This is a genomic window from Vibrio sp. Vb1980 (assembly GCF_033338615.1).
GTDB classification, from domain to species: Bacteria; Pseudomonadota; Gammaproteobacteria; order Enterobacterales; family Vibrionaceae; genus Vibrio; species Vibrio alginolyticus.
In genome coordinates this window covers 57672-173014 of the sequence record NZ_JAWOSZ010000003.1, presented here as the reverse complement: position 1 = coordinate 173014, position 115343 = coordinate 57672, and the positions used below count along the sequence as shown (strand labels likewise).

General features: G+C 45.4%; 109 protein-coding genes (2 of these 109 cut by a window edge). 47 read left to right on the top strand and 62 right to left on the bottom strand.

The window, feature by feature from the left end:
- The 5 genes in view from waaF to R7F64_RS07175 are tightly spaced (at most 27 nt apart) and all read left to right on the top strand, a layout consistent with a single transcriptional unit that may run on beyond the window.
- Positions 1 to 433, top strand: partial view of a lipopolysaccharide heptosyltransferase II gene (gene waaF, locus R7F64_RS07195; RefSeq protein WP_047103801.1) — the 3' end only. The gene continues 626 nt to the left of window position 1, outside the view; only the last 433 of its 1059 coding nucleotides appear in the window; the start codon falls outside the window, past its left edge; it ends in the stop codon at positions 431 to 433.
- Positions 427 to 1698, top strand: a complete 1272-nt coding sequence (gene waaA, locus R7F64_RS07190) for a lipid IV(A) 3-deoxy-D-manno-octulosonic acid transferase (RefSeq protein WP_047103799.1) — start codon at positions 427 to 429, stop codon at positions 1696 to 1698. The genes waaF and waaA overlap by 7 nt, the downstream gene beginning before the upstream one ends.
- Positions 1695 to 2420 (top strand): glycosyltransferase family 25 protein, encoded by a 726-nt coding sequence (locus tag R7F64_RS07185; protein ID WP_005384794.1) that lies wholly within the window; start codon positions 1695 to 1697, stop codon positions 2418 to 2420. Before waaA ends, R7F64_RS07185 begins: the two co-directional genes overlap by 4 nt.
- Positions 2417 to 3298: a glycosyltransferase family 2 protein gene (locus R7F64_RS07180; protein ID WP_047103797.1), complete on the top strand. Its 882-nt coding sequence runs from the start codon at positions 2417 to 2419 to the stop codon at positions 3296 to 3298. The genes R7F64_RS07185 and R7F64_RS07180 overlap by 4 nt, the downstream gene beginning before the upstream one ends.
- 27 nt (positions 3299 to 3325) lie before the next feature.
- The gene (locus R7F64_RS07175; protein WP_047103795.1) at positions 3326 to 4282 is read left to right on the top strand and encodes a polysaccharide pyruvyl transferase family protein; all 957 of its coding nucleotides are present in this window, start codon (positions 3326 to 3328) and stop codon (positions 4280 to 4282) included.
- Between the two features lie 45 nt (positions 4283 to 4327).
- Here R7F64_RS07175 and R7F64_RS07170 read toward each other — a convergent pair whose 3' ends face one another.
- The gene (locus R7F64_RS07170) at positions 4328 to 5047 is read right to left on the bottom strand and encodes a 3-deoxy-D-manno-octulosonic acid kinase (protein ID WP_318071564.1); all 720 of its coding nucleotides are present in this window, start codon (positions 5045 to 5047) and stop codon (positions 4328 to 4330) included.
- A gap of 11 nt (positions 5048 to 5058) precedes the next feature.
- Complete coding sequence (locus R7F64_RS07165; protein ID WP_005379424.1) at positions 5059 to 5466, bottom strand: diacylglycerol kinase; 408 nt, start codon at positions 5464 to 5466, stop codon at positions 5059 to 5061.
- Positions 5467 to 5573: 107 nt separating this feature from the next.
- Between R7F64_RS07165 and R7F64_RS07160 the strand changes: the two genes are divergently transcribed.
- Genes R7F64_RS07160 through R7F64_RS07150 form a run of 3 tightly spaced genes read left to right on the top strand, consistent with a single transcriptional unit; the run spans position 5574 to position 8217 of the window.
- Entirely contained in the window at positions 5574 to 6629 is a 1056-nt protein-coding gene (locus R7F64_RS07160; RefSeq protein ID WP_213907973.1) for a glycosyltransferase family 9 protein, read from the top strand.
- Between the two features lie 35 nt (positions 6630 to 6664).
- Entirely contained in the window at positions 6665 to 7432 is a 768-nt protein-coding gene (locus tag R7F64_RS07155; RefSeq protein ID WP_005395793.1) for a glycosyltransferase family 2 protein, read from the top strand.
- Positions 7429 to 8217 (top strand): glycosyltransferase family 2 protein, encoded by a 789-nt coding sequence (locus R7F64_RS07150; protein WP_318071563.1) that lies wholly within the window; start codon positions 7429 to 7431, stop codon positions 8215 to 8217. The genes R7F64_RS07155 and R7F64_RS07150 overlap by 4 nt, the downstream gene beginning before the upstream one ends.
- Before the next feature lie 30 nt (positions 8218 to 8247).
- On the opposite strand, the gene R7F64_RS07145 is transcribed toward R7F64_RS07150, so the two are convergent.
- The 8 genes from R7F64_RS07145 to R7F64_RS07110 form a co-directional block, all read right to left on the bottom strand.
- Positions 8248 to 9183, bottom strand: a complete 936-nt coding sequence (locus R7F64_RS07145; RefSeq protein ID WP_005379412.1) for a glycosyl transferase family 90 — start codon at positions 9181 to 9183, stop codon at positions 8248 to 8250.
- A complete protein-coding gene (coaD, locus tag R7F64_RS07140) occupies positions 9170 to 9652 on the bottom strand; it encodes a pantetheine-phosphate adenylyltransferase (RefSeq protein ID WP_005379411.1) in 483 nt (160 codons plus the stop codon). The genes R7F64_RS07145 and coaD overlap by 14 nt, the downstream gene beginning before the upstream one ends.
- 86 nt (positions 9653 to 9738) lie before the next feature.
- Complete coding sequence (mutM, locus tag R7F64_RS07135; protein WP_042522608.1) at positions 9739 to 10548, bottom strand: bifunctional DNA-formamidopyrimidine glycosylase/DNA-(apurinic or apyrimidinic site) lyase; 810 nt, start codon at positions 10546 to 10548, stop codon at positions 9739 to 9741.
- 102 nt (positions 10549 to 10650) lie between these two features.
- The gene (locus R7F64_RS07130) at positions 10651 to 11127 is read right to left on the bottom strand and encodes a hypothetical protein (protein ID WP_047103885.1); all 477 of its coding nucleotides are present in this window, start codon (positions 11125 to 11127) and stop codon (positions 10651 to 10653) included.
- A 272-nt stretch (positions 11128 to 11399) separates the two neighbouring features.
- Entirely contained in the window at positions 11400 to 11570 is a 171-nt protein-coding gene (gene rpmG, locus R7F64_RS07125) for a 50S ribosomal protein L33 (RefSeq protein ID WP_004410866.1), read from the bottom strand.
- Positions 11571 to 11583: 13 nt separating this feature from the next.
- On the bottom strand, positions 11584 to 11820 hold the full coding sequence (rpmB, locus tag R7F64_RS07120) for a 50S ribosomal protein L28 (RefSeq protein WP_005384783.1): 237 nt from the start codon (positions 11818 to 11820) through the stop codon (positions 11584 to 11586).
- Between the two features lie 302 nt (positions 11821 to 12122).
- Positions 12123 to 12797, bottom strand: a complete 675-nt coding sequence (gene radC, locus R7F64_RS07115) for a RadC family protein (RefSeq protein ID WP_025768320.1) — start codon at positions 12795 to 12797, stop codon at positions 12123 to 12125.
- Between the two features lie 114 nt (positions 12798 to 12911).
- Positions 12912 to 14585: a methyl-accepting chemotaxis protein gene (locus R7F64_RS07110; protein WP_017820706.1), complete on the bottom strand. Its 1674-nt coding sequence runs from the start codon at positions 14583 to 14585 to the stop codon at positions 12912 to 12914.
- A gap of 193 nt (positions 14586 to 14778) precedes the next feature.
- On the opposite strand from R7F64_RS07110, the gene coaBC reads away from it, so the two are divergent.
- From coaBC to R7F64_RS07095, 3 genes are all read left to right on the top strand, one after another.
- Positions 14779 to 15978 (top strand): bifunctional phosphopantothenoylcysteine decarboxylase/phosphopantothenate--cysteine ligase CoaBC, encoded by a 1200-nt coding sequence (gene coaBC, locus R7F64_RS07105; protein ID WP_005379387.1) that lies wholly within the window; start codon positions 14779 to 14781, stop codon positions 15976 to 15978.
- 171 nt (positions 15979 to 16149) lie between these two features.
- A complete protein-coding gene (gene slmA, locus R7F64_RS07100; protein WP_005379386.1) occupies positions 16150 to 16740 on the top strand; it encodes a nucleoid occlusion factor SlmA in 591 nt (196 codons plus the stop codon).
- 6 nt (positions 16741 to 16746) lie between these two features.
- Positions 16747 to 17697, top strand: coding sequence for a Kdo(2)-lipid IV(A) acyltransferase (locus R7F64_RS07095; RefSeq protein WP_318071562.1), 951 nt, complete (start codon positions 16747 to 16749; stop codon positions 17695 to 17697).
- An 84-nt stretch (positions 17698 to 17781) separates the two neighbouring features.
- On the opposite strand, the gene pyrE is transcribed toward R7F64_RS07095, so the two are convergent.
- Together pyrE and rph are read right to left on the bottom strand one after the other, a co-directional pair.
- Complete coding sequence (gene pyrE / locus R7F64_RS07090) at positions 17782 to 18423, bottom strand: orotate phosphoribosyltransferase (RefSeq protein ID WP_104979943.1); 642 nt, start codon at positions 18421 to 18423, stop codon at positions 17782 to 17784.
- A gap of 104 nt (positions 18424 to 18527) precedes the next feature.
- On the bottom strand, positions 18528 to 19244 hold the full coding sequence (rph, locus tag R7F64_RS07085; protein ID WP_017634994.1) for a ribonuclease PH: 717 nt from the start codon (positions 19242 to 19244) through the stop codon (positions 18528 to 18530).
- A 184-nt stretch (positions 19245 to 19428) separates the two neighbouring features.
- Here rph and R7F64_RS07080 point away from each other — a divergent pair, with 184 nt between their 5' ends.
- The gene (locus R7F64_RS07080; RefSeq protein WP_151514496.1) at positions 19429 to 20295 is read left to right on the top strand and encodes a YicC/YloC family endoribonuclease; all 867 of its coding nucleotides are present in this window, start codon (positions 19429 to 19431) and stop codon (positions 20293 to 20295) included.
- 55 nt (positions 20296 to 20350) lie between these two features.
- Here R7F64_RS07080 and R7F64_RS07075 read toward each other — a convergent pair whose 3' ends face one another.
- The 6 genes from R7F64_RS07075 to R7F64_RS07050 all read right to left on the bottom strand — a co-directional run bounded on the left by R7F64_RS07075 (position 20351) and on the right by R7F64_RS07050 (position 26621).
- A complete protein-coding gene (locus tag R7F64_RS07075; RefSeq protein ID WP_171344442.1) occupies positions 20351 to 20776 on the bottom strand; it encodes a phosphate-starvation-inducible protein PsiE in 426 nt (141 codons plus the stop codon).
- Between the two features lie 168 nt (positions 20777 to 20944).
- Positions 20945 to 21784 carry an ABC transporter ATP-binding protein gene (locus R7F64_RS07070; protein ID WP_318071561.1) on the bottom strand — a complete coding sequence of 280 codons (840 nt, stop codon included), beginning with the start codon at positions 21782 to 21784 and terminating at the stop codon, positions 20945 to 20947.
- Between the two features lie 35 nt (positions 21785 to 21819).
- Positions 21820 to 22677, bottom strand: coding sequence for an ABC transporter ATP-binding protein (locus tag R7F64_RS07065; RefSeq protein WP_132936683.1), 858 nt, complete (start codon positions 22675 to 22677; stop codon positions 21820 to 21822).
- 9 nt (positions 22678 to 22686) lie between these two features.
- Positions 22687 to 24513, bottom strand: coding sequence for an extracellular solute-binding protein (locus R7F64_RS07060; protein WP_017634997.1), 1827 nt, complete (start codon positions 24511 to 24513; stop codon positions 22687 to 22689).
- A 37-nt stretch (positions 24514 to 24550) separates the two neighbouring features.
- Positions 24551 to 25594 (bottom strand): ABC transporter permease, encoded by a 1044-nt coding sequence (locus R7F64_RS07055; protein ID WP_005379369.1) that lies wholly within the window; start codon positions 25592 to 25594, stop codon positions 24551 to 24553.
- Position 25595: 1 nt separating this feature from the next.
- A complete protein-coding gene (locus R7F64_RS07050; RefSeq protein WP_005384771.1) occupies positions 25596 to 26621 on the bottom strand; it encodes an ABC transporter permease subunit in 1026 nt (341 codons plus the stop codon).
- A gap of 820 nt (positions 26622 to 27441) precedes the next feature.
- Between R7F64_RS07050 and R7F64_RS07045 the strand changes: the two genes are divergently transcribed.
- From R7F64_RS07045 to R7F64_RS06985, 13 genes are all read left to right on the top strand, one after another.
- Positions 27442 to 30042 (top strand): TonB-dependent receptor plug domain-containing protein, encoded by a 2601-nt coding sequence (locus tag R7F64_RS07045; RefSeq protein ID WP_017634998.1) that lies wholly within the window; start codon positions 27442 to 27444, stop codon positions 30040 to 30042.
- Positions 30043 to 30107: 65 nt separating this feature from the next.
- Positions 30108 to 30872 carry a DUF3450 domain-containing protein gene (locus R7F64_RS07040; protein WP_005379365.1) on the top strand — a complete coding sequence of 255 codons (765 nt, stop codon included), beginning with the start codon at positions 30108 to 30110 and terminating at the stop codon, positions 30870 to 30872.
- Between the two features lie 3 nt (positions 30873 to 30875).
- The gene (locus R7F64_RS07035; RefSeq protein ID WP_086046437.1) at positions 30876 to 32237 is read left to right on the top strand and encodes a MotA/TolQ/ExbB proton channel family protein; all 1362 of its coding nucleotides are present in this window, start codon (positions 30876 to 30878) and stop codon (positions 32235 to 32237) included.
- A 9-nt stretch (positions 32238 to 32246) separates the two neighbouring features.
- On the top strand, positions 32247 to 32774 hold the full coding sequence (locus tag R7F64_RS07030; RefSeq protein WP_005379363.1) for a MotA/TolQ/ExbB proton channel family protein: 528 nt from the start codon (positions 32247 to 32249) through the stop codon (positions 32772 to 32774).
- A gap of 25 nt (positions 32775 to 32799) precedes the next feature.
- Positions 32800 to 33207, top strand: coding sequence for an ExbD/TolR family protein (locus R7F64_RS07025; protein WP_005379359.1), 408 nt, complete (start codon positions 32800 to 32802; stop codon positions 33205 to 33207).
- A 4-nt stretch (positions 33208 to 33211) separates the two neighbouring features.
- Positions 33212 to 33844 carry an energy transducer TonB gene (locus R7F64_RS07020; protein WP_005379353.1) on the top strand — a complete coding sequence of 211 codons (633 nt, stop codon included), beginning with the start codon at positions 33212 to 33214 and terminating at the stop codon, positions 33842 to 33844.
- A gap of 9 nt (positions 33845 to 33853) precedes the next feature.
- Positions 33854 to 35077, top strand: coding sequence for a tetratricopeptide repeat protein (locus R7F64_RS07015; protein ID WP_005379348.1), 1224 nt, complete (start codon positions 33854 to 33856; stop codon positions 35075 to 35077).
- A gap of 448 nt (positions 35078 to 35525) precedes the next feature.
- Positions 35526 to 36149 (top strand): guanylate kinase, encoded by a 624-nt coding sequence (gmk, locus tag R7F64_RS07010; protein ID WP_005379347.1) that lies wholly within the window; start codon positions 35526 to 35528, stop codon positions 36147 to 36149.
- 181 nt (positions 36150 to 36330) lie between these two features.
- Complete coding sequence (gene rpoZ / locus R7F64_RS07005; RefSeq protein WP_005379346.1) at positions 36331 to 36603, top strand: DNA-directed RNA polymerase subunit omega; 273 nt, start codon at positions 36331 to 36333, stop codon at positions 36601 to 36603.
- 39 nt (positions 36604 to 36642) lie between these two features.
- The gene (gene spoT, locus R7F64_RS07000) at positions 36643 to 38763 is read left to right on the top strand and encodes a bifunctional GTP diphosphokinase/guanosine-3',5'-bis pyrophosphate 3'-pyrophosphohydrolase (RefSeq protein ID WP_238762698.1); all 2121 of its coding nucleotides are present in this window, start codon (positions 36643 to 36645) and stop codon (positions 38761 to 38763) included.
- A 52-nt stretch (positions 38764 to 38815) separates the two neighbouring features.
- Complete coding sequence (gene trmH / locus R7F64_RS06995) at positions 38816 to 39499, top strand: tRNA (guanosine(18)-2'-O)-methyltransferase TrmH (protein ID WP_017635001.1); 684 nt, start codon at positions 38816 to 38818, stop codon at positions 39497 to 39499.
- Positions 39500 to 39752: 253 nt separating this feature from the next.
- On the top strand, positions 39753 to 41834 hold the full coding sequence (gene recG, locus R7F64_RS06990; RefSeq protein ID WP_318071560.1) for an ATP-dependent DNA helicase RecG: 2082 nt from the start codon (positions 39753 to 39755) through the stop codon (positions 41832 to 41834).
- Positions 41835 to 42066: 232 nt separating this feature from the next.
- Entirely contained in the window at positions 42067 to 43455 is a 1389-nt protein-coding gene (locus tag R7F64_RS06985) for a uracil-xanthine permease family protein (RefSeq protein ID WP_064368903.1), read from the top strand.
- 72 nt (positions 43456 to 43527) lie between these two features.
- Here R7F64_RS06985 and envZ read toward each other — a convergent pair whose 3' ends face one another.
- The 5 genes from envZ to R7F64_RS06960 all read right to left on the bottom strand — a co-directional run bounded on the left by envZ (position 43528) and on the right by R7F64_RS06960 (position 48762).
- Positions 43528 to 44820 carry a two-component system sensor histidine kinase EnvZ gene (gene envZ / locus R7F64_RS06980; RefSeq protein WP_017820700.1) on the bottom strand — a complete coding sequence of 431 codons (1293 nt, stop codon included), beginning with the start codon at positions 44818 to 44820 and terminating at the stop codon, positions 43528 to 43530.
- 102 nt (positions 44821 to 44922) lie between these two features.
- Positions 44923 to 45642 (bottom strand): two-component system response regulator OmpR, encoded by a 720-nt coding sequence (gene ompR / locus R7F64_RS06975; RefSeq protein ID WP_005379333.1) that lies wholly within the window; start codon positions 45640 to 45642, stop codon positions 44923 to 44925.
- A gap of 129 nt (positions 45643 to 45771) precedes the next feature.
- Positions 45772 to 46167 (bottom strand): DUF1090 domain-containing protein, encoded by a 396-nt coding sequence (locus tag R7F64_RS06970; protein ID WP_005379332.1) that lies wholly within the window; start codon positions 46165 to 46167, stop codon positions 45772 to 45774.
- A 105-nt stretch (positions 46168 to 46272) separates the two neighbouring features.
- Positions 46273 to 46764: a transcription elongation factor GreB gene (greB, locus tag R7F64_RS06965; RefSeq protein WP_025768311.1), complete on the bottom strand. Its 492-nt coding sequence runs from the start codon at positions 46762 to 46764 to the stop codon at positions 46273 to 46275.
- A gap of 117 nt (positions 46765 to 46881) precedes the next feature.
- Positions 46882 to 48762, bottom strand: a complete 1881-nt coding sequence (locus R7F64_RS06960) for an ATP-dependent zinc protease (protein WP_318071559.1) — start codon at positions 48760 to 48762, stop codon at positions 46882 to 46884.
- 229 nt (positions 48763 to 48991) lie between these two features.
- Between R7F64_RS06960 and R7F64_RS06955 the strand changes: the two genes are divergently transcribed.
- Positions 48992 to 51313 carry a Tex family protein gene (locus tag R7F64_RS06955; protein ID WP_053303402.1) on the top strand — a complete coding sequence of 774 codons (2322 nt, stop codon included), beginning with the start codon at positions 48992 to 48994 and terminating at the stop codon, positions 51311 to 51313.
- Positions 51314 to 51417: 104 nt separating this feature from the next.
- On the opposite strand, the gene R7F64_RS06950 is transcribed toward R7F64_RS06955, so the two are convergent.
- Together R7F64_RS06950 and bioH are read right to left on the bottom strand one after the other, a co-directional pair.
- Positions 51418 to 51882 carry a hypothetical protein gene (locus R7F64_RS06950; RefSeq protein ID WP_053303403.1) on the bottom strand — a complete coding sequence of 155 codons (465 nt, stop codon included), beginning with the start codon at positions 51880 to 51882 and terminating at the stop codon, positions 51418 to 51420.
- Positions 51883 to 52017: 135 nt separating this feature from the next.
- Positions 52018 to 52782 carry a pimeloyl-ACP methyl ester esterase BioH gene (gene bioH, locus R7F64_RS06945; protein WP_258617786.1) on the bottom strand — a complete coding sequence of 255 codons (765 nt, stop codon included), beginning with the start codon at positions 52780 to 52782 and terminating at the stop codon, positions 52018 to 52020.
- Positions 52783 to 52866: 84 nt separating this feature from the next.
- Here bioH and R7F64_RS06940 point away from each other — a divergent pair, with 84 nt between their 5' ends.
- From R7F64_RS06940 to cysQ, 4 genes are all read left to right on the top strand, one after another.
- Positions 52867 to 53592 carry an amidophosphoribosyltransferase gene (locus tag R7F64_RS06940; protein ID WP_025998648.1) on the top strand — a complete coding sequence of 242 codons (726 nt, stop codon included), beginning with the start codon at positions 52867 to 52869 and terminating at the stop codon, positions 53590 to 53592.
- A gap of 97 nt (positions 53593 to 53689) precedes the next feature.
- A complete protein-coding gene (gene nfuA, locus R7F64_RS06935) occupies positions 53690 to 54274 on the top strand; it encodes a Fe-S biogenesis protein NfuA (protein WP_005379313.1) in 585 nt (194 codons plus the stop codon).
- A 176-nt stretch (positions 54275 to 54450) separates the two neighbouring features.
- Positions 54451 to 55020 carry an ADP compounds hydrolase NudE gene (nudE, locus tag R7F64_RS06930; protein ID WP_065275013.1) on the top strand — a complete coding sequence of 190 codons (570 nt, stop codon included), beginning with the start codon at positions 54451 to 54453 and terminating at the stop codon, positions 55018 to 55020.
- Between the two features lie 44 nt (positions 55021 to 55064).
- Positions 55065 to 55892 carry a 3'(2'),5'-bisphosphate nucleotidase CysQ gene (gene cysQ, locus R7F64_RS06925; RefSeq protein WP_005379308.1) on the top strand — a complete coding sequence of 276 codons (828 nt, stop codon included), beginning with the start codon at positions 55065 to 55067 and terminating at the stop codon, positions 55890 to 55892.
- Between the two features lie 303 nt (positions 55893 to 56195).
- On the opposite strand, the gene R7F64_RS06920 is transcribed toward cysQ, so the two are convergent.
- From R7F64_RS06920 to gspC, 12 genes are read right to left on the bottom strand one after another with little or no spacing between them, the layout of a single operon-like run.
- On the bottom strand, positions 56196 to 56957 hold the full coding sequence (locus R7F64_RS06920; protein ID WP_238855450.1) for a type II secretion system protein N: 762 nt from the start codon (positions 56955 to 56957) through the stop codon (positions 56196 to 56198).
- 1 nt (position 56958) lies between these two features.
- Positions 56959 to 57450: a type II secretion system protein M gene (locus R7F64_RS06915; RefSeq protein WP_005383002.1), complete on the bottom strand. Its 492-nt coding sequence runs from the start codon at positions 57448 to 57450 to the stop codon at positions 56959 to 56961.
- 7 nt (positions 57451 to 57457) lie between these two features.
- Entirely contained in the window at positions 57458 to 58660 is a 1203-nt protein-coding gene (gene gspL, locus R7F64_RS06910) for a type II secretion system protein GspL (RefSeq protein WP_165401605.1), read from the bottom strand.
- Positions 58629 to 59639, bottom strand: a complete 1011-nt coding sequence (gspK, locus tag R7F64_RS06905) for a type II secretion system minor pseudopilin GspK (RefSeq protein WP_104975743.1) — start codon at positions 59637 to 59639, stop codon at positions 58629 to 58631. The genes gspL and gspK overlap by 32 nt, the downstream gene beginning before the upstream one ends.
- Entirely contained in the window at positions 59632 to 60309 is a 678-nt protein-coding gene (gspJ, locus tag R7F64_RS06900) for a type II secretion system minor pseudopilin GspJ (RefSeq protein WP_238855449.1), read from the bottom strand. The genes gspK and gspJ overlap by 8 nt, the downstream gene beginning before the upstream one ends.
- A complete protein-coding gene (gene gspI, locus R7F64_RS06895; RefSeq protein WP_017635009.1) occupies positions 60296 to 60685 on the bottom strand; it encodes a type II secretion system minor pseudopilin GspI in 390 nt (129 codons plus the stop codon). Before gspI ends, gspJ begins: the two co-directional genes overlap by 14 nt.
- Complete coding sequence (locus R7F64_RS06890; protein ID WP_213877194.1) at positions 60672 to 61271, bottom strand: prepilin-type N-terminal cleavage/methylation domain-containing protein; 600 nt, start codon at positions 61269 to 61271, stop codon at positions 60672 to 60674. The genes gspI and R7F64_RS06890 overlap by 14 nt, the downstream gene beginning before the upstream one ends.
- 29 nt (positions 61272 to 61300) lie before the next feature.
- The gene (gspG, locus tag R7F64_RS06885; protein WP_005379298.1) at positions 61301 to 61744 is read right to left on the bottom strand and encodes a type II secretion system major pseudopilin GspG; all 444 of its coding nucleotides are present in this window, start codon (positions 61742 to 61744) and stop codon (positions 61301 to 61303) included.
- A 59-nt stretch (positions 61745 to 61803) separates the two neighbouring features.
- The gene (gspF, locus tag R7F64_RS06880; RefSeq protein ID WP_025768303.1) at positions 61804 to 63021 is read right to left on the bottom strand and encodes a type II secretion system inner membrane protein GspF; all 1218 of its coding nucleotides are present in this window, start codon (positions 63019 to 63021) and stop codon (positions 61804 to 61806) included.
- Positions 63021 to 64523, bottom strand: coding sequence for a type II secretion system ATPase GspE (gene gspE, locus R7F64_RS06875; RefSeq protein WP_005379296.1), 1503 nt, complete (start codon positions 64521 to 64523; stop codon positions 63021 to 63023). Before gspE ends, gspF begins: the two co-directional genes overlap by 1 nt.
- The gene (gene gspD, locus R7F64_RS06870) at positions 64523 to 66541 is read right to left on the bottom strand and encodes a type II secretion system secretin GspD (RefSeq protein ID WP_318071558.1); all 2019 of its coding nucleotides are present in this window, start codon (positions 66539 to 66541) and stop codon (positions 64523 to 64525) included. The genes gspE and gspD overlap by 1 nt, the downstream gene beginning before the upstream one ends.
- Before the next feature lie 36 nt (positions 66542 to 66577).
- On the bottom strand, positions 66578 to 67504 hold the full coding sequence (gspC, locus tag R7F64_RS06865; protein ID WP_005379294.1) for a type II secretion system protein GspC: 927 nt from the start codon (positions 67502 to 67504) through the stop codon (positions 66578 to 66580).
- Between the two features lie 253 nt (positions 67505 to 67757).
- Between gspC and hslR the strand changes: the two genes are divergently transcribed.
- The 4 genes from hslR (at position 67758) to R7F64_RS06845 (ending at position 73324) form a co-directional block, all read left to right on the top strand.
- Positions 67758 to 68144 (top strand): ribosome-associated heat shock protein Hsp15, encoded by a 387-nt coding sequence (gene hslR / locus R7F64_RS06860; protein ID WP_005379292.1) that lies wholly within the window; start codon positions 67758 to 67760, stop codon positions 68142 to 68144.
- 31 nt (positions 68145 to 68175) lie between these two features.
- Positions 68176 to 69051 carry an Hsp33 family molecular chaperone HslO gene (gene hslO / locus R7F64_RS06855; protein ID WP_005379290.1) on the top strand — a complete coding sequence of 292 codons (876 nt, stop codon included), beginning with the start codon at positions 68176 to 68178 and terminating at the stop codon, positions 69049 to 69051.
- A gap of 336 nt (positions 69052 to 69387) precedes the next feature.
- Positions 69388 to 71016, top strand: coding sequence for a phosphoenolpyruvate carboxykinase (ATP) (gene pckA / locus R7F64_RS06850; protein ID WP_053307278.1), 1629 nt, complete (start codon positions 69388 to 69390; stop codon positions 71014 to 71016).
- A gap of 190 nt (positions 71017 to 71206) precedes the next feature.
- Positions 71207 to 73324 carry an AsmA family protein gene (locus tag R7F64_RS06845; protein ID WP_318071557.1) on the top strand — a complete coding sequence of 706 codons (2118 nt, stop codon included), beginning with the start codon at positions 71207 to 71209 and terminating at the stop codon, positions 73322 to 73324.
- On the opposite strand, the gene R7F64_RS06840 is transcribed toward R7F64_RS06845, so the two are convergent.
- From R7F64_RS06840 to R7F64_RS06830, 3 genes are all read right to left on the bottom strand, one after another.
- The gene (locus tag R7F64_RS06840; RefSeq protein WP_005379283.1) at positions 73310 to 74227 is read right to left on the bottom strand and encodes a bifunctional GNAT family N-acetyltransferase/hotdog fold thioesterase; all 918 of its coding nucleotides are present in this window, start codon (positions 74225 to 74227) and stop codon (positions 73310 to 73312) included. The genes R7F64_RS06845 and R7F64_RS06840 overlap by 15 nt on opposite strands.
- 106 nt (positions 74228 to 74333) lie before the next feature.
- Positions 74334 to 74768 carry a D-aminoacyl-tRNA deacylase gene (dtd, locus tag R7F64_RS06835; RefSeq protein WP_005379282.1) on the bottom strand — a complete coding sequence of 145 codons (435 nt, stop codon included), beginning with the start codon at positions 74766 to 74768 and terminating at the stop codon, positions 74334 to 74336.
- Positions 74740 to 75684, bottom strand: coding sequence for a virulence factor BrkB family protein (locus R7F64_RS06830; protein WP_005379281.1), 945 nt, complete (start codon positions 75682 to 75684; stop codon positions 74740 to 74742). The genes dtd and R7F64_RS06830 overlap by 29 nt, the downstream gene beginning before the upstream one ends.
- Positions 75685 to 75718: 34 nt before the next feature.
- On the opposite strand from R7F64_RS06830, the gene R7F64_RS06825 reads away from it, so the two are divergent.
- Positions 75719 to 76360, top strand: a complete 642-nt coding sequence (locus tag R7F64_RS06825; RefSeq protein WP_005382972.1) for a DUF2959 domain-containing protein — start codon at positions 75719 to 75721, stop codon at positions 76358 to 76360.
- Positions 76361 to 76377: 17 nt separating this feature from the next.
- Here the strand turns inward: R7F64_RS06825 and R7F64_RS06820 are convergent, their stop codons facing one another.
- Together R7F64_RS06820 and typA are read right to left on the bottom strand one after the other, a co-directional pair.
- On the bottom strand, positions 76378 to 76932 hold the full coding sequence (locus R7F64_RS06820) for an AAA family ATPase (RefSeq protein WP_149192286.1): 555 nt from the start codon (positions 76930 to 76932) through the stop codon (positions 76378 to 76380).
- A 72-nt stretch (positions 76933 to 77004) separates the two neighbouring features.
- Positions 77005 to 78834, bottom strand: coding sequence for a translational GTPase TypA (typA, locus tag R7F64_RS06815; protein WP_005379276.1), 1830 nt, complete (start codon positions 78832 to 78834; stop codon positions 77005 to 77007).
- Between the two features lie 530 nt (positions 78835 to 79364).
- Here typA and glnA point away from each other — a divergent pair.
- The 6 genes from glnA (at position 79365) to add (ending at position 87992) form a co-directional block, all read left to right on the top strand.
- The gene (gene glnA, locus R7F64_RS06810; RefSeq protein ID WP_005379275.1) at positions 79365 to 80774 is read left to right on the top strand and encodes a glutamate--ammonia ligase; all 1410 of its coding nucleotides are present in this window, start codon (positions 79365 to 79367) and stop codon (positions 80772 to 80774) included.
- A 195-nt stretch (positions 80775 to 80969) separates the two neighbouring features.
- Positions 80970 to 81551, top strand: coding sequence for a DUF4124 domain-containing protein (locus R7F64_RS06805; protein ID WP_042522597.1), 582 nt, complete (start codon positions 80970 to 80972; stop codon positions 81549 to 81551).
- 132 nt (positions 81552 to 81683) lie between these two features.
- Positions 81684 to 82730, top strand: a complete 1047-nt coding sequence (gene glnL, locus R7F64_RS06800) for a nitrogen regulation protein NR(II) (RefSeq protein ID WP_017821940.1) — start codon at positions 81684 to 81686, stop codon at positions 82728 to 82730.
- A 57-nt stretch (positions 82731 to 82787) separates the two neighbouring features.
- Positions 82788 to 84191 (top strand): nitrogen regulation protein NR(I), encoded by a 1404-nt coding sequence (gene glnG / locus R7F64_RS06795; RefSeq protein WP_047103729.1) that lies wholly within the window; start codon positions 82788 to 82790, stop codon positions 84189 to 84191.
- 102 nt (positions 84192 to 84293) lie between these two features.
- The gene (locus tag R7F64_RS06790; RefSeq protein ID WP_053349757.1) at positions 84294 to 86840 is read left to right on the top strand and encodes an EAL domain-containing protein; all 2547 of its coding nucleotides are present in this window, start codon (positions 84294 to 84296) and stop codon (positions 86838 to 86840) included.
- Positions 86841 to 86987: 147 nt separating this feature from the next.
- A complete protein-coding gene (gene add, locus R7F64_RS06785) occupies positions 86988 to 87992 on the top strand; it encodes an adenosine deaminase (protein WP_005379257.1) in 1005 nt (334 codons plus the stop codon).
- 68 nt (positions 87993 to 88060) lie between these two features.
- Here the strand turns inward: add and hemN are convergent, their stop codons facing one another.
- From hemN to R7F64_RS06760, 5 genes are all read right to left on the bottom strand, one after another.
- Positions 88061 to 89452: an oxygen-independent coproporphyrinogen III oxidase gene (gene hemN / locus R7F64_RS06780; RefSeq protein ID WP_258482113.1), complete on the bottom strand. Its 1392-nt coding sequence runs from the start codon at positions 89450 to 89452 to the stop codon at positions 88061 to 88063.
- A gap of 184 nt (positions 89453 to 89636) precedes the next feature.
- Positions 89637 to 90125, bottom strand: a complete 489-nt coding sequence (locus tag R7F64_RS06775) for a DUF2489 domain-containing protein (protein WP_005379254.1) — start codon at positions 90123 to 90125, stop codon at positions 89637 to 89639.
- 7 nt (positions 90126 to 90132) lie between these two features.
- On the bottom strand, positions 90133 to 90675 hold the full coding sequence (gene yihI / locus R7F64_RS06770) for a Der GTPase-activating protein YihI (RefSeq protein WP_005379252.1): 543 nt from the start codon (positions 90673 to 90675) through the stop codon (positions 90133 to 90135).
- On the bottom strand, positions 90675 to 91313 hold the full coding sequence (locus tag R7F64_RS06765; protein WP_005379250.1) for a class I SAM-dependent methyltransferase: 639 nt from the start codon (positions 91311 to 91313) through the stop codon (positions 90675 to 90677). The genes yihI and R7F64_RS06765 overlap by 1 nt, the downstream gene beginning before the upstream one ends.
- A gap of 839 nt (positions 91314 to 92152) precedes the next feature.
- Entirely contained in the window at positions 92153 to 92770 is a 618-nt protein-coding gene (locus tag R7F64_RS06760) for a c-type cytochrome (RefSeq protein ID WP_005379248.1), read from the bottom strand.
- 159 nt (positions 92771 to 92929) lie between these two features.
- Here R7F64_RS06760 and yihA point away from each other — a divergent pair, with 159 nt between their 5' ends.
- Positions 92930 to 93589, top strand: coding sequence for a ribosome biogenesis GTP-binding protein YihA/YsxC (gene yihA / locus R7F64_RS06755; RefSeq protein ID WP_017635019.1), 660 nt, complete (start codon positions 92930 to 92932; stop codon positions 93587 to 93589).
- A gap of 747 nt (positions 93590 to 94336) precedes the next feature.
- Here the strand turns inward: yihA and polA are convergent.
- From polA to hemB, 3 genes are all read right to left on the bottom strand, one after another.
- Positions 94337 to 97123, bottom strand: a complete 2787-nt coding sequence (gene polA, locus R7F64_RS06750; RefSeq protein ID WP_053307273.1) for a DNA polymerase I — start codon at positions 97121 to 97123, stop codon at positions 94337 to 94339.
- A gap of 619 nt (positions 97124 to 97742) precedes the next feature.
- Complete coding sequence (locus R7F64_RS06745) at positions 97743 to 98177, bottom strand: GNAT family N-acetyltransferase (protein WP_005379245.1); 435 nt, start codon at positions 98175 to 98177, stop codon at positions 97743 to 97745.
- Positions 98178 to 98304: 127 nt separating this feature from the next.
- Complete coding sequence (gene hemB, locus R7F64_RS06740) at positions 98305 to 99366, bottom strand: porphobilinogen synthase (RefSeq protein ID WP_031777176.1); 1062 nt, start codon at positions 99364 to 99366, stop codon at positions 98305 to 98307.
- A gap of 184 nt (positions 99367 to 99550) precedes the next feature.
- Here hemB and R7F64_RS06735 point away from each other — a divergent pair, with 184 nt between their 5' ends.
- The gene (locus R7F64_RS06735; protein WP_213903687.1) at positions 99551 to 100312 is read left to right on the top strand and encodes a TatD family hydrolase; all 762 of its coding nucleotides are present in this window, start codon (positions 99551 to 99553) and stop codon (positions 100310 to 100312) included.
- Positions 100313 to 100773: 461 nt separating this feature from the next.
- Here R7F64_RS06735 and tatC read toward each other — a convergent pair whose 3' ends face one another.
- The 7 genes from tatC to rmuC all read right to left on the bottom strand — a co-directional run bounded on the left by tatC (position 100774) and on the right by rmuC (position 106962).
- Positions 100774 to 101526 (bottom strand): twin-arginine translocase subunit TatC, encoded by a 753-nt coding sequence (gene tatC / locus R7F64_RS06730; protein WP_005379234.1) that lies wholly within the window; start codon positions 101524 to 101526, stop codon positions 100774 to 100776.
- Between the two features lie 68 nt (positions 101527 to 101594).
- Positions 101595 to 101993, bottom strand: a complete 399-nt coding sequence (tatB, locus tag R7F64_RS06725) for a Sec-independent protein translocase protein TatB (protein ID WP_033905892.1) — start codon at positions 101991 to 101993, stop codon at positions 101595 to 101597.
- Between the two features lie 3 nt (positions 101994 to 101996).
- A complete protein-coding gene (tatA, locus tag R7F64_RS06720; RefSeq protein ID WP_005382958.1) occupies positions 101997 to 102242 on the bottom strand; it encodes a Sec-independent protein translocase subunit TatA in 246 nt (81 codons plus the stop codon).
- Positions 102243 to 102294: 52 nt separating this feature from the next.
- A complete protein-coding gene (gene ubiB, locus R7F64_RS06715) occupies positions 102295 to 103929 on the bottom strand; it encodes a ubiquinone biosynthesis regulatory protein kinase UbiB (RefSeq protein WP_005379226.1) in 1635 nt (544 codons plus the stop codon).
- Positions 103926 to 104561, bottom strand: coding sequence for an SCP2 domain-containing protein (locus R7F64_RS06710; RefSeq protein WP_158159535.1), 636 nt, complete (start codon positions 104559 to 104561; stop codon positions 103926 to 103928). The genes ubiB and R7F64_RS06710 overlap by 4 nt, the downstream gene beginning before the upstream one ends.
- Before the next feature lie 11 nt (positions 104562 to 104572).
- Positions 104573 to 105352: a bifunctional demethylmenaquinone methyltransferase/2-methoxy-6-polyprenyl-1,4-benzoquinol methylase UbiE gene (gene ubiE, locus R7F64_RS06705; protein WP_005379210.1), complete on the bottom strand. Its 780-nt coding sequence runs from the start codon at positions 105350 to 105352 to the stop codon at positions 104573 to 104575.
- A 77-nt stretch (positions 105353 to 105429) separates the two neighbouring features.
- Entirely contained in the window at positions 105430 to 106962 is a 1533-nt protein-coding gene (gene rmuC / locus R7F64_RS06700) for a DNA recombination protein RmuC (RefSeq protein ID WP_213972339.1), read from the bottom strand.
- Between the two features lie 168 nt (positions 106963 to 107130).
- On the opposite strand from rmuC, the gene R7F64_RS06695 reads away from it, so the two are divergent.
- On the top strand, positions 107131 to 108036 hold the full coding sequence (locus R7F64_RS06695; RefSeq protein ID WP_230238747.1) for a DMT family transporter: 906 nt from the start codon (positions 107131 to 107133) through the stop codon (positions 108034 to 108036).
- 194 nt (positions 108037 to 108230) lie between these two features.
- A complete protein-coding gene (locus R7F64_RS06690) occupies positions 108231 to 110678 on the top strand; it encodes an EAL domain-containing protein (protein ID WP_318071556.1) in 2448 nt (815 codons plus the stop codon).
- A gap of 18 nt (positions 110679 to 110696) precedes the next feature.
- Here the strand turns inward: R7F64_RS06690 and R7F64_RS06685 are convergent, their stop codons facing one another.
- From R7F64_RS06685 to R7F64_RS06670, 4 genes are read right to left on the bottom strand one after another with little or no spacing between them, the layout of a single operon-like run.
- Positions 110697 to 111767 (bottom strand): AI-2E family transporter, encoded by a 1071-nt coding sequence (locus R7F64_RS06685; protein WP_318071555.1) that lies wholly within the window; start codon positions 111765 to 111767, stop codon positions 110697 to 110699.
- A 45-nt stretch (positions 111768 to 111812) separates the two neighbouring features.
- Positions 111813 to 112139: a hypothetical protein gene (locus R7F64_RS06680; protein ID WP_005379200.1), complete on the bottom strand. Its 327-nt coding sequence runs from the start codon at positions 112137 to 112139 to the stop codon at positions 111813 to 111815.
- Positions 112129 to 112641, bottom strand: a complete 513-nt coding sequence (locus R7F64_RS06675) for a phage holin family protein (RefSeq protein ID WP_318071554.1) — start codon at positions 112639 to 112641, stop codon at positions 112129 to 112131. Before R7F64_RS06675 ends, R7F64_RS06680 begins: the two co-directional genes overlap by 11 nt.
- A 48-nt stretch (positions 112642 to 112689) precedes the next feature.
- Positions 112690 to 112938, bottom strand: a complete 249-nt coding sequence (locus R7F64_RS06670) for a hypothetical protein (protein WP_005379196.1) — start codon at positions 112936 to 112938, stop codon at positions 112690 to 112692.
- Between the two features lie 361 nt (positions 112939 to 113299).
- On the opposite strand from R7F64_RS06670, the gene R7F64_RS06665 reads away from it, so the two are divergent.
- Both R7F64_RS06665 and R7F64_RS06660 read left to right on the top strand, forming a co-directional pair.
- The gene (locus R7F64_RS06665) at positions 113300 to 113737 is read left to right on the top strand and encodes a DUF2383 domain-containing protein (RefSeq protein ID WP_005379194.1); all 438 of its coding nucleotides are present in this window, start codon (positions 113300 to 113302) and stop codon (positions 113735 to 113737) included.
- Between the two features lie 148 nt (positions 113738 to 113885).
- Positions 113886 to 114284 carry a hypothetical protein gene (locus tag R7F64_RS06660; RefSeq protein ID WP_005379193.1) on the top strand — a complete coding sequence of 133 codons (399 nt, stop codon included), beginning with the start codon at positions 113886 to 113888 and terminating at the stop codon, positions 114282 to 114284.
- Positions 114285 to 114488: 204 nt separating this feature from the next.
- Here the strand turns inward: R7F64_RS06660 and R7F64_RS06655 are convergent, their stop codons facing one another.
- On the bottom strand, positions 114489 to 115343 hold the 3' portion of the coding sequence (locus R7F64_RS06655; RefSeq protein ID WP_318071553.1) for a diacylglycerol kinase family protein. Its footprint extends 810 nt past the window's final position; only the last 855 of its 1665 coding nucleotides appear in the window; the start codon falls outside the window, past its right edge; it ends in the stop codon at positions 114489 to 114491.

Genomic DNA, 115343 nt, shown 5'->3' with positions numbered 1-115343 from the left:
GCAAATGGCTCGATCTGGGCATCAAATCTGGTTGTTTGGTTCTCAAAAAGACTTAGAGACTTGTAACAATATCCGCGCACTTGTTCCGACGCAATTCCATGAGGGCATTCACGTTCTAGCAGGCCAAACCAGCTTAATTGAAGCGGTCGACTTACTTGCTGCATGTAAGACTGTTGTCGCGAATGACTCAGGCTTAATGCATGTGGCAGCTGCGGTTGGTTGTAATGTTGTTGCAGTGTATGGCTCAACTTCACCGAAGTACACACCCCCACTCGCAGAAAAAGTGGAGATTGTTCATACCGATATTGATTGTCGCCCTTGTTTCCAGCGTGAATGTCAGTACAAACACCTTAAGTGCTTGACAGAACTTTCGCCTAAGCAAGTGCTAGATAGTATCCAAAAACTTGACGCCATTACGATAAGCTCATGTTAGTTCGTATTGTTTATACCTTACTACTCGCTCTAGCGTCACCGCTGCTTTTATTTGGTTTGTACAAGAGCAAACCAAATAAGCCTAAGTTCGGCTCTCGCTGGAAAGAGCACTTTGGTATCACTCCCAAGCTAAAAAGCAACGACAAACCTATTTGGATACATGCCGTATCTGTTGGTGAAAGCATAGCAGCAACACCTTTAATTAAAGCCCTTAAGGAACAAAACCCCGAACAATCTATTCTAGTTACTACAACAACAAGTACCGGAGCTGAACAGATTGCTAAGTTGGGTGATTTAATTGAACACCGCTATATGCCAATTGACTTTGGGTTTGCTATCAAAGGCTTTCTTAAAGCAGTGCAACCAAAACAGATGTTGATCATTGAGACTGAGCTGTGGCCAAACACGCTTCACAATGTTCACAAAGCGGGTATCCCTATAACTGTCGTGAATGCGCGCCTATCTGAAAAATCGTGTCAGAACTACGCCAAAATACAGCGGCTTTTTAACCAGCTTCATCCATGCCTAACTCAAGTACTCTGCCAAACGGATTCAGATGCAGAGCGCTTCGAACGCTTAGGCGTTGAGAAAAAGAAACTATCCGTTACTGGCTCGATTAAGTTCGATATTCAAATATCAGAGCAAGTGAAACAGCAAGGACAGCAGCTTCGAGCCCAGCTTGGAAAGGATCGTCCAATTTGGATTGCAGCTAGCACCCACAAAGGCGAGGACGAACAGGTATTAGATGCACATAGACAAGTTTTAAAATCTCATCCAAATGCATTACTTATTTTGGTTCCTCGCCATCCGGAACGATTTGATGATGTATTCACGCTTTGCCAACAGCAAGGCTTTAACACTGTGCGTCGTACTTCAACGCATGCAGTAAAGACGAATACTCAAGTATATCTCGGCGATACAATGGGTGAGATGCTAACGTTGATGGGCGCAGCGGACATCTGCTTTATGGGCGGTAGCCTAGTTGGAGATAAAGTCGGTGGGCATAATGTGCTAGAGCCCGCAGCACTGGGAGTACCAGTAATCACGGGACCAAGCTATTACAACTTCCAAGATCTGGTTGTTAAGATGCTTCATAAGAAAGTTATCAAACTGATTGAGTCACCTAACGATATGAGTCTAAAGGTTGAAGCTATGTTTCAAGGTGCGTTAGCAAAAAGTATCGTTCAAGAAAACCTCCTTAGCTTTGTCAAAGATAATGTTGGTGCGCTAACTAAGACAATTAGATGTATTGAGAGTATAAAATGAAAGTTTTTGTTATTAACATGAAACGCTCAGTTGATAGAAGAGTTCGTATGGAAAATGCACTCAACAAAGCCAACATACCATTCGAATTTATAGAAGCGATAGATTCCTCTGCGCCAAACTTTCTATACTCTGAACGTAGCAATGATGATCTTACTCGAAAACGATTTGGCTATAGGCTAGTTGAGAACGAAATTGCTTGCTTCTCTAGTCACCACCTAGCCTGGGAAAAGTGCTTGGAGCTAAACGAACCAATACTGGTTCTAGAAGATAACTGCGACTTATTACCTGAGTTTTTTGACGTGTTTTCACATTTCGACACATTAGCGGAACAATACGACTTTCTAAAACTTGCTGCAACCAAGCCTAAATCATTTAAAGTCATATCTTCAGTTAATAACAAACTTAATATTGTACGCTTCAACAAACGCACATGCGGCATTATGGGATATATTCTAACTCCACATGCTGCTTCGAAATTCATAAAAAACGCAACTCAGTTTATAGAACCTGTAGATGACTACATGGAAAAACCGTATAAACATGGTGTATCCACGTATGTTTTAAGACCAGATATTGTCAAAAGAGCCGATATTCCCTCAACAATAGGCAGTTCTCGAAAAGATAAATCTGGTATCACCTCATGGAATAAGCTCTATATAGAAATATTTAGGTTATACGAGCAACTTTCTGATTTTCTATATAACCTTGAGAATAAAAAATGAGTAATAACAATCCATTAGTCAGTATTATAGTTCCTATATATAATGTAGAAGAGTATTTACCTGAATGTCTAGATTCTGCTGTACAACAAACATATAGAAATATAGAAATAATTGCTATTATTGATGGCTCTCAAGACAATAGCATAAACATTGCTAAGCAATATCGAGATGAGGATCCTCGAATAAAAGTCATAGAGCAAACTAACCAAGGGCTATCAGCAGCGAGGAATACAGGGATAAAAAACTCTCGTGGAGATTTTTTGTTTTTTCTAGACTCAGACGACTGGTTAGAAAAAGATGCAATTGAGAAATTATTGTTGCATTCTACTGGATACGATATTGTTTCAGGAAGAGTAACTAAGTTTTATCAAGAAGATAAAAGATATGAAGACTATCGAAAGAGAAGAATTATAGGGAAATTAGATTTGGACAAAAAATTTTTCTCCTTAGAGTTCGTAGTTTGGAATAAATTATATCGAAAAGAAGTGCTTGACAATATATGGTTCGTACCCGGATTAATTCATGAGGATGAAGAGTTTTATTGGCAGGTATTTACTAAAAAATTAAGAATATACTCTATCTGTGACAATGTCATATTTTACAGAATTAGACAAAATTCTATAATGAATAGTAAAGTTAATGATGTTAATTACCAAAATAATTTTGTGAAAATCATTGACTCTGCATATTCTACTATGAAAGGCAGTAACAAACTTAAGTATAGTTTTTACAAAACAGCTATTAAATATTTAAGAAAGCTAAAAAATGAATCAATACCATATGAAAAATATGAAAAACATATAAAGTCAATGTACAACATTAGTGATTCATTTTTATTCAGAATAAAAATGAAAATATACAAAGTATTTAGTGGTTAATTATCGTTTCATATAGCCGGAGGAGCTATGAGTAGAAGTAGAAGAGAAAACAAGTGGCTTGAGATTATGGATAGCGCAAAATCTCAGCATAACCTTATTGCATCTCTGATAAACGGAAAGTCCATTGCTTATATAGACATACCGATACATTTTAATGTTGGAGATCTTCTTATATACCTTGGAACGGAAGAATTTTTTAAAGAACATGATATTAACGTTATATATCGTAGTGGTTGTGAAAATTTAGATTTTAAGAAGATTAAAGAAGCTGATGTCATAGTTTTACACGGTGGCGGTAACTTTGGAGATCTTTATAAAGTTCACCAAAATCTAAGAGAAAATATCATATCTAAATTCCCTACTAAAAGAATTATATGTCTTCCACAAACAATATTTTTTGAAGATATATCAAATGAGGAGTCTAGCGCCAAAATTTTTTCTAAACATAAAGATTTCCACTTTATTACTCGCGATGAAAGAAGTTACGAAATATCGAAAAAATTCACAAATAACTATCACTTGCTTCCTGATATGGCTCATAGTCTTCATCCGATGATCGAAAAAGAAGAACTTTGTGATGAACTTCCTCAACAACGACGAATTTTAAATCTGATTAGAAAGGATATTGAGTCACAAAATAATGACTTGAGACTACAAAAAAAAGGGTTTGACTGGGATGATCTTATTTCAATATCAGATATTAATATCAAGAAAAAGTATTCATCGCTAGAAAAGTGGAAATTTAAACAAAAGAAAGCTAATGACCTTTGGTATAGACTATCAAAAGAGATAGTCTTTCGTTCAGAGAATTACTTTCATATGCATAATGAAGTTCATACTGATAGACTACACGGACTGATTTTTTCATGCTTATTAGGAAAGAATATACATCTCTTTGATAATTCCTATGGTAAAAACACCTCTTATTACAATAAGTGGCTTTTTGGCCTCCCTAATATAACTGTTAATTCTAATAGTAAATAGAATTAAGGAGTATAGTTAATTACTTAATCAACTATACTCCTACATTTAATTTTTATCAGAATATATATCATAGTGTTCTTTCAAAAATTTAAAATCCTTCTCGTTCCAATTAATACTCTTACGAGAAAGCTCTTTATTAAATGAACGCAGAAGTCTATTTAGATTTTGATGCTTCCAGTCACCAGAAGTTTCAAAACGACACTTATCAAAATCGATAATCCATACCTTATCTTTGTCGTCGATCAAGATATTGTGGATATTCAAATCGGTATGGTTAACGCCAACCTGATGCATCTTGGCAATTTCTTGCCCTATTTTCTGATACATTTCTACCGATAAAGACTGTTCTTGCAAGATACTAACCAGATCTCTGGCGTTTGGGATTCGCTCACTTAATAAATCAGCTTGATAGAAGAGTCCTGACTTTACGGCTCTTGCTGCAATAGGACGAGGAACGTGCACCCCAGCCTCAATTAGCGCCAACAAAAGCTGAAACTCTTGCGCACAACGGGTGTTATCCCAGCCAGAGAACCAATAATGATCGTTAACTAACTTCCCAAACAAACCGCCACGACGGTAATGACGTAGTGCCGCTTGCATGCTCTCTAGTTGGATAAACCATGTCGTGCCTCGCCCCGTCGCACTGCCAACCACCTTGTCGGAGGACTGCCAGTATTCCGCATCAAATATCGGTTGGCTAGGGTCTGTAATGATCTCGTCATCAAACCAGATCACTTGGTTGTTGTTTTTATACTGTTGAGTCATACGCTCACCCTCTAGCCTAAATACCGGCTGGCTAATATATACAACCAAGTAAATGCAGCAAACGCCAAAGCAACCATAACGGCAGCAGAGCCTATATCTTTAGCTCGACCACTGAGTTCATGCCGTTCAATACCGATACGATCCACTACCGCCTCAATCGCTGAGTTTACAAGCTCTACAATCAAGACTAACACCACGACCCCGATCATTAAGATACGCTCAACCATGCCGACATCCACGAGCCAAGCCAAAATCACGGCGATACTCAACAGAGCCAACTCTTGTCGAATGGCAGCTTCATACTTAAAAGCCGCTTTTAATCCTTGGATCGAATAACCCGTCGCTTTAACGATGCGCTTTAGCCCGGTGTTACCCGGCTTGCCAGATTCTTGCGATTGATGTGGTGTTGTCTTTGACATTGCAGAACACTTATCGGTACTTAGCTATATTCGAGCCGTGTATTTTACATTTATTGGGGATGTCTGCATAATTTACCTGCCTCTATTCATCGAATCAGACAATAATTATGTTCACTTCTGCCCCATCGTCACTATGCGTCTTGCGTTTGTCCGCTATCGGAGACGTTTGCAATACTATCGCCACCATTCAAGCTATTCAGAAACACTGGCCTTCGACCCAGATTACTTGGATAACGGGTAAACTTGAAGCCCAGTTATTAGCCGCCATCGATGGTGTAGAAGTGATTGTTTTTGATAAAAAAGCGGGACTTGATGGCTACAAATCACTTTGGCGACAGCTGAAAGGCAGAGAGTTTGATGCGCTATTGCATATGCAGTACGCGATTCGAGCGAGTGTCGCAACGTTGGGCATTAAAGCAAAATACAAACTTGGTTTCTCTTCTGATAGAAGCCAGGACTTTCAAACACTATTTACCAATGTCAAAGTGCCTTCCCCGCAATCTCTGCATGTCGCAGATGGCTTAATGGCCTTTGCCCATCAAATTGGGGTACCAAAGGCAGAACTAGACTGGGTACTTTCTTATTCAGACCACGATCAAACTTGGGCAGAGTCTCATATTTCTCGTAGTAAACCTAACCTGCTGATTGTGCCTGGTGCGAGCAAAGCTTATAAAAACTGGAACGCGGAAGGTTATGTAGATGTGATTCATCACGCCAGAGCAAAAGGCTGGAACGTGATTCTGGCAGGCAGCCCTGCTCAGGTAGAATTGGATCTGGCAGAAGCCATTCAATCTCGCTTGGAAGAACCGTGTCTAAATTTAGTTGGACAAAGTTCAATTCTGCAAATGCTTGCGTTAATAGATAAGGTTGAAATGGTCATCGCCCCCGATACCGGACCAGCACACATGGCGAATGCCATGAAAACGCCAATCATCGGGCTCTATGCACACCATAATCCGCTGCGAGTGGGACCTTACCGTTATCTAAAATACGTTGTCTCAGTGTATGAAGAAACGATCTTTGCGGAAACAGGTAAAAACAGTCACGAGTTAAGCTGGCGAACTCGCGCTAAAGATGAAACGGCAATGAACCGCATTACCAGCACTCAAGTAATGAGCATGTTCGATCAAGTCTTAGAAGATTTGTATCCTCAATACCAGTAAACTTACTGTCTTGATTTGTTAAGAAGGAAATGACCTTGTCCAAACCAACCTTAGCCGTTGCCTTAATTGTAAAAAATGAAGAGAAGCACTTACAAGCTTGTCTAGACACAGTAAAAGATTGGGTCGATGAGATTGTCCTTCTAGACTCGGGCAGCACTGATCGCACTGAAGAAATCGCCCGACAATACACAGATAAGTTTTACACCAACCTAGATTGGCCAGGATTCGGTAAACAGCGCCAACTGGCGCAGCAATACGTTACGGCAGACTACGTTTTGTGGCTTGATGCGGACGAACAAGTCACTCCAGAGCTAAAAGAAAGTATCTTACACGCGGTATCAGCCAATAAGCCGAACGTTTTATACAAACTTAATCGACTAAGCTCAGCGTTTGGTAAGTTCATCTACCATTCTGGTTGGTCTCCAGACTGGATTGTGCGCTTATATCGCACCGAATATACGCAATATAATGATTCGCTCGTTCATGAAAAAGTTGATGAGAAAAACTATCAAACTGAAAAGTTGGATGGTCGACTGCATCACTACACTTACGAGCACCTTCATCATTACATCAATAAAACCACTGGTTACCTCAAGGCCTGGACGGATGAACGTGAAGGTAAAAAGAAAGCAGGTTTAACGACCGCTATCGTTCACGCTCTTGCGAGCTTTTTGAAGATGTATGTGCTCAAACGAGGTTTCCTTGATGGCAAGCATGGCTTCATTCTAGCTTGGCTAAGCATGCACTCTACTTTTGTAAAATATATCGATCTCTACTTACGTGAACAGGCAAAAAAATCATGAAAACGACTTTAATTATCACCACTTACAACTGGAAAGAAGCATTAAAAGCGGTGTTAGAAAGCGTGAAACGTCAAACCGTTTTGCCTGACGAAGTAATTGTTGCAGATGATGGCTCTCGAGAAGACACCAAAGCAATGGTTGACCAAATGCGTGAAGGTTTTCCGGTTCCACTGATTCATAGTTGGCACGAGGATAATGGCTTTCAGCTTTCAATGAGCCGCAACCGTGCGATCGCCAAAGCATCAGGTGACTACCTCATCATGATTGATGGCGACATGGTGCTGTCCCAAACGTTTATTGAATCACATAAGCAAGTCGCACAACCAAATTGGTTTGTGCAGGGTGGACGTGTGTTAACGGATGAAAGCTGCAGCAAGGCCATCATGGAAAACGGCTTAGTGCCTTCCATTTTCAGCAAAGGCATTCGCAATCGTAAAAACTGCATCACCAACGCCTTGCTATCGAAATGGTTCTCTTACGAGCGTAATAACGATAAAGCCACTCGCGGCTGCAACATGGCGTTTTGGCGACAAGATGTCATCGAGGTGAATGGCTTCAACCAAGATTTTGTTGGATGGGGACGCGAAGACAGCGAGTTTGTTCATCGCATGTTGAATGCGGGTAAGTCACGTCTTTACCTAAAATTCGCAGGTGTAGGCTACCACTTGTACCACGTAGAAAACTCTCGTGCGTCACTCGGACAAAATGACGAGATTTTAGAAAACACCATTAAAAACAAGCTTAAACGCTGTGAGAATGGTGTTGATCAATTTCTAGAAGCTTAAGATTATAAAAAGGGGCGTTTCGCCCCTTTTTTATTGTTGCTGAGATAAAGCGAAGTACTTATCGGCAACCATCAATGAGATCAAACGCTCTTTAGGTTTATCTTTGAACTGCTCAACCCACTGGTGCGCATTTTCAATGATCGCTAATGCTTCTTGCTCATTCGCTAGGTAATAATCCATCTTTTCGGGCAAATCCGAATAGTCATCCTTCACTTCAACATAGTGGACGCCTGCCTCTAACTTACCTTCCATAAACCAAGTCTCATATTTTGGCTTTGACATAATAACCAAGGAGTTAGACGACATAGCCCACTTAAGGTTGGTGGCCACATCATTGCCTTCTATACAGAGCAAAAACTTATACTGCAGTTGCTCTTCAATACTCATAAAGCCCTTTTCCCATGGTTCCCCTTCTACCGGGCGGGTCTGGCCAATATTGCATTGCGGATGGTTGTAAAACGCATGAATCACCTTTTTACGATGCGGCTGAAAACCCACGCCGCGCCACGCTACCATGTCCTTTTTATCTTGATAGCGAACAGGATCATCAATAAATTTAAAATGACGAACTTGATTAAGTTTCAACACCACTGAATTTTGGTTGTTACCAAAAATAGGGCGGCTTTTTATAAAGCTCGGTACATTGGGGATGTGTGTAACATCGCCGTTGATGTAGTTAAACGCAAAACTGGAAGGGAAATAGCGTACAACTTGGCGAAGATCGAAAAAATACGTCCAGCCTTTCGTTTTTTTGAATGTATCGATGGTCGAGTAATTTTGTTCTCGGCTATCGACTGAAAACGGCGTTTCACACTTATTGTAATAGTTCACTCGCTCAAGACAGCGGTGCTGCTCTGCTTCGGTCAGATTCGAAAGTAAACGCTTGGCTTGTGCTCGATATACAAAGCGAGGGATAAGTATCGAGAGAGCGTTTGAGAAATAATAAGGGAACTTACTGTCTTTCATTCAGTTTTTCCCCAATCGCGATGGCTACTGGCTTGGGAACGAATTGTTCGATACTTCCGCCATGAATCGCTACTTCTCTCACGATAGTCGACGACAAAAACGCAAACTCTTCTTCAGGAGTTAAAAATACGCTCTCGATTCCTGGTAATAGCTTTCGGTACATGTTGGTCAGTCCAAACTCGTATTCAAAGTCTACCGTTGTTCGTAAACCACGAATAAGAACCTTAGCTTTCTCATCTCTCGCGAAATCCACTAATAACCCGGAGAACCCCTTTACCGTCACACCAGGTAAATGCGCTACAACGTCCTGCATCAGTGCAACGCGCTCTTCCAATGAAAACATAGTGTTCTTCGATGGGCTTGCGGCTACGCCAATCACAACCTCATCAAACATTTCGTGAGTACGTTCTATTAGATTGAGGTGACCATTAGTCACTGGATCAAAAGTGCCCGGATAAATGACTTTCATATAATTTACTAAGTTATTCGAAACTGATTGAATTATTGAGGCTCGAACGCAAGATTACAACAACTTAAGCTCGATAATAGCTCGACTTACTTCTGACACTCACTACAAAAGAAGGTATTACGTTGGCCAATCTTTAGCTCTTGAAGTCGTTCGCCACACTCTGGGCATGGCTCTCCGGGTTTTCCGTAAACCAATAACTCTTGTGCAAAGTAACCCGGCTTTCCATCGGCTTGCGCAAAATCTTTCAGAGTAGTCCCACCTTGCGTAATGGCAATCTCAAGTGTCATTTTGATATTTTCAACAAGTAACCTCCACTCTTGAGAAGTCAACTTACCTGCGGGCCTTGAAGGGTGAATTCGAGATTTAAACAACGACTCATTCGCGTAGATGTTCCCAACACCAACCACGACTTTGTTGTCCATGATGAACTGCTTGACGGCGACACGCTTATTTTTAGCTTTCTCCGCTACATATTCCGCATTGAACTCTTCAGTTAAAGGCTCAGGCCCCATGTTTGCTAGCACAGCATGTGACTCGCCAGGAGCACACCACAGCCATGCCCCAAAACGACGCGGATCGTTATAACGCAGTATTTTTCCACTGCTTAGTTTGAGATCCACATGATCGTGCTTTGCTGGCGGAAAGTCGGCGTCTAGAACACGTAAAGACCCCGACATGCCCAAATGAACAATGGCTGTACCTGTGTTTGTCTCGATCAGTAAGTATTTCGCACGACGACTAATCGCACGGATCACCTGCCCTTCCAATTTTTTAAGCTCTGTAGGAATATCCCAGCGCAATTTAGGCGTTCGAAAAGTAAACGACTGGATCGTTTGTCCAACCATGTGGGGGCTAATCCCCATACGGCTGACTTCAACTTCTGGCAACTCAGGCATTAGATTCTCCAATTCACCGGCTAATAGTTCTCGCTGCTAGCATAATCGAAAAGAAAAACGATAAATAGGGAAGCTTATTAGGGGTATAGACGCAAAAAGGCTTTACTCTGGCATAAGGTAGTTTTCATCAACGGAGATAGCTACCCATTTGTCTTGCCAGGTTTTAAATAGCCAAAAATCAGGTAAACGAAAGAAAGTCACCCGCTGCGGCTCTTCGAGATCCTGATACCAGACTTCTACCGTTTCAGGTACCGCTAGGTTAGGTTTTAAATGGTCGTACTGTTCTGAGGTAAGCTCGGTCCCTTCCAATGATTGCCAGCGTGATACAAGCTCACTGATCGGTGCATCAACTTTGATGTTGGATTGCCACCGTCCATCATGCAGCTCAAACTCCCAGCCACTATAGTACAAAGACTCCACCGTATAGTCGGAGCGAAGTACATTTGGGTAAGGATCTGCTTGGGCTGTTAATAGGTAAGTTTTGATCCACATCGGCGCATTTAAGATCACTATAAACGCGATAATGCCCAGAATAAGAATATTGTTCCATCGGCGGCGACGAGCCGGACTCACACGCATAACCATCTCTACTCTCTTATCGTTATGAGTAAATTACCAAAGAGTATTGAGCTTGACTAGAACAACGGTGTGCAAGTGTGTAGGGAGTGGTGACTAAGCGGCAGAGGCGATCAATCAAAAATTCGAGTATAGAGTCGGACCAGTAGAATAACTTCAGCAGTGCCTTATAACCCGATGACGTACTGAACCTTTTCTTCAGCACTTTTATTCAGGTAATAAAAAACCCAACTCGAAAGTTGGGTTTTTCAATTCATCAAAGAGACTGAAACCAATTATTTGATTTTTGCTTCTTTGTACATAACGTGCTGGCGAACTACTGGATCAAACTTTTTGATCTCAAATTTGCCTGGCATGTTACGCTTGTTCTTATCAGTTGTGTAGAAGTGGCCTGTACCTGCAGAAGATACTAGACGGATTTTCTCACGAACGCCTTTCTTTGCCATTGCTTATTTCCTCTTAAACGTTTTCGCCACGTGCACGCATGTCTGCAAGAACAGTATCAATACCTTTCTTGTCGATGATGCGCATACCTTTAGCAGATAGACGTAGTTTAACAAAACGTTTTTCGCTCTCTACCCAGAAACGATGAGTTTGTAGGTTCGGCAGAAAACGACGCTTAGTAGCATTTCGTGCGTGTGAACGGTTGTTACCCGTTACTGGACGCTTACCAGTTACTTGGCATACTCGTGACATGAATGTCTTCTCCAAAATCGTTTCAGCTCGATATCAACCTTGGTGGCCGAACCTCTCTATCTCTCGAAAAGAAGTTAGAGGTTAAGAACCGCTATGGAAAATCCATACAAGGCTATCAAAGGTCGCGCATTATACTAACTTGATATGCATTGCTCAAGACCCGAACAGATCCTTTTTACAGGTTTTCGTGATCTTTTTTTAGACAGCAGATTTTTTTAGCAGTCCAAGCTGAATTCAGTTAAAAATTTAGTGGCGTGGATGATAGCAGATTTTTAGCAACTAACAACCTAAAAAACGCACAGTTATATCCAGCCTCTTTCAGCAAAAGAGACACTTTCCCCATCTCCGATGACGAAATGGTCCAAAATACGAATATCCACCAATGCTAATGCGTCGGTGAGACGCCTTGTAATCCTTCTGTCAGCTTGGCTCGGCTCAGCAACGCCTGAAGGGTGATTGTGCGCCAAAATCAAAGCCGCCGCGTTATGATGCAGAGCACGCTTAACAACTTCTCTCGGATACACCGACGCTGCATCCAACGTTCCTTCAAATAAAATTTCATCTTTTATCACTCGGTGCTGGTTATCGAGAAAAAGAATATAAAAAGCCTCTCTTTGCCGATCCCTTAAAATAGAAGACAGATATAACTTAGTTTGGTCGGGGCTGGTTAAGGCATCACCACGCTTTAGCGTCTCCGCCAAGTAACGTTGTGTCATTTCTAGTACCGCTTGCAACTGAACATACTTGGCTTGCCCTAATCCTTTGTGACGACAAAACTCTTCTTCTGATGCTGAAAATAGTTGTCTGAGCGAACCAAAGTCTTGAATAAGGAAGTCTGCAAGCTCAATCACGTTCATTCCGCGGGTGCCTGTGCGCAAGAAGATGGCCAGCAGTTCGGCATCGGTCAAAGCTTGCGGCCCTCGTTGCAGTAGCTTCTCTCTGGGCATGGACTCATTTGGCAAAGCTTTCAGTATCATCTGATGTCTCTTTATATGGAAAGTGTCCCTATTCCACAAAACAAAAAGCGAAAGTCGAGTATGACTTTCGCTTTCTTCGTACCATCAGTGCTTTCCATGCAACTTAACAGTTCATCAGAGTTTAAAGTTGCCAACCAAGCCGTGAATTTCCGTTCCAGACTGTGATAGCTGCGTGCTGATTGACTCGGCATGCTGCAACGTCTCATTAATGTTGTTCACGATCTGTTGAATAGCCACTAAGTTTTGGTTGATGTCTTCTGCAACCGCGCTTTGTTCTTCTGCGGCAGACGCGGTTTGAATACCCATATCTCGAATTGTTCCGATAGAATGATGAACACCAGAAAGAGATTGCTGAATGAGCGCAGATTCTTCCGCCGTTTTGACACCTCGTTTTTGGCTCACCGACATCGTACTGACCGCTCTTGATACACCATTTTGTAGCTGCTTGAGCATGTCGCCAATTTCATGAGTACTATTTTGCGTACGACTGGCTAACGAGCGCACTTCATCCGCAACGACGGCAAACCCTCGACCTTGCTCACCGGCTCTAGCCGCTTCAATCGCCGCATTTAGGGCCAACAAATTCGTTTGCTCGGCTATCTCGCCAATCACATCCAGCACTTTGGTTATTTTTTCGGTCTGTAAACTCAACTCAGAAATTGCATCTGACGTGCTGTCTATCTCCGTCACGAGTTCGGTAATGCCTTCTATTGCTTGCTCGACCTCATGCTGAGCGGCGGTGACTTGACTGTTGGCATCGTCAATTGCCTGCGCGGTCGCATTAGTATTGCTGGCTACTTCTTTGGCAGTCATGCTCATTTGCGTCACTGCCGTCACGACTTTGTCCGTCTCTAAACAGTGATCCTGCATTTGACCGCTCGCTTGGCTGGTCTGAGTGTTCAGGCTTTGAGAAACGGTCTGTACTGTCGTCGCAGAGCGATGAATGTCCTGCATCAGTGGGTGCAGCTTATCCATAAACTCATTAAACGCGGCCGCCACTTCACCGACTTCATCCTGACTTTCGACTTTTAAACGAGCCGTTAAGTCACCGCCGCCTGCGGCAACATCTTTTAATGAAGCCGCGACATGTTGTAATGGCTGAATGCCTTTAGACACCACGATACTGGTGAGAACACTGGTAATGATCAATCCAATAACGGAAATCAACACGGCAGATAACGTATGCTCTTTTAGCTCTTGAGTCTTTAACTCTCTGTGCATCGCAACTTGCTGGTCGATGTCATCAATATAAACGCCAGTACCTAAAACCCAGTCCCATTTCGATAGATATTCTGCATAGCCCAACTTAGGCGCTTGTGCGTCAATGGTCGGTTTGTGCCACGAGAAATAGAGGAACCCATCCCCTTTTTGAGAAGCGTCAATCAAGCCCGCAATAACTGCGACCCCATTTTCATCTTTTAAGTCGTAAAGGTTTTTACCCTCTAATGCAGGTTTGATGGCGTGCAACGTATTCACACCTTGAGAGTCGTAGGCAAAAAAGTAACCATCGCTTTCAAAGCGCATGGCTTTCAGAATTTCTTTTGCTGCCTCTTTATTACTTCCATTTACATCCGCGTCGTATAACGGTTTTATCGCCGTCACGCCCATCATCATGTAGGCTTGTAACTCTTTCTTTTTCGTTTCGATGAGCTCTTGCCTGTCTCTTGCTAGCTCCGCTTCCAAACTTTTACTGCTGTTGATGTAATACACCACTGAGATCAACGTAGTGATCAACAACAGCGGAATTAGGGTTATCAGCAGCAATTTGTTTCGACTTTTCAACACCATGGTTTCCACTACCTCTTTTTCTTTTCAGACTTGCAAACTCCGCGCAACTTGTCTGTGAGGTAGGCGAGAATTTTCCCTTCCTCGGTCAGATTAATACTCTGGAGTTTGATGTGAATTATCTTCTCGTTATATATGCTCGGGCGGTCAGACTTTGAATTGTGTTAAAATCCGGTCATCAAATTGGAGATCTCACATGCAAACACTAGCAGGAAAGAAAATTCTACTCGGCATCAGTGGCGGTATTGCCGCGTATAAATGTGCGGAGCTAACCCGTCGCCTCATAGAGAGAGGAGCGCAAGTTCAAGTTGTAATGACGAAAGCCGCAAAAGAGTTCATTACCCCTTTAACCATGCAAGCCGTTTCGGGCCGTCCTGTCTCGGACAGTTTACTAGACCCAGCAGCGGAAGCCTCTATGGGCCATATTGAATTGGCCAAATGGGCAGATTTAGTGCTATTAGCGCCCGCGACCGCGGACTTAATCGCGCGCATGTCCGCAGGCATGGGGAACGATTTACTTACTACGCTCGTGCTCGCGACGGATTCCCCTGTTGCTGTTTCTCCTGCGATGAATCAACAGATGTATCGCAATATCGCAACCCAAGAGAACATCGCTACGTTAGCGCGTCGTGGTATGCACATCTGGGGCCCTGCGGCAGGAGAGCAAGCCTGTGGTGATGTAGGACCAGGTCGAATGCTGGAACCAATGCAGCTAGTACATCTATGTGAACAGTTCTTTCAACCAAAATTGCTAGAAGGTAAGTCGATACTCATTACCGCCGGACCAACTCGCGAAGCGATTGATCCAGTGCGTTACATTACAAACCATAGCTCCGGGAAAATGGGCTATGCATTGGCGAGCGCCGCAGCGCAGATGGGAGCAAAAGTCACCCTCGTGAGCGGTCCTGTCAGTTTAAATACGCCCGTAGGTGTTGAGCGCATAAATGTTTCCAGTGCACAAGAGATGCACGAAGCCGTTATGACACATGCAAACCAGCATGATGCCTTTATTAGCTGCGCTGCCGTTGCCGACTACCGCCCACAAACGATCGCGTCTCAAAAGTTGAAAAAGACAGAAGACAACGAAGAAATGGTCATTAATATGGTTAAAAATCCTGATATTGTTGCATCTGTGGCAGCAATGACGGAGAAGCGTCCGTTTACCGTCGGTTTTGCGGCTGAAACCAATGATGTAGAGACCTATGCTCGAGGCAAGTTAACAAAGAAAAACCTCGATATGATCTGTGCAAACGACGTTTCGGTTGCAGGGCAAGGATTTAACAGCAACGACAACGCAATTACCCTTTACTGGCCTGAAGGTGAACTTGCGCTCGCTTTGGAATCAAAAGAAGCATTGAGCTTTAAAATTCTCGAAAAAATGCATCAATTGATGTAACTAACGTTTGAAAACCCTGCCAATTTTTTACAAAAGCTGGCATAAATTTGGTACAAAAATGACAACTAAGGGTGTTAAATCTCCCATTCCACCCTTAGTGGTCTAGTTTGAGGCGAAATAGCGTCTTATAATCCCCTCCGCTCAACTTTGTATTTTGAAAGGAAGTAACTAATGGCCGGCAGTAAAAAATCCAACCGTCGTGAAGAAATCTTACAAGCATTGGCAGAAATGCTTGAATCAACAGATGGCGCTTCACGCATTACTACGGCAAAACTGGCCAAGCAAGTCGGCGTTTCAGAAGCCGCGCTGTATCGTCATTTCCCAAGTAAAGCGCGCATGTTCGAAGGGTTGATTGAGTTCATTGAAGAAGCCTTGATGACACGTATCAACCGTATTCTAGACGACGAAAAAGATACACTAGAGCGTATTCGTATGGTGATGCACCTTATTTTGGCGTTCTCTGAACGTAACCCAGGTCTGACACGCATTTTGTCGGGTCATGCTCTAATGTTTGAAAATGAACGTCTACGTGAACGCATCAATCAACTCTTTGAGCGTATAGAAACACAATTGCGCCAAATCCTGCGTGAACGTAAGATTCGTGAAGGGAAGTCTTTCCCTGTCGAAGAGCGCATCCTAGCCGCGCAAATTCTGGGACAAGTTGAGGGGAGCCTAAACCGCTTTGTGCGTAGCGACTTTAAATACCAGCCGACTGCAAACTTTGACGAGTACTGGGCGCTTTTGAGTGCACAAATAAAGTAAAAGACTATGAGTAAAGACAAATACACGCAGCCCGAGTTTTCTCTTTCACTTCTTCACCCTCGTAACTGGGGCGTATGGCTTGGTTTTGGTCTGTTGGCCATCCTCGTCAATATTCTTCCTTATCGGCTGCTGCTTTCATTAGGTCGTTCACTCGGCAAACTTGGCATGCGCTACGGTAAAAAGCGTGTCCACGTTGCTCAGCGTAACTTAGAATTGGCCTTTCCAGACAAAACACCTGAAGAGATTCAACATATTGTTGAAGAGAACTTCAAAAATACCGGTATGGCACTGATAGAAACCGGAATCACTTGGTTCTGGCCGACTTGGCGCTTTAAAAACCTGATCGTCGAGAAAGATCTCGGCGCACTGCGTGAAAAAGCCAAAGAAGGTAAAGGCGTCCTACTTTGTTGTGTCCATGCTCTTAATCTAGAGATCACTGCGCGTGCTTTCGCCGTGTTAGGCGTGGCCGGGTACGGCGCGTTTCGTCCGCATAATAATCCTGCTTATAACTTTATCCAGTATTGGGGACGGACACATAACGGCAATAAACTGATTGATCGTAAAGATGTAAAAAAGATGATTCGTGTTTTACGCAGCGGTGAGCGTCTGTTCTATTTACCGGATCACGATTACGGTCGCAAAAAATCAGTATTTGTGCCCTTCTTTGCCGTAGACGATGCGTGTACGACAACAGGCACGAGCATTCTGGCGTATACCTCAAAATGTGCGATCATCCCAGGCTCAGGGTTTCGCAATGACAAAGGAAAATACGACATCATCGCCGATAACTGCATTGAAGCCGATTATCCACAAAAAGACGAAGTCGCCGCTGCCGCTTATATGAACAAGTATGTGGAAAAAGTCATTCTACGCGCTCCAGAGCAATGGATGTGGCTCCATAAACGCTATAAAACCATGCAAGATGAGCATGTCGAGAAAGGCATTCGCTATAAGTAAGTGGTCAAGGCGATGAATCCAAAAACAAAAAAGGGCAGATGAATATCCATCTGCCCTTTTTACTTTTTCAGAAAAAGTAACCAATTAAATGCCGTATTCTGCGCGGTACGCTTTGACTGCTTCTAGATGCTCTTTGTCTGTGCCTTTCTCTTCAAGGAAAGTCACAAGGTCAGTCAGGCTAATGATTGAGATGATTGCACAACCAAAGTCACGCTCCACTTCTTGAATCGCAGACAACTCACCTTTGCCTTTTTCTTGGCGGTCAATCGCAACCAACACACCAGCAAGGTCTGCGCCATTTGCTTGAATGATTTCCATCGATTCACGAATCGCAGTACCTGCTGTGATTACGTCATCTACTAGCATGATACGACCTTCAAGCGCAGAGCCTACAAGGTTACCGCCTTCGCCGTGATCTTTCGCTTCTTTACGGTTGAAGCAGTAAGGCGTGTCGATATCGTGGTGATCCGCTAGCGCGACTGCTGTTGTCGTCGCGATTGGGATACCTTTGTACGCCGGGCCAAACAGCACATCAAACTCAATGCCAGAATCAGCAAGCGCTGCTGCGTAAAAACGACCAAGACGCGCTAGGTCACGACCAGTATTGAAAAGACCAGCGTTAAAGAAGTACGGGCTTTTACGGCCAGATTTCAAAGTAAACTCACCAAACTTAAGAACTTCTTTCTCAAGTGCAAACTCAATAAATTCACGCTGGTATGCTTTCATTATTTTCTCTCTATGTCCTTGGTTTCTTGTGTCTCTTCTCGACAATCATTCATTTCTCTATTGTCGAGATAAAAAAATAGCCCCCATAATGGGAGCTATCTAAATCAATTGGCTAACGCCGCCTTCTGCGCTGCGACAATTTCCGTAATGCCGACTTTCGCCGACTCTAGCAGAGCCATCAGCTGCTCGTGACTGAACGGTTCACCTTCTGCGGTGCCCTGAATTTCAATCATCTTGCCTTCTTCTGTCATTACCACGTTCATGTCTGTGTCTGCCGCTGAATCTTCAACGTATTCAAGGTCACACAGAACATCATCACCTAGCAAACCAACTGAAACTGCCGCTACGTGGCCTTTCATTGGGTTTGCTTTTAGCTTGCCGCTATCTACTAGGTGTTGGAATGCATCGGCCATTGCAACACTTGCGCCGCTGATGGATGCAGTACGCGTACCACCGTCAGCTTGGATAACGTCACAGTCAACGGTGATCATGAACTCACCCATGGCTTTTAGGTCGACAACAGCGCGTAGGCTTCGCGCGATAAGACGCTGAATTTCCATCGTACGGCCGCCTTGTTTGCCACTTGCCGCTTCACGACGAGTACGCGAATGTGTTGCTCGAGGTAGCATGCCGTATTCAGCTGTAACCCAGCCTTTACCTTGACCTTTTAGCCAACGTGGCACAGATTCTTCGACGGTCGCATTACACAACACTTTGGTGTTACCGAACTCAACTAGCACTGACCCTTCAGCGTAAGCTGTGTAGTTACGAGTAATTTTGATAGGGCGAACTTGATCCGCCTTGCGATCGTTTGGACGCATGGGCATCTACCTTAAATATGAGGAGAAGACGATTTGGTTGGGCGAAGATTATAACGGAATCGATTCCGGATTCATAGGTTACGCATCTGGCACAACATAAACAATCCATACATCCCGCGCACCTATCGACGCAGCGTGATACACTCTTGAAGTAATTTTCAAAAAATGAAGACAGGAAAATTCGATGATTTACAGTATGACAGCGTATGCACGCAAAGAAGTAAAAGGCGATTGGGGTTCTGCGGTATGGGAAATCCGCAGCGTGAACCAGCGTTATTTAGAAACATACTTCCGCATGCCAGAGCAATTTCGCGGGTTAGAGCCCGTTTTACGTGAGCGTTTTCGTAAGCGCTTAGCGCGAGGCAAAGTAGAATGTAATCTACGCTTTGAAGCAAACCCTGCCGCAAAAGGTGAGCTTAGCATCAATGAAGCGCTTGCTAGCCAGGTAATTAAAGCCGCTGAACAAGTCATGCACATGACTGGTGAACTGAGCCGAATCAATCCATTTCAAGTCATGCAATGGCCGGGGGTAATGGAAACGCCAGAGCAAGACATGGATGCGGTAAATAAAGTGCTACTAGAAGCGTTTGATGGCGCAATGGATGAATTTATTGAAGCGCGCGCTCGTGAAGGCGAGAACATGAAGGCGCTAATTGAGCAACGCCTAGAAGCGATCACATCAGAAGTTGTGAAAGTGCGCGCACGCATGCCAGAAATACTAGAGTGGCAACGTGAGCGTCTGTTCTCTAAATTTGAAGATGCGAAAGTAGAGTTAGAACCATCTCGCGTTGAGCAAGAGCTTATCCTTCTGGCACAGAAATCAGACGTAGCAGAAGAGCTAGACCGTCTTGACTCTCACGTAAAAGAAACAACAAACATCCTGAAGAAAGGTGGCGCAGTCGGTCGTCGTCTAGATTTCATGATGCAAGAGTTCAACCGTGAATCGAACACGCTAGCGTCGAAATCCATCAGCACCGACATCACCGCATCGGGCGTTGAACTGAAAGTTCTAATTGAACAGATGCGTGAGCAGATCCAAAACATTGAATGATCTAAAAGTCATCGAGTATTGAAACAAAAAAGCCCCGCTAATACGGGGCTTTCTTTTATTCGTCTTTTTCCAAAGTACTGTTATCAACGTAGGGCCAATAATGGTGCCCAATTCTGATCAGCAAAGTAGCCGCAGCCAAAATAAACGCAGCCAGAGATAACCACACAACCAAAACCGCATCCAGCTCTTTCATTCCGAGTGTGATGTAGCGGGCGATCGCCATCATCGCGATATAGATAGGATAGCGTACCGGAATTTTACCATTCATCACGAACTGCTGCACCATGGCGAGCACTTCCAGATAGATAAACATCAAAAGAATATCTGTGAGTAAGACACGCTTCTCTACAAATACGTGCACAAACTCTTGCATCATGGCGTACAACGTCGCCAAGGTAATAGAGACTAATAACACCGCCTCCAAAATATGGAAGACTCTCAGGAAAGGTCGACTAAAGGATTTCGGTAAATTCGACGGCATGGTCCATTATCCAAACAAAGAAAATAGGCCTTGAGTTTAGCATGCAACGATCTTCAATCAATCAGAATAAACATCAGTGCGAATCGACTCCAAGTCCTGGCATTTGCTTATAAAAACGCTCCGCTTATTTGGCGGAGCGCTTTTGTGTTATAGGACCTGTGGCATCACTTACGCCACTTGCTGCTTTTTTTCAGCTACGCGCTTTTTCTCCCGATATTTAGGGTGAGTGATCGGAATCGCAGATAGGAGTTTTTTGGTGTATTCGTTTTGCGGGTTTGCATAAATTTCTTTAGCGCTGCCTGCTTCTACCACTTTACCAAAATACATCACGGCAACTTTGTCAGAGACATGTTTCACCACAGAGAGATCGTGAGAGATAAATATGATCGCCAAGTTCATTTCTTGTTGCAGTTGTAGCAATAGGTTCAAGATTTGCGCCTGTACCGACACATCTAACGCAGATACCGATTCATCACAAATCAGCAGTTTAGGCTTCAATGCAATCGCGCGAGCGATACCGATACGCTGCCGTTGTCCGCCTGAAAATTCATGTGGATAACGGTTTACTGCCGTTTCTGGTAATCCCACTTTGATTAAAAGCTCTTTTACCCATTGTTTACGCTCTGTTGGCGTGCCAATTTTATGAATAACAAACGGTTCTTCCAGAATCATACCGATGGTATGACGCTGATTGAGTGACTCCATTGGGTCTTGAAAGACGATTTGCATGTCTTTACGCAGCGAGCGCATCTCTTTCACAGACAATTTTGTGATGTCTTTACCTTCAAAGAAAATCTTACCTTCCGTTGGCTCGTATAACTTTAAGATCGTGCGACCAAGGGTGCTTTTACCACAACCTGACTCACCAACTAGCCCCAGTGTTTCACCTTCAGAAACAGACAGTGAAACTCCGTCTACCGCTTTGATGGTGTAGCCTTTCTTGAACAGCCCTTTACCAGAAACAAAGTGCTGCTTAAGATTTTCAATTCTTAATACTTCTTTTGCCATAACATCCTCTTTTATGACTGGTTCACTTTGCTCAGTTAACTGGCAAACATACTGGCATCAATAGGCTTGATATCGATCATCTGCTTTGGCTCATTATCTAAGCTCGGCATCAGCCCCATCAAACGCTCTGTATATGGGTGCTGTGGGTTATCAAACAACTCAAAAATTTCTGCTTTTTCGACAATACGCCCGCCATACATCACGGCAACATCATCACACACTTCTGCCACAACCCCGAGATCGTGAGTGATGAATATCATCGCCATGCCCGTTTCTTCCTGAAGATCGTTCATCAGTTCAAGGATAGACGCCTGAACCGTAACATCCAACGCTGTAGTCGGTTCATCACAAATCAGAATATCCGGCTTACAGGCCAATGCCATCGCGATCATGACACGCTGGCGCATACCACCAGATAGGTTATGGGGATACTCATTCAATCGCTTCTCTGGCATTGGAATTTTTACTTTTGCCAGCATTTCAATCGAGTACGCCTCCCGCTCCTTTTTGTCGAGCTCAGGTCGATGGAGCTCAAGCACTTCACATATTTGACGACCAATGGTGTGCACTGGGTTGAGCGCCGTCATCGGGTCTTGGAAGATGATCGAAATGCGATCGCCACGCATGGCGTACATCTCTTCCGCAGGCAAATCAACTAGGTTGGTGCCGCGATAATTCACTTCACCTTTGATAATGTTGCCATATGGCTTAGGTAATAGCCCCATGATCGACATTGAGGTTACGCTCTTACCACTACCTGACTCTCCTACCAGACCGAGTGTACGTCCAGCTCTCACATCAAAGTTCACACCATGCAGAACCTTCACTGGCCCATCATCGGTGGTAAATTCAACTTCGAGATCTTTAACACTTAGGATTACATCGTTTTCCATAACCAATCCTTACAGCTTATAAGTGTCATCTACGACAACAACAGGTTCAAAAGCTTTGCCTGACTTCATCGCTTGTTTCGTTTCTTTTTTGATATCACTATCAATCCAGTAAGTGCCATCGCCTATGATTGCACCACTGAACAGCGCCTCTGTCATGCGATTCATTGGCTTATCTGGAAACTTTAACCAGCGCCAGTGACCATAGCGGACATAAGGAACCATGTAGCCTGGGACGATAACGTGAGCATCAATGATGTCACGCTGAATCTCATGACCTAGCTGGATCTTTTTATCCATATCCATGCCAAAACGATACTCGATGATCTTTTCATCCAGTTCAGGCGTGCTGTAGTTTGTGAAAGAGTTAGTTTGCGGCTTGTTCGCATTGACTGAATGGAAGTACTCCCAATACGTTGGGATCTCAGACGTACCCATATCTAAGAAAGCCAAATCGTGCTTTTTCTCACGTACGTATTTGAACATGGATGAGCCATCAACTAACTTGAGCTCAATATCCAGCCCTGCTAGCTTGGCTTGCTCACGCAAAAATGCAATACGAGGAGTATGAACAGGTGTTCCGTAGGTCAGCTCGAAGCTTAAGCGCTCACCTTTATCATTAACACGAATACCATCAGAACCAATTTTGTTAAAGCCTGCGGCTTCGAATGCCTCGGCCGCTTTTGCGGGATCAAACTTCGGTGCCTTAGCATCTGGTAGGGTGTATTTACCATGACCATAACCGGTCGGGTTCGGTTTACGGGAGTAGTCGCCACGCATGACATTCTCTATCATGCCATCAAAGTCAATCGCGTAAGTAATGCCCTTGCGAATGTTTAAATCATCCAGCAAAGGCATCGCGGTGTTCATCCATACACCACCAGCCCCAACTGGGAATTGGTTGTAACCCCAGAACTTTTGAATGTATCCCTTTTGGTAAGGTTCCGTATTCGATTTATCATGCCATAAGCTTGGTAAAACAAGACCAAATGCGTCCAGCTTCCCTTTCTCAAAGTGCTTCATCGCGATATCACTGTCGCGAATCACTGTGATGCGGATTTTGTCGACATTATAACGATGTTGATAATACTTATTGCTGTAACCCCACCAGTCTTCACCGACATGTTTGAAGGTCACACTTTTACCTTTTTTAATGTCATCTAGGTAGTATGCACTGGTCGTTGGTTCACTTTTAAAATTGTAGTAGCGGACAAAGTTGTCATGTATACCGTCACCATTTTCATCTTTTGAAGGGTTAGCATAAAAATGTGCGGGACGTGGGCGCAGGGCCCCCATTCGTAACAGCAACTCTTCCGGATTAAACTCTTTCGCCGCCTTAACAGCAAACGTGTGAGTGTCGTACTTGATAACATCCGCAATCGTTTTGTTGTAGTAATCGTTGTACCAAGGCTCCAAGATGTCCTTGGAACGATAAAACTTCAGCATGAACACGAAATCGTCGGCAGTCACAGGTTTGCCGTCCGACCATTTGGCTTCAGGGTTGAGTTTGAAATAGACCGTTTTGTTGTCACCTGCTAACGCCCACTCGTTAGCAAGCTCAGGGATGAACTCTAAAGTATCTGGGTGGCGGACCACCAAGCCTGGTGTTTCATCTAAGATAAAAGAACGTAGCCCTGCATTAGCGTCTGGGCCAACACTACGTAACGTCTGCGGGAAACTTGACATAAAGGTGCGATAAGTCCCTCCACGTTTCGCTTCTGGCGAACCATATTGAGGCTCATCCCAGTTTGTTTGCCAGTTTAAGTCAGTCGGAAGCGTTGCTGACATTGCACCAAAACTCAGGGCGCTCAGCGTGGACGCTAAAAATAATTTCTTCATAAAACTTCCCTTTTTATGTTTTGCTCACAATGCTCGCTTAAACATAGCGTGTGAATTTTTTCGGGTCGAAAGCCGCTCGAATGGCTTCACCAATAAAGGTCACCATTACCAGAACCAGAACTATAGAAGTCACTACTGACGCAACAATCCATGGCGAATCTAAGTTTGACTTACCTTGTTGCAGTAGTTCACCCCAACTTGGCGTTGGTGGCATCAAGCCTAATCCTAGGTAATCGAGAGCAGTCAGTGCTGTGATGTTAGCTGCAATAGTAAAAGGCGCTAGGGTTACAATCATCACCATCGTATTTGGCAAGATGTGATTAAACAAGATACGTCCGGTCGATGCCCCTAAAGCACGAGCCGCCATTACATATTCTCGTGCCGCTTCTTTATAGGTCATGGTCCGCATGTACCATGTCATACCCATCCAAGTGAAAAGCACGTTAATAGCGACAAAGAGAGCAAACGTCGGCTGAACGATTGAGACAAGAATCATAATGACGTACAAAAACGGGACCATTGACCAGATTTCGATAAGTCGCTGTACAAACAAGTCAAATTTACCGCCCCAAAAACCCATAGCACAACCGACTGCAGTACCGATCGCGTAGGAAATGGCCATCGTAAGCAACGCAAATCCCATCGCCGTTCTGAATCCGTAGACGAGTCGCGCCAAAATATCGCGACCTATCACATCTGTACCTAAATAATGCTTATTTTCGGCACTAGGTGCTGTTGGCGGGAAATCACCACTAAAATCTTGTTCGTATGGGTTCCACGGCACAAGCGGCAAAATAACAAAGTTGTCGCCCCCTTCAGCCTCAAACGCTTTTTGCAGTACACGATAATCGGCTTCACTGGATGACTCTTGGCCGAATTCGCTACCTAAACGTACGTCACTGACAACAGGAAAATAGTAGCTACCATCGTACTTGACGACTAGCGCTTTACTGTTGATCAAAAGTTCGGCGAATAGAGAAAGGATCAACATGATAGAAAGAGCAACAAACGACCAATAGCCTCGTTTGATCTCTTTAAAGTGACGAATTTTCTTTTGAGTTAATGGACTAACTTTAATCATGTTACGCTCCAAACTTCACACGTGGGTCGACTAAAGCAACACAAATATCTGAAATGATGTTACCAATGAGAAGTAACAACGCATTAATGGCGACAATACCCATAACAACAGGGTAATCACGCTCCATGATTGATTCGTAACCCAATAAGCCAATGCCATCAATATTGAAGATAACTTCAATCAGGAAAGCACCGGTCATGAAGAACAACAAAGAGTTACCAAAGTGACTCGCGATTGGAATTAAGCTGTTACGCAACGCGTGCTTACGAACTGCTTTTTTGAAAGGTAATCCTTTCGCAATTGCGGTGCGGATGTAATCTGAGGAAAGGTTTTCCATCAGGTTATTTTTCATTGTCATCGTCAGCGTGGCAAAATCACCAATGAGGTAACAGATCAAAGGCAACACCGCATGCCACATAATGTCTTTAGCGCGTTCAAAGAAGGTTTCGTAATCGTCGAAGTCATCGCCGACAAAGCCTCCCATCGGAAACCATTCCAAGTGATAACTAAATAACGTGATCAGCAATACACCCACCACATAACCTGGTAGCGCGTAGCCTACGAAAATGAGTACTGAAGAAGCGGAATCAAACACAGAACCGTGCTTGAGTGCCTTATAGTAACCAAGAGGAATCGAGATAAAATAACTAATAAAGAAGGTCATGCCGCCATAAAACAACGACACTGGCAAACGCTCTGCGATCATGTCCGAGACAGGCTCGTAGTAACGCGTCGACTCGCCAAGATCTAGCATTACCAAACGACTTAACCACTCGACGTACGCTTCCGTTACTGGTTTATCCAGGCCATAAAACGCATTCAGCTCCGCGATTTGATCGTCAGAAAGGGCCGTATTACCACCCGCAGACGTCATTGATGCGGCGCCGTCCCCCTGGGACTGCATTTGTGACAACATGCGTTCAACAGGTCCGCCAGGCACGAAACGAGTGATAGCAAAGATGAGAATAGTTATCCCGAGAAACGTTGGGATAACCAACGCCAAACGGCGTAAAAAGTACGACAGCATATACAACTTGCTCCTTGTCTACTGTCCAGTTCAAACGGAGTGAAAGAGGATATTTTCCGCCCAAAATGGTGCATATTTATCTCGTAGTAACTAAAACTGTTGAAGCACACTCCCTGCGCCTCAAGAGCTAGACTTTTCTACTACTGCAATAATTTCAGCGTCATATTTATCTTGAATCCACATCAGCTTCAAGTGTTTGAAACCAAAACATGACAAACTTCCTTCGATGTCGAAAAACAGAAATGTTTTTGTAAAAAATTATAAAAAACCACAAAAATAATTCATACAGAATATCAATCTAGGCTGTTTAGAGCCAAAACCCTACATAAAAATGCACCCTACACACATAAATAGACACATAATCCAAGGTTATATTTGACCTAAAAATACGAGTGAGCCCTTTAACCGCAATGGGTATCATATTTTGATACCACCTAATAAGTTCGAGCTAACAAAGTATGGATTCGATATAAAACTCATCTCAGAACAATTCACTGGAAAAATATCTTTTTCCAGATTCAATTACCCACTAAAAAACCATAGGCAAGATAAGTCATTAAAGTTTATAAGAAACACAAAATACGGTGTTTTATTGAAATTTAATATCGATCCATAAACATTATTCGGTTTTTTATTCCGCCTTTTAAATAAAGCCTGGTTATTTACATCTTTTTTACATTTAAGCATCCCCGTTTACCACTGGTTTGACTTCCTTTTTTCATCTCGGTTATACATTGGCCGAACGTTAACGAAATATTAACGTCACATTTGGCCGCTATGCGGCCAGACATAGGAAATAATAATAATCGGAGCAACAAGGATGTATAAAAACACAACCGCTTTATCTGTTGCGATAAGCCTTGCTTTGGGGACAGCAGCAGTTGCAGCCCCAGCAACAGCACTGGCAGAAGAGCAACAAGTTGAAAAACTTCAAAAGATGAAAGTTACTGGTTCGCGTATCTCCACGACGGATATGGAAGGTCCTTCACCAGTTACTGTTATTAATAGTAAAGACATTGAGTCTAAAGGCTTTAACAGCGCGCAAGACGTATTGAACAGTTTGACCCAAAACACAGGTGGTGTAATGGCTCAAACAGACTCTTTCTCGTTTACACCAGCAGCGCAGTCAGTCAACTTACGTGGCCTTGGCGCGTCACGCACATTGATTCTTATTGATGGCCGTCGTCTTCCTCAATACCCGCTAGCACAAGATGGTACATCTAACTTCCAAGATATCGGCCAAATCCCTGTCGCCGCTATTGAGCGTGTTGAAGTAATGACCGACTCAGGTTCTGCTATCTACGGCTCCGACGCAATCGGTGGTGTCGTAAACTTCATTTTAAAGAAAGACTTTGATGGCGTTTCTGTAAAAGTACGCGCGGGTGACGCGACGGATGGTGGTTACCAAAATGGTCGTTTAGACGTTGTAGCTGGCAAAAACTTTGACGACAAACGTATTCTCTTCGTTGGCCAATTTGCGGGCAACGAAATGCTAAAGCAATCTGACCGAGATGATTGGGCTGGCGATGACGGTTCTAGCCGTTCTCAGCTAAGTGGCTACTCTAGCTACGGTGCAAACTTTGAAGGCGCCAACGGAACACTTCTAACACCAGCTGATGCTGGTTCTTCATGTAAAGAAGTCGTTGGTGATGCCGCGATTGAACGAGCGGATGGAAAGTGTGGTGTTAACCGCTCTGCGTACCGAACATTAAAACCAGAAAATAAACAAGTAGACCTACTTTTACGTGGTGAAATGGACATTAACGACAATGTCACTGCCATGGCAGAAGCCCGTTTTGGCTACAAGTCTACAGAATCTGAATTCGAACCTAACCCTTATAGCGTTGAAGTTGATGCCACTCACTTCCGCGGCGAAGGCGAATACACTCGCCGTATGGTCGAATTTGGACCACGCGAAAGTAACACTGAAGCCGATTCTTTTGGCTTAACCTTAGGCTTGAACGGCCTGCTTGCTGATACGTATGATTGGGACCTATCCGCTGGTTACTCTGAGCAAAGCGTTGAAACAAGCAACCCAGCAATCTTCCTAACTCTCGACCAAGCTGTACAAAATGGTGATGTCGATCTTCTAGGGCCTATCTCTCAAGACGTTGTAGACAAATACAGCGGCACTTCAAGCAAAGAAGCTTACTCAAAGCTTTACTCTGTTAACGGCTCACTGGCTGGTGATTTGGTTGAACTTCCTGCAGGTATGTCTGGCTTTGCTGTTTATGGTGAATGGAACCGTACTGACTACAATGAGACGATTGATGCTACAACAGCAGCCGGTGGTTTCTCAGGTCTAGGTGGAACGTCAGGCGGCGGTGACCGCGATCAGATTGGTCTTGGTGTTGAAGCTCTTATTCCTATCATTGAAGATTTAGAAATGACTGTCGCTGGTCGTTACGACCACTACTTCGACGACTCGGCAACTGGCGGCGCATTCACTCCTAAAGTAGCCCTAGCATACCGTCCTACTGACACCCTATTGCTACGTGGTAGCTACGGTCTAGGCTTCCGAGCTCCAGACTTGAAGCGACTATTTGGTGATCAAACTCGAGGCTTTGGTTCTGGTTTTGACCCTGTGCTTTGTGCCAACGCTGGTGGTAGCGGCCCACAAGATAAAGATAAGTACCCAGAGTGTGATACTCAGTACTTCGATACGCTTAATGGCCCTAACTCAGAGCTGAAAGAAGAAACAAGTACAAACATTAACTTGGGCCTAGCGTGGGAGCCTGTGGATGATCTTGGTGTAACTGTTGACTGGTACCACATCAAGATGGAAGACGTCGTAACAGCACCAACTTACCAAGACGTAATTAACGATCCAGGTAAATACCCAGGTACTGAAGTCGTTCGTAACCCAGATGGCACCATCAAGTCGGTATCCTATGGTCCAGTGAACCAGTCGTATGAAGAGCGTTCTGGTATTGACCTAGCGATCAAATACGCATACGACACTAATGAGTTCGGTTCATTTAACACGCGTGTTGCTGTAACGAAGATCTTGATTGCTGAATATCAAGAAAACGACAGCGAGCCTGTAACGGATGAAAGAGATTTCATGCCTGAATACACCGCAACGTTAAATCTTGGCTGGGCATATGAAGATGTCGCTATCAACCTATTTGGTAAATACCGCGACCGTATGTGTTCAAGCTACGCAAACCGTTACTACTTTGATGACTGTGATTCTGCTAAAAAAGCGGGTTACAAAGCAGAAATCGCTAGTATGACAACGTGGAACCTAACGGCTTCTTACCAATTCAACGAGAGTGGTCGTGTAACTCTTGGTGCTATCAACATGTTTGACAAAGTACCGCCTGCAGATCCTCTAAGCGATACCTCTCCATTCTATGCAACTGGGTATGACGATCCAATCGGACGTCAGCTATACGTCGAGGCATCATACGACTTCTAAAAAATATTTGGCGCGGGTTTTCCGCGCCCTTTTCGACTGACTAAAACACTGACAAGGATGCAACCATGAAATTCAAGGAATTTGGTCTCAGTGCCATAGCTGCAGCATTGCTTACTATCAGTAGTAGCTCTATAGCGGCCAACTCTGGTGCTGTCGTTTCCACACAAGCAAAAGCAAATCAATCTTCAGAAGCTTCGCAACAAAAAATCGACAATTATGCCGAAAGTACTGAAGGCATGTTGGCAGAATACAAAGGCTTACTACGTCAAATCGACAGCATGAAAGTCTACAACGAGCAAATTAACCGTATGGTTCAATCACAGCAAGGTGAATTGGACTCATTAAATAACCAAATTGCTCAGATCGATCAAACGGCAACAGAAGTAGTGCCACTAACACTTAAAATGATCGATGCACTCGATGAGTTTGTGACTCTCGATCTGCCTTTCCAGAAAAAAGAACGTAATAAACGTGTCCAAGAACTGCGTCGTCTCATGGATCGCGCCGACGTAACAACTTCTGAGAAATTCCGTAAAGTGATGGAAGCCTACCAAATTGAAGAAGGCTTCTCTCGCTCAATTGAATCTTACAAAGCTAGCCTAGATAGAAATGGGGAAACCGTGACTTACGACTTCCTACGTATTGGTCGCACGGCGCTTTTATTCCAATCTCCAGACGGTGGTGAGACAGGTATGTGGAACCAACAAACACGTCAATGGGAAACATTACCGGAAAGCTACCGCATAGCGGTACAGCAAGGCCTTCGTATCGCGAAGAAGCAAGCGCCACCAGCGCTAATCAAATTGCCTGTATATGCTGGGGAGGAATAAGAGATGAAAGGATTCAAAACTCTAGCCGCTGGTCTACTAGCGAGCTTATTTATGGTTTCAGGCGTACAAGCAGAAACGCCTAAAAACCTATCTGAACTACTCAAAAACGTAAAATCAGAAAGCATCGTTGAGTCAAAAGAGAACAAAGCCCGTGAAGCTGAGTTCAAGAACAACCGAGATAAGCAAGCGGCATTATTGCAACAGGCTCGTGAAGAGCTAGCTTCACAGCAAGCACTGGGCGATCAACTTAAAGCGACATTTGATGAAAACGATAAGCAGCTGACTGAACTAACAGAAACCTTACGTGTTCGCTCTGGTACTTTGGGCGAAATGTTTGGTGTGGTCCGCCAATATGCGGGCGAGTTTAAGGGCTTATTTGCTGCCTCTCAAAACGCTGTTCAGTTCCCAGAGCGTGACGCTCTACTAACGAAACTGGCTGAAAGCAAAGAACTGCCATCAACACAAGAGCTAGAAGCATTCTGGCATACCATTCTTCAACAAGTGGTTGCCTCAGGCGAGACAGTAACAACCCAAGCAACGGTTGTTTATGGCGAAGGTAAAGAAGCGGTTCGCGATGTTACTCTTGTCGGTGAATTTAACGCGATTGCCGATGGTAAGTACGTTACTTATGTACCTCAAACAGGTAAGTTCGAAGAACTCTCTCGACAGCCTCGCACCAATATTACACGTCATGTTGCGGGCTTTGAGTCAGCGTCAAACAGCTATGAGCCACTGTTTATTGACCCATCCCGTGGTGTAATTCTGTCTCTACTTGTACAAAGCCCTACCGTTCAAGAACGTATTGATCAAGGTGGCATTGTAGGTTACGTCATCCTTGGTATGGGTGCAGTTGGCGCTATCATTGCTCTAGTTTGCTTCCTACGCCTTCAAGTGATTGGCGGTAAAATGCGTAAGCAAGCGAAATCAGAAACCGTGATTCCTGGTAATCCTCTGGGTGAAGTTATCCAAGCTTACCAAGAACACAAAGGTGACAACCTTGAAGATCTTGAAGCGAAACTGGACGAAATCATCCTACGTAACGCACCGAGCATTGAACGCTTTATCAGCTCAATCAAACTGTTCGCTTCTGTAGCACCACTTCTAGGTCTACTGGGTACGGTAATGGGTATGATCGGTACGTTCCAAGCAATCACACTATTTGGTACAGGTGATCCTAAGCTAATGGCTGGCGGTATCTCTGAAGCACTTGTTACTACGATGCTTGGTCTGGTTGTCGCAATTCCTCTACTGTTCCTGTACACCATCGTACACAGTAAAGGTCGTCGTTTGGTTCAAACTCTTGAAGAACAGAGTGCAGGCTTCATCGCTCGCTATCAGGAAAAACTACATAAAGCCGAAAGCTAAGGAGGCGTTATGTGGTGGTTAGTTGGAGAACTTGAATCAATTAGGCGCTTCTTGGGAATGGGTGGCGATGTACTCGTCGCCATCTTCATCCTCAGCTTTATGCTTTGGGCAGTATTGTTAGAACGTTGGTTCTATTTTGCTGCCGTCGCTCCAAAAGCCATGAAAAAAGCCGTTGGCTCATGGCAGGGGCGATCAGAGCACCAGAGCTGGAACGCTAAGATGATCCGACAAGAAATTGTTTCTCGTCAGGACATTGAGAATAAAAAGGGCCTGCCAATCGTGAAAGTGTTGATTGCGCTTTGTCCCTTACTGGGTTTGCTCGGCACCGTTGTTGGCATGATCCAAGTATTCGACATCTTAGCGGTAACAGGAACAGGAAGCCCTCGAGCAATGGCCTCGGGGATCTCAAAGGCAACAATCCCAACTTTAGCCGGGATGGTGGCTTCTCTATCAGGACTGTTCTTTAGTTCACGTCTTGATCATTTAGCCAAAGTCACAACGCAAAAGCTGGAAGATAAGCTAAAGCATATTGCCTGAGTAAATGGAATTAGAGGTATAGGTCATGAAAAGACGCTATAGCAGTGATAGCAGTGATGAAACCGCTATCGATATGACACCGATGCTCGACATCGTATTCATCATGTTGATCTTCTTTATCGTAACAACATCGTTCGTAAAAGAAGCTGGTCTAGAAGTAAACCGCCCGACAGCAAGCTCTGCGCAAACCGTGAAAAAAGGTAACATCATGGTCGCAGTTGGTGCGGCGGGTGATGTTTGGGTTGATAAACGCCGCATCGAAGTGGACGCGGTTCGCGCGAATATTGAACGTCTTCGTGCAGAAAGCCCTGATGGCGCAGTTGTTATCCAAGCCGACACTGAGGCAAATGCTGGCGTAGTCGTGAAGGTTATGGACCAGATCAAAATGGCAGGTGTAGAAAGCATCTCCATTGCCGCAACCAATAAGGATTAAGCTTATGCGGTATCTGGCCTCAATTGCACTGGCGCTCATTGTCTCCCTCGGGTTGTTCTGGGGGATGGACAAGCTAGTAAACAAAGAGCGCCACGAGTTAGTGTCGAATGATGACCTGCGTATGGTCGAGTTTATTCGCATTAAACCAGACGAAAAAATACAGGAGAAAAAACGCGAACTTCCAAAACCACCACCGCCTAAGCGTCCGCCGCCACCGCCAGAAATGAAAGTGACAGCGACAGTAAAACCGGTGATGGAGCAGACCCCAATGGATATGCCAAAGCTTGACCTACCCGTAAATGTTACAGGTGGTTCGGTGCTTGGACATTATAGCCAGGGTGGAGGTGCGCAACTCGCGGGTAGCGGAGGTCCAACACCTCTAGCGACATTCCAACCTCAAATGCCTAGGAAGGCTGCGAAAGCAGGAATAGAAAAAGGGGTCGTCTTATTAGAGTTTACTGTAAACGCACGTGGTGCCGTAGAGGACATCAAAGTTCTTAAAGAGCAACCACGACGCTTAGGCCTCGGTCGAGCGGCAAGAAAAACAGTCTCTAAATGGACATTTAAACCAAAATTGGTTGACGGGAAACCTGTTAGCTCGCGCCTATCGCAAGAAATAGAGTTCTCAACCAATTAAGGAGTCACGATGAAAAGTTTATGGAAAAGCAAAGTGGCTTCTTTAATTCTCTTCGCAGGAGTGGCAATGGCCGCTCCTACGATGGCAAAAGAAGCTCCTCAGTTATCAGATCGGACATTTCGAACCGTTAACAAAGTGCAAGAGTTGATCGCAACTGAAAAATATTCAGCAGCGAAAGAAAAACTAGCAAGCGCTTTAGAAAGCACAAGTTCGAAAAAATACGACCGAGCAGTTTTACTTCAGCAGACTGGCTTTTTGTATTCGCTACAAGACAATTATGTGCAAGCAGCAAAATACTTTGCCGAAGCATTACAGCTCGACGCACTTCCCGTTCCGGTTGCTCAACAAGTTCGCTACAGCTTGGCTCAGCTTTACCTAGCTGAAGAAAAGTATACGTTGTCTGTAAAAACGATGAAGGAATGGTTCAAGGTTGCAGAAACAACCAAAGAGAAGCCTCAAGCTCATGCTTATATCACGTTAGCGAGCGCTTATGTTCAGTTGGAAGATTACAAAAATGCAATCCCGCCAACCAAAAAAGCCATCGCGATGAGCAAGAGCCCAAGTGAGTCTTGGTACTTAATTCTCGTTGCATCTCACTACGAGTTAGGCCAGCTGAAAAGCGTTGCCAGTGTACTCAAAACTCTAACTTCAAAGTACCCTCAGAAAAAGCGTTACTGGATGCAACTTTCTGGTGTCTACATGGAGCTAGGTCAAGAACGCAACTCTCTAGCCACCCTAGAAATGGTTTACAAAATGGGGAAACTAGAAGGAGAGAAGGAATATTTACGCTTTGTAAACTTCTTGGCTTATCAAGGTATTCCATATAAAGCAGCCAAAACTCTTGAAAAGGAAATGGCAGCTGGAAACATTGAAAAGACGAAGGAAAACTATGACCGCCTAGCCAGCTTCTGGCAGCAAGCTAAAGAGCTAGATAAATCAATTCTCGCTTATAAAAAGTCATATAACCTCGCTCCTTCTGCTAAAACGCAAATTCAGATTGCTCGCTTAATGATACAAGACAAGCAGTATTCTGAAGCAACTCGTTTTGTAGAAAGCGCGGCATCCAGTGCCTCTAAAGAGCAAAAGGCAGAACTTGAATACATTCGCGGGATGGCCTATTTCGAGCTTAAGCAGCCACAAAAGGCCTTGCAGGCGATGAAAGGCGCTGCTCAATCGCCAAAATTCAGGTCAACCGTTAGCCCTTGGATAAATTTCCTAGAGTCTCAAGGATAATTCGAAGATTAAGTGTGAGTCAGTCGCACGCCTGGGGAAGTGAAAGCTTCCCCTTTTTTCCGTTTTATCTTTATTAACCCCTATTTTTAACCAGAGTCACTCACGCAAGCCAAATCGGGACTCTAAACCTAAAATCAGCACACTAAACGGTTGTAGAAATGGTTTTAATAACAGAGTGCGCGGATGGTAAGTCCTGTATCACGCTCCTTCTTCGCTGTTTAGGAACACTCTGGCGTAAGTAACTATTTCATCTGAGACGATCACAGACAGAAAGATCAACTGGTAACAAAATAGAGATCATGATACTCTTCGCCTCCATTTTTCTGGCGGGATTATCACCAATATCCACCCCTTTGGTGGTTGATTTCTCAATGCCAGTGCTATCGTTATAAGAATGTCGAACTTTCCTTCGGCACTCAATCAATCCAATCAAAAGTGGAACAGTACAATGGGCAAAGGTACTCTCTATATCGTATCTGCACCTAGCGGCGCAGGTAAATCTAGCTTGATCTCAGCGATGTTGGAACGCAACCCAACCTATGCAATGAAAGTGTCTGTGTCTCACACCACGCGCAACATGCGACCTGGTGAAGAAAATGGTGTCCACTACCATTTTGTAGCGAAAGATGAGTTTGAAGCCCTGATCGCTAAAGGTGACTTCCTAGAATACGCAGAAGTGTTTGGTAATTATTACGGCACATCTCGTGTATGGATTGAAGAAACACTAAATAAAGGTATCGACGTTTTTCTAGATATCGACTGGCAAGGCGCACGCCAAATCCGTGAACAAATGCCAGAAGCCAAAAGCATCTTCATCCTGCCACCATCAAACGGTGAGTTAGAGCGTCGCTTGAACACTCGTGGTCAAGATAGCGATGAAGTGATCGCAAAGCGTATGGCTGAAGCCAAGTCGGAAATCTCTCATTACAACGAGTACGACTACGTGATCGTAAACGACGATTTTGATACTGCTTTGATGGATTTTAAAGCTATCTTGCGTGCTGAAAGATTGAAGGAAGAAAAGCAAGCTGCTAAATATAAAGGTATGCTTGACGCGTTGTTAGCAGAGTAACTTCAAAAAAGTCACGCTGTAAAACATAAAGAATTTCCCGTTTTTTGCCCAGTGCGAAAAACACAATAAAGTACCTGAGAAAGTCCACAAACGGTGGCTTGTCTAATTGCTAGTAAATAAAGTAGTTAGGTTGTATACTTTCTCGTCATTCTAAAATTTTAGTTAACTATTTGGAGTCCTCATGGCACGCGTAACTGTTCAAGACGCTGTTGAAAAAGTTGGCAACCGTTTCGACCTAGTACTGATTGCGGCTCGCCGCGCTCGTCAAATGCAAACTGGCGGTAAAGATGCACTAGTGCCAGAAGAGAACGATAAGCCAACGGTTATCGCTCTACGCGAAATCGAAGAAGGTTTAATTACTAAAGAAGTTCTAGACGCTCGTGAACGTCAAGAACAGCAAGAGCAAGAAGCGGCAGAGCTAGCGGCAGTAAGCAGCATCGCTCACAACCGTTAATTCTGACTTTAGAATTCAACAACCTCCCGGGCCTATAATTTGTATCTATTCGATAGCCTCAAAGACGTTGCCCAAGAATACCTAACAGAGCCTCAGATTGAGGCTCTGCGTCAATCTTATGTGGTAGCGAGAGATGCCCATGAAGGGCAAACCCGCTCTAGCGGTGAACCATACATCATCCACCCTGTCGCAGTGGCTCGTATCTTGGCCGAAATGCGCCTTGATATCGAAACCCTCCAAGCTGCTTTGCTGCATGACGTCATTGAAGACTGTGATGTAACTAAAGAAGATCTCGAAGATAAATTCGGCAACACTGTCGCAGAATTGGTTGATGGTGTATCTAAACTGGACAAACTCAAATTCCGCGATAGGAAAGAGGCTCAGGCTGAGAACTTTCGTAAGATGGTTCTGGCCATGGTGCAAGATATCCGCGTCATTCTGATCAAACTGGCTGACCGCACGCATAACATGCGTACGCTTGGCGCGCTTCGACCAGATAAAAAGCGTCGTATTGCTCGTGAAACGTTAGAAATTTACGCGCCCCTCGCTCATCGTCTTGGTATTCACAATATCAAAACCGAACTCGAAGAGTTGGGCTTTGAGGCGCTATATCCCAACCGCTACCGCGTACTGAAAGAAGTGGTTAAAGCCGCACGTGGTAATCGTAAAGAGATGATCCAACGCATTCACAGCGAAATAGAAGGCCGTCTGCAAGATTTTGGCTTGAATGCTCGCGTCGTTGGTCGTGAGAAAAACCTGTTCTCTATCTATAACAAGATGAAAACCAAAGAACAGCGCTTTCACACCATCATGGATATCTATGCGTTCCGAGTCGTTGTTGATACCGCTGATACTTGTTATCGCGTTTTAGGCCAAGTACACAGCTTGTATAAGCCACGTCCTGGTCGCATGAAAGATTACATCGCGGTACCAAAGGCGAACGGCTATCAATCGCTACACACTTCCATGGTTGGCCCACACGGCGTACCTGTTGAAGTTCAGATCCGTACTGAAGATATGGATCAAATGGCGGACAAAGGTGTCGCGGCACACTGGTCTTACAAAGACAAAGGCGACAAGTCTGGTACCACTGCGCAAGTGAAAGCTCAGCGTTGGATGCAAAGCCTGTTAGAGCTACAACAAAGCGCGGGTAACTCATTCGAATTCATTGAAAACGTAAAATCCGATCTTTTCCCAGATGAGATTTACGTCTTCACACCAAAAGGTCGTATCGTTGAATTGCCTTTAGGCGCAACGGCTGTCGACTTTGCCTATGCCGTACATACCGATGTAGGCAACTCTTGTGTTGGTGCTCGTGTTGACCGTAACCCTTACCCATTGAGTAAGGCATTGAAAAACGGTCAGACGGTGGAAATTATCAGTGCCCCTGGTGCGCGTCCGAATGCGGCATGGCTGAACTATGTCGTGACTTCTCGTGCCCGCACTAAGATTCGACAAGTACTGAAAACGATGCGTCGTGAAGAGTCGATTACTTTAGGTCGTCGCCTACTTAATCACGCACTTGGCCGTCACTCGATTGATTCAATTTATCCAGAAAATATCCAAGAAGTCTTGAATGATCTTCGCCTAGAAAGCATCGATGATTTATTGGCTGCTATTGGATTGGGTGAGTTGATGAGCATTGTGATCGCACGTCGTCTCCTTGGTGACACCGAAGAGCTCACGACAACAAGTTCAATCCCAACGGACTCGAAGAAGAAGCTTCCGATTCGTGGCGCAGAAGGCTTATTGCTGACGTTTGCAAATTGTTGTCATCCTATCCCAGATGATCACATTATTGCTCACGTATCGCCTGGTCGTGGTTTGGTTGTTCACCGAGAAACATGTCCGAACGTTCGTGGTTATCAGAAAGAGCCAGACCGTTATATGGCTGTCGCTTGGTCTGAAGACTACGATAAAGAGTTCATTGCTGAACTTAAAGTCGACATGCTTAACAACCAAGGTGCTCTTGCAGAACTTACCAACGTGATCTCGAAAACAGGATCAAACATTCATGGCCTTTCAACGGAAGAACGTGATGGTCGTCTATACACTGTGACTGTGCTGTTGACGACGAAAGATCGTGTCCACCTTGCTGGTATCATGCGTAAGATTAAGGCAATGCCTCAAGCAACCCGAGTCAGACGCAGAAAGAACTAACCTCTATCGCCACCTACTCTGTTAGGTGGCGATTTTTTATACCTCAATAAATATGAACCTAGAACGTTACAACCGTATTCACCAAGTCCTAAAAACTCGCCAAACTGATCTGACACTTTGTCTCGAAGAAGTACATAAGCCAAACAACGTCTCTGCTGTGATCCGCACCGCTGACGCGACAGGCTTACACAAAGTTCACGCAATTTGGCCAGACAAAATGCGTACGCTGAGCCATACCTCAGCTGGCGCGCGTAACTGGGTTGAAGTGGATACTCACGATTCGATTGAAACTGCGATTACCGAACTCAAAGCGCAAGGTATGCAGGTTTTGGTGACCAATCTTTCGGACACCGCCGTCGATTTTCGCGAGATCGACTACACCAGACCAACGGCAATCATTTTAGGCAGTGAAAAAGTTGGCGCTTCGGAGCAAGCCAAACAGCTTGCCGATCAAGACATTATTATCCCAATGGTGGGCATGGTGCAGTCACTAAACGTATCGGTTGCCAGTGCCGTAATTTTGTATGAAGCGCAACGTCAACGTGAAGCCGCAGGCATGTACGACCGAGAAGAAAGCGCTCTGCCTAAAGAGACAATCAACCGTATTCTCTTTGAACGTGGTCACCCAGTGCTGGCAAAAGTCGCGAAACGAAAAGGGCTCGTTTACCCACCACTCGATGAAGAAGGTCAAATCATCGCCGATGACGCGTGGTGGCAAGAGATGCAAAGCAAGTAACAGACTTTCGTCATCCTGAACAGCGGCGAAGGAGCGTGGTTCAGGATCTAATTCTCAAATATACAGATGCTGATAGTATTAACTTCAGCGACATACTTGTTGGAAATAGGCTCCTGATGTCGCTAAAGCTCCTCGGAATGATAGGTTATCAGTCAAATCATGACACTAACTAAAGCATGACTATTTTTTCCTGTACAAAAACACAGCTCCATGGTTAACATACTGCTATGTTAACCATTTTCTTGAGCCCTCTATGTCCGCCCAAATGTTATCTGCCGTCCCATTAACCTCCCTTTCTGGAGTTGGCGCGAAAGTCGCAGAAAAACTCGCCAAAGTTGGCTTACATAGCGTTCAAGATTTGCTGTTTCACCTTCCGTTACGCTACGAAGATCGTACTCGTATTTACCCTATTGCCAAACTGCATGCTGGCCTTTGGGCGGCCGTGCAAGGTAAGGTCATGGCAGTCGACACCATCTTCGGTAAGCGCAAAATGCTAACGGTAAAAATCAGCGACGGTAATGGCACTATCACGCTGCGCTTTTTCAACTTTACCGCAGCCATGAAGAACAATTTCACGCAAGGTAAGTTAGTACATGCTTACGGTGAAATTAAGCGCGGTGGCGTGGGCTTGGAAATTGTTCACCCTGACTACAAGTTTTACGTCAGCGAGCAAAAGCCCGATGTAGAACAGAGCTTAACCCCTGTTTATCCCACCACCGATGGTTTACGCCAAATCACATTACGCAACCTTACCGAACAAGCTTTAGCCCTGCTTGATAAAACCGCAGTGCAGGAATTACTTCCAGCGGGGTTGTATGACCATCAAATCACGATGTCGCAAGCGCTGCACACCATTCATCGCCCACCACCAACCATTAATTTAGATGAGTTTGACGAAGGCAAACATCCTGCCCAAATCCGCTTGATCATGGAAGAATTGCTCGCACAAAACTTATCGATGCTAGCGGTGCGTAGCAAAGGTCAGAAGGATTCAGCGCGACCTCTCGGTCCTTGTAATAAACTAAAAACGCAGCTTTTAGCCCAACTGCCTTTCTCTCCTACAAACGCTCAAACCCGAGTAGTACAAGAGATTGAAGCCGATCTAGAAAAACCGCACCCAATGATGCGATTAGTGCAAGGCGATGTTGGTTCGGGGAAAACGTTGGTTGCCGCTTTGGCCGCTGTTAGAGCCATTGAGCATGGCCATCAGGTGGCACTCATGGCGCCAACCGAACTATTGGCCGAGCAACACGCTATCAACTTCGCAAACTGGTTTGAAACAATGGGCATTCAAGTCGGTTGGTTAGCGGGCAAACTCAAAGGTAAGGCAAAGGAAGCCGAGTTGGCTCGTATTGCCAGTGGTGAAGCAAAAATGGTAGTGGGTACTCACGCGCTATTCCAAGAGCACGTTGAATTTCATCACCTTGCTTTGGTCATCATTGATGAACAGCACCGCTTCGGTGTCCATCAGCGATTAGAATTGCGTGAAAAAGGCGCAAAACAAGGCGCTTATCCTCATCAGTTGATCATGACGGCGACGCCTATTCCTCGAACCTTAGCGATGACCGCTTACGCCGATCTGGAAACTTCCGTGATTGACGAGCTACCACCGGGTCGAACGCCGATTCAAACCGTTGCCATTCCTGATACAAAACGTGACGACATCGTCGAGCGTGTCCGAAATGCCTGCTTAAACGAAGGCAAGCAGGCATATTGGGTGTGTACCCTGATTGATGAGTCGGAAGTATTAGAAGCGCAAGCCGCGGCAGATACCGCAGAAGAGCTTCAACGTAAGCTACCGGACGTAAAAATTGGTCTAGTACACGGACGAATGAAGCCGGCAGAGAAACAAGCGGTGATGCAAGATTTCAAAGACAATAAACTGCATTTGCTGGTCGCAACGACAGTGATTGAAGTTGGTGTGGATGTGCCAAACTCTAGCTTGATGATCATAGAAAACCCTGAACGTCTTGGTTTGGCACAATTACACCAGTTAAGAGGTCGCGTGGGCCGAGGTTCCGTTGCTAGCCATTGTGTGCTGCTGTACCACTCTCCGCTGTCAAAAACCGCGCAAAAACGTCTCGGAGTACTACGTGAAAGTAACGATGGCTTCGTCATTGCGCAGAAAGACCTAGAAATTCGTGGCCCTGGAGAACTATTGGGTACAAAGCAGACAGGTCTTGCTGATTTCAAAATCGCAGACTTAGTTCGAGATCAACGCCTGATTCCCGAAGTTCAGCGCATTGCGCGTCATATTCATGACAATTACCCGTCTAACGCAACAGCGATTATCGATCGCTGGTTGGGTGAGCGGGATATTTACTCCAAAGCGTAATGATTGAAAGCGAGCCAAGTGGCTCGTTTTTTAATGCGCCAAAAACAAAGCAAACGTTTGCTTTTTGAGTAAATCTCTCTATAATCGCGCACAAATTTTTAAGTGTGTTAGATCACACTCCACCAACCTGAGTTGACTCTGATTAACAGCAATCACAGGTAACGACGTCAACTCCACCCTGCTCTCCCATTCAGCGAGAACTAGGGAAATATTGCGACTAGCGAGACAAACAATGACAACTTCAAACCGATCTTCGGAACTGGTCTATCAACTCAACGATCGACCACCTTTGCCTCAAACCATTTTTGCCGCACTTCAGCACTTATTGGCGATGTTCGTCGCGGTTATCACTCCCTCACTGATCATCTGTCAGTCTTTGGGTGTACCAGCAGACCAAACGAATACCATCATCAGCATGTCTTTGTTTGCGTCAGGCGTGTCTTCGTTTATTCAAATTCGCACCATTGGCCCAATTGGCTCTGGTTTGCTCTCTGTTCAAGGTACCAGCTTTAACTTTTTAGGTCCTATTATTGGTGCAGGCCTATCGCTGAAAGCAGGTGGCGCGGACATCAGCACCATGATGGCTGCCATTTTTGGTACGATTTTAGTCGCATCATTTGCCGAGATCTTACTGTCTCGTGTGCTTGAGCATGCCCGCCGCATCATCACACCTCTCGTCTCTGGCATTGTCGTAACTCTGATTGGCCTGACGCTGATCCAAGTCGGCTTGGTTTCTATGGGTGGAGGCTATGCTGCAATGGGCGACGGTACTTTTGGTAGCTTAGACAAACTTGCTCTGGCTGGTACCGTACTTGGGTTAATTGTGATATTAAACCGCTCGAAAAACCCATACATCCGTGTGGCTTCAATCGTGATTGCGATGCTAGTGGGTTACATCATGGCGTATTTTATGGGGATGGTAGATACTTCTCAGCTAGGCGCAACCGAGATCGTAGCACTGCCCGTACCAATGCAATATGGCTTATCGTTTGACTGGTCTCTGTTCATTCCGCTGGTACTGATTTTCTTTATTACCGCACTAGAGGCCATCGGTGATATTACCGCAACATCTGAAGTGTCTGGTGAGCCAGTAAAAGGCCCAGTGTACATGAAACGCATTAAGGGCGGTGTGTTAGCAGACGGCTTAAACTCTGCAATCGCAGCCGTTTTCAACAGCTTCCCGAACTCAACGTTTAGCCAGAATAACGGCATCATCATGCTAACAGGAGTCGCGAGCCGCTACGTGGGTTACTTTATTTCTGGCATGTTAGTGATTCTTGGCTTGTTTCCTGGCGTCGCTAGCTTTGTTCAGCTGATTCCTGAGCCAGTACTTGGCGGCGCAACGATTGTCATGTTCGGTACGATTGCTGCCGCTGGTGTGCGCATTATCTCTCGTGTTGAGCTCGATCGCCGCGCAATTCTGATCATGGCCTTATCCTTCTCAATGGGACTTGGTATCGCACAAAAACCAGAGATCCTGCAATTTATGCCAGAATTTATTAAGAGTATTTTCTCAACTGGTGTTGCAGCAGGTGGCATCACAGCGATCATTTTAAATCTACTTCTGCCAGAGAAACTGGAAGACGAAGATGAACTTCCTCAGGAAGTGAAAGAGTCTTAAGATTATTGAGAATAAGAAAAGCCCAACCTATTTAGGTTGGGCTTTTTGTTTTAAAGGGTGCGGGCCATCGACTTACTTGGTAGGAAAGCTGATTTGAGCGATTAAACCGCCTTCACTGCGATTACGCATCACCACAGAACCTGAATGCTGGCTGATTATACGCTTCACAATCGCCAACCCGAGCCCAGTGCCTTCACTACCGCGAGCTGTGTCACCACGCGTAAAGGGTTCAAATAACCTCGCGATTTGAGAATGCTCGATACCCGGTCCGTTGTCCTCTACTGAAATCCACACTAGCTGCTTATCTGCTGTCACACCAGTGCTGATTTTGACCCAGCCATTGCCATAACGTAGCGCATTCACAACTAAGTTACTGATCGCCCGCTTAATCGCAATCGCGCTTCCTTTGGCTGGCGGCAAGTTAAGATTAAGATCTGTTTCAATTTCAACCTCATAACCACCTTCAGAACTGGCGACGTCACTGGCAATCGTACTGATATCAACCGCTTCAAACGATTCTTGGTTCACCGGTTTGAGGTAATCCATAAACTGACTGATGATCTCATTACATTCTTCCGTATCGCTAATGATCCCCTCCGCAAGATAGCTGTCCTCAGGAGACATCATTTCTGTCGCTAGGCGAATACGCGTCAGAGGCGTTCGTAAGTCATGGCTAATCCCCGCCATTAATAAGGCTCGGTCTTCTTCTAGCTCTTGAATACCTTTCGACATTTGATTAAAGGCTCGAGTTACAGAGCGAATCTCCGATGCGCCTTTCTCTGCTAAGGGGGGCGGGATCTCACCTCGACCGACGTCTTTCGCGGCTCTCTCTAAAGCCAAAAGTGGACGGTTTTGCAAACGAATAAACAACCAACCACCAGCAATGATCAGCAGCGCCATAATCAAACTGTTACGAAACAGCGGTGCAAAATCTTCTTCTTGCAGCTCAGATAACGGAATACGAATGATGGAGTTCGGCAACTTTTCGATGTGCATCCACAAAATGTAACTTTCATCGCCAAGCAATAAGCGTACTTCTGTAGGCGAACCCAGCTCTTGGCTCATTTCTTCAGACATCAAATCAATCGACATTGCGTGATGAAATTCAATCGCCTTATCGCTGTCAAGGCTGTGAACCGTCACCCCTAATCTTTCTAATAATTGACGCCTTAACGGTGCATCAGACTTTAAAGGTCCTTCATCATCAAGCACCAAATTGAGCTCATGGGCGAGAATTTTATTGAACTGCTGCAAACTCGGCATCAACGCGTAGTTAAAAACGGCGTAGTAAGAGAAAACTTGGCTCGCGAGAAGCAAAGAGATGAACAGCAGAATAGATTGTGTCAGTGAACTTCGGATGCGCATGGAACGTTCCTAGTGGTCCTAATCGCGAAATTTCAGCCTTCAAAGGGAAGGTAATGAAGGCTGAAGTTGCTATAGCCAAGTGCTGGCTATGGAGTGAAGAGGTTACACCTCTTTGCCGTCTGGGACGAAAACATAACCTAGGCCCCATACGGTTTGAATGTAGCGCGGCTTGCTCGGATCGTCTTCTAACATGCGACGTAAACGTGAGATTTGTACGTCAATAGAACGTTCCATTGCAGAATATTCACGGCCACGCGCCATGTTCATCAATTTGTCTCGTGACATTGGCTCACGTGCATTCATCACGAGCGCCTTTAGAACAGCAAACTCTCCAGAGGTGAGTGGCATTGCCTCGTCACCGCGGAACATCTCGCGAGTGCCTAGATTGAGTCGGAACTCCCCGAACTCCACCACTTTTTCTTCCGTGCTTGGTGCACCCGGCAACTCTACAGTTTGGCGGCGTAATACGGCCTTGATGCGAGCCAACAATTCGCGTGGGTTAAACGGTTTTGGCAAATAATCATCCGCCCCTACCTCAAGACCTACGATGCGGTCCACTTCATCACCTTTCGCGGTGAGCATTAAGATTGGCAACATATTGTTCGCGTGGCGTAGACGACGACAAATTGACAAACCGTCTTCACCTGGCAACATTAGGTCCAGCACCATTAAGTGAAAGTTTTCGCGCGTTAGTAGGCGATCCATCTGTTCGCCATTGGCGACACTTCGTACCTGAAAACCTTGCTCAGAAAGGTAACGCTCCAATAGAGCACGTAAACGAGCATCGTCATCAACCACTAAAATTTTATGATTTTCTTGCATTGAAACATCCTTTCAGAAGCGTCTATTGTCGAAAATGTATCACTGTTTTTCCTAACGTGCTCAAGCAAATTGTTACTCTTTTTATCTTAAGCGCTTTATTCTCTCTCTAGCAGGTATTTTCAGCACCTACTATTGACCATAATTCCATTCCAGTTCACGTTTGGCCTCAAGCAGCTCTTGCTGTGCCTCAGCCAGCTTGTGACGTTTTTTCTCAATTTTGTCTGCTTTCCCTGAATGCTGAGCTTCGACTAATTCTTCCTCTCGCTCCTCAACTTCTTTAGTCTTTTCTTCCACTTCTGTTTGCAGCTCTTGGCGCAGCTCACCTTCCGAGCATTCATTCTGGATAGCGGAAAGTGCTTGCTCCAAGCCTTTAATGCGATGCTCATTACCTTGCGCTTTTGCATACTCAAGCTGCTGCTCTACCGCTAACTCTTTAGCGTCACAGCCTTTCACTTCATCTTGAGCAAAAACTGAAAGTGAGAAACCTATTGTTAGTGCAGCACTACACATGACTGCTTTGTTCATTTTACTTCTCCGAGAAAGGCACCATGCCTTTATACCAAATATTCTGACGTTGAGACCCAAGTCACTTCTAGTGAACTTCATGAGACTTGAATCGGTGATAAAGCCTCAGTCTTCCGAGGCCGGTTGAGTGTATTCAATTGAGTTGATGAACCACTCTTTTTCACCTTCTGGGGTGCGTACCGTGAACTCTTCATCCACTTGTTTTTTCAACATCGCTCGCGCCATAGGTGAATCGATAGAGATGTAGTCTTTCGCATCGCCATAAATCTCTTCAGGCCCGACAATACGAAACTTTTTCACTTCTCCTGCCTCATTTTCTATTTCCACCCATGCACCAAAAAAGACTTTGCCTTCTTGTTGCGGAGAATAGTCAACGATCGTGACTTCTGGCAGTAATTTACGAAGGAAGCGGACACGACGGTCGATCTGACGGAGTAAACGTTTATTGAAGGTGTAATCCGCATTTTCTGAGCGATCGCCCAGGCTCGCAGCCCAAGTGACGATCTTGGTGATTTCCGGGCGCTTTTCATTCCAAAGGTAATCATGCTCTTGTTTGAGTTTGTTGTAACCTTCTCGTGTAATCAGCTTAGTTTTCAAATTAACTCCTATCTCAACTAAAAAATGCTGCTCTTTGGCAGCATTAAGGAGATGATATACCCAAAGATCCAATGTTTTTCAGGCTTTGGGTATCAAGGTGATAAGGCGGCCAGAGTGTTACTTTTCGTAATCCGGTTTTTGCGTCACGATGTAATTCGTATCACTCGAAACAACCGCGCCATGTTTTAGGAAGTTTTTACCTAAAATCATGCTGTAATGGAAGCGACCTCGGTCCTGTAAGTTGACTCGGATCTTCTTCTCTAATTCGCCAAGCTTAACATGCATTTCAACCACAGGGCGTACGTTCGCTTTCTCGCCTTTCTTCGCTTTAATACGCATGACGTCAACAACAGGCTTAGTAAACGCCTGTTTCATGCCAAGATCGTTCTCATAGGTAAAGCTCACCATGTCTTTGCCGTCTTTCTTAAACTGCTTGATGTTCTTAGCATTGATTGAGCTTACATCTGCACCCGTGTCTAACTTCACAGGGAAAGACATCCCCTCAACTTCCGCCACTTCGATATGGCCAGCTTTGAAAAGTGGCCTTGCATCTAGTAGATGGTCTGCGCGAGTGTTCAGCAACACACCACCCTTGGCTATGTCATGACCAAAGACGAAAAAAGGTTGAGTGTCACCCTCATCAAGCACATCGAGCGCAAACTTCATTGATGTGTCTTTTCTACCGAGAAGAAAGTCTCCTTCGACAACAGGGCGAACCGCGCTGCCAACCTTGAGCTTTTTCAACACTGGTTTGGTGATTTTTTCTTCTTTCCCCTCATCGTTCATTAAATAAAACGTGACGGATTCATCCTTACCTTTTTCTGTTACTTCAAACCCATTTACACGCAGTAATGGCGTTTTCACAGTAAAAGTGGGGTAAGCAGGGACGGTATAACCATCAATGGTGACCTGTTCTTCTAGTGAAACGACAAGAGGTTTTGATTTGAGTGCGCTTTTGAACGTTTTTTCTACGCCACCCAGTAGATTTTCTCTGTCCGTATCAATAACAAAGTGCTGACTCGCGACGTCCCGACCTAAGCGAATTTGCGAACTGAACTTACTGCGATCACGCAGATACACCAACCAACGTTGAGTTTCATTTTCGCCGACTTTGACGGGTAAATAGACTAAAGGGCGCTCGCTTTTGGTCGTTTTCAGCATTCGTACCAAGGGCAATGTCATTGGATGACGCTTGCCATTCTCGCCCTCTAACATAAAAGAGACTTCGTTATGCTTTTTGTCTACCTTGATGTCCAGTGCATGGACGTTGGTATAACGGCTAGAAGTTGAGATGCTGATCTTATATGGCACACCTTCGACTTCAACCGTCTCTTTTTTGCCAATCATTTTTGCGCGTGGCTGTTCTTGAAGGTAATCGTAACCAGCGAAGACCCATGCGTTATCATCGAGATAGGTTTTACCAATCAAGATAGGAGAAGAGAATTGCGTACGCTTGGTCAGGTTCACTTCCGTATCAACGGTGTGACCAGCGATTGTCATCGGCATTTTTATTGTCGGGCGTAGGATGGGCTTTTTGCTTGTTCGACTGCGAATCGCGCTCACTCTTTCCAGATCATCGGTAATCTGTATTTCCTTCCCTGTATAAGGGTGAGGAACCGTAAAGCTAACCTTTACTTGATATGGCTTAAAGCTGTCGGCGTCCCACTTTGCCTTCGTACCACCTAAGTCATCGACAATCGCCCAAAGTAACTCGTTATCTTTCAAATCTTGGTAATCTGGGTGTGAGCTACTGACATGGATATTCTCCGCATGCATCGATGTCGTATCTGCACCAGTATCAATCTTGCCAATAAATGGCACCGCTTTTAGTTCCGGAATGTCACTGTAGTAGACGCTCTCCACACGCCCTAGTACCAATTTGTTATCGAGCTGATAAACGGGAGCTTGTGTGGTTCCTGAGATAGACTGCGCCCAACTAAGCGGGGCGACAAGTAAGGCACTCGTAAGCGCTAACGCCAAAGACATTTTTTTCATCATGATTATCCGTATAAGCCGAGGTACATTTAGTGATATCAACAACCGTGGAATTAGGTTAGTCGATAACTGCGGATATAAGTTCTCAATTTAATTACAGTTTTGACATAAATCTGACTGATGTCCACCAGCGCCCGGTAAATTTTTGCCTCGTTAATTTAAAACATTGCAAATTCTTCGAACGACCCCAATGTTCTATACAACCAAAACCGAATTAAAAGAGAAAACACGGATGAGCCAAGCTATCTGTCGCATGATTGCTCAAGAACTGAATGTTCGCCCAGAGCAAGTCAACGCCGCTGTCACCCTAATTGATGATGGCAACACTGTCCCTTTTATTGCACGTTACCGCAAAGAGGTGACGGGGGGCCTTGATGATACCCAGCTTCGTACTTTGGACAGCCGTCTGTCTTACCTTCGTGAAATGGATGATCGCCGTCAAACCATCCTCAAATCAATCCAAGAGCAAGGCAAACTGACGCCAGAGCTAGAACAAGAGATCGCGCAGGCAGACAGCAAAACTCGTCTTGAAGACTTATACCTACCTTACAAACCCAAGCGTCGTACGAAAGGTCAGATCGCGATTGAGGCTGGTCTTGAGCCGCTCGCAGATCAGCTTTGGAATCACCCACAAACCGAGCCAGAAAGCGAAGCAAGCAAATACCTTGATGCAGACAAAGGCATCGCAGACACCAAAGCTGCATTGGATGGCGCTCGCGCGATCATCATGGAGCGCATCGCAGAAGACGCAAACTTACTGGAAAAAATTCGCAACCACTTAAATCGCAATGCGGAACTGGTCTCACGAGTCGTTGAAGGCAAAGAGCAAGAAGGCGAGAAGTTTAAAGATTACTTCAACCACAACGAGCCCCTAAGCAAAGTGCCATCGCACCGCGCACTGGCGATGCTACGCGGCCGTAACGAAGGCTTCCTGACATTGGCAATGAACGCTGATCCAGAACAGGAAGAAGGCGCTCGTCAGTCTTACTGCGAAACGATTATCGCCGATCATTATGGCGTGACGCTAAGCAGCGCACCGGCGGATACCTGGCGTAAGCAAGTGATCAGCTGGGCATGGCGCATCAAAGTATCGATGCACATGGAAACCGAGCTAATGGGCGCAATGAAAGAGCGCGCTGAAATCGAAGCGATTGAAGTATTCGCCACTAACCTAAAAGACTTGTTGATGGCAGCACCGGCTGGCCCTCGTGCAACACTTGGCCTAGATCCGGGTCTGCGTACAGGTTCAAAAATCGCGGTTGTCGACTCAACAGGTAAAGTGCTTGCCACCGAAACCATCTACCCTCACCCACCACAAAAACAATACGACAAGTCAGCACAAATCGTTGATCAGTTGGTGCGTAAGTACAATGTGGATTTGATTGCGATTGGTAACGGTACGGCTTCACGTGAAACCGACAGCTTTGTCGCAGACGTCATCAAACGTGGCAACCTGAAAGTTCAGAAGATCATCGTAAGTGAAGCGGGGGCTTCGGTTTACTCAGCGTCTGAGCTTGCAGCAAAAGAGTTCCCGAATATGGACGTATCACTGCGTGGTGCAGTGTCGATTGCACGTCGTTTGCAAGATCCATTGGCTGAACTCGTGAAAATTGATCCGAAATCTATTGGTGTGGGTCAATACCAGCACGATGTAAGCCAATCTATGTTGGCAAAACGCCTAGATGCGATTGTGGAAGACTGTGTAAACGCGGTTGGTGTTGATGTGAACACTGCTTCTGCGGAGCTACTGACGCGCGTAGCAGGCTTATCAAGCACCATCGCGCAGAACATTGTCGACTTCCGCGATGAGAACGGCCGCTTCGAAGCACGTACAACCTTGAAGAAAGTACCTCGTTTAGGTCCTAAGGCGTTCGAGCAGTGTGCGGGCTTCCTGCGTATTATGGATGGTAAGAACCCACTTGATGCGTCTGCGGTTCACCCAGAAGCGTACCCAGTGGTCAAAGCGATTTCTGAGAAGAACAACAAAGATATCAAAGCACTGATTGGTGATTCAAGCTTCCTTAAAGGTCTGCATGCGGTCGATTACACCGACGATAACTTCGGCGTTCCAACCATTACAGACATCATCAAAGAGTTAGACAAGCCGGGTCGTGACCCACGTCCAGAATTCAAAACGGCGACCTTTGCAGAAGGTGTAAACTCGGTATCTGACTTGGAACCGGGCATGATTCTAGAAGGCGTGGTGTCTAACGTAGCCAACTTCGGTGCCTTCGTTGATATCGGCGTTCACCAAGATGGTCTTGTGCATATTTCTGCACTGACAGATCGTTATGTGTCTGACCCACGTGAAGTGGTGAAAGCGGGCGACATCGTCAAAGTGAAAGTGATGGAAGTTGACGTGCAGCGTAAACGTATTGGTCTATCGATGCGTATGAACGACGAACCGGGTCAAGACAACCGTAGCCAACGCTCATCAGCAGCGCCGCGTCGTAATGACCAACCGCAGCGTCGTCAGCCTCGCCGTGATGATTCGTCATCGAACAGCGCGATGGGCGGTGCATTTGCTGCAGCGTTTGCTAAAGCGAAAAAGTAATCTTACCTAGGCTTCACCGCTAACGAGCTTTCATAACTAAAAAGAAAACGCTCCAATCAGTCAACCTGCTTGGAGCGTTTTTGTTTGAGTAGGATATTGAGTCGTCATAATACTGCTATCACTTCTGACGGTGTATGGGGCGCGACCGAGTGACCATAATGAAACTTAATCACCTTCCTGCGCTTTTCCATCAATCCCTCTTTGACCGCAGCATCCAAAATGCGCTTAGGTAATCGAAAGCGTATCGCGTAGCCCTTACCCTGATCTTCGCTGTAACTCTTGAGCGCAAGCAAACCAAAGAGACGTTCTAGCGTGTCTTCCGATTCTTCGTGATAACGGGTATCCACCTCGGGTTCCACTTCGTAGTCAGGATGCTCCGATGGGTCCCACGAGGATTGGCGTCGCCGCTTCTCATCACTTTTTACTTTGCGCTCCGCATTGGTTTTCGCCAGTGCGACTGTTGGCGTCACAGGTTCTCGGACTTTATTGTCACGAGCAGCTTGTTCCGTCTGCACATTAACGGATGGGGCGATCAGTGGCACGCTTACGTTAGCCGGTGACACAATCATTGCGAACCCTCCTCAGAGTCGCCCAACTCGTCAATACAGCAAACTCCTCCCACAAGAAGAGTCCGCTAAAACTTATATCGACCAATTTTTAAACAGCTTTAGGGTTTTATTCGCTTAGATTTGTAGGCTCGCTAATTAAGCAGCAAATTCTCGTACTTGGAGACAAAACGCTTCATGTTCGGTCATGAACGGCGCATGAGAAGATTGGTTGAAAACAAATTGCTGAGTGCTCGGCAACTGCTCACTCAAGTCACTTGCCACTTTGATTGGCACTAAACCATCAAGTCGACCATAAAGGCGCAGCATCGGCATCGAAAGAGAGGCCAAAGCATCGCGTAGATCCACATCGGCAAGAATATTCAAACCAACCAACAATGAATCAGGGTTCGGTTGCGGACGTGATAGCACCGCTTGTTTGAGTTGTTTGACGTCTTTGCGCGCAGACGGACTGCCCATCGCTTGCAGCGCCATAAAGCGCTCAATAGTGACAGAGAAGTCTTCCAACAATTGATCGGTGAATGCGGTTAACACGCTGGGTTGAATGCCACGCCAAGGACGTTCAGCAGCAAATTTGGGTGAACTGGCTACCGTGATTAACTTGCTCACACGCTGCGGTGCATTAAGTGCAATGTGGGTTGCCACCAAACCACCTAATGACCAGCCAAGCCAGACGGCTTTCTCTGGTGCGCCTTGCAGAACAAGCTCAGCAATTTTGGCTAAGTCTTCGGCGTGAGATTCCGCGCTATGTCCGTACCCCGGAAGGTCAACCACATGCACTCGGAAATAAGGTTGAAGAGACTCGACCGTCTGCTGCCATACCGCACCATTCATGCCCCAACCATGAAGCAACACCAAATCCGGTCCTTGACCAAATGACTGCCAGTGTAAATTCGTGCTCATGCTCTCGTTCTCTCCCACTTATTTTATTCCCTACGGCTTCAGCCAAGCGTTAGGCTGAGTAAAATATCACCATGAATAAACGCTATGTTATCTCATCACTGGCAAAACATCATGCATCGTGTATTGAGCAGTCAATGCGGCCTGTGTCGGTTCCCTATTCAAACACCAAGCCACACAAATACTCTGCGCTGGTGCGAGCACTGTTTAAAATACCTAACTCCGGTAAAACGATGTCAACGCTGCGGTTTATCATTACAGAAAGAAGAAATGAGTACGGATAGTATTTGTGGTGAATGTCTTTCAGAGCCACCGCCATGGCAAAGGCTATACACGTTAGGCGATTACGACTTTCCCCTTTCACGGGAAGTACAACGCTTTAAAGATCACGGAGAGTCTTGGCATGTAAAAGCATTAACCGAGCAACTGGCACAGCGCATCACCACGCCAGCTCCAATCATTACCAGTGTGCCATTGCACTGGCAGCGTTACCTGCGCCGGGGTTTTAATCAAAGTGATGTTTTAGCCCGACACCTCGCCAAGCAATTGCAGACTAATTTTGATGCGAAGGTCTTTCGTCGAGTAAAGCTCGCCCAATCACAGCGTGGTAATACCAAAACAAGCCGTGAACAAAACTTAAAAGGCGCGTTTATTCTCAATAAGCAACCTCACTCTTCCCATGTTGCCATCGTCGATGATGTAGTCACCACAGGCAGTACCGTCCGACAATTATGTCATTTACTACTTGAAGTTGGCGTAGAAAGCATCGATATTTACTGCATCTGCAGAACACCTGCTCCTCGTTCTCTCTAGATCGCTTCGCCATGCCTTAGCATCAAAAAGACTAGACCCATACGTCAACAAGAGTAGAATAGCAGCAGTAACCTACAAATTTACTCGGGTATTCGTCGTGTCAAATATTACTATTACAGAAACTGCGCAAACGCATTTCGCTAACCTTTTAGGTCAACAACCTGAAGGCACTAACATTCGTATTTTCGTTGTGAACCCAGGTACACAAAACGCTGAGTGTGGCGTGTCTTACTGCCCACCAGAAGCAGTAGAATCGACCGACACTGAACTCTCTTACAGCGGTTTTTCAGCTTACGTGGATGAGCTAAGCCTGCCATTCCTTGAAGACGCTGAAATCGATTTTGTTACCGATAAAATGGGCTCTCAGCTAACGCTAAAAGCACCTAACGCTAAAATGCGTAAAGTTGCGGACGACGCACCACTGGTTGAGCGCGTTGAGTACGTTATCCAAACTCAAGTCAACCCACAGCTTGCTGGCCACGGTGGTCACGTAAACTTGGTTGAGATCACTGAAGACGGTGTTGCGATTGTTGCATTTGGTGGCGGTTGTAATGGCTGTTCTATGGTTGACGTAACACTAAAAGAAGGCATCGAGAAAGAACTGCTAAACCAGTTCATTGGTGAACTAACCGCAGTTCGTGATGCAACAGAACATGACCGTGGTGATCACTCTTACTACTAAGAGTAAACACTGTCAGAAAATGGGAGGCTTCGGTCTCCCATTTTTGTATCGATACTGAGGTGATGCTGAGATGCTTAGCTCGACTCGTAAAATCCGCTAGAAACTCAGGCGGAGTTCTCATATATTAAGAATCTTACGCATCTCGTAAACGCCAACGACACCAAGGAGCCAGCGTCATGCCGAAACGAACCCCACCAGAGATACTCTCATGCCAGACGGTTGCAAAATCCAAACTGTTTGCTGTGGAAGCGCTCGACCTTCGTTTTTCCAATGGTGAGCATCGTACTTATGAGCGTATGAAGCCAAGTGGACGAGATGCTGTAATGGTAGTCCCTGTAACAGAACAAGGCGATTTATTACTGGTGCGTGAATACGCCGCAGGAACTGAACGTTACGAGCTAGGTTTCCCAAAAGGGCTGATTGACCCAGGAGAAACACCACACCAAGCTGCGGATCGTGAGTTAAAAGAAGAAATCGGCTTTGGCTGTAATCAGTTAACCCCGTTGAAACAAGTTATCCTCGCGCCATCTTACTTTTCGAGCAAAATGACTCTATTTTTAGGACAGGCGCTTTATCCAGAGAAGCAAGAAGGCGATGAGCCTGAACCACTGGAAATTGTGCGTTGGCCACTTGCGCAAGCCGAAGAGTTATTAACTCACATGGATTTCTGTGAAGCACGAAGCATCACAGCGCTAATGTTGGCACTGAAACACTTACCAAACACCACTCACAATCATAACCAATAACGGTCATTAGAACCGAATAACACTGTGAGTAAGGACTATCACTTATGCCAATGACAAAAGATCTATCTCACCTACTTCCTCAAGTCATCGAGATTGCCCGCAGTGCTGGGCAAATGATCCTCGAAATATATGAAAAGAAGCAATACGAGGCCTACACCAAAAGTGACGAAACTCCCGTAACAAGTGCAGATATTGCAGCTCACAAGTTCATCACTGAACGCTTGAGTGATCTGACGCCTGACATTCCCGTGTTGTCAGAAGAAGACGCAGACATAAGCTTAGAGCAACGCGCTCAGTGGGAACGTTATTGGTTAGTCGACCCTCTTGATGGTACTCAAGAATTCATCGCTCGCAGTGGTGACTTTGCCACTATTATCGCGTTGGTCGACAACAATCGACCAACCATGGGCGTCGTTTACGGTCCTGTATCTGGCGTGACTTACTACGCTTATAATGGCAAAGGCGCCTGGAAAATTCCCGACATGTCGGACAGCGTCAAAATCCATACACACAAACACGAACAGCCAGAGCAAAGCATCGCAATTGCTATTAGTCGTCGCCAAGACATCAATCGTATTACTAACCGTATGAGCAGCGCCTGGAATTACGACTTAATACCGCTCGGTTCTGCGGCATTGAAAGCATGCCTCGTCGCGGAAGGGGCGGTAGATTGCTATCTCCGACTAGGTCCAACAGGTGAGTGGGACACCGCTGCGACACAATGCATTGTTGAAGAAGCTGGCGGACGTATTCTCAGCACGCAATTAGAACCGCTGTCATATAACGAGCGGGAAACACTAGAAAACCCGAACTTTATTGTTCTTGGTGATGCGGATTTACCTTGGAATGAGATTTTACAACGCAAAGATTAAGCGCCCTATCGGTAAAATTTAGAGCACAAAATTCTAGTAATAGAAAGGCCACGAATATCTTCGTGGCCTTTTCTTTTTGACCTTCTGTACAGCACTTGGAGCATTTGGCCTACTATGTTCCAATTGCCTGTAAAGCTGAACGAAAGAAAACAAATCGATTAAAAATCATGGCTTTAAACTTTCACTCATTCCCAATCAAGATCGAATGTACAGCGAATAGAGGTTTTAGCTTATGATGATCCAAAAGCAAAAAGAGCTGCACAATAGCAGCTCTTTTAAGATATTGGATTTTGTCACGATAGGTTAGAAGCGCCCTTGGTAATTAAACTCATATTGACCTTGAGCATTCGGCTTACCCAGCCATTTCAGTTGCTCCCCCATGCTGGATGGGAACTCTGCACCAGGTTTGAACCACGCTTTGGTTGAGTACCGTTGATTAGGCATCAGTTCAGCGGAAAACGCCGCAGAGACTTGTTTGCTGCTCTGCTCACCAGTTGCCGTCAATACACTATCCTGACAGTTTATATCGGCAATCACAGGACCGAGATCTAAGCTGCCAACGGGGCTTTGAATACCACTGGCATTCCATACTAAAGTGCCTTCACCGTTCTTACACCAAGGCGCAGCATAAGTCGCATGACGAATATTCAGCTCAAGCTGCCCATCAACACCAACAGGCACAGGGAGGCGCGCTTGCTCAACAACTTTTACCGCCGGAATCGAGGCAACTAAGTTTTTGGCATAAGGGCCATCACTTAAGCTATAGCCGACAAAACCGCGCCCACGAACGTCCATTTCACTACCACGACCAAAGCGCACAGCAAACTCAGCTTTACCTGTCAGTAGACTCGACCATTGGAAATCCCAATTAACTTCTCCAAGGTTCTGGCGCTGCCAACGAATACTAGCAGCTTGACCTTGCCATACCGAACCGTTGGCTCCTTGAATGTCCAGGCCTCTCACTGTTGGTGCTTGTTGTAACACCCAAGAGACTGGTAATCCCATGAAAAGACTGACTGAAAAAAAGACGATAAAGATAACAACGTAAAGTACTGCTCGCTTCACCTTAACCTCGCTTAAACTGAAGGCGGTTTACATCGATCATGCCCGCTTGCTCTGTTCGGTCGATATCTAAAAATTCGACTTCAATACCCTGTTGCTCTTTCAAGTAACGTAACCAATCCACTAGTTGATTAAACGCGAGTGGTTTGATCCACACTTGAACGCTCTCATTACGAGGTTGTACGCGAATCAACTCAACTTTATAACGACGAGCTGAAGAAGAAACCAACTGATTCAACGGTTGACTAGAGTAGCTCACACCGCTGCTTTTTCGCAGTGCAGTGATGCCATCCGCTTTATCTTGTACCCAAGCTAGCAACTGTTTTTCGCTTTGAATACGTGACTGAGCTAGCTCCGCACGTTGGCTCATTGGCTGTAATAAACCCCAATAAATAATACCGATAACGGCAATAGCGCCACATCCCATGACCAAACGCTGCTCACGCTGCGAGATGCTGCTCCACCAAACCTGAGCTTGAGAAATTAAGTTTTTCATCATCACCTCACAAACGCTTCAAAACAAAGCTGCCAACCACAACGTTATCGCTACGGTTCAACTGACCTTGCTCAACATTAAACTTCTCTGCCAATTTCACACGAGCCTGCTCAAAAGGTTGGAAGTCTGAACTACGAGCCTGAATACGTACTTCGCCACGTTGTCCGTCGTATTTAAAGCTAGTGATCTCCAAGTCGCTGACCTGACCAAGCGTCGCGGGTAATGCCGCCAACCATGACAACATTGCCTGCTGACCACTTCCACCAGATAAGCGGCGCTCTTCATCATCCATTTGTCGTTTGAGGTAACTAACGGTAGGAATGCGTCGTTTATTTGGGAACACCTGGCGGAAAATACGCTCACTCTCCTCACGATACGCTTGAGCTTGTGCTTCGTACTTGTGGACCACGAGCAACTGCTGCGCAACCATGACGACGATAAGCACCCCCGCAGCAATGGTGGCTTTTTGCCAGAGCTTCCAGTATTTACCCCAAGAAGATTTCGGCTTGAAGATCCCAGTCAGCAAATTGACTTTGCTTTCTGTCACCCCCTTCGCCAGTAAAGCCATCGTCATTTCTTCTGGTTGCGGATCCCATATTTCAGGTAACGCAGATTCCGGGACCGAGCTAAAGCAATCGAGCTTCCAACCTTCATGATTTTGTAGATAAGAAGAGAGGTAAAGGTCTAACCAAGAAGCGTCGACAACCGCGCCCTCTGTCGCAGAGTGACGAATTAGCCATTGCTCGCCAATCATTGCAGCACTGCTGTGATCTCCACGAACCGGTAACGCAAGCACATCGGGTAAAATGCGTTTAATGGCGATACCTTGGCTTGAGAAACGTTGCAGTACAGTCTGAATCCAAGCACGTTCAACTGCGCAAATCTGCGCTTTATCCGCTTGTTTACCCAACACGCTAAAGTGCAGGCCATCAACGTCCTGAGCAACTTCGTCTTCCACTAAGTACGGTAACATAGCCTCGAATTGGCGTGTTGCACCAGGTGGTATATCCACTTGCGTCAGGACTACATCATTACTCGCCAACAGCGCCACAACTTGGCGCTGACCAGCATATGAGACCAATTCATCTAAGTGTTCCCACCCGGCGATTTCACCGCTAGCAATCACTTCCTGTTGATCTGTCGACCACACCACCCAAGGAATGGTACTTTGTTGTTCGCTACTCAGCCGAACGGTCAGAAACTCGCTCACTGATCCCTCCAAAACGACGGCGAACTACGGTCACCGTTTCTCTATTTGTACTTTGCAAAAGGCTTCGGATACGTACACGTGATTCATCCACCAACACTTGTGCATCCAATTCAAAAAAGGCGCTATCTACACCCAAATAGCCTTTGGCGTTTTTCTTTACATCTTCACTTAAGCCAGCCATTTCTGACTCTGCTAAAAATTCATCAATGCTATCCCACCCATCAAATGGGCGTTTTTCAATTAGCTGAATCGCATCACTACTGCTTAAGTTTGGTGAGAACATTGCCACCAAAATCGGAGCTTGCTCAACATCAATCGTATTCACGTTTAAACGCCAGTCATCACTTGGTAATGCACAGACCAGCGGCTCCAATTTTTGGAAAATTTCACCGCTCACCTGATAGACAGCCCGTAACTCGGAAGCATCTGCCATCCAACCATTTGATGCCAAATAGGAAGGTTTCATCGCTTCATATGTGCTGTCTTCAACCCCAGTAGTCGAACGGACAGAGTCATCAGCATCAATGTATTCCCAAGTAGAGTCTGCAATGATTTCTGCTTGATATGGCTCGACATCCAACTCTTCTAATAGGCGCTGCAATACATTCACTAAATATGGTCTTGTAATTTGCTGACCCGTTGGTTGCACACGACTCAATACATTTAGATTAAAGCACGCTTGCTTGTCTCTAATTCGTCCCGCCGCTTGACCATAATCTAACGGATAGACTTGCTCTTTTATCGCCCACGGTTGACTCATATTAATCGTGTCGGTGTCTTTATAACTTTGTTCGATACCCACTTTTGCTAGCGCCTCGACGCCAAGGCTGTACCAGTACGCTTGCTGGTAATTGATTTGATTAGCGCCTCGCTGAAACTGCAAGAGCAAACGTTCCGACATACTGGCAGCAACCGTCGCCATAATCGCCAGCAACATCAACACTATAATCAAAGCAACACCGCGTTGACGGTTAACCATTATTGCTGTCTCCTGAACTTTCATCTTTCTGACTCAATGTGCCATCAGGAGTGAGATAAGTGCGGGCAATTTCTCCATAGTCTTTGAGAGTGAGAACAACAGAAACCGCTTTCGGCAGCGCTTTTTCTTCAGCCCACTCTTTTTTCCATTGCTTACCATCATAGAAACGCATATCAAATGACTCGACCTGCGTTAGCAATGGAGTAACAGTACCTTGTTGCCCAACCGGCGTATCAGGATAGCGCCACCATACTCGCTGCAGTGTTTCTTCTTTTAAGCGATAGCCAACCTTGGTTACTTCTCCACGAGGGAACTGCTGCTGAGGGTTGTGCCAACCTAAACGGGCAAACATCAGCCCTTTAGTATCGGAGTCCAACAGGTAATCGGACCAAAAAATTAGCCGGCTAGCAGGCTCTTCACCATTAGTACGTGTTTGACGCATCGCCATTTGACGAAAATCGTTATCCATCATCACCATGGCACGCTGAATTTCGTTTAAGCGTTGGGTTCGTTCTTGTGATAGCGCATTGCTACGCTGTACTTGCGATACCACTTGGTACGCAGCGACACTTAAACTGGCAAAGATGGCAATCGATACCAACACTTCAATAAGTGTAAAACCTTTTACCCTTTGGCGCGTGTTTGCGCGGGGATGATTATTGCGCCACATAGCTTCGTACCGTTACTACAGGGCTCGCGCTTTTCTCTACCGAGACGCTCACATCAAATGCTTTCAGCAATGGCTGCGTCGTGGCGACTGGCGTGACTTTCCAGAACCAAGTGCGTCCTGCCAGCTCTTCTGTGCCGTTTTTCGCTTTGAGTTCTCCGGTATTCAACATCACATTTGCCATCTGATTATCCACAACCATGGCTGCAAACATTTTTTCTTCTAAATAACTGATTGTATTAATATGCTGGCTCACGGAGCGAATGACACTGATGGCAGCGGTGGCGAAAATTGCCAGTGCGACCAATACTTCCAGTAAGGTCATGCCTCTCGTCCGGCGATGACTCAAATTTGGGCGAGCTTGCTTAAAATTGCGCATTCTCATCCTCTTTCACTTCTTCGCCCGGAGCTAATAACAAAATTTGTCCACTTTCTTTGCCAATGACTCGCCAACCGTCAGTAAAGGCATCACCATTTTGCGGAAAAAAAGACAGGGTAAATGGCGTGACTTCGGCGCTGGAAAAGATAAACACTTGCGGTGGCTCAATTTTCTTTTCGTCCTCTTCTTCTGCGAACATGTCTTCATCAAAAAGAGAACCTGGTTTGAATAAGCGCTCATCATTATCCCAAGCACCACCTCCGAGCTCGAGTTGTAGCGCAATATCTTCTTCTAGCTTGGTTTTGCTCGGAATCTGCTTTAATTTCAGAGGCTGCCAACCTTCTGAGGTTAAACTCAGTAAAACGTAGGTCGATTTGGCATCATCCACTCGAACGCCAAAATCTTTACCGCTCAGCACCGCTTCTTCATTGAGCAACTGTAAACGCTGAAAAAAGCTTTGAGCATACTGTTTGGAAAGATCTTTTTGGCTAGTCGGTAACGTCGAGATCACGGCCACAGCCGTAAGAGATAGCAAAACCAGCACCAATAGAATTTCTATCAATGTAAAACCGTTATGTTTTCGCATTTGTTTCATTAGTGCTGGCTTAGGCTCAATTATTGGAAGTCTTGCATGTTCCAGTTGCCAATATCTGCAGCTGGACCTTCTCCACCCTCTTGGCCATCTGCGCCTAGAGTGAAGATATCGATTGTACCGTTATCACCTGGGCTTAAGTATTGGTACTGGTTGCCCCAAGGGTCATTAGGAAGACGTTTGATGTAACCACCATCACGGTAATTGCGTGGCTCTGGGTTAGATGGCTTGCTAACCAATGCTTCTAGACCTTGGTCCGTTGTTGGGTAAACGCTGTTATCCAACTTGTACATATCTAGGGCATTTTCCAGCGCTACGATGTCCGTAATCGCTTTTTGTTGGTCAGCCTTCTCTTTGTTACCCAATAGGTTTGGAACAACGAAACTTGCCAAAATACCAAGGATAACGACAACAACCATCACTTCTAAAAGTGTAAAACCCTGTTGTTTACTACGCTTAAACTTCATTTTTTTCTCCGAAAGTTAGATTAAAGCCATGCCGTTAGTAGACACGTCTTAATTCGAAATTATCCGCTCATCAAATTATTCATTTCTAGCATTGGCATCAAGGTCGCCATCACAATGAACAACACTAATCCAGCCATTAATGCAATCAGCGCAGGAGTAAACACCCCCAGAGCAATATTGACTGTTGATTCAAAGTTTTGATCTTGGTTATCGGCTGCCCGCGTCAACATGCTCTCTAATTCACCACTTTGCTCACCACTGGCGATCATGTGTAGCATCATTGGTGGAAACAAGCGGGTTTGGTCCAACGCCTTACGCAAACTAGCGCCCTCTCGAACGTTATCCGCTGCAAGCAACACTTGCTGCTTCACATAACGGTTAGACATAACATCTACCGCAACGCGCATACCCTCGAGAATTGGAATCGCACTGGAAGTACAGATCGAAAGTGTTCGCGCGAATCGTGCGGTATTCAAACCTCGAGAGATCTTACCTATTAGCGGTAAGCTCAAGATTTTTCTGTCCCAAGCTAAGCGAAAGTCTGGCTTTTGCAACGCCAGTTTGAGGCCATAGAAAAGCGCCACCAGCACAACGAAAATAATCAGCCCCCAACCTTGCACAAACTCACTGGCTGCCAGTAAAAATTGCGTCGATTGAGGTAACTCTTGGCCCATCTGAATGATGGGTTCAATGATTTTAGGAACCACTGTCGCCAATAAGAACGAAACGATGACAACCGCGAATACCACCAAAACTACAGGATAAATCATTGCTTGAAGCAATTTAGATCGCATCTTTTGGCGGTTTTCGACATAGTCTGCCAAACGCTCTAATACGGTATCGAGGTGACCTGATTTTTCGCCCGCCGCAACCATGGAGCGGTACAGTTCATCAAACACGTGTGGGTAATCGGCAAAACTGTCGGCGAGCGGATAACCCTCGGTTACTTTCGAGCGAACCGCAGCCAACATAGAACGAATCCTCGGCTTTTCAGCCTGCTCAGAGACCGCACGCAAACACTCTTCCAAAGGCATTCCTGATTGGACTAGCGTAGACAATTGCCGTGTGATGAGTGCCAGCTCAGATGTCGAGATGCCGCGCTTAAAGCTGACTGAACCTGAAGACTTAGCCGATTTAGCTTTCGTCTCGACCACTTCAATCGGGATCATCCCTTGCTCTTTGAGTCGCTGGCGCACTTGTCGGGCGTTGTCCCCTTCTATCGTGCCTTTTTTATGCTTGCCTTTTGCATCTAGCGCTTTGTACTCAAATGCCGCCATTAGGTTTCCTTCGTCACTCGCATCACTTCTTCAAGTGACGTAATACCACGACGAACTTTGCTTAAACCATCACTGCGAATACTTGGCGTATGGGCGCGAACAGCTCTCTCAATTTCTTGTTCACCAGACTCTCGATGAATCAACTCTTGCACTTGCTCATCAACCATAATGAGCTCGTGGATACCTGTTCGACCTCGGTAGCCTTTTTGGTTACACGCTTCACAGCCTTTTGCTCGGTGCAGTTCTAACGGTTCATGCGCTTCCATACCAAACAGTTTTTTCTGTTCCGCATCGGCTTCATACGGCTCTTTACAGCTTGGACAAAGCGTTCGAACTAAGCGCTGCGCTAGCACCCCTAATAACGAAGAAGAAATAAGGAATGGCTCAATACCCATATCACGTAGACGCGTAATCGCACCCACTGCGGTGTTGGTGTGGAGAGTAGACATTACCAAGTGACCCGTTAAGGACGCTTGCACTGCAATTTGTGCGGTTTCTAAGTCACGGATCTCACCGACCATCACCACATCCGGGTCCTGACGCAGAATGGCACGCAAGCCACGCGCAAAAGTCATGTCGACCTTTGGGTTCACCTGAGTTTGACCGATGCCATCAATATCAAATTCGATCGGGTCTTCAACCGTTAAAATGTTGCGTTCGTTGCTATTGATCTCTTGCAAGCCAGCGTACAAGGTGGTTGATTTACCAGAACCTGTCGGGCCCGTCACCAAGATGATACCGTGAGGGCGGCCAATCAAGTGACGGAAGTTGTCATGCACTGAAGGTGTCATGCCCAAACTATGTAAATCAAGACGAGTCGCGTTTTTATCCAACAAACGCATTACCACGCGCTCACCATGTGAGGACGGCATCGTAGATACACGCACGTCCACCGCACGACCACCGATACGCAACGAAATACGGCCATCCTGAGGCACACGCTTTTCTGCGATATCTAGTTTAGCCATAACCTTCACACGAGAAACTAGCAAAGGCGCTAGCTTACGACTTGGGGTCAGAACTTCACGCAATACGCCATCGACACGGAAACGAATCGAAAGGGTTTTCTCGAACGTCTCAATATGAATATCCGACGCACCTTCTTTGATCGCTTCGCCCAACATGGCGTTGATCAATTTGATGATTGGCGCATCGTCTTCCGATTCTAATAAGTCTTCATCGTGCGGCAGTTCTTCAGCCAAAGAGAAGAAATCATCGCTATCAGCACCAATATCTTCCATCAACTGACGCGCTTCAGACGAGTCGCGTTGATATGCTTCGGTCAGCTTTTTATCAAAGGCTTCTTTATCGATAGGTTGTGGTACGAAGCTTTTCTTTAATACACGACGGACTTCAACCAGAGCCGCAGGGTTAAGCGGCTCGACATAGTAAAGAATAGGTGGACGCTCAGGATGCTCTGTCTCCAGCACCAGTTTAAAGCGGTTGGCAAAACTGAATGGCAGACGACGCATACTTGGCGCTGTGTCTAACATATCAACCATTAGTTGTTTTCCATTTGATCAATAAACGCTTGAATCTCTGTTGGGTGCTGACGCTCCTGGCCAAAGGCAGGCATAACCGGGATCTTCTCGTCAGCCATCAACTTCAACCCTTGCTCCGCTTTGTAAAGCTGTTCTGCGCGAATAAAGTTGTATTTACGCTGCGTAATACCGTCGGCCGTCACACCATCGCGAATAATCGTCGGCTTGATGAACACCATCAAGTTACGTTTTTCTGTTTGCGTGCTAGTTGACTTGAACAGATGGCCAAGTACCGGAATGTCACCCAATAGCGGCACTTTAGACTCACTTTCAAGTGCGCGTTCATCGACCAAACCACCAAGAACCAACATCTGACCATCTTGGATCATGACAGAGGTGTTTAACTGTCGTTTAGCAAAGCGAACGTCAACCGCACCGTTTGCGCCTAATACGTTGGAAACTTCTTGTTCAATGTTTAACTGTACAGAGTCACCTTCGTTAATTTGTGGCACTACTTTGAGTTTGATACCGACTTCTTTACGGTCAACCGTTTGGAATGGGTTGTCGTTGTTTGAGCCAGCCGTAGAGCCCGTAATAACCGGAACCTCTTCACCCACAATAAATGATGCTTCACCATTATCCATTACAGTGATACTTGGAGAAGATAGAATGTTTGAGTTGGAGTCAGAAGCAACAGCACTAATTAGCGCTGTCCAGTCACCCATGACAATACTCATTGCCGCACCATTTACTCCGCTAAGCGCTGACGCTAGCGTAGAGTAGTCACCTGATTCAGTAACATCATATGGCGTTCGTTCGCCATTAGAGTTGGTATAGTATTCAGTGCGGGTTTGATCTTTTGCTTCTTCTAGACCAACCATCACCTGACCAATCGGGGCTCCTGAGTTACCGTACTGAATTACAGCACCCGTTTCTAATGAACCCCACTGAACACCTAGGTTAATACCATCACCTTCAGACATTTCGACAATTAACGCTTCAATAAGAACCTGAGCACGACGAATATCGAGTTGAGAAATGACGTCTTGTAATGCCATCATAATATCTGGTGGCGCTGTTAAAACTAACGAGTTAGTTGCAGCGTGAGCAGCAATGACGACCTCACCACGCGATGCACCTGATGCTTTCTGACCGGCTTGCTTTTCAGCTTGCAGGTTATCGGAAACACCTTTCAATACATCCACCAAGTCTTCAGCTTTCGCATTTTTCAGGTACACAACTCGGTTGTTACCTTTTGTCGCCATTTCAACATCAAGTTGACGAATCAAACGTTTCAAGCGGGCTCTTACTTTTGGATCACCAGAAATTAAAATCGCGTTAGTACGTTCATCGGCCACAATTTTAGGTTCAAGGAACTCTGGCGTGCTTTTCTGATTCGCACTTTTATTCAGTGCTTCGACAATGCGTACCATTTCAGCAGCAGATGCATTACGCAGCTCTACCAATTCAATTTCTTTATCACCGGCTTGGTCAACACGCTTGATGATCTCTGCTAAGCGATTCACTACTGCCGCACGACCTGTGATCAAGATAATATTCGCTGGATCATAATGAACCACGTTACCGGCACCGGCGTTATCAATCAGCTGACGAAGTAGAGGAGACAACTCTCGAACCGACACATTACGCACCGCGACAACTCGAGTGATAACACTATCGCCTTGCGCGCTGCCATCACCTAACACAGGGATTGCTGAGGTTTTTGAGTCTTTTGCTTTGATAACCTTAAGTACCCCATTGTCCATCTCTACGACTGCGTAACCGTATACTTCAAGGACATTAAGGAAAAAGCTGTAGTATTGCTCTTCGTTAAGAACGTCATAGCTGCGGACATCGATTTTACCGCGTACTGAAGGATCAACAATGATGGTCTTTTCGAGGTTACGACCCACTATGTTGATGAATTCTTGAATATCAGTGCCTTTAAAGCTCGCACTAAATTCGTTTGCCATTGCACCTGGTACGCAGAGTAAACTTCCTGCTAGTAGCCAAGCACTTTTGCTGAACCAATGTTTCACGTATGTCTCCCTGAACCTACGCCGGTTGCCTAAGTCTTACAATTGGATATAGATATCGTACTGTTGGCCGTCTCGCTCAACAGTTAAATTTAATTCTTGCGGATCGCTCATCACTTGCATCAGTTGTACTGAAGAAGACGGGTCACTTAAATCGATCCCGTTCAGTTGAACCGCAATATCGCCAGGTTGTAGCCCTACATCATTAAATAATGCGGCATCACGACCAGGTGATACTCGATAACCAACAATGTCTCCGTCTTTTTTGACGGGTGAAATGGTGATGTATTTAAAAACGCTTTGTGGATCTTTCGCAATTTCCTCGCGGATTTGCTCTAATTTCTCTCCAACGTCAGACGTCGCTGCTTCTGCTCGCTGAGCTTGCGCCCTAGCTACCTGCGGCGATTCAGATAGCTTCTTATATTCTATACCTTCCATCATTAAGGTCTCGTCTCGACCTTGGTTATCAATGATGACGCGATCCACCAATACCGCTTTTAGTGTCGCACGTGTCCCTTCGATTTCTTCACCCAAACCGTACGTAGCTTGCTTACCTCGGTTAGCAATAACAGCAAGGCTGGTGTTGGCATCACTACTTGCAACCGCACCGACCAGCGTAAGGTTAAGGCGCGTCTTAGGGGCATCTTTAACAATAGGCTGTTCTACAACCGCCGCTTTTTGCTCAGTGTATTTACCGAATAGGTTGGCATTCTGAAGGGCATTAAAATCTATCGCGTCGCCTTTATTGCTCGCAGCAACGCTACTCGCCGATGGACGCCATTGCGGCACTTCCGACGATTGAGGTATGGCTAACCACACAATTTTGCCAAGTATCCATCCGGTTATCGCAATAAACAGACAGGTAAGCAACAAGCTAAGTTTGGCTTGAATGGTATAATGATTGGACTTGATCTGAGCCAGTAGCGGTCTGCTTGATAATCCTGCACTTAGCTCTAAACGTTTCACTGAATGGATTCCTTTATTCTAACGTCCGTCATTTAAGCTATAACGATAGCTATCGACTTTAAATTGCTAAATTTGCAATAAAATTATTACTCAACAAAGAGCAGTGAACTATATCACAAGTTGTCTTTCATACCTTTTTCTTATGCAGTTTTTGCCAACTCCCTTGAAAAAAATACGCCTTGACTCCATCTGTAGGTGAATAATCCATCACTCATTGCCGTATTCGGGCAGTGATTAGATAGCGTAGTGTTCTATGAGTTCCCTAAATGAAGCCGTTAGGCTAGATAAATGGCTATGGGCCGCAAGATTTTACAAAACCCGCTCCATCGCGCGTAACATGGTCGATGGCGGTAAAGTCCACTATAATGGCCAACGAAGCAAGCCGAGTAAAATCGTTGAAGTGGGCGCTGAAGTCAGACTTCGTCAAGGCAACGAAGAAAAAATCGTGATCATCGAACAAATCTCAGATCAACGCCGAGGCGCTCCCATCGCACAAACCTTATATCGCGAAACCAATGAGAGTATCGCGAAACGTGAGGAACACGCGACTCAACGTAAGCTTAATGCCCACAACCCAAGTCCGGAACGCCGCCCAGATAAAAAGCAGCGCAGAGACATCATTAAGTTCAAACACCAATAAAAGCCGGAATTACCAACGAGGAAAGCACTCCATGGCAAATAATGTTTTAAACCGCTACCTATTCGAAGATCTTTCAGTACGTGGCGAGTTGGTACAATTGGATGAAGCGTACCAACGTGTTATCTCCAGCAAGGAATATCCGGCAGCAATAGAGAAACTGCTGGGTGAGCTACTCGTTTCAACTACTCTTTTAACTGCCACTCTTAAGTTCGAAGGTTCGATCACCATCCAGCTACAAGGCGACGGTCCTGTGTCTCTTGCCGTTATCAACGGTGACCATAACCAACGTGTTCGTGGCGTAGCTCGCTGGGAAGGCGATGTTGCCGATGACGCAAACATTCACGATCTAATGGGTAAGGGCTACCTTGTGATCACCATCGAACCGAAAAACGGCGAGCGTTACCAAGGCGTCGTTGGATTAGAAGGTGACACTTTAGCAGAAGTGCTAGAAGGCTACTTTGCAAACTCAGAGCAGTTAAAAACGCGCCTATGGATCCGCACTGGTGAGCATGAAGGCAAAGCACACGCAGCAGGTATGTTGATTCAAGTGATCCCTGACGGCACTGGCTCTCCAGATGATTTCGAACATCTAGAGCAGCTCACTGATACAGTAAAAGATGAAGAATTGTTTGGTTTAGAAGCGAACGAGTTATTGTATCGACTATATAACCAAGACAAAGTACGTCTGTACGAGCCGCAACCTGTCGAGTTCCATTGTGGCTGTTCTCGTGAGCGTAGCGGTGCAGCAATCATCACCGTTGAGAAAGCTGAAATTTATGACATTTTGGCAGAAGTTGGATCAGTTTCTTTACATTGTGATTACTGTGGCACAACTTATACGTTCGACGAATCTGAAGTCACTGAACTGTATGCACAAGCTTCTACAGACAAGAAAACCCTGCATTAATTTACATAGCTTATCAAGCACGTAATTTACCCTACAAAAGGCCAGCTTAATGCTGGCCTTTTTGTGATCAACCCCTCGTAATAACTAGCCTCAAGCGTAATAAAACAACTGCTTAATTTTAAACAATTAATAATGATTTTGCCCTAGCGCAAAGGATTGCGTGCACGATAGACTATTCCCACCAATATGTGACGGGTTACCTAAAACCTTATTGAAATCATGGGTAAATTTTGAGCTATCTCCCTGTTTTCTCCCCGCCCCGTTGCTAGCATGGTGAGCAGATTAAAATTAAAACATTCTTACAAAATCCCTACAAAATCCTTATAAGGAGCACCTATGACCGTTATGGAACATACTAAGGCTGCAACACTTGATCTAACCAAGCACGGACTGCATAACGTAAAAGAGGTTATTCGCAACCCAAGCTACGAAATGTTGTTTGAGGAAGAAACGCGTGAAGACCTAACCGGTTATGAGCGCGGCGTGGTTACTGAACTAGGTGCGGTTGCCGTTGACACTGGCATCTTTACTGGTCGCTCACCAAAAGATAAATATATCGTCAAAGACGCTACGACAGAAGAACATATGTGGTGGACGTCTGATCAAGTGAAAAATGATAACAAACCAATCACTCCTGAAGTGTGGGACGAGCTAAAAGAACTGGTCACAAACCAGCTTTCTAACAAACGCTTGTTTGTTGTTGACGGTTACTGTGGTGCAAACCCAGATACACGTTTGAGCATTCGTGTTATCACAGAAGTCGCATGGCAAGCGCACTTCGTTAAAAACATGTTTATTCGCCCGACGGAAGAAGAGTTAGCGATATTTGAACCAGACTTCGTAGTAATGAATGGCGCAAAATGCACTAATCCAAAATGGGAAGAGCAAGGCCTGAACTCAGAAAACTTCACCGTATTTAACCTAACCGAGCGCATGCAACTTATCGGTGGTACTTGGTACGGCGGTGAAATGAAGAAAGGTATGTTCGCCATGATGAACTACTTCCTTCCACTAAAAGACATCGCATCAATGCACTGTAGCGCTAACATGGGCAAAGATGGCGATGTAGCGGTATTCTTCGGTCTATCTGGTACGGGTAAAACGACCCTGTCGACTGATCCTAAACGTGCGCTAATTGGTGATGATGAGCACGGCTGGGATGATGACGGTGTCTTCAACTTCGAAGGTGGTTGTTACGCAAAAACCATCAAACTTTCGAAAGAAGCAGAGCCGGACATCTACAATGCAATTCGTCGTGATGCACTGCTAGAAAACGTAACAGTACGTGGCGATGGTTCTATCGACTTTGATGATGGTTCGAAAACAGAAAACACACGTGTTTCTTACCCTATCTACCATATCGATAATATCGTTAAGCCAGTATCAAAAGGCGGTCACGCGAATAAAGTGATCTTCCTATCAGCCGATGCATTTGGCGTACTGCCTCCAGTATCTAAATTGACACCCGAGCAAACTAAGTACCACTTCCTGTCTGGCTTTACCGCCAAACTAGCGGGAACAGAGCGCGGTATTACTGAGCCAACACCAACTTTCTCTGCTTGTTTCGGCGCGGCGTTCCTAACGCTTCACCCAACTAAATACGCAGAAGTACTGGTTAAACGCATGGAAGCAGCAGGCGCTGAGGCTTACCTAGTGAATACTGGTTGGAACGGCACTGGCAAACGTATCTCTATTCAAGATACACGCGGAATTATTGATGCCATTCTTGATGGTTCGATTGAAGAAGCACCAACTAAGCACATTCCAATCTTCAACCTTGAAGTACCAACGTCACTACCAGGTGTGGATCCTAGCATTCTAGACCCTCGCGACACGTACGTTGACCCACTTCAGTGGGAAAGCAAAGCGAAAGATTTAGCAGCGCGCTTTATCAATAACTTTGATAAGTACACAGACAACGCTGAAGGTAAATCCCTGGTTGCGGCTGGTCCTCAGATTGATTAAATCGAGTAACAGCGACGTCGCGTAAACGCAGTGAAAAGTTGGCATTAACTTATCACCTTTACGTAGGCCAAGTTACAAAAATTGCTTCAAGCCCCTCTTTTGAGGGGCTTTTTATTGAATACCACAGAATATTGATACAAGCTAAAGCCTATCTAGTTTTATTTCATAACACACGTAGGTTCTAGCAAAGATGAAAACAGCGCGTCGAGTTCTACTTCTGTTACTGGTTATCTTAGTTGCCATTCCAGCCGCTACGATTGCGCTGCTAACAACATCTTACGCGGACGCAACCTGGCGCTTGCTGTCAAACACCTTTTCTCTTCCCTTCCGGGCCGAAAGCGTGCGTTATGGCTTTCCCTATCACCTAACTTTACAACGCGTGAACACCAGCGGAGACGATGCGTCTTACATCGAGCAAGTCGATTTATGGATGAATCCCGATGTTTATCGCGATGGTAAATGGATCGTTGATAGTTTATTGATTGATGGTATGAGCTTGCAGTATGGCGCACCAAAGCTCCCACCTTTAGACAACGTTTTATTCCATCAAATCGCGCTCAAAAATATTGATTACGCCGACGAGCAGTTCTCTGCCAATGGCATTGACCTTCAAATTCAATCACCACAATGGAATGGTCATTTAATACCATATGGCGAAGTTCAACTTGCAGCTGACCAACTCTATTGGAATGGCGAAGCCTTTAATCAAGTCTTAGTCGATATAGACTACAAACCGCAAGACAGTACGCTTTATGGCACCTCTTTTAACTGGCGTAACAGTCAAATATCTGGGCAAGGGGAGCAGTATCCTCAAGGCTGGTCTTTAGTAAATGTGACCATCAACAAGCTGAAACTGAGTAATACGCAGCGCCAATCACTGCTTGCAAAACCTTGGCACGATCTACCATTTAACATTAATCATATTAATAGCTTAGATTTGCTTAACGCCGATATTGAATGGGGCGACTGGCACTGGCAGAACTTGGATCTTTCTGTGGAAAACGCCACACTGCCACTGTCTCTCTGGAAGACAAAAGCTCAAGTGTCATTGCAGGCGGATAGCGTTCGATTCCAGCAGCAAACCGCAATAGAGCCACGTTTGAGTGCCGCTATCGAGCCAGGAGTAATCCAGCTCAACGAGCTCAGCTTAGATTGGCAGCAAGGTCGAGTGCAAGTTTCTGGATTGTTCACGCCAACACAATGGAAGCTCAAAGAAGCCTCTATTCAAGGCCTCAAGTGGGCAACACAGCCAGAAGACAACCTAAATTGGTGGCACGCCGCCACCAGCGAGTTAGAGCATGTTGCAATCGAACGACTCGACATTGAGCGCAGCCAAATTATCCAGCTATCTCACGAACCTTATTGGCAACTTTCCGGTTTAAATATCGAAGGGCAACAGCTTGATATTAAACAGTCGGCTCAACGTTGGGGCCTTTGGCAAGGCGAATTGGAAGTCAGCGTTGTCAACGCCAGCTATGACCAAATACTCACGTCTCACGCAGCACTTGCCATGCAAAGCAAAGATGGCTTTTGGCAATTGACTCGCCTTTTTGCGCCACTCGAGCAAGGCTACGTAGAAGGCATCGGACAAATAGATTTGAGTACCCCGAGCCAACCTTGGGCGCTCAACGTCAATGCTGATGGTATTCCCTTATCGCTCTTCCACGATTATTTTTTACCCGACACACTGGCTATTGATGGTTTTTCCGATCTCAGCCTCGATCTACAAGGGTTATCAGGTGATCGCAACATGCTGGCCTACAGCTTATCGGGTGAAGTGGAAGCCAATCTCCGAGATACCCGCTTGAAGTCCCAAGCGGATCATTCACTCAAAGCCATTACCTTAAGTCCACTGCGTTTAAGCGCGCAACGAGGGGAAGTTGCCATAAAGCCGGTCACCATCTCAGGAAAAGCCATAAGTGGTAAGGTTTGGGGAACATTTGATATGGCCAACAACCCGCTAAGTGGCATTACTTATCAATTGGAAGAGTCGTGCGGAAACATTGAAGGCGATCTACTAAGTGGCGAAACCCACCGTAATGAGTGCGTGAACGCATCAAAACTGGCCGAGCCTACTGATATTGAGACTCCACAGAAAAATGAACCTTCCATCGAGCAGCCAATCGTAATTGATAACATCAATTTGGAGACTCAAGAGGAAGAGCTTTACGAAGAAGTTATCGAAGAAGATGAAGTACCCGACACGAATTCCGCAGCAGAACAAACCCTCTCACCGACAGAGCAAGAAGGTGAAACAGATAAGCGCCCAGCAGATCAGTCGGCGCTTACCCCATCAGCAACTGAGTAACTGCGAGTAGTTCGGTATCAGCATATAGGTACCGACAAAATCAACAGCTGGCGTGTCACCACTATAAATCACTACGTGAATAACGATGCGTGCTTTGCGTCCCGACTCCAATCGGTCTAGGTCACCACTGATCCCATCCAACGAAGTACTCGCCACGGGGTTTTGTTCGACTGGTTGACGATAGCGAATCGAGCTGTCGGCCAACACAATATCACCGTGCAGCCCACGCTCTTTAAGCAGCAGCCACGTCATCCCCCACCCTGTCAGGGTTGCTAAGGTAAAAGCTGACCCAGCGAACATGGTGTTATGCGGATTAAGGTTAGGATTAAGCTGCGCACAGCATTCAAACTGGTAACCCGTGTACTGGTTAATCTTGATCCCCATTTTGTCGCTAATTGGGATTTGTTGCTCCCAGCGCTGTTGAAGCTCAGTACACCATTCAGGGCGACGTAACACATTGGCCATCGGATCCAGTTGCTTCACCATTTGCTGATGGCGCACAGGGCCACGCTCATCGGTCAGCTCACCTCGACGCTCAAAGCCATTTTTTTCATAAAAGGCGATGGCATCTTCACGGGCATTACACACCAAGCGTTTCGCTCCTTCCTGGCGTGCTAACGACTCTAGTGCAACCAAAACCAGCGAACCCATCCCTTTGCTACGGCGATTATTTTTAACCGCCATATAGCGGATCTGGCCATCATTGTCCGGCGTAATGTATAAACGGCCAATCGCCATAGGACGACCTCGACCATCAACAATCATGCGGTGATGACTCATTTCGTCGTATTCATCGCGCTCTGAGCCGATCGGCATACGCCATGGCTCACGAAGCAGTTGCCAGCGAAACTGATAATACTTGTTTATCTGATTATCGGTTTTGGGAGTAATGAGTTTGAACATATCAATCCTTTGAAAGCACAACACTAATCAGTGTCGGAAAAATTACTCCAAGCCAATTCCATGAGCTTGGAGTTAAAGCTTAGACTATGGCGCCTGTGTTACCAGATTAGACCTGCAACCAAAACGTCACAGGACCGTCATTCACCAAGGACACTTTCATATCGGCAGCGAAGCGGCCACGCTGTGTGGGTAAGACTTCTTCACACAAGTCAGAAAAGTAATCATACAAGCGCTCTGCATCAACAGGATGCGCACCGCGAGAAAAGCCAGCTCGCGTGCCTTTTTTTGTATCCGCAGGCAGCGTAAATTGAGAAACCACCAGCACTTTACCTTCCACCTGTTTAACGTTCAGGTTCATCTTGCCTTCGTCATCTTCGAACACACGGTAGGTTGTAACACGCTCCATTAAACGCTTTGCTTTAGCTTCATCGTCGTCCTTCTCTACGCCCAATAAGACCAGCAGACCACGATCAATTTCTCCTACGACTTCACCATCCACACGGACGGCAGCTTCACTGACTCGTTGAATTAGCGCTATCACTACTCTCGCTTCCTTCATCTGTTAACTGAGATTCAGCGGTCGAGTGTATCATGTCTAAATCTTCACTCCAGTGCTCTCGCTCACCAAGCGCAGCCGTAACTTCCGCCCCCAATAACACGATCATCCAGCATAAATACACCCAAACAAATAAGATAGGAATCGCCGCTAACGCGCCGTAGATGAGCTGATAAGACGGAAACTGAGTGATGTAGAGTGCAAAGCCTTTTTTACTCAACTCGAACAGTATCGCGGCGACTGCTGCCCCCATGGCACCATGAGCGAGGTGTACTTTTTTATTCGGCACTAGAATATACAAGCCAAGAAAAGCAAAAAAGGACAGCAACAACGGTAGCCAACGCAGAAATAAATTAAACGCACCAGATAATGTCTCGTTCTCTAAAATTTGCAGCGAAGTCACGTACGACGTCGCCGCAATACTCGCACCGACCATGATCGGCCCTAACGTGAGTACCATCCAATACATAGAGAATGAAAAGACTAAACGGCGCTTGTCTTTAACTCGCCAAATGTAGTTTAAGTTCTTATCAATGTTGGAAATCAGCATGACCGCTGCGATGAATAAAAACCCACCGCCAACCGCGCTCATTTTGCCCGTATTCGCCACAAATTCCTGTAATGCCGTATGTACAGCTTCTCCAGAAGCTGGCACAAAATTCTCAATAATGTAGCCTTGCAGCACCTCACCAACGTTCGCAAAAACGGGAAATTTCGACAATATTGATAACAATACCGTCAGCATTGGCACGATGGATAACAAGGTAATGTAGGCAAGATAGCCCGCGTTCACATTCACACGGTCATGCGTTAATCGCTTAAGAAGATACTTAAAAAACGCGACGCAACTTGGCAGTAGATTGATTAATCTCGCCTTGTAACTCTCTGATAACTGGTTCATAGTTCATCCCATAATTAGCGCCGAGGACATAAGAATGCCTTATTTATTAGCAATTGTACTATCAATTTTCACTTTAACAGGGTGTCAATCTGCTTATTACTCAGCAATGGAGCAGGTTGGGTATCATAAACGAGATATTATGGTCGACCGCGTCGAAGATGCCAAAGAATCTCAACAAGATGCACAAGAAGAATTCACCAGTGCACTTGAAGCATTGTCTGCGATCACCAACTTTGATGGTGGTGAGCTAGAAAATGTCTACAACAACATCAATGACAAATACGAAGATAGCGAAAAAGCGGCTCAAGACGTACGTGACCGTATTGCTGCGATTGAAGACGTATCCGGCGCACTGTTTGATGAGTGGCAAGATGAGCTAGAGCTGTACTCGAGTGCGAAACTGCGTCGTTCAAGCGAGCAAAAACTACGTGAAACCAAAGCCTCGTACAAAACCATGCTTAGCGCTATGAAGCGTGCAGAGAAAAAGATGACACCGGTACTGGACACGCTACGTGACAACACGTTGTACTTAAAACACAACCTTAACGCCAGTGCGATTGGTTCTTTGCAAGGTGAGTTCTCTAGCTTAGAGAAAGACATTCAGTTTGCGATCAAACAAATGAACGAAGCGATTGCAGAGTCCGATAAATTCCTACAAAAGCTCAATCAAAAGTAAATGATTCAGACCTCCTCCTAGTGAGGAGGTTTTAGTCCGACCTTACCGAGTAAACCGATGACTCTTCGAACAAAGCCTACTCTCTCTGGCACAGTTCCCCATGGTACTTCTACCACTTCATAACCCAACTCAGTATAGACACTCACTAACGACTGATGAATCTCCAATGCTTCTTCAAAGCTGTGCGGACGCACTTCATCTTGTACGTAAATGGATGCTTCAGGTCGACAAGTAAACACCTGACTATGGTACCCAGCGCTTTCGGTTAAGAAAGCTTGGTCAACCTTACAGCCGCCCACTTGTAGGTATGCAATGATGTCGGGGATGGCGCGATCAACAAACGCAACATCATGACAACGCGCATCACTCTTTTGTTTGTCCATCAACCCAAGGCATAACTTGGCAAACTCAGGTAAATTCGTCCACGGCAAAATACCATTTTCTAACTGGCTTTGCTGCTCAATCAAGTCGCGGGACCCTTCAGGAAACGTGGCGTAACCACACGCGTCTAGCGCATTCAGCAGTGTTGTTTTTCCCGCACCAGGCCCACCGGTGATAATAATCGGGTTCATATTCAACTCCAGAAAACAAAAAGCCCCGAGCATAACTCGAGGCTTCTTCTTAATTGAATCGCTTAACGAAAATTATTTCGCGCCACGAGAAGCACGCTTACGGTCGCTTTCCGTTAGGAACTTCTTACGGATACGGATGCTTTCAGGCGTTACTTCTACTAGCTCGTCGTCATCGATGAATTCTAGTGCTTGCTCAAGAGTCATCTTGATTGGCGGAGTAAGAACCTGTGCGTCATCTGTACCAGATGCACGAACGTTGGTTAGCTGCTTACCTTTCAGTGCGTTTACCGTTAGGTCGTTGTCACGGCTGTGAATACCGATAACCATACCTTCGTAAACTTCAACACCGTGACCGATAAATAGACGACCACGCTCTTGAAGGTTGAACAGTGCGTTAGTTAGCGCTTTACCCATCGCGTTCGCGATTAGTACACCGTTTACACGTTGACCGATGTTACCGCCTTTGTGAGGGCCGTAGTGATCAAACGTATGGTAAAGAAGACCTGAACCTGAAGTCAGTGTCATGAATTCCGTTTGGAAACCGATCAGACCACGTGATGGCATAACGAAGTCCATACGCACACGACCTTTACCGTCTGGAGACATGTCTTTCAGCTCACCTTTACGTAGGCCGATGTTCTCCATGATGCCGCCTTGGTGCTCTTCCATTACGTCGATAGTTACCGTTTCGAACGGTTCCATCAACTGACCATCTTCTTCTTTGATGATTACTTCTGGACGAGATACTGCTAGCTCAAAGCCTTCACGACGCATGTTTTCGATCAGGATAGAAAGGTGAAGTTCACCACGACCTGATACGCGGAATTTATCTGGATCGTCTGTTTGCTCAACGCGTAGTGCAACGTTGTGTACCAATTCCTTCTCAAGACGCTCAAGGATGTTACGTGACGTTACGAACTTACCTTCTTTACCCGCGAATGGAGACGTGTTTACTTGGAATGTCATCGTTACTGTTGGTTCATCAACAGACAATGGTGGTAATGCTTCTACTGCGTTTTGTGCACAGATAGTGTCAGAAATTTTCAGCTCGCCAAGACCAGTGATTGCGATGATATCACCCGCGTTAGCTTGTTCCACTTCGTGACGCTCTAGGCCAAGGTAGCCCATTACTGTACCCACTTTACCGTTGCGAGTTTTACCGTCAGCACCAATAATGGTTACCTGCTGGTTTGGTTTAACGCTACCACGAGTTACGCGAGCCACGCCGATAACACCAACGTAAGAGCTGTAGTCTAGCTGAGAAACTTGCATCTGTAGTGGACCATCAAGGTCAACATTTGGCGCGTCAACAACATCAACGATAGTTTGGAATAGTGGTTCCATGTTCTCGCCAGTTTCGCCTTCTTCTAGAGAAGCCCAACCGTTAAGTGCAGATGCGTAAACTACTTTAAAGTCTAGCTGGTCATCAGTTGCACCTAGGTTGTCAAATAGATCGAACACTTGGTCCATAACCCAATCAGGACGTGCACCAGGGCGGTCAATCTTGTTGATTACAACGATTGGTTTTAAACCGTGAGCAAATGCTTTTTGTGTTACGAAACGCGTTTGAGGCATTGGACCATCAACTGCGTCAACGATAAGTAGTACAGAGTCTACCATCGACATGATACGCTCAACTTCACCACCGAAGTCCGCGTGTCCCGGAGTATCTACGATGTTGATACGGTAATCGTTCCAGTCGATTGCTGTGTTTTTAGCAAGAATGGTAATACCGCGCTCTTTCTCGATGTCGTTCGAGTCCATGACTCGCTCTTCAGCTTCACCGCGAGACTCAAGCGTGCCTGATTGTTGTAGCAGCTTGTCAACCAACGTGGTTTTACCGTGGTCAACGTGCGCGATGATCGCGATATTTCTTAATTTATCAATCTGTGGAGTAGCCATGGATATTGATTCACTTAGATAGATGAAATGCCCCCACGCTGAGAACGGGTGCTCTCTGGCGACATTTGCTGATTAAAAAAACGGCCATAATGTACCAGATTTTAGCAAAAAGCCTAGAAATATGTGATCTACTCCCGAGCATTTCTGCGATTTTTACGCTTAATGCCCATTTTCTTCCTCAGAACGAATTGATTAAACGCAACTTTATTCTAATCGATGCATAATTCAAATTGACTCTTGCTCAAAAACTGGGCTGAATACGCAATGTACCTGTCACATTATGGTGCAACAATGATTTTTGGCACCATAATAGTGCAAGCAAAGATCATTTTGGTGCAAGCAAGTGCACCAAACTAGCATTCAAAAACACAATTGCTTGAAATTAATGGAATATTTTTTTTGGCACGGTTTTGGCTTTAGTTAAAACAGCATCGATTAATGAAAAGTCAAATTGATTAATCAATGCCAGGTTTCATGAATAATTCATAAATCGAGCTTTTACCGCTTATTAACACTGGAGGTTATCCAAGATGTCAGTAGAAAACGTTCTATCGCTGATCCAAGAAAACGAAGTTAAGTTTGTTGACCTACGCTTCACTGATACAAAAGGTAAAGAGCAGCACATTTCGATCCCTGCTCACCAAATCGACGCAGACTTCTTCGAAGAAGGTAAAATGTTCGATGGTTCATCAGTTGCTGGCTGGAAAGGTATCAACGAATCAGACATGGTAATGATGCCTGACGCATCTTCTGCTGTGCTTGACCCATTCACGGAAGACGCAACACTAAATATCCGTTGTGACATCTTAGAGCCTGCAACAATGCAAGGCTACGACCGTGACCCACGCTCTATCGCAAAACGCGCTGAAGACTTCATGCGTTCTACAGGTGTTGCAGATACTGTACTTATCGGTCCTGAGCCAGAATTCTTCCTATTTGATGACGTGAAGTTCTCGACAGACATGTCAGGCTCTTTCTTCAAAATCGACGACGTAGAAGCGGCATGGAACACAGGTTCTGACTACGAAGAAGGTAACAAAGGTCACCGTCCAGGCGTTAAAGGTGGTTACTTCCCAGTAGCTCCAGTAGATTCATCTCAAGACATCCGTTCTGCTATGTGTCTAGTAATGGAAGAAATGGGTCTTGTTGTTGAAGCGCACCACCACGAAGTGGCAACGGCGGGTCAAAACGAAATCGCAACTCGTTTCAACACGCTAACAACCAAAGCTGACGAAATCCAAATCTACAAGTACGTTGTACACAACGTTGCTCACGCGTTTGGTAAAACAGCGACGTTTATGCCTAAACCACTTGTTGGCGACAACGGCAGCGGTATGCACGTTCACCAGTCTCTAGCAAAAGATGGCGTAAACCTATTTGCTGGTGACAAGTACGGCGGTCTATCTGAAATGGCGCTTTACTACATCGGTGGTATCATCAAACACGCTCGTGCAATCAACGCATTCGCTAACCCATCAACAAACTCGTACAAACGCCTTGTACCAGGCTTCGAAGCACCAGTAATGCTAGCTTACTCAGCGCGTAACCGCTCTGCTTCAATCCGTATCCCAGTGGTACCAAGCCCGAAAGCACGTCGTATCGAAGTTCGTTTCGGTGACCCAGCGGCGAACCCATACCTATGTTTCGCAGCAATGCTTATGGCTGGTCTTGACGGTATCAAGAATAAGATCCACCCAGGCGAAGCGATGGATAAAGACCTTTACGATCTTCCAGCTGAAGAAGCAGCAGAAATCCCAACTGTTGCATACTCACTAAAAGACGCGCTAGCAGAGCTAGATGCTGATCGTGAGTTCTTAACAGCGGGCGGCGTATTCTCTGACGACTTCATCGATTCATACATCGACCTTAAGTCTCAGGACGTAGAGCGTGTGAACATGACAACTCACCCTGTTGAGTTCGAACTTTACTACTCTGTGTAAGGTCGACACTGTGTAAAATGTAAACACAGCAATAAAATATTAGGCTCGCCTCGCAGGCGGGCCTTTTTTGTATTCGCCACTCAAGCTTCGACGTTTAACATGAGGGGATAATAAAAATACGCTTAGAATTTTTCCTTACAGGTCAAAGAGCTAAGCCATTGAAACGTGAAATCATCGAACAAGAGAAGGTGAGCAATGAAAGTTCAGCTTATTCCATCACTGTGTGCACTCAGCGGATTGTTAATCGCCTCTATCGCCTTCGCGCAGGTCGCGTATACGTGGGTAGATGAAAATGGCGTGGTTCACTTTAGTGATACGCCAAACAAAGGAGCAAAAGCGATCGCACTGCCAAACCTTGAAGCCAGCGCACCAGCTCCTGAGGTAGAAAGTACTGAATCGCTCGCACCTCAGACTACGCCATCTACTGCATCACAAAACAAGCCAGAGAAAACAACCGATCAGCCTCTCCCATTACAACTCTCGATGCTGACTCCCAAGCACAACGAGACCATCCGCAGCAATCGAGGCATCATCAATATTCAATTAGAAACCAATCGCAAGCTTGGTATCGGTGAGCAATTGCAATTGTTACTCGATGGAAAACCTTATGGTGCACCACAAAACCATATAGTGTGGCAGTTAAACAATATTGACCGAGGCACTCACACACTTGCTGTGCACGCGAAAAGAAGCGGCAAGCTTATTGCATCTACTAGCCCTATAACGGTGCATTTACATAGAGCAAGTGTTAAGCCGACCGTAAAAGGGGCAAAATAGAATATCTGGTGAAAAAAATCACATCACAGCGATGCTTTTCACTTTTTCTTCTAAGATTTATTCGCCATACTTAACGTTCAATTGCACCATTATTGTGCATCGCACAATCTTAAAGCAAAACAAGGACGTAATGTGGATACCAGTCTTCCTAGTGCCATTCTCAACAATATGGTGACAGCAACGCTGATTCTTGATGATGGATTGGCCATCCGTTATGCCAATCCGGCTGCCGAATTGCTGTTTTCTCAAAGCGCCAAACGAATTATTGAACAATCACTTTCTCAATTGATTCAGCATGCGTCGCTGGATCTCGCGCTGCTCACTCAACCGTTGCAAAGTGGCCAAAGCATCACCGACAGTGACGTCACTTTCGTTGTTGATGGCCGCCCTTTAATGCTAGAGGTGACGGTTAGCCCTATCACTTGGCAAAAGCAGTTGATGCTTCTGGTCGAGATGCGCAAAATTGATCAGCAGCGCCGACTCTCTCAAGAACTGAACCAACACGCCCAACAACAAGCAGCGAAGCTGTTAGTCCGAGGGCTTGCACATGAGATTAAAAATCCGCTTGGCGGCTTACGCGGTGCGGCGCAATTGCTAGAAAAAATGCTGCCAGAGCCCTCTCTCACCGAATATACACACATCATCATTGAGCAAGCAGACCGTTTAAGGGCGCTCGTGGATCGATTACTAGGACCGCAAAAGCCAGGTAAGAAGACACAAGAGAATCTGCACCAAATTCTTGAAAAGGTTCGCCAACTGGTTGAATTAGAGTCACAACGCTCAATCATCATTGAACGAGATTATGACCCAAGCTTGCCAGAGATTTTGATGGATACAGACCAAATCGAGCAGGCAATGCTTAATATCGTCAGCAACGCCGCACAAATTCTTAGCCATCAAGAACACGGGAAAATAACCATTCGCACCAGAACGGTGCATCAAGCCAATATTCACGGCAAACGCTGTAAACTCGCTGCTCGTGTCGAAATCACAGACAACGGCCCAGGTATTCCACCGGAACTACAAGACACGCTGTTCTATCCCATGGTCAGTGGCCGCGAGGGAGGAACTGGATTAGGGCTATCTATTTCGCAAAATTTGATCGACCAGCACAATGGAAAAATAGACGTAGAAAGCTGGCCTGGTCACACAACATTTACTATTTATCTGCCGATCTGAGTGCGCTAATGGACTTCAAGTCGCGTCAGTTTTTCGGTTTGCTGCAAGGATTACTACATGAGTAAAGGATATGTTTGGGTCGTTGATGACGACAGTTCAATTCGCTGGGTAATGGAGAAAACGCTCTCCTCTGCCAACATCAAATGTGAAACCTATGCCGATGGAGAAAGCGTGTTAATGGCGCTCGAACGCGAAGTGCCGGATGTTCTAGTATCAGACATTCGCATGCCAGGTATTGATGGGTTGGAGCTACTAAAGCAAGTACAGCGCGATTACCCAGACCTTCCCGTGATTATCATGACCGCGCATTCAGATTTAGATGCGGCAGTGAATGCGTACCAAAAAGGTGCTTTTGAATATTTACCAAAACCTTTTGATATTGATGAAACTTTAACTCTGGTTGAACGAGCCATTGCACACAGCCACGAAAACAAACGCGAGCAGCTCTCTCCAGAAGACATTCCAGCAGAAACGCCTGAAATTATCGGTGAAGCACCAGCGATGCAAGAGGTGTTTCGCGCCATTGGTCGTCTTTCTCGCTCCTCTATTTCAGTCTTGATTAACGGTGAATCGGGCACGGGTAAAGAACTCGTTGCTCATGCACTGCACCGTCACAGTCCACGTGCTAACAAACCTTTCATTGCGCTCAATATGGCGGCGATTCCCAAAGACTTGATTGAATCAGAACTGTTTGGCCACGAAAAAGGCGCGTTTACGGGGGCAAACAATATTCGTCAAGGACGATTCGAACAAGCCAATGGCGGCACTCTATTTTTAGACGAAATCGGCGACATGCCATTGGACATTCAAACTCGTTTACTACGCGTTCTAGCTGACGGGCAGTTTTATCGAGTGGGCGGTCACTCTCCGATCAGTGTCGATGTACGAATTGTCGCGGCAACACACCAGAACTTAGAAAAGCTGGTGCACGAAGGTGACTTTCGTGAGGACCTATTTCATCGCTTAAACGTGATTCGCGTTCAGATCCCGGCACTGCGTGAGCGTAAGCAAGACATTGAAAAGCTTACACAGCATTTTCTTATCCGTGCGGCTGATGAGCTTGGTGTGGAAACAAAAACTCTCCACCCGTCGACTGTAGAGATTCTTAACCGCCTTGATTGGCCTGGCAACGTGCGTCAATTAGAGAATATTTGCCGTTGGTTAACCGTTATGGCCAGTGGTAGCGAGGTGTTACCAAATGACTTGCCAAGCGAACTACTAGAAGAGAAAAAATCCATTTCAGACTCTGCACATGGTAGTTGGCAAGAACAATTGGCGGATTGGGCACGGCATTCACTCGCAGCAGGAGATAAAGAACTACTTTCTTACGCTTTACCAGAATTTGAACGCATTTTATTAGAAGCAGCCTTAGAGCACACTAAAGGTCATAAGCAAGATGCCGCTAAAGTATTAGGCTGGGGGCGAAATACACTCACCAGAAAATTAAAAGAATTGTACTGACAATCACTTACGTGGTGCGTTAACAACGAGCGTCGTTTGTCACTCGATATTAATAAAAACATCAGTACAATTGTGGCGCACCACCATCTATGTGATTAGGCGATGTCTACTGCTACGACTCAAATTACACTGCGTACTGCTGTTCTGATTCCATTTGTCATGATCTTCTTACTGGCGATCGGTGTCATTGTCTACGTCCAAAAACAAAGTTACGAAGAAGTGGTCACGGATATCAGTGACAAGCAACTTTCCGTGTTAACCGAAAGTGTCCACGACCACCTCAATAGCTATCTACGTAAGCCTTTTACTGCGGTTATGGCTCTCGCGCACAACGTCAGCTATCACAACCTTTATCGCCCTCACGATACCTCAGACATTCAAAACTACCTGCTAAGTGCATTCAAAAATCTTTACCAATCGATACCGCAGTTGGATGTAATCGCATTTGGTTCAGAAAACGGCGACTTTGCAGGCTTTCGCCGCGAACTTTCCGACGATTACACCTTAATGGTGCAAGATCGCCACACCGATGGTGATCTGGTTATTTATGGAACCAACCATGTGAGTAACAACATTCGAACGGTTATCTCCCAATACGATCCTCGCACTCGCCCATGGTATAAGCCCGTTGCAGAGAGCCAAAACGCCACTTGGTCTGAAATTTATACCAATGCTGATGAACGCCAGGATATTACGCTATCAGCCATGACGCCGGTGTACAAACACGACCAATTTGCTGGTGTTTTGGTGACAGACATTCGTATCAATACATTCAACGAATTCCTGCGCGAGTTAAAATACAACACTAAAGCGTCGGTCTACATCATGGACCCAGATCATCGTTTAATCGCTCACTCAGGCCCGGGAAGCGTCATCTCATGGGGCACAAAATTTTCGGATAAAGGGCAGCGTTTGCTTGCCGCTGAAAACGCAGACCCGATCATCAAAATCAGTGCGAGCCGCGTCCGGTCTTTCGATCTCAACAACACCAAGCAACCTTATACTTTTTCATTTGAACATGATGGCCAACGTATTTTCAGTCGGCTAACCCCGTATCGAGACCAAGACGGCTTAACATGGTTTATCGGCACCTCCATTTCGGAGTCTGAGCTTCTCGGCCTGTTACCAAAAAGCCAGCAAGAGAGCTGGCTCGTTGGCATTATTGTAAGCCTATTTGGTATCGCCATCAGTTGGATCATTTTCAACCGAGTTACCAGACCAATTAACGCGACGGCCGCCGCCGCTCAGCACCTGGCAAATGGGGATTGGGATAGCGGCATGCCAAAGCCTGGTTATGTGTATGAGACAACCGTACTGGTCCATGCTTTTAATGAAATGGCGAACAATCTAAGAGCTTCATTCAAAGCATTGCGTGAACAGTTGGTTTATGACTCTCTGACACGCTTATATAGCCGTCAGGGTTTGGTCGAAATCTGTGAAAATCAGTCTGATCTTTGTCACGGCAGTTTATTTTTACTTGGTATCAACAAATTTAGAGATATCAACGACAGTGTGGGTCATCACAACGGCGACCAGTTGTTGGTCAGCATCGCTAAAAGGTTAAAACAGCAGTTTCGTGACAACGCATTATTGGCTCGGATTGGTGGTGACGAATTCGCGGTGTTTCTCTCAAATGTCGACACGGAAACCAAAATTAAACAAACCGAGCGTCGATTACAGCAACTCTTTTCCACCCCATTTATGGTGGAAGGCGAGAATGTAGTGATGAAGATTTCACTTGGTATTGTACAAACCCAGCCAAACGAAACCATGCCTTTATGGTTACGCAACGCCAGCATCGCATTAAGTTACGCCAAACAAGACTCACTGACTGGTGTTTGTCACTACAGCCCAGAACTAGCGAGCGCTTCAAAGTTTCGTACACAAATGCTGACCAAGATCCAAACTGGCATTGAAAACCGAGAGTTTATTCCTCATTACCAACCGATTGTGGATCTCGTCAGTGGCACAGTGTGTGGCGCCGAAGCACTTGCGCGTTGGCATAGCGACTCAGGTATGGTGTCACCATTAGATTTTATCCCAATCGCGGAAGAAAGCGGCATGATCAAAGCCATCGGCCAACAGATTCTGTTACAAGCTTGTCGCGACACTTACCAAGCGATCGAAAGCAAACAGTGGCCGTCGGACTTCCAACTACATGTGAATATCTCCGTTAATCAACTATCTTGCCCAAGTTTTGTTGATACGGTGACAAGCGTATTGGATATCACGAAATTACCAGCAAGTAACCTCACACTAGAGATCACAGAATCACGTATCATTGATAGCGCACCGACCACACTAGAAAATATGACTAAACTGCGTGAAATGGGTATTGGTATCGCGATAGATGACTTTGGCACCGGCTACTCATCACTGGGTTACCTCCACTCTCTGCCGTTTACCTGCTTGAAGATTGATCGCACCTTCATCAATCAACTCACACAAGAAAACTTAAACAGTTCAGTCGTCGCTGCCGTCATCAATATCACAGCAGGTCTCAAAACTAATGTCGTCGCGGAAGGTGTCGAGGATAGCAATCAAGCACAATTACTGCGCTCTTTAGGCTGTAATCAGGTGCAAGGCTTCTACTACAGCCGCCCTATGCCGCTAGAAGAATGGCCAACACATTTGGTGAACATGAAGTAGAAAAGAGCGAGAATCGTTGATTCCCTATTCATCCTCTACTGACAATCTACCCAACTGTTATTTATACTTAACTGCAAATCTTACCCATGTATTGTCACAGATGATGTTTGGGCCCTGTTCCAGTTCATAACTATCCGGATCGACAAAATGATAACGAAGAACCTTCCTCTTACTGATTTGCACCGTCACCTCGACGGTAACATTCGTACTAAAACGATTCTTGAGCTAGGCCAAAAGTTTGGCATTGCCCTACCAGCGTACGATATTGAGTCTCTCACTCCTCACGTTCAAATTGTCGAAGCGGAACCCTCTCTTGTTGCTTTCCTTTCTAAGCTCGACTGGGGTGTTGCTGTACTGGGCGATCTAGATGCGTGTCGTCGTGTCGCGTACGAAAACGTAGAAGACGCGCTAAACGCACAAATCGATTACGCAGAGCTGCGTTTCTCTCCTTACTACATGGCGATGAAACACAAACTACCAGTAGCGGGGGTTGTTGAAGCCGTCGTGGACGGTGTGCAAGCGGGTATGCGCGATTTTGGCGTGAAAGCCAACCTGATCGGTATCATGAGTCGTACATTTGGTACTGACGCATGTCAACAAGAACTGGACGGCATTCTGAGCCAGAAAGATCACATCGTTGCCGTCGACCTTGCGGGTGACGAGCTAGGCCAACCGGGTGATCGCTTTGTGTCTCACTTCAAGCAAGTACGCGATGCTGGCCTTGGGGTAACGGTCCATGCTGGTGAAGCAGCAGGTGCAGAGAGCATGTGGCAAGCAATCAATGAGCTGGGCGCAACTCGTATCGGTCACGGCGTAAAAGCGATTCACGATCCAAAACTGATGGATTACCTAGCAGAAAACCGCATTGGTATTGAATCTTGCCTGACGTCAAACTACCAAACAAGTACAGTAGAAACGCTAGAAAACCACCCTCTCAAGCAGTTCCTAGAGCATGGCGTTCTTGCGTGTCTGAACACTGACGATCCAGCGGTTGAAGGCATCGAACTGCCATACGAATACGAAGTAGCAGCACCAGCCGCTGGTCTGAGCCAAGACCAGATTCGCCAAGCGCAAATCAATGGCCTTGAGATTGCGTTCCTTTCAGAAGCAGAAAAAGCGGAACTGAGAGAAAAAGTAAAAGATCGCGCTTAAATCCAGCGAAAACATAAAAAATGCCAGCATCTGCTGGCATTTTTTATATCTTGAATCTGTATCTCTGATTAAATAACACGAGAGAATTGTTGCTGACGCGCCTTCGCTCGCAGGTACTTATCGAAGCTCATACAAATATTACGGATCAACAAACGACCTCGCAGCGTCACACGAATTTCATTATCATCCACTTCCACCAGCTCATCGTTAATAAAGGTCTGAAGTAGCTGTAAGTCTTCTTTAAAGTACTGTTCAAACTTCACTTTAAACTCAGACTCAATGGCTTTCTTGTCTAACTTGAAGTTACAAATCAGCTGCTTAATCACTTCACGACGGAGCAAATCATCGGAGTCCAGAGAGACCCCTTTCCATAGAGCGTGACGAAGTTCGTTGACTTGAGCGTAGTATTTCTTCAGCTCTTTCTGGTTTTGCGCGTACGCATCGCCGATCATCGAGATTGCAGAAACACCAAAGCCAACCAAGTCACATTCACCTTGTGTGGTGTAGCCTTGGAAATTGCGATGCAAAATACCTTCGCGCTGGGCAGCAGCAAGTTCATCGTCCGGCAAAGCAAAGTGGTCCATACCGATAAATTGGTAGCCAGCATCAGTCAGTGTCGCGATGGTGTCTTGCAGAATCGCCATCTTCTCTTCTGCCTTTGGCAGGTCTTCGTCTTTAATCTTACGCTGCGCTGCAAATAGCTGTGGCATGTGCGCGTAGTTAAACACGGATAGACGGCCCGGCTGCATCTCTAGCACTTGTTCTAGAGTCTTGGCAAAAGATTCTTTGGTCTGCTTCGGTAAACCGTAAATTAAATCTAGGTTCGTCGAACGAAAGCCTAACTCTTTTGCGCGCGCAACCATCGCAACGATGAACTCTTCATCTTGCTCACGATTCACCAACTTTTGTACTTCTTTGTTGAAGTCCTGAACACCGATGCTCAAGCGATTGAAGCCTTCACTACGCAGATGATCCAGCATGGTCAGCTCGATTTCACGCGGGTCAACCTCGATACTGATTTCAGCATCGCTGCTAAAAGTAAACTCTTGGCGTAGCAGGCTCATTACACGCGTGATTTGCTTTTCAGAGAGAAACGTCGGTGTACCACCACCAAAATGCAATTGCGTCACGGTGCGACCAACAAGTAATGCAGCACGTTGACGAATTTCGTGTTCAAGCACGTCGAGGTATTCATCCGCTTTGTGCGAATGGCGTGTAATGACTTTATTACATCCACAGTAGTAACAAAGCTTGTGACAGAACGGAATGTGTACGTACAGCGATAATGGGCGTTCTGGGTATTGAGTGCATGCCATATCATAATCAGAAATGGTGAACGCTTCATGAAACTCCAGCGCCGTTGGGTACGACGTATAACGAGGCCCGGAATAGTTGTACTTATCCAATACCGCTTGATCCCAGACGATTTGCTGTTTCGATTCAGTGTGTTGATTCGACATGGTGGTACTTTCCGTTAAATGCTAGGGCAACGAAAGCCGTCACCCGATATTCAGAGCCGCTATTTTGCCATACGACGATGACAAGCGTGGCAACGCCGACTGGCTTTTTAAGTATAAAACTAAAGAAGTGCTAGCGTGATCACGATACCCCCATTAGCCATAAGGAGACTATTGGGGGTCGCGCTTAAATCATCTGAATATTGATTTGATTATTCAGTGGCTGGACGTTTTTCTGCAACACTTTGAGCTCCTCAATAATCGCATCAGTGAGGCGGCTTTCCGCTTTATGACGCGTCAAGTTCTGTTGCATACGCTCTTTCTTGGCAAGTTGTTGGCGTTCTTCGCCACGCGCCATATCTTTCACGATGTGGTAAAGCTCAGAAATCGCAGGGTACGTTTTATCGAAATCAACGCGGTCTTCACCTTGTACATAATCCATGATGTTATACACACGGATACTGATTTCAGATAAATCGCACTGGCCTTGAATGCCCGCCTGACACAAGGTATGCACATTCTCAAAAATGTTGGCGTTACGTTTGTCTATCGCCAATTTTTGATGCTTCAGCTGCAATTCCTTTTGCTTTTTCAATTGAAGCAGAAGGTAACCTGCATAAGAAGCGAGTGCGATGATAATCACAACACCAGCAATAGCTAATAAGGTTACATTCATAGCTTAATTATCCTTTATAGTCGTCGAAATTAATGTCGTCGAAATCTGCCAGCAAGTCATCATCGTTGCGCGTGCTTTTCTCAGCAGGTGCAGTGAAGTCTTCCTCTTCTTCAGGTTCCAACAAACCTAGTTGGTCCATTAGCTTCTCAATGCGATCGAGTTTCTCATCGACGAATTTCTGTAGACCTGTGCCCAGGTTTTCACCCGCTTCAATACGGTCTAGCAACACGTTCAATTGCGCGTCATTTTCTAGCATCTCTAGTTCTTGCTCTGCCGACAAACGACGCTCTTGCTTCGTCATTTTCTTCGCAGGTTCAACAATCAGAGGTATTTTCTTTTTGCTGCCTAAGCGCGGGTCGCGATTTTGTGCAGCAGCTTGCTTTTTCTGCTCGTTAACTTCTGAGTTACGGTTACCCGTTTTCAGACCTTTACGCTTTTTAGCACGCTTGCGTAAGCGGCCTTCCACATCAGATTCTGTACGGTTACGAGTTACAACAAACTCAGGTGCACCAGCGGCACCTGGTTTTCTAGATTTTTTACTACGGCTCATTACTGGGGTTTCCTCAGTAAAATTACATCATTACCAATAAATTCGAGTTCGAGCTTATCCCGCTCTGCTAGGAACTGGAACGTGTCACGACTAAAGAACACTACGTGAGTGAGATCGTTCTTATAATGCCATGATTTGAAAGCCTCCACGTCGATGACCATTTTCGTCATCAGGCCTATCCAGCCCCCTGGCTTAACTAAATTCAACCATTGCTTCCACACCAAATCTGGGTGGTAGAGGTGCTCTATCACCTCTGTTGCTGTCATGAAGTCGTACGTTTTTTCTAAAACCGACGTATCAGGGTGGTAGTAGAGATCGTACAACGCCATGTTGTGCCCCGCCTCTTCCAGCATCAAGGAGAGCGTTGGGCCAGGACCACAACCAAAGTCGATACCATTTGATTGTGGAGAAATTCGCTCTGTGATCGGGTCAGCAATACGCGACAAAAAGCGTCGGTAACCCAAATCATCGGGGTTGTTCTCATGCAAATCATAGTGAGCTTTTTCGCTTTCCGCATCCAAACGTTGGTCTGGATTTACGAATACCAAGCTGCACTGCTCACATTGAAGATATTCACGACGCTTATCTTCAAAATAATGGTGAGTGCGCTGATTTTGGCATAAAGGACAGGTATGCATGCTGACTTCCTCAAACAGGGATGCGAAACATACCAGAAAGTGAACTCGGATTGGAGTGTTGTTGAGTATTTTTTCAGCAATTTTTGTTAAAAAACTTTGTTTACAACCTATAAAGCTAAAGTAAGTGCTGTAATCTCAATTCAAGTTACGACTGAGCAAGTCAACGGATATAAAAAAAGCGACAGTCAGACTGTCGCTTTCTAAGTGCCATCAATTGGCGAAACTGTGTTGCACACATTTGGTGCACCAATGATCCCTTTGTTTTTAGAGCTTTCCCTGCCAAAAAGAGTTGTTTTTCATCTTCCTGATGAGTTTTGGCTATCCGTTTACTTCCTGTCTACTGAGCAACTTCCTGTGCCTGATCCGTTTCACTGTCTTAACCGTCAGACGAGATGACCATCCTTATCTGATAGGCTCCCTACCTATCTAAATCCCTTTCTAAATCACCAAGCATCCGAGCTACATCCTTGGAGACCTAAACCGTGGTCTTCAATCCTTACATTCACCCCCCTGTGAACGACTTCTACTTTACGCCATCCCGTTATGCTCACAAGTAATGGGTTGAAAAAAAATCCGCCTATTTTTCTAAAAAATCAAAATTATCATTTAATCAAAAACTTAAAAACACTAACAAGAAAAAGCCAACATCAAGTATGGCAAATGTCTCACAAACTGCCGAGCCAACTATCGCTTTCGTATCCAAACTCGACTGTGATATCTGTCACGAACAAAAATGCCCTAGTGGATTCACTAGGGCATTTTTGTACAAGTTGCTCGAACGATGTAGGGACATCTACCCAACCAGCTCAAGATGCAGGATCTTGAGCGATTTAGGTATATTAGTGCAGACCGCCAACGTATTTAGACAGCACTTCGATATCTTCGTCTGTCATTTTCTTCGCGATGTCGCGCATCATGGCATTCATATCATTGCCACGGTCGCCATCACGGAATTTTTCTAGCTGAGCTTTGATGTAGTCAGCATGCTGACCAGAAATTTTCGGGAAACCTGAAAGCTCAGTACCATTGCCACGAGGACCATGACATGCAATACATGCGGTTAGGCCACGCTCGGCATCACCAGCGGTATAAAGCGTTTTGCCTTTTGCTACTACATCTTCAGGTGTTGAGTTTTCTGAAACTGGTAGCGAAGCGTAGTAAGCAGATAGGTCTGCGATATCTTCATCGCTCAGTGGCATTGCCATACCACTCATTACAGGATCGTAACGACCTTGTTTACCACCACTTGTCATGCCTAGCTTAAGTTCTTTTAACTGCTTCTCAAGATACTTAGCGTGTTGGCCTGCGAGTTTCGGGTACGTTGTTATTGCACTGTTGCCATCTGCTCCGTGACAGGCGACACAGGTTTGTGATTTTGCTTTACCAGCCTCAATATTACCTTGGGCCCATACTGAGCAACTGGCTAAAAGACTCAAAATTAGCGCTAATTTCTTCATGACATTCCATTATAATTATCAAGCTTCCAGTACCACGGAATGTGAACATACCGCGTACACTCATGGTACAATAGGCGACCTTATGCCGAGCACGGTTATTTTACACATTTTCACAAAAAAGTAATCAATCGACTACACAAAGTCGAGATGGAGTTAACAGTGAGCGTAAAAATTCATTACCAAAATACGCATTTCATCACCAGCGCACCCGATATTCGTCACCTGCCGGAAGACGAAGGTGTCGAAATTGCGTTTGCAGGACGCTCAAACGCTGGTAAATCGAGTGCACTTAACCGTCTAACTAATCAAAAAAGCTTAGCCAAGACATCAAAGACACCTGGTCGTACGCAATTAATCAACCTTTTCAAAGTAGAAGAAGGTTGTCACATTGTCGATCTACCTGGATACGGTTTTGCTCAAGTACCGGTAGAGATGAAAAACAAATGGCAGAAATCTTTGGGTGAATACCTACAGAAACGCGAGTGCCTAAAAGGCTTAGTGGTTCTAATGGACATTCGTCATCCAATGAAAGATCTCGACCAACAAATGATTTTCTGGGCCATCGATAGCCACATTCCTGTGCAAGTTTTGCTAACCAAAGCAGATAAACTAAAAAGTGGTGCACGCAAACAAACTCTACTGAAAGTTCGTAAGCAAGTAGAAACTTTCGGTGGTGACGTTTCTGTTGATGTGTTCTCTTCACTTAAAGGATTAGGTGTCGATCAGCTACGTGCAAAACTGGATACCTGGTTTGCACCAGCACTAGCACACCTGATAGAAGAAGACGAACAAGAGATACCAGCGAGCGATGAAGAATAATTAACAATATTTGTTAAATTTCTTCGACACGGCCCTGCCATTTGGTGGGGCTTTTGTTTATCTGAACTAAATAACAGGCAATAAAAATCCCCGCCTTCCTGGCAGGGATAACGGGAGAGAAAAATTGGTAATTATTGTTATGTGACGAAGCATTGCTGAACTGAGATTCGATTTCAATAGGTTAAAAAGCGCTCTTGTTTCCTGTGTATCACCAAACATTCACTCCAAAAACACCCAATAGCGTTACAATTCAGACAGTTAAGCCAAGCAAGGCTTCAAAAAGATGTAACTTAGTTTCTTTCAAGAAAAAATAATAGTGTGACTGGCGTAAATTTACAGGATGAATAACGCAATAAATTTGAAGGAAAAATCGAGATTTTGCAGTGACTTAGAAAGGTCAAAAAAGAAGGTTTCTGAAGGCTTGCTTTAAGCTACTGATCCAAAAGAATAATTTTCTTTTGCCCAATAAAAAACGCCCCAGTCAAAAACTGACTGGGGCGGCTGAATCAGCCTAATCCAATAACGTGAAACAAAAGGTCTGAAAGATAGAACATCTTACCTCTGTACCCTACGAGTATTAATGTACAACAATTGGTCAGAATTGCAAAGAATTTTTGTAGTTTTTTTTCATGAATTTTTTATTAAGCAACATCAAAGTTAACTTTGCTCTAGCTTTTTTAATCTCAAAAAAAAGCCAGCGTTTGTGCGCTGGCTCATAATTAATTGGTTATTTTGGTCTAAAAGTGACTAATGAGCTTGATCCCAGTTATCACCGTGACCTGCTTCTGCAACCAACGGTACTTTTAGCTCTGCTGCAGATTCCATCAATTTCTGTACTTTACTTTCAATTTCGGACAATGATGACTCTTCAACTTCAAAGACCAATTCATCGTGTACTTGCATTAATAACTTCACACGACCATTGCCTTCTTCCTGAATCCACTGATCAACCAACAGCATCGCTTTCTTAATGATGTCCGCAGCCGTACCTTGCATTGGTGCGTTGATTGCCGCACGTTCAGCAGCTTTACGACGCATCCCGTTGCGTGATTTGATTTCTGGTAAATGCAAACGTCGACCAAAAATCGTTTCAACATACCCTTTATCTGCTGCCGTGCTGCGTGTGTCTTCCATGTACTGCATCACGCCTGGGTAACGTTCAAAGTATGTATCCATGTACGCTTGAGCCTCACCACGAGGAATGCCTAATTGCTTCGCCAAACCAAACGCACTCATGCCGTAAATAAGACCGAAATTAACCGCTTTCGCACGACGACGTTGCTCACTTGAAACGTCCTCAATAGAAACACCCATGATTTCTGCTGCGGTTGCCGCGTGGATATCTTTGCCATCACGGAATGCATCCAATAACGCTTGGTCACCAGAAAGGTGCGCCATGATGCGAAGTTCGATTTGCGAGTAGTCGACCGCTAAGATTTTATGCCCTGATGGCGCGACAAACGCTTGACGAATACGACGGCCAGCTTCGTTACGAATTGGAATGTTCTGTAAGTTCGGATCAGTAGAAGATAGACGACCCGTTGCGGTCACTGCTTGGTGGTAAGAAGTATGCACGCGACCCGTTGATGGGTTGATCATCTTCGGCAGTTTGTCGGTGTAAGTTGATTTTAGCTTCGCCAGACCACGGTATTCCAAAATCAGTTTTGGTAGTGGGTAGTCTAGTGCGAGTTCTTGCAGAACTTCTTCATTCGTCGATGGTGTGCCTGATGGCGTTTTCTTCACAACCGGTAAACCCATTTTTTCAAATAGGATGGCTTGTAATTGCTTTGGCGAGTTCATGTTAAACTCTTGCTCTGCAATTTCGTACGCTTTCTTTTCAAGCTCATCAAGGCGAGCGGTAATCTCGACCGACTGCGCACTCAGCTTCATTTCATCGATAAAGACCCCAGTGCGTTCAATGCGCGAAAGAACTGGCACCAACGGCATTTCAATCTCTTCGTAAACTGTCTTCAGGCTTTCATCCTGCTCGATATTAGCAAACAAGCGATTGTGCAGACGAAGGGTCACATCCGCATCTTCTGCCGCGTATGGCGATGCTTGTTCCAGTTCGATTTGGTTAAACGTAAGCTGATTTTTGCCTTTACCTGCAATTTGCTCAAAAGAAATGCAGCTGTGCTGTAGGAAGCGAAGCGCCAAGCTGTCCATATCGTGTTTACCGCCGACACTGTTGTAGATATACGATTCCAACATCGTGTCGTGCTTGATACCTTTTAGCTCAATGTCGTAACGAGCGAGTACAGACGCATCATACTTTAAGTTTTGGCCGACTTTTGCTTTCGTTGCATCTTCAAGAATTGGCTTCAGCTGTTCTAGTACCCAATCACGATCAAGCTGTTCAGGCGCATCTAAATAGTCATGTGCAACTGGCACATAAGCCGCAATACCTTCATCGACAGCGAATGACAAACCAACTAGATTCGCTAGCATGTAATCTAGGTTATCGGTCTCCGTATCAAATGCAAACAGCTCAGCCGTTTGAAGTTTATCTAGCCAAGCATTGAAGGTTTCTTTATCCAGAATTGTTTCATATTGGCTGCGATCGATTGTTACCGCAGAAGTTTCCATCTCGGCTTGAGAAGAAGAAGCTTGTGAAGATCCTGCAAGCTCTACGGCCTCCACTGATCCAGAACCGCCTTCAAGTAGTTCATTCAACCAAGATTTAAACGTCAGTTGGCCATACAGCTTCACTAATTCGTCTTTATTTGGTTCCGCTTTCAGCAATGATTCTGGCGTTTCCTCAAGCTCAACATCCAATTTGATGGTCGCGAGCTCATACGAAAGCATGGCATTTTCTTTGTTGTCGATGAGCTTTTTCGCCATGGTTTTAGAACCACGGAAACCAAGCCCTGCAATATCATCGAGGTTTTCATACAACTTCGTCAGACCACCAATACCTTGCAGTAGTGCGGTCGCCGTTTTATCACCGACACCCGGTACACCAGGAATGTTATCTACTTTATCGCCCATCAGTGCTAAGTAGTCGATGATCAACTCAGGTGGAATGCCAAACTTTTCAACCACACCTTCACGATCCATTACGACGTTTGTCATGGTGTTGATCAAAGTAATGTTATCATCCACTAGCTGCGCCATGTCTTTATCACCAGTACTGATCAATACAGGCATGCCCTTTTGTGATGCTTGGTATGCTAACGTACCGATAACGTCATCCGCCTCGACGCCAGGAACACAGATCAGCGGCAAACCCATTGCACGAATAACATTGTGTAATGGTTCAATTTGACAACGCAGGTCATCCGGCATTGGCGGACGATTCGCTTTGTATTCTGCATACATATCATCACGAAAGGTTTTTCCCTTTGCATCGAAAACCACCGCGATGCGCTCAGACGCAAACTGACGCATCATGCTGCGTAACATGTTCACGACGCCGTAAACGGCATTAGTTGGAATTTCACCATTGCTCATGGTGCCCGGGTAGGCGTGAAAAGCGCGATATAGGTAAGAAGAGCCGTCGATAAGGATCAACGGATTTTCAGGAATACTTGCCATAATTGTCTGTATCCAATTCAGTACTTGAGAGATCTGCCTAGGATGCCATGACTGCTGATCTGAATCTATCTTGTTCGCTCGATCTAGGTCGCGTAAATTTTTCCGACTTTATTCACGAAAACACCACCTCCTGTGGATAACTCTGTTTATAGAAATTATCCACTGGTTATCCAATAACAAAAAACACAAGAAAACACCAACTCAAACCATTGATTTATAACAATAAATTCGCATGACGGCGAGAAGATCAACGATCCTAAAATGATCATCGCATGTGGAAAAGATATTAATAGTGACGTCAAATAGAAATCGTAGAAAAGAAAAAAGCGACCCGAATGGGGTCGCCTAGCAGAAGTGGTAAAGCAAATTCTGTAAATAGAGCAGCTTAACCAAGAAGCTATAAATTACACTGGAAGCAATGTGAGCAATGTCGTGTCAAAAAGAATTCGTGCAAGTTCTCGGAAAAATGTTTCATCACTTCTCAACTTTCAGTTAATTAACTTCTGTTAATAAGTCACTCAACGTCCTTGTGAACTTTCCTCATTCCCTAAGACAGGTTTAATAATAATGATTCTCATTTCGTAGTCAACAGTTAAATGAGAAAAAATCTCATTTATTTTCACATTGCTTTAATGAAATGTACTCGAGATTCTCGAAGATTCACTTTTTCTTCAAACTTTTCAATTATATAGCCATTTCTCAATAACAAGCGAAGCATAGCCGGAAACTGGTTTCGAGATTTCACTTTTAATGTGTTGTAGCCTTGTTCTGCCACCCAATCCTCTTGAGCTTCCAAAAGCAGTTGTGCCACGCCTTCATTTCGAGCTTCAGGGACAACACCACCTAACCAGCTATAGAAAACACCATCCTCTAATTCGTAACCTATTTTGAAGCCGACAATCGTGCCATTTTTTTCTGCAACGAGGATTAAACTGTTTTTCTCTTCTAAACGTTGAGTCATGGAGTCTACCGTTTCTCCTTTCGAAAACTCGGTAACACGCGCCACAACTTGAAGTGCTTCTTCCAATGTGCCTTCACGAATCAGCATTGTCATTGTTCTCTTCTCCAAAATAAAAATACCCAAGCACCTTGGATTGTTACTGTTGTAATCCGCCTGAGGTTACTTGGGTATATACAGACGAACAACTCTTGTTGGTCTGGTATTTCTCACTGAGCGATAATTACTCTTCTGTCGCTTCCGGAGTACGATTTAGGTGTTGAGCAGTTTGTGCATTCTCTTCTGCCAACCACTCAGCAACGTCTTTCGCAAAGTACGTTAAGATGCCATCTGCACCTGCACGTTTGAAGCACAATAGTGATTCCATCACAATTTCACGCTCTTTGAGCCAGCCATTCATGATCGCCGCTTTATGCATCGCGTACTCGCCAGAGACTTGATAAGCAAATGTCGGTACTTGAAGTTCAGTTTTTACTCGGCGAACTACATCTAAGTATGGCATACCAGGTTTAACCATCACCATGTCCGCACCTTCATTGATGTCTAGCGCCACTTCGTGAATCGCTTCATCAATGTTTGCTGGGTCCATTTGGTAGTTTTTCTTGTTGCCGCCTTTTAGATTTGAAGAAGAGCCAACCGCATCACGGAATGGTCCGTAGTAGTTCGATGCGTACTTAGCCGAGTAAGCCATGATTTGAGTATGAATGTAGCCCGCGTTTTCTAATGCTTCGCGGATCTTACCAATTCGGCCATCCATCATGTCTGAAGGCGCGACTACGTCAGCACCCGCTTCTGCATGAGACAAAGCCTGCTTAACCAATACTTCTGTGGTTTCATCATTCATTACGTAGCCATCTTCATCGATGATGCCGTCTTGGCCATGTGTCGTGAATGGGTCGAGTGCCACGTCTGTGATTACACCAATTTGAGGAATGTGTTCTTTAAGCGCTCGTACTGCTCGCTGAACCAAACCTTCTGGGTTGTAGGCTTCAGTAGCACATAAGCTTTTAGCGTCTTGGTTTACGACAGGGAAAAGCGCGATTGCTGGAACGCCTAGATTTGCAAGGTATTGTGCTTCTTCTAGCATTAAATCAATCGACAAACGCTCTACACCCGGCATGGACTCCACGCTCTCACGACGATCTTTACCCATAAGAATGAACATTGGGTAAATCAGATCATTAACAGAAAGTTGGTTCTCAGCCATCAAACGACGACTAAAATCGTGCTTACGTAAACGACGCATACGGCGTGCAGGGAATGGACCTTGAATTGATACAGACACCATTTTCTCCTTGTCTGGACGGTTATGATGATCAAATCATCTGGTGAACAAAATCATATCACTCTTGATGCATGTTGCGAGTGACAATCTGGAAAAAGGTAATGAAAAAAACTGAAAATGACCCAGCACTCACACTCAAGTATACTTCGAATACGAAACCAACCATGAAGCACAGAGAGTAACGATGATCGATACCCACGCGCACATCTATGCCAGCGAATTTGATAACGACCGCGATGAAGTAGTACAACGCGCCTTAACGCAAGGCATTAATAAAATCCTGTTGCCAAACATCGATCTGGACTCTATTGAGCCCATGCTACAAACCGAAGCGGCATATCCTGACGTGTGCCACTCAATGATGGGACTCCACCCTTGCTATGTGGATAACAACGTTGAGCAAACGTTGGAGATCATCCGCGGCTGGTTTGAGAAACACAAGTTTATTGCGGTGGGCGAAATTGGTATCGACCTGTATTGGGACAAAACCTATCGCGCCGAGCAAGAGATGGCATTCGTGACTCAGCTAAACTGGGCAAAAGAGATGGACTTACCAGTCGTTATCCACACTCGTGATTCGATTGAAGAAACACTCACTTTGCTAAGACAAGAGCAAGATGGTCGTCTGCGTGGTGTATTCCACTGTTTTGGAGGCAGCTTAGAAGAAGCGCAAGCAATCAATGAGCTAGGCTTCCACTTAGGCTTGGGTGGCGTATCGACCTTTAAGAATGGCGGGATGGATAAAGTCATTCCACATTTGGATATGCAGTGGGTCATTTTAGAAACCGACTGTCCATATTTAGCGCCGGTGCCACACCGTGGTAAACGTAATGAACCAGCCTACACTTCTCTCGTTGCACAACGTGTTGCCGACTTGCGTGATGTCGACATCGCAACCATCGATGCCATAACGACTGAGAATGCCAAAAAGCTGTTTAATATTTAATTCACGAGAATTGAAAAAAGCGACGAAATCAACGTCGCTTTTTTATCACCTAAACTATTGAATGAACGATTCAACCTGTTGAAATAGTAGAACAATCCATACAAAATTATTGATAAACATAATAATTAACTAGCAACTCTACTTACTTCTCATATCGTCACTTTACTTCGTCCGCTTTGCAAAACTGTCGACAACTCGACACATTATTTTTCTATACTGATTTACGCCCATTAATTAGCACAAATGTAAAACAGCATGAATATGGAAGTTGAAGTGTGTACACATGGTGCTTACTTACAACGCGTACCGCGCAGTTTTTTTCAAAAGCTGCTGGGCATCAAGGAAGTATACGTATGCACAAAATGTGGTTACGTCATGAAAGTTAAGTAATTAGCCCAAGAAAAAACCAACCGCAAAAAAAAAGCGGCTCAATTGAGCCGCTTTTCACATCTAGATTAGCCTTATTCTTCGGTTTCCGCTTCTACTTCTTCGCTTCGACGAGTATAAAAACGCGCGAAGAACAAACCGACTTCAAACAGTAAACACATCGGAATAGCGAGTAAGGTTTGCGAGATCATGTCTGGTGGCGTTAACACCATACCTACGACAAACGCAGCCACTATAATATAAGGACGTTTCTGTCTTAAATCTTCTGGTGTAGTGGCCCCAGTCCAACACAACAAAATAATCGCAACAGGCACCTCGAATGCGATACCAAACGCCATAAATAGCGCCAGCACAAAGTCGAGATAACTCGAGATATCAGTTGCAAACTCTACTCCACCAAGAGAAATGGCGGTAAAGAAGCCAAACACCAATGGAAATACCACGAAGTAGGCAAATGCCACTCCACAGTAGAACAATAGCGAACTAGAGAACAGCAGTGGCATGATCAATCGACGTTCATGCTTGTACAAACCTGGCGCTACAAATGCCCACACTTGATACAAGATAAACGGCACCGCAATAAATACCGAAGCAATTAACGTCAGCTTAAGTGGCGTAAAAAAAGGTGACGCTACATCCGTAGCAATCATGGTCGCGCCTTCAGGTAGACGTTCTACTAAAGGTGCGGAAACAAACTCGTAAATGTGGTTAGAGAAATAAATTAGTCCGACAAACACGACCAACACTGCGAGGATTGAGCGCAGTAGTCGGTTGCGAAGCTCCAACAAATGACTAATTAAAGGTTGTGTCTGCTCGACGGTAGACATGGCAAACCTCTTATTAAAAACCAGATCAAAAAGGAGCTACCAATCACTAGTAGCTCCTCCTAATGAGACTATTCGGCTTTCTTATCTGCCGCTGTAACCTTGCTCTCTTGCGCTTTCTCTACCTTTTCTGCTGCTGGCTCTGTTTTTACAGGCTCAGCCTCTGAATCGGTGTTCTTTGCGTAAGGACGATTTACAGATTGCGCTGCCTTCTTCAACTCTTCAACTGAAGATTTCAACTCAGGGGACAAATCATCCATCCCCATTTGTTCTGCTTTGCGCAAGTTTTCTTGCAGCTCTTGGACTTTCAGCTCGTGTGACAATTCGTCTTTGACGCTATTTGCCATACTCTTAGCGGCACCGATAAAGCGAGACACGCTGCGAATAGCATGAGGCAAACGCTCCGGCCCAAGAACGACCAGACCAACAACAGATATTAATACCAGTTCCCAAAAACCGATATCAAACACGTTTTACGCCTGCTCTTTGTCTTTTTTCGTTTCAGGAGCAGCTTCTTTTTTCTGCTGCTCTTCTAGACTTTTTGGTTCGAAGTCTGCGTCTTTGTCATTTTTCGCAGGTTCATCTTCGCTCATCGCTTTTTTGAAGCCCTTAACGGCACCACCCAGATCGCCACCGATACCGCGTAGTTTCTTTGTTCCGAATAGCAATACAACAATTACAGCAATGATTAGAAGTTGCCAAACACTGATACCACCCATTCTCTTTACCTCGGGTCTTTAAACAAACAAAAATATTTCAAGAGTTTAACGTCTATTGACGATAAGCTCGCCAACTAAGCAGCCAAAATGTGACACCTGCGATACCGCAGGCCAACGAAAGCTGCTCAAAAGCATCGTTCACCAATATTGCCGAGCATACGACTAAAGTCGCGCCAACGCCAAACAAAAACTTTCCTGTCGCCTGCTGGCGCTTGCTCTGGCGATACCCTTGATAAAGCTGATCCATACGTTGATTCATCGCTTTACCTTGTTTCAGGCTATCGTAAAGTAGCTCTGGCAGTTCAGGTAATTTCTCTGCCCAAAATGGTGCGCGGTCTTTAATCGCATTCACTAGAGCTTGCGGCCCAACTTGATTCATCATCCATTCTTCCAGGAATGGTTTTGCGGTCTCCCACAAATCAAGTTGAGGATATAGCTGCCTACCAAGCCCTTCCACGTACAACAGCGTTTTTTGCAACAGTACAAGTTGTGGCTGAACCTCCATATTGAATCGACGTGCCGTGTTGAACAAATTCAACAACACATGACCAAAGGAGATTTCGCACAATGGCTTAGCAAAAATAGGCTCACACACAATGCGAATCGCGAACTCAAATTCATCGACATTGGTATCCGCAGGCACCCACCCTGAATCCACATGTAACTCCGCCACTCGGCGGTAGTCACGATTGAAAAACGCCAGGAAGTTTTCCGCCAGATAACGCTTGTCTTCGCTATTAAGTGTACCAACGATTCCGCAATCTAGCCCTATCCACATTGGGTTCTCTGGATGTTCGGGTTTGACGAACACATTACCCGGATGCATATCGGCATGGAAAAAGCTGTCTCGGAACACCTGAGTGAAGAACACACTCACACCGCGTTCCGCGAGCAATTTCATATTGGTGCCATTTGCTTTCAAGCCTTCAATATCAGAGACTTGAATGCCATATATTCGCTCAGAAACCATGACAGTTTCATTACTGAAGTCGGGAAAAACTTCAGGAACATACAATTCTTCGCTGCCCTCAAAGTTGCGGCGCAACTGAATGGCATTCGCCGCCTCACGTCGCAAGTCGAGTTCATCAAGCAGGGTTTTCTCGTACTCACGCACGACTTCAACTGGTTTTAAACGACGTGCTTCAGGCATCGCTCCGGCGACTATACGCGCCATTCGGTGCATCAGTTTTAGATCTGAATCAATGACTGGGCGAATATCTGGGCGGATAACCTTTAATACCACTTCTTGGTTAGTGTCTTTTATGCGCGCAGTATGTACCTGAGCAATCGACGCAGACGCCAGTGGTTTGATATCAAACTCGGTAAACCATTTTTCTAACGGACCACCTAATGCTTGCTCCATCTGCTTTTTTGCCAACTCGCCATCAAAAGGCGCGACTTGGTCTTGAAGTAAAGCTAGGGGATCAGCGATATGCGGAGGAAATAAGTCACGGCGCGTCGACATCATCTGACCGAACTTAATCCAAACCGGCCCCAGCTCTTGCAGTGCTAAACGCAGACGTTCACCGAGTGGTTTTTCTGGGTGCTTGTTCTTAATCCAAAACAAGCTTTTGCGCAGTAAAAGCGGCGCTTTGGTCAGTTGGTGATCGGGAAGCAGCTCATCTAAGCCGTATTCCAGTTGTACTTTGGCGATGTGGTATAAGCGCTTTAGTTCTGCTGGCGTCATGGTTTCTCCAATGCAGGCTTATCTGCATCCAGCTTATTCAGCAAAGCCGTTAAACGAGCTTCAATGCGAGAAGCCTGGCTGCGAACCTCATCAACTTGGTCGCAGAAATAGGCCACTTCTAACGGAGCGGGAGCCAGTCTCCATTCTTCAGTCACTACTTGCGCAAGATGACGTTGGTGTTTTTCTGCTTGAGACGCAAGAAAGTTGCCGATGTTTTTTGAACCTTGCACAAAGGTATGTGCGGCGACATCGCCAGTCACGCGAGACAACCACTCTTCAACATCTGGTTTGCAATCCACCATCAACTGAGAGAATTTCTGCGCCAATTGAATATCGCCTTCAAGTTCAAGTTTATCTTGTTTAATAAGACGAGTGATGTTGGCCTGATCACGCAGCTCTGGTAATACACTCAAGTTGAGCGATAGATAGCAGTTAGGCTGCCCTTCGTAATGACCGAGCACATCAATTTGCTGACTAAAAACGAATGTCAGTGTTTTATTGATCTCTTTCAGGTGAACTTGAATAACTTGACCTTTTAGACGCGCTAAACGACGGCCCAATGCAGGGTCGTCTTTGATCAGTGTATTCAGTGACGTTTCAATCACAGCGGTGATAAGTGGTTCAAATGGCATGCCGTTAACCCTTAGAATTTATAACCGCGATGCAAAGCCACAATACCACCAGTTAAGTTGTAGTATTTGGTGTTTTCAAAACCTGCGTCTTGCATCATGCCTTCCAGCGTTTCTTGGTCTGGATGCATACGGATTGACTCCGCTAGGTAGCGGTAACTCTCTGAGTCATTCGCAACTAGCTCACCGATTCTCGGCAACAAGTGGAATGAATATGCATCGTATACTTTAGATAACGGCTCTAGCACTGGTTTTGAAAATTCCAACACCAATAGGCGGCCGCCTGGCTTCAGTACGCGGAACATTGAACGAAGCGCTTTGTCTTTGTCAGTCACATTACGCAAACAAAAACTGATGGTGATGACATCAAAATAATCATCTGGGAACGGCAGTTCTTCTGCGTTGGCTTGAACGTAATGCACGTTACCCACAATACCGTTGTCACGCAGTTTATCGCGACCAACGTTAAGCATTGAGTTATTGATATCGGCAAGGATGACATGGCCTTCATCGCCAACAATGCGCGAGAATTTCGCCGTCAAATCACCCGTACCACCACCTAGGTCAAGAATACGTTGGCCAGGGCGAGCGCCACTACAATCGATAGTGAAGCGCTTCCAAAGGCGGTGAATACCACCTGACATCAGGTCATTCATGATGTCGTATTTTGTTGCCACGGAGTGGAATACTTCGGCAACCTTAGTCACTTTTTCGTCTTTTGCCACTGTAGAGAAACCAAAGTGAGTGGTTTCATTCTCTAACGCTGTATTGGATTGCAAACTTGTGTCCGTCATTCTAATTCCTCTTAGGCAGCGCTTTCCTCTACGGGGCGTTTGTTGACAAATAAAATCGCCCACTGCACTGCGGGCGATTAGTTTACTTTATCCTCAGCCGGATGTCTTTCTACTAACGGGTCATTTTCTGAAAATGCATCACTCTGCGCTAACTGCGCGAGGTCGGAAGAAATCGGTCGTTTAATTTCAACTCCCAAGTGTTTAAAGCTTTCGGCTTGGCGAATCACATTTCCGCGCCCTGTGGCAAGCTTGTTCATCGCACCTTGATAGCTTTGATTCGCCTTATCCAGCGCACCGCCGAGCCCCTCCATGTCGTCTACAAACAATCGTAATTTGTCGTAGAGTTTTGTCGCACGCTGCGCAATCATTTTGGCGTTTTCATTTTGGCGTTCATTGCGCCATAGATTATCAATGGTGCGCAATGCCACCAGCAACGTTGTTGGGCTCACCAAAATGATGTTTTGCTCCATCGCGTCTTTAATCAAGCTCGGATCGGCTTGAATCGCGACTTGGAACGCCGGCTCAACCGGAATAAACATCAGTACATAGTCCAAACTCTGAATACCTTTGAGTTTGTGGTAGTCCTTCATGCTTAACCCTTTGATATGTGCACGTAGAGCAGCTAAGTGCGCACTCAAAGCCTGGTCTCGCTCGGCATCAGTTTCGGCGTTGAAGTAGCGCTCATAGGCAACCAGCGCCATTTTAGAATCCACAACCACTTGTTTGTTTTGTGGGAGATGCACAATGACATCAGGTTGGTAACGCTTGCCTGCTTCATTTTGTAAGTTCACCTGAGTCTGATATTCGTGCCCTTCACGCAAGCCAGATTCGGCAAGTACCCTAGCGAGCACCACTTCGCCCCAGTTACCTTGCTGTTTGTTGTCCCCTTTCAACGCTTGGGTCAAATTAACCGCTTCGCGCGTCATTTGCTCGTTCAAACGTTGCAGGTTTTTCAGCTCATGCACTAGGGTATGGCGCTCTTTAGCTTCTTGGCTAAAGCTGTCATTAACGTGCTTTTTGAACCCTTCTAACTGTTCTCTAAGCGGTGACAACAAGCCTTCTAAACTCTGACGGTTTTGCAAATCGACCTTCGCGGTTTTTTCTTCAAACAATTGGTTGGCCAAGTGCTCAAATTGTTGTTTCAAGCGTGCTTCCGCTTGTTCTAAAATTTGCAGTTTTTCGGCATTAGCTTGGTTAATTTGCTCATGGCGAGCTTGCTGTTCACGCAGCTGCGTTTCTAGACGTGATTTGTGTTCACGCATTTGACCAAGCTCATCAAAGTATTGCTGGCGCTCTTGCTTTACAGCCTCGAAGTAACGCAGTTTTTCCATTGCTGCCATCAGCTTTCCATGTGTTTGGCGTACTTCAAACGCGGCTTTATCGCGCTCATCATCTAATTCATCCAACTCTTGCTGGGCATCGGCAAGGCTTTGCTTGACCTGTTCAAGTTGCTGTTGATGAAGCTGTTTTTCTGAAAAAAGTTGTTGCTCGAGAAGCTGAGTTTGGGTGATAAAACGCTGTTTCACCCACCAACCGGCAGCGACACCACTAAGCGTGGCAGCACAAAGAGAAGAGAGAATGAGAGATTGGTACTCAAGAATCCATTGCATAATAGCGAGTTAGCCTGTGTTTTGTATCTATAACAATGGTATTTAGACACTGGATAAATGTCCAGTTTGTTGGATGAAAAATCCTCGCATACACTAGGCCTTCCTATAATATTCTTTCTTCCGCTCAAATTATCCAAACCGAGCGGCACATCATCACGCAGAGGCATCATGAACGAGCGTCGCGCCCTAGGATTTGGGCTCTCAGCAGTATTACTTTGGTCTACCGTTGCAACCGCATTTAAACTCACGTTGGCAGAATTTACGCCGATTCAAATGCTATGTATTGCCAGCATCATCTCTGCGATTGCGCTAACAGTAATCTGTGGTGTGCAAGGTAAACTGGGCCAGCTAAGCGCTACATTTTTCTCAAACCCTTGGTATTACCTACTGCTTGGGTTGATTAACCCTTTGGCGTATTACGTTATTCTGTTCAAAGCATATGACTTGCTGCCCGCATCTCAGGCTCAAGCGATCAACTACAGCTGGGCCATCACCTTAACGCTAATGGCTGCTGTTTTCTTAGGACAAAAGATCCGTGGTAAGGACTGGCTGGCTTGCGGTTTTAGTTATGTCGGCGTGATAGTGATTGCCACACAAGGCAATCTTTTAGGCATGGAATTTGAGAGCCCGTTGGGTGTTGGTCTTGCGCTGCTATCAACGCTGCTGTGGGCCGGTTACTGGATTTTAAATACCAAAAATAAGGCCGACCCTGTGGTTGGCGTTCTGCTCGGCTTTTTGGTCGCTATTCCATTCGCCATTGGTTTAAGTCTTTATGAAGGTGCGAGCTGGCAGGCAATCTCAGCTAAAGGCTGGGCAGCGGTGACGTATGTCGGACTGTTTGAAATGGGGATCACTTTCGTTTTGTGGCTGAGCGCACTCAAATCAACGCAAAACACCGCGCGTATCAGTAATCTGATCTTTGCTTCTCCATTTATCTCACTCATGTTGTTAGCTACCATCATCGGCGAAGAAATTCATCCTTCAACCTTGATTGGCCTGGTATTGATCATCAGTGGCTTAGTCATTCAGCAAGTCTCATGGGGCAAGAAAACCAAAGCGGTAAACGCTTCTTAATCACCTATCAAAAGCCCTAAAAAACGATGCAATAAGTTGGATAAAAAAGAGATATAGATAACATTTTAATGATAGAAAGCACTTTACGCTGCTAGGATTTAGCTACGCGTTGGATACGATACTCACAAAGCCCAATAGCTTACGCTAGATTCTAATATAATTACCTTTGGGCGATTTAGGACTCGTTATTTATTATGTTTCGCTTCGCTATTCCTTCGCCTTTGATGGCAGACTGGCAACACGTTCTGCGACAATGCTGTGATGTAACTCAAGCTCAGGGACAGCTTTATACTCTGAGCGATACTCAGCGGTGGCTATCGACTGAGGTGTCCACCTCAACCCAAAATCATCGTGCTCTCGTCGATGTGATAACGCAAGTTGTCGATCACTTTACGCCGACAGATTTTACAGTTAGCCATACCCCCTTTGAAGAGCAAACCTTGAGCATTGGACCGATTTGGCTACCTAATGGCGAATTGCTTGCCGTACTGACACTGACTCACCCTAATGATCAATCAACGGTTGTTTCGGCATGGCTAAGCGCAATGGCGGGGCGGATCAGCTTTGATATCAACTTGCACTGTCAGCAAGAACAAACGCGACATCAAAGCGCGGAAATAAAGCCAACACCAACACTACAAGAGTTTATCGACTGCCTTGAAGACCACGTATGGATAAAAGGCATGGATGGTCTTTATTCGATGACCAACCGAAGCGTAGAAAATGCGTGGCAAAAAACCAACAGTGAAATCATTGGCAAAGACGATTTTGCCCTGTTTAGCCATGAACGTGCGGAAAAATTCATTGATGCCGATAAATTGGTGGTAGCCACTGGCACGCAAAATATTGTTGAAGAATGCCGTCAAATTGATGAAAACAATAACCCCACTTGGCTAGAAACCATTAAGTCTCCTGTCCGTGATCATGCGGGAAACTTAATCGGCATTCTGGGGATGACACGTAACATCACCCGCCGAAAAATGGTAGAAACGCAGCTCTCCTTAGCGTCCCAAATTTTCAACAATTCGCAAGAAGGCATGGTCATTACAGACCGCAATGCCAACATCATTGATGTAAACACGGCTTTTACCCAAATTACAGGTTACCGCTCTGAAGAGGTGATAGGAAAAAACCCACGAATTCTGCGCTCAGGCCATCATGATCAAGGTTTCTATCAACAGTTGTGGCATCAACTCGAAAACAAAGGCCAATGGAAAGGCGAATTCATCAACAGAAAGAAAGATGGCAGCATTTATCCGCAATTAGCGACCATTAGCGCCGTAATGGACGATAAAAACCACCTTATTAACTACATTTGTGTGTTTGAAGATATCTCTGTGCGTAAGGCACACGAAGAAAAGCTGCAGCGCATGGCTTTTTACGATCCATTAACCAATCTACCTAATCGCACCCATTTACTTAGCTTACTCGAGCAACACATCGAAACCGGACACAAAAACCAGCAGACGTTTGCCACCCTATTCTTAGATATCGACCATTTCAAACACATCAACGATAGCATGGGCCACTTCTGTGGTGACCAATTGCTGTCTAAGTTAGCGATTCGTCTGCAAGATGTGCTTCACCTCAATGCGCATGTGGCTCGCATTGGCGGCGATGAATTTGTGATTATTTTGCCAGACATCCATAGTGATGTTGCCTTATTGGAAACCGTCGGCGATATTCTAAGCGTATTCCAGCAACCATTCGACTTGGCAAATCACGACTCACTTCGTGTCTCGACAAGTATTGGTATTGCCTTGTACCCAAGAGACGGTCAAGACAGTGAAACCTTACTGAAAAACGCAGACACCGCGATGTACTTAGCGAAGAAAAATGGACGCAACGGCTACGCGTTTTACTCACCGGATTTGACCGATAAATCCGTATCCCATGTACGCATTCAATCCGCTTTGCATCAAGCAATAGAAAAACAACAACTCCGGTTAGAATTCCAACCGCAATACAATTTGGAACAAAATACGATTGTCGGCGTGGAAGCTTTATTACGCTGGCAGCATCCAGAGTTTGGCCTTGTACCACCAGCAGACTTTATTCCAATTGCAGAAAAAACAGGGCTGATTCAAAGCATTGGTGAGTGGGTGTTACAACAAGCTTGTTTGCAAGGTAATGCTTGGCTGGACCAAGGCATCGAGTTTGGCAAAATCGCCGTAAATGTTTCTGCGTTGCAGCTTCAGCAGTCAAATTTCATTCAGCGATTAAGTACTATCCTCGATAACACCGGATACCCTGCCCAACGGTTAGATTTGGAGATCACAGAGAGCTTTTTACTGATCGACCCTCAACAAGCCATTGCATCGTTAAATCAATTACGAGAACTGGGTATTGAGATTTCTCTGGATGACTTTGGAACTGGCTATTCGTCTTTGTCTTACTTGAAAGGTTTGCCAATCAACAAACTGAAAATTGACCGCTCATTTGTCAGTGATGTCCCAAGTAATAGCGACAGCAACGCGATTGTGAATGCCATTATTGCCATGGGAAAAACGCTGTCGTTGAAAGTCGTCGCGGAAGGGATAGAAACTCGGGAACAAGCCGATTATTTATTCGAAAAAGGCTGTATTTATGGTCAGGGATATTTATTTAGTCAGCCAGTGAGCGCTGAAAAACTGTTTCGTTGAACCAGCTTGCTCCTCAAGTCACTCTCGCGGTGCCACGTCCGCGGAGGTGATTTGTTTTGCTTGATTTTGGGTTGATTGGCATAGCTCTAGACGATCAACCAAAATATTGATACAAACCAGCAACGGCACACCGATCAATAGTCCCATTCCGCCCCAAAGCCAGCCCCAAAAAACAAGCCAAACAAAAATCACTAACGGGTTTAAGTTAAACCTTTTCCCCAATAGTGTTGGTGTAACAAACTGACTTTCAATCAAATTGAGCAGTAAATAGATAGACACCACCGTCAGCATAAAACTGACCGACTCCAACTGAAGATAAGCAACAAAGCCAAAGCTCACCATGGATATGACAGGGCCGAGGTACGGCGCAAAATTCATCACGCCTGCAAATGCGCCCCATAGAAATGGATCTTCAAGGCCTAGAACAAAAAACACGGCCCCAACACTCAACCCCAGCCCCGCATTCACTAAAGTGATGGTGCCAATGTATCGAGATAGGTCTTTCTGTAGCGCTTTGACCAACTCAATCGCTTGGCGCTGTTTGGCGAACCCATGTAAGTAAGACACTGACTTTCGAAATAAGCTTCGTCCATGATTGAGCATAAAGTAAACCATAAACAGCACGATCATCGCTTGTGTCAAAATCGTCGGCGTAGTGGTCGCGAGCGTTTTTACCAAAGAAAATACGGTGTTGTTCCCGACCTCATCCATACTCATATCGTTGGCGATATTCAATGGAGTATTAAGGTGATCAGCCGAAGCTTTAGTAACTTCGCTTACTTCTTGCGACACATTTTTCACGATACTAGGCAGCTCAGACCACCATTGCTTGGCGGGCTCCGACATGGCGGCAAGACCAATAATTGAAGCGCCAACGAGGAATGACAGCGTCAACACGACGGTAATAGCACGTAGTAAGCCTTTGTCTTCAAGATAATTAATGAAAGGACTGCACAGCAGAGAAATAAAGGTGCTAAGCACAATAGGTAACAATATTGGCTTGGCAAAATACAGCCCTGGGACTAGTAACAGGACGAGAAGCGTTGCACCAATCGCAGTGTTGGCAGGAATGTTCAATTTCGCTGTCATAATAAGCTCAGAATCGGTAAGAAAATTTTGCGGTGAAATCCGCTATTAGAGTGGTTCGCCCTCTGTCGTCGCAGCGTTGCTTACTTGTGTTGCTGCATTTCCATTTTGCTCCGCATCTGACTCATCCAGAGAAGCTGCCGCGACCGGCTTTGTGAGCGAATCGGTAATATCAGACACGCTGCTAACCAATAGCCCCATTGACGAAATAGAAGAAGTCAGTCGAGACAATCGACCTGCTTTTGCAGCGGTAACGGCAACGACAGCACTAATGCCTAATGTCGTCCAAGGGTTTTCTCTCACAAACTTCTTGGTGGTAAACGTGAACATTTCCATTGACAAACAGCATTGCTCTAGAGACGCTTTACCTTCCATCCGCTTGATCCGCATGGCTCGATTGAGCTTTTGTAGCGAGCGCATCCCACCCCTCCTGTAATTGTTCTGTCGTATTTTTGAATCCAAGAAATCCAACTAAACGCTTCTGCCACCAGGCTAAAGCAAATAATGCCAAGCCTAATGATGTGATAAATACACCCACGGCAACATATACGTTGGCAGTTAACTGATAAGCCACCACCCCAGAGGCAAGGCACAAACTGAATACGAACAATACCGACAATAGGGTAAAAACAACGGTACACAGCAAAATTTGACGCACTGCGGACACGTTAACTTTCATCTCCAAGAGGAACAAATCCAACGTTGAACCTGACCATGCTTTTAGCGATTTCGTCAGTTGGTCCAATTGCGCAAGAATGCTGCTCAAACCATTAATGGTTTGTTGGATATCCTGTTCTTCTGCCCTATCAGGGGCTCGGCCGCTGTCTGAAGCCGCCGAGCCTGATTGCTGATTGGTAACTTGCCCTGAGTTATTCATGTGAAGCCTCGCCTTTCTGTTGTGTGGCTTAATCCTTGGTGACCACTATTATTTGATCAGCTTCGAAACCGCCCAACCAGCAAGGAAGGCACAGCCTATGCTCAGCAATGGGCGCTCCTTGATTACATTTTCTGCCGACTTAGTCGCCTGCTGAACTTGCTGCGCACCTACATCCAGCTTCTCTTTGGCTTGGTCTTTCATCGCGCCAACAGCTTCCGTCGTGGCTTGCTCCGCTAAGTGATATGCTTCTTCTAACTGCTCTTGAGGTTTTACTGTGCTTTCTTTTGTAGTAGCCATAACTAGCCTCCATTAATGAGTTGAGTAGTGAATCAAGTGAAACAATGTTTGACCTCACTTACTCCCTACAAAGCCATATCCATGCCAGAATTTTAAGTTATTGTTTTTTATTGGTTTTATTTTTGTTTCGATAAAAAGCCGTATCTGTACGTGTAATTCTTTCCAGGCTTTCCCCGCCATTCTTGTAATTTTTTCTTAGCGCCTTACCGACTGTTAGCAAGTTATTGCAAAACAAGATATTAAGTCACTGATTAATAAGACTTAAAGTTCATTGGCATACAACCTGCAACTGAAGACGAAACATCGTGTTTGTATTCCATACGCTCAAACACCCCTATCACCAGTAAATAAGGAGTGGCATATGAAAAATGAAAACATCGCCTCAATCATTGAGCTTATCGAAAGCGGAAATGAAATTTACAACAAGGCCATCGAGAACATCGACAACACTTCTTTGAATAATGTGTTGGTAGAACTGCTCAGAGTACGTGAGCGTGCAGTCATTGAGCTCACTCCCTACTCTCTAGCAAGTAACAATGAAGAATCTGCCGACGACACTCCGGTTTCCTACACCATCAAGGCGCGTGAGGTCTACAGCGACGTGATGAAGGAAGTGTCCTCTGACAAAGAGTCTATGTATTTAGAACAGCTTGAAGGTGTCGAAAGCAAGGTACTCAAAGAGATTGAGAATTTGATTACTTCCCACCCAGAGCAGGCGGATAACTCGGTTCTGCTGAAAGTTCGTAGCGATATAAAAAGCTGCAAAGAAAAACTCAGCAGCATCAGCCTTATTAGCTAAAACTTGGTGGTCGCCTTTGCAATAAAGCTCGGTATTGATCAAAGAAATGGCCAACTTGCTTTGGCCATTTCTGACAAGCCCACAGGCGCATTAACATAACCATCACGAGAAATGTCCCACGACAATAGTCATAAATAAAGAGGTCACTATGACATTGGATAACAATCGAGTAAGGGAGCTACTCGTAAAAATGACACACCATCGCCAAACGTGTTTGCCTCTCGTTAACCCGCAATCACATATGACACTCGCAAGAGCGGCATATCGATTCGTGAAAATAGAAAAAGTGATGATCAAAAAGATGGCGAAGCTGTTTTTCGATCAAGATGGTGAACAATTCATTGCAGAAAATGCCACCGAATACGGCGTTGCCGAGTTAGGTAATTACAAAGAAATGCATTTTATGAATAAATTACTGTTAGATGATTTAAAAGCCCTGCTTAGAGCCATTGACGACACCAACTTAACCGCACTTGTTTCTTATTGGTTAGCTGCTTTACAAGTTGAAAACGATGAAATTGAAAAGCACTTACCTCAGGGTGAGTAATTATACTCGCCCTTCTTTCTTCACTTTGTTTACCCCTCATCCCCAATCAACCTAGTAAAAGGTACAGATAGAAAAAAGCTGCTGCATCTACTACGCAGCGACCTTAATAGCCTTTTTTACGACGCACACCAAATCATCAAACAACACAGAAAAAGCGCCATGTAGAATACGAAGCAAATGGCGCGTTATCCGCGGATTTCTGTGTTAAAGCGAAGCTGATTTACGTCTCTGGCTTGGAACAAATACGTTCAATGACTTTGGACGCAGCTTGATTGCCAGTTGCTCATCAGAATACAGTTCACCATCAATCACATATTCAATCGGTTTATTCGCAGAAATAGTGACGCTCTGAGCCGTCGCGTATTGAAAATGTGTCGATTCTTCCTGTGCGCCTACGCTCGTTAATGTCAGATCCGACAATGCGATAAGACGTCCGCCTAAAGACTCGGTGTTATCTAAATATGTGATATGCAGCTTGCCATCATCAGGCTGCGGCGCATCACCACCTTGGGCAAGCAACGTACTAAATGGAGCGATATTCGCAACGACAAAGCTATGGACTTCAAGCGTTTGTGTATTATTGTCGTGGTTTCCATCTTCAGTTGGATCGTCTAACGAAACGGTTAAAGCTTGCGTTTCTTCCGCCACTACAGCATTAAAAAAGCCGGTGAGGTAAGCGAGTTGTCCAAAAACATTTTTCTCTTCTCGCTGAGCGTGCTCGATCATTTTCTGTTCTAGCCCAATACCTAAGACCAACAAAATAAGCCGCTGATTACATTCCGCAGTATCAATACGTTGGCAGTGTCCGCCAAGCAACGCTTCACACGCTTTTTCGACCGGTGAGAATTTTGCGCCAACGCCATAGAGCACATGACATAACGCATTGGCAGTTCCGAGCGGAACAATACCGAGTTTTAGGTCGGTATCCACCAATTGGCTCGCCACCTCTGTTACTGTGCCATCGCCACCAGCTACGATGATTTGCTTAGCTCCACTTTCTTTTGCCTGTTGTGTTAGCTGCTCGGCGCTGAGGTTTGTGGTGGTTTGATGAATACTCAA

What these genes read in the sequence shown, in the direction of transcription:
- glnG (WP_047103729.1), top strand. Translation starts at nt 82,788, where the DNA reads ATGAGTAAAGGATATGTTTGGGTCGTTGATGACGACAGTTCAATTCGC.
- tatC (WP_005379234.1), bottom strand. Translation starts at nt 101,526, where the DNA reads ATGTCTACCGTCGAGCAGACACAACCTTTAATTAGTCATTTGTTGGAG.
- R7F64_RS07020 (WP_005379353.1), top strand. Translation starts at nt 33,212, where the DNA reads ATGCGGTATCTGGCCTCAATTGCACTGGCGCTCATTGTCTCCCTCGGG.
- bioH (WP_258617786.1), bottom strand. Translation starts at nt 52,782, where the DNA reads ATGAGCACGAATTTACACTGGCAGTCATTTGGTCAAGGACCGGATTTG.
- R7F64_RS06670 (WP_005379196.1), bottom strand. Translation starts at nt 112,938, where the DNA reads ATGGCTACTACAAAAGAAAGCACAGTAAAACCTCAAGAGCAGTTAGAA.
- R7F64_RS06845 (WP_318071557.1), top strand. Translation starts at nt 71,207, where the DNA reads ATGAAAACAGCGCGTCGAGTTCTACTTCTGTTACTGGTTATCTTAGTT.
- R7F64_RS06840 (WP_005379283.1), bottom strand. Translation starts at nt 74,227, where the DNA reads ATGTTCAAACTCATTACTCCCAAAACCGATAATCAGATAAACAAGTAT.
- R7F64_RS07050 (WP_005384771.1), bottom strand. Translation starts at nt 26,621, where the DNA reads ATGCTGTCGTACTTTTTACGCCGTTTGGCGTTGGTTATCCCAACGTTT.
- R7F64_RS07110 (WP_017820706.1), bottom strand. Translation starts at nt 14,585, where the DNA reads ATGGTGTTGAAAAGTCGAAACAAATTGCTGCTGATAACCCTAATTCCG.
- R7F64_RS07015 (WP_005379348.1), top strand. Translation starts at nt 33,854, where the DNA reads ATGAAAAGTTTATGGAAAAGCAAAGTGGCTTCTTTAATTCTCTTCGCA.
- R7F64_RS06690 (WP_318071556.1), top strand. Translation starts at nt 108,231, where the DNA reads ATGTTTCGCTTCGCTATTCCTTCGCCTTTGATGGCAGACTGGCAACAC.
- add (WP_005379257.1), top strand. Translation starts at nt 86,988, where the DNA reads ATGATAACGAAGAACCTTCCTCTTACTGATTTGCACCGTCACCTCGAC.
- R7F64_RS07025 (WP_005379359.1), top strand. Translation starts at nt 32,800, where the DNA reads ATGAAAAGACGCTATAGCAGTGATAGCAGTGATGAAACCGCTATCGAT.
- coaD (WP_005379411.1), bottom strand. Translation starts at nt 9,652, where the DNA reads ATGAAAGTCATTTATCCGGGCACTTTTGATCCAGTGACTAATGGTCAC.
- R7F64_RS06710 (WP_158159535.1), bottom strand. Translation starts at nt 104,561, where the DNA reads ATGCCATTTGAACCACTTATCACCGCTGTGATTGAAACGTCACTGAAT.
- R7F64_RS07060 (WP_017634997.1), bottom strand. Translation starts at nt 24,513, where the DNA reads ATGAAGAAATTATTTTTAGCGTCCACGCTGAGCGCCCTGAGTTTTGGT.
- R7F64_RS06940 (WP_025998648.1), top strand. Translation starts at nt 52,867, where the DNA reads ATGTTATCTCATCACTGGCAAAACATCATGCATCGTGTATTGAGCAGT.
- R7F64_RS07035 (WP_086046437.1), top strand. Translation starts at nt 30,876, where the DNA reads ATGAAAGGATTCAAAACTCTAGCCGCTGGTCTACTAGCGAGCTTATTT.
- R7F64_RS06950 (WP_053303403.1), bottom strand. Translation starts at nt 51,882, where the DNA reads ATGATTGTGTCACCGGCTAACGTAAGCGTGCCACTGATCGCCCCATCC.
- radC (WP_025768320.1), bottom strand. Translation starts at nt 12,797, where the DNA reads ATGATACTGAAAGCTTTGCCAAATGAGTCCATGCCCAGAGAGAAGCTA.
- trmH (WP_017635001.1), top strand. Translation starts at nt 38,816, where the DNA reads ATGAACCTAGAACGTTACAACCGTATTCACCAAGTCCTAAAAACTCGC.
- hslO (WP_005379290.1), top strand. Translation starts at nt 68,176, where the DNA reads ATGGCAAATAATGTTTTAAACCGCTACCTATTCGAAGATCTTTCAGTA.
- gspE (WP_005379296.1), bottom strand. Translation starts at nt 64,523, where the DNA reads ATGGTTGATATGTTAGACACAGCGCCAAGTATGCGTCGTCTGCCATTC.
- R7F64_RS07175 (WP_047103795.1), top strand. Translation starts at nt 3,326, where the DNA reads ATGAGTAGAAGTAGAAGAGAAAACAAGTGGCTTGAGATTATGGATAGC.
- R7F64_RS07070 (WP_318071561.1), bottom strand. Translation starts at nt 21,784, where the DNA reads ATGGCAAAAGAAGTATTAAGAATTGAAAATCTTAAGCAGCACTTTGTT.
- R7F64_RS07185 (WP_005384794.1), top strand. Translation starts at nt 1,695, where the DNA reads ATGAAAGTTTTTGTTATTAACATGAAACGCTCAGTTGATAGAAGAGTT.
- pyrE (WP_104979943.1), bottom strand. Translation starts at nt 18,423, where the DNA reads ATGAAAGCATACCAGCGTGAATTTATTGAGTTTGCACTTGAGAAAGAA.
- ompR (WP_005379333.1), bottom strand. Translation starts at nt 45,642, where the DNA reads ATGCAAGAAAATCATAAAATTTTAGTGGTTGATGACGATGCTCGTTTA.
- tatA (WP_005382958.1), bottom strand. Translation starts at nt 102,242, where the DNA reads ATGGGTGGTATCAGTGTTTGGCAACTTCTAATCATTGCTGTAATTGTT.
- R7F64_RS07065 (WP_132936683.1), bottom strand. Translation starts at nt 22,677, where the DNA reads ATGGAAAACGATGTAATCCTAAGTGTTAAAGATCTCGAAGTTGAATTT.
- rmuC (WP_213972339.1), bottom strand. Translation starts at nt 106,962, where the DNA reads ATGCAATGGATTCTTGAGTACCAATCTCTCATTCTCTCTTCTCTTTGT.
- R7F64_RS06960 (WP_318071559.1), bottom strand. Translation starts at nt 48,762, where the DNA reads ATGATGAAAAAAATGTCTTTGGCGTTAGCGCTTACGAGTGCCTTACTT.
- polA (WP_053307273.1), bottom strand. Translation starts at nt 97,123, where the DNA reads ATGGCAAGTATTCCTGAAAATCCGTTGATCCTTATCGACGGCTCTTCT.
- R7F64_RS06735 (WP_213903687.1), top strand. Translation starts at nt 99,551, where the DNA reads ATGATCGATACCCACGCGCACATCTATGCCAGCGAATTTGATAACGAC.
- nudE (WP_065275013.1), top strand. Translation starts at nt 54,451, where the DNA reads ATGCCGAAACGAACCCCACCAGAGATACTCTCATGCCAGACGGTTGCA.
- ubiB (WP_005379226.1), bottom strand. Translation starts at nt 103,929, where the DNA reads ATGACGCCAGCAGAACTAAAGCGCTTATACCACATCGCCAAAGTACAA.
- R7F64_RS06830 (WP_005379281.1), bottom strand. Translation starts at nt 75,684, where the DNA reads ATGAACCAGTTATCAGAGAGTTACAAGGCGAGATTAATCAATCTACTG.
- R7F64_RS06765 (WP_005379250.1), bottom strand. Translation starts at nt 91,313, where the DNA reads ATGCATACCTGTCCTTTATGCCAAAATCAGCGCACTCACCATTATTTT.
- R7F64_RS07165 (WP_005379424.1), bottom strand. Translation starts at nt 5,466, where the DNA reads ATGTCAAAGACAACACCACATCAATCGCAAGAATCTGGCAAGCCGGGT.
- glnA (WP_005379275.1), top strand. Translation starts at nt 79,365, where the DNA reads ATGTCAGTAGAAAACGTTCTATCGCTGATCCAAGAAAACGAAGTTAAG.
- R7F64_RS06665 (WP_005379194.1), top strand. Translation starts at nt 113,300, where the DNA reads ATGAAAAATGAAAACATCGCCTCAATCATTGAGCTTATCGAAAGCGGA.
- gspJ (WP_238855449.1), bottom strand. Translation starts at nt 60,309, where the DNA reads ATGTGGCGCAATAATCATCCCCGCGCAAACACGCGCCAAAGGGTAAAA.
- R7F64_RS07045 (WP_017634998.1), top strand. Translation starts at nt 27,442, where the DNA reads ATGTATAAAAACACAACCGCTTTATCTGTTGCGATAAGCCTTGCTTTG.
- R7F64_RS07180 (WP_047103797.1), top strand. Translation starts at nt 2,417, where the DNA reads ATGAGTAATAACAATCCATTAGTCAGTATTATAGTTCCTATATATAAT.
- R7F64_RS07130 (WP_047103885.1), bottom strand. Translation starts at nt 11,127, where the DNA reads ATGCGTGTGAGTCCGGCTCGTCGCCGCCGATGGAACAATATTCTTATT.
- R7F64_RS07145 (WP_005379412.1), bottom strand. Translation starts at nt 9,183, where the DNA reads ATGAAAGACAGTAAGTTCCCTTATTATTTCTCAAACGCTCTCTCGATA.
- typA (WP_005379276.1), bottom strand. Translation starts at nt 78,834, where the DNA reads ATGGCTACTCCACAGATTGATAAATTAAGAAATATCGCGATCATCGCG.
- R7F64_RS07030 (WP_005379363.1), top strand. Translation starts at nt 32,247, where the DNA reads ATGTGGTGGTTAGTTGGAGAACTTGAATCAATTAGGCGCTTCTTGGGA.
- gspI (WP_017635009.1), bottom strand. Translation starts at nt 60,685, where the DNA reads ATGCGCAATTTTAAGCAAGCTCGCCCAAATTTGAGTCATCGCCGGACG.
- R7F64_RS07055 (WP_005379369.1), bottom strand. Translation starts at nt 25,594, where the DNA reads ATGATTAAAGTTAGTCCATTAACTCAAAAGAAAATTCGTCACTTTAAA.
- R7F64_RS06660 (WP_005379193.1), top strand. Translation starts at nt 113,886, where the DNA reads ATGACATTGGATAACAATCGAGTAAGGGAGCTACTCGTAAAAATGACA.
- R7F64_RS06985 (WP_064368903.1), top strand. Translation starts at nt 42,067, where the DNA reads ATGACAACTTCAAACCGATCTTCGGAACTGGTCTATCAACTCAACGAT.
- R7F64_RS07075 (WP_171344442.1), bottom strand. Translation starts at nt 20,776, where the DNA reads ATGCCGTCGAATTTACCGAAATCCTTTAGTCGACCTTTCCTGAGAGTC.
- R7F64_RS07170 (WP_318071564.1), bottom strand. Translation starts at nt 5,047, where the DNA reads ATGACTCAACAGTATAAAAACAACAACCAAGTGATCTGGTTTGATGAC.
- hemN (WP_258482113.1), bottom strand. Translation starts at nt 89,452, where the DNA reads ATGTCGAATCAACACACTGAATCGAAACAGCAAATCGTCTGGGATCAA.
- R7F64_RS07150 (WP_318071563.1), top strand. Translation starts at nt 7,429, where the DNA reads ATGAAAACGACTTTAATTATCACCACTTACAACTGGAAAGAAGCATTA.
- R7F64_RS06820 (WP_149192286.1), bottom strand. Translation starts at nt 76,932, where the DNA reads ATGAACCCGATTATTATCACCGGTGGGCCTGGTGCGGGAAAAACAACA.
- R7F64_RS06955 (WP_053303402.1), top strand. Translation starts at nt 48,992, where the DNA reads ATGAGCCAAGCTATCTGTCGCATGATTGCTCAAGAACTGAATGTTCGC.
- R7F64_RS07160 (WP_213907973.1), top strand. Translation starts at nt 5,574, where the DNA reads ATGTTCACTTCTGCCCCATCGTCACTATGCGTCTTGCGTTTGTCCGCT.
- R7F64_RS06915 (WP_005383002.1), bottom strand. Translation starts at nt 57,450, where the DNA reads ATGAAAAACTTAATTTCTCAAGCTCAGGTTTGGTGGAGCAGCATCTCG.
- pckA (WP_053307278.1), top strand. Translation starts at nt 69,388, where the DNA reads ATGACCGTTATGGAACATACTAAGGCTGCAACACTTGATCTAACCAAG.
- rpmG (WP_004410866.1), bottom strand. Translation starts at nt 11,570, where the DNA reads ATGGCAAAGAAAGGCGTTCGTGAGAAAATCCGTCTAGTATCTTCTGCA.
- mutM (WP_042522608.1), bottom strand. Translation starts at nt 10,548, where the DNA reads ATGCCTGAGTTGCCAGAAGTTGAAGTCAGCCGTATGGGGATTAGCCCC.
- gmk (WP_005379347.1), top strand. Translation starts at nt 35,526, where the DNA reads ATGGGCAAAGGTACTCTCTATATCGTATCTGCACCTAGCGGCGCAGGT.
- ubiE (WP_005379210.1), bottom strand. Translation starts at nt 105,352, where the DNA reads ATGACGGACACAAGTTTGCAATCCAATACAGCGTTAGAGAATGAAACC.
- R7F64_RS07095 (WP_318071562.1), top strand. Translation starts at nt 16,747, where the DNA reads ATGAGTAAAGACAAATACACGCAGCCCGAGTTTTCTCTTTCACTTCTT.
- R7F64_RS06680 (WP_005379200.1), bottom strand. Translation starts at nt 112,139, where the DNA reads ATGGAAGGTAAAGCGTCTCTAGAGCAATGCTGTTTGTCAATGGAAATG.
- gspG (WP_005379298.1), bottom strand. Translation starts at nt 61,744, where the DNA reads ATGAAGTTTAAGCGTAGTAAACAACAGGGTTTTACACTTTTAGAAGTG.
- R7F64_RS06685 (WP_318071555.1), bottom strand. Translation starts at nt 111,767, where the DNA reads ATGACAGCGAAATTGAACATTCCTGCCAACACTGCGATTGGTGCAACG.
- R7F64_RS06825 (WP_005382972.1), top strand. Translation starts at nt 75,719, where the DNA reads ATGCCTTATTTATTAGCAATTGTACTATCAATTTTCACTTTAACAGGG.
- R7F64_RS06790 (WP_053349757.1), top strand. Translation starts at nt 84,294, where the DNA reads ATGTCTACTGCTACGACTCAAATTACACTGCGTACTGCTGTTCTGATT.
- cysQ (WP_005379308.1), top strand. Translation starts at nt 55,065, where the DNA reads ATGCCAATGACAAAAGATCTATCTCACCTACTTCCTCAAGTCATCGAG.
- recG (WP_318071560.1), top strand. Translation starts at nt 39,753, where the DNA reads ATGTCCGCCCAAATGTTATCTGCCGTCCCATTAACCTCCCTTTCTGGA.
- R7F64_RS07080 (WP_151514496.1), top strand. Translation starts at nt 19,429, where the DNA reads ATGATTTACAGTATGACAGCGTATGCACGCAAAGAAGTAAAAGGCGAT.
- coaBC (WP_005379387.1), top strand. Translation starts at nt 14,779, where the DNA reads ATGCAAACACTAGCAGGAAAGAAAATTCTACTCGGCATCAGTGGCGGT.
- R7F64_RS06745 (WP_005379245.1), bottom strand. Translation starts at nt 98,177, where the DNA reads ATGACAATGCTGATTCGTGAAGGCACATTGGAAGAAGCACTTCAAGTT.
- R7F64_RS06760 (WP_005379248.1), bottom strand. Translation starts at nt 92,770, where the DNA reads ATGAAGAAATTAGCGCTAATTTTGAGTCTTTTAGCCAGTTGCTCAGTA.
- waaA (WP_047103799.1), top strand. Translation starts at nt 427, where the DNA reads ATGTTAGTTCGTATTGTTTATACCTTACTACTCGCTCTAGCGTCACCG.
- R7F64_RS06775 (WP_005379254.1), bottom strand. Translation starts at nt 90,125, where the DNA reads ATGAATGTAACCTTATTAGCTATTGCTGGTGTTGTGATTATCATCGCA.
- envZ (WP_017820700.1), bottom strand. Translation starts at nt 44,820, where the DNA reads ATGCGCATCCGAAGTTCACTGACACAATCTATTCTGCTGTTCATCTCT.
- R7F64_RS06970 (WP_005379332.1), bottom strand. Translation starts at nt 46,167, where the DNA reads ATGAACAAAGCAGTCATGTGTAGTGCTGCACTAACAATAGGTTTCTCA.
- rph (WP_017634994.1), bottom strand. Translation starts at nt 19,244, where the DNA reads ATGCGTCCAAACGATCGCAAGGCGGATCAAGTTCGCCCTATCAAAATT.
- yihI (WP_005379252.1), bottom strand. Translation starts at nt 90,675, where the DNA reads ATGAGCCGTAGTAAAAAATCTAGAAAACCAGGTGCCGCTGGTGCACCT.
- rpoZ (WP_005379346.1), top strand. Translation starts at nt 36,331, where the DNA reads ATGGCACGCGTAACTGTTCAAGACGCTGTTGAAAAAGTTGGCAACCGT.
- R7F64_RS06695 (WP_230238747.1), top strand. Translation starts at nt 107,131, where the DNA reads ATGAACGAGCGTCGCGCCCTAGGATTTGGGCTCTCAGCAGTATTACTT.
- R7F64_RS06675 (WP_318071554.1), bottom strand. Translation starts at nt 112,641, where the DNA reads ATGAATAACTCAGGGCAAGTTACCAATCAGCAATCAGGCTCGGCGGCT.
- R7F64_RS06890 (WP_213877194.1), bottom strand. Translation starts at nt 61,271, where the DNA reads ATGCGAAAACATAACGGTTTTACATTGATAGAAATTCTATTGGTGCTG.
- gspK (WP_104975743.1), bottom strand. Translation starts at nt 59,639, where the DNA reads ATGGTTAACCGTCAACGCGGTGTTGCTTTGATTATAGTGTTGATGTTG.
- R7F64_RS07040 (WP_005379365.1), top strand. Translation starts at nt 30,108, where the DNA reads ATGAAATTCAAGGAATTTGGTCTCAGTGCCATAGCTGCAGCATTGCTT.
- hslR (WP_005379292.1), top strand. Translation starts at nt 67,758, where the DNA reads ATGAGTTCCCTAAATGAAGCCGTTAGGCTAGATAAATGGCTATGGGCC.
- gspF (WP_025768303.1), bottom strand. Translation starts at nt 63,021, where the DNA reads ATGGCGGCATTTGAGTACAAAGCGCTAGATGCAAAAGGCAAGCATAAA.
- rpmB (WP_005384783.1), bottom strand. Translation starts at nt 11,820, where the DNA reads ATGTCACGAGTATGCCAAGTAACTGGTAAGCGTCCAGTAACGGGTAAC.
- R7F64_RS06805 (WP_042522597.1), top strand. Translation starts at nt 80,970, where the DNA reads ATGAAAGTTCAGCTTATTCCATCACTGTGTGCACTCAGCGGATTGTTA.
- slmA (WP_005379386.1), top strand. Translation starts at nt 16,150, where the DNA reads ATGGCCGGCAGTAAAAAATCCAACCGTCGTGAAGAAATCTTACAAGCA.